The sequence below is a fragment of the uncultured Aquimarina sp. genome (assembly GCF_947500065.1).
GTDB lineage: Bacteria > Bacteroidota > Bacteroidia > Flavobacteriales > Flavobacteriaceae > Aquimarina.
The window spans coordinates 173014-288356 of record NZ_CANMQT010000004.1; the positions used below are offsets into that span (position 1 = coordinate 173014).

Annotated in this window: 115 protein-coding genes (1 of these 115 running past the window's edge); 43 read left to right on the plus strand and 72 right to left on the minus strand. The window is 32.6% G+C overall.

Features of this window, described 5'->3' with window-relative positions; genetic code table 11:
- Nucleotides 1-17: 17 nt before the first annotated feature.
- The 8 genes from Q0975_RS13610 to Q0975_RS13645 all read right to left on the minus strand — a co-directional run bounded on the left by Q0975_RS13610 (nucleotide 18) and on the right by Q0975_RS13645 (nucleotide 12471).
- Nucleotides 18-2285, minus strand: coding sequence for an aconitate hydratase (locus Q0975_RS13610; protein ID WP_299437529.1), 2268 nt, complete (start codon nucleotides 2283-2285; stop codon nucleotides 18-20).
- A 284-nt stretch (nucleotides 2286-2569) separates the two neighbouring features.
- Nucleotides 2570-5347 (minus strand): bifunctional aconitate hydratase 2/2-methylisocitrate dehydratase, encoded by a 2778-nt coding sequence (locus Q0975_RS13615; RefSeq protein ID WP_299437531.1) that lies wholly within the window; start codon nucleotides 5345-5347, stop codon nucleotides 2570-2572.
- A 568-nt stretch (nucleotides 5348-5915) separates the two neighbouring features.
- Nucleotides 5916-6389 (minus strand): hypothetical protein, encoded by a 474-nt coding sequence (locus Q0975_RS13620; RefSeq protein WP_299437533.1) that lies wholly within the window; start codon nucleotides 6387-6389, stop codon nucleotides 5916-5918.
- 421 nt (nucleotides 6390-6810) lie between these two features.
- Entirely contained in the window at nucleotides 6811-7266 is a 456-nt protein-coding gene (locus Q0975_RS13625; RefSeq protein WP_299437535.1) for a hypothetical protein, read from the minus strand.
- Between the two features lie 28 nt (nucleotides 7267-7294).
- Nucleotides 7295-8248, minus strand: a complete 954-nt coding sequence (locus tag Q0975_RS13630) for a MoxR family ATPase (RefSeq protein WP_299437537.1) — start codon at nucleotides 8246-8248, stop codon at nucleotides 7295-7297.
- A 1-nt stretch (nucleotide 8249) separates the two neighbouring features.
- Nucleotides 8250-9680: a peptidylprolyl isomerase gene (locus Q0975_RS13635; RefSeq protein WP_366888785.1), complete on the minus strand. Its 1431-nt coding sequence runs from the start codon at nucleotides 9678-9680 to the stop codon at nucleotides 8250-8252.
- Complete coding sequence (locus tag Q0975_RS13640) at nucleotides 9664-10512, minus strand: peptidyl-prolyl cis-trans isomerase (protein WP_299437541.1); 849 nt, start codon at nucleotides 10510-10512, stop codon at nucleotides 9664-9666. The genes Q0975_RS13635 and Q0975_RS13640 overlap by 17 nt, the downstream gene beginning before the upstream one ends.
- Nucleotides 10513-12471 (minus strand): peptidylprolyl isomerase, encoded by a 1959-nt coding sequence (locus Q0975_RS13645; protein ID WP_299437543.1) that lies wholly within the window; start codon nucleotides 12469-12471, stop codon nucleotides 10513-10515. It abuts the gene before it with no gap.
- A 354-nt stretch (nucleotides 12472-12825) separates the two neighbouring features.
- Between Q0975_RS13645 and Q0975_RS13650 the strand changes: the two genes are divergently transcribed.
- Nucleotides 12826-13065 carry a hypothetical protein gene (locus Q0975_RS13650; RefSeq protein WP_299437545.1) on the plus strand — a complete coding sequence of 80 codons (240 nt, stop codon included), beginning with the start codon at nucleotides 12826-12828 and terminating at the stop codon, nucleotides 13063-13065.
- Nucleotides 13066-13155: 90 nt separating this feature from the next.
- Entirely contained in the window at nucleotides 13156-13665 is a 510-nt protein-coding gene (locus Q0975_RS13655; RefSeq protein WP_299437547.1) for an OmpH family outer membrane protein, read from the plus strand.
- 61 nt (nucleotides 13666-13726) lie between these two features.
- Here the strand turns inward: Q0975_RS13655 and Q0975_RS13660 are convergent, their stop codons facing one another.
- From Q0975_RS13660 to guaB, 3 genes are all read right to left on the minus strand, one after another.
- Nucleotides 13727-14557, minus strand: a complete 831-nt coding sequence (locus Q0975_RS13660; RefSeq protein ID WP_299437549.1) for a hypothetical protein — start codon at nucleotides 14555-14557, stop codon at nucleotides 13727-13729.
- Nucleotides 14529-15608 carry a hypothetical protein gene (locus Q0975_RS13665; protein ID WP_299437551.1) on the minus strand — a complete coding sequence of 360 codons (1080 nt, stop codon included), beginning with the start codon at nucleotides 15606-15608 and terminating at the stop codon, nucleotides 14529-14531. The genes Q0975_RS13660 and Q0975_RS13665 overlap by 29 nt, the downstream gene beginning before the upstream one ends.
- Nucleotides 15609-15700: 92 nt before the next feature.
- Entirely contained in the window at nucleotides 15701-17173 is a 1473-nt protein-coding gene (gene guaB / locus Q0975_RS13670; protein WP_299437553.1) for an IMP dehydrogenase, read from the minus strand.
- 308 nt (nucleotides 17174-17481) lie between these two features.
- Between guaB and Q0975_RS13675 the strand changes: the two genes are divergently transcribed.
- Complete coding sequence (locus tag Q0975_RS13675; RefSeq protein ID WP_299437555.1) at nucleotides 17482-18252, plus strand: phosphatase PAP2 family protein; 771 nt, start codon at nucleotides 17482-17484, stop codon at nucleotides 18250-18252.
- A 9-nt stretch (nucleotides 18253-18261) separates the two neighbouring features.
- Here the strand turns inward: Q0975_RS13675 and Q0975_RS13680 are convergent, their stop codons facing one another.
- Both Q0975_RS13680 and Q0975_RS13685 read right to left on the minus strand, forming a co-directional pair.
- On the minus strand, nucleotides 18262-18771 hold the full coding sequence (locus Q0975_RS13680) for a DinB family protein (protein WP_299437557.1): 510 nt from the start codon (nucleotides 18769-18771) through the stop codon (nucleotides 18262-18264).
- A gap of 598 nt (nucleotides 18772-19369) precedes the next feature.
- Nucleotides 19370-20257 carry a glycoside hydrolase gene (locus Q0975_RS13685; RefSeq protein ID WP_299437559.1) on the minus strand — a complete coding sequence of 296 codons (888 nt, stop codon included), beginning with the start codon at nucleotides 20255-20257 and terminating at the stop codon, nucleotides 19370-19372.
- A 634-nt stretch (nucleotides 20258-20891) separates the two neighbouring features.
- On the opposite strand from Q0975_RS13685, the gene Q0975_RS13690 reads away from it, so the two are divergent.
- Entirely contained in the window at nucleotides 20892-21635 is a 744-nt protein-coding gene (locus tag Q0975_RS13690; RefSeq protein WP_299437561.1) for a slipin family protein, read from the plus strand.
- A 22-nt stretch (nucleotides 21636-21657) separates the two neighbouring features.
- On the opposite strand, the gene Q0975_RS13695 is transcribed toward Q0975_RS13690, so the two are convergent.
- The 3 genes from Q0975_RS13695 to Q0975_RS13705 all read right to left on the minus strand — a co-directional run bounded on the left by Q0975_RS13695 (nucleotide 21658) and on the right by Q0975_RS13705 (nucleotide 23348).
- Nucleotides 21658-22047 carry a hypothetical protein gene (locus tag Q0975_RS13695; RefSeq protein ID WP_299437563.1) on the minus strand — a complete coding sequence of 130 codons (390 nt, stop codon included), beginning with the start codon at nucleotides 22045-22047 and terminating at the stop codon, nucleotides 21658-21660.
- A 15-nt stretch (nucleotides 22048-22062) separates the two neighbouring features.
- A complete protein-coding gene (locus Q0975_RS13700) occupies nucleotides 22063-22500 on the minus strand; it encodes a nucleoside deaminase (protein ID WP_299437565.1) in 438 nt (145 codons plus the stop codon).
- 95 nt (nucleotides 22501-22595) lie between these two features.
- A complete protein-coding gene (locus Q0975_RS13705) occupies nucleotides 22596-23348 on the minus strand; it encodes a DUF5995 family protein (RefSeq protein ID WP_299437567.1) in 753 nt (250 codons plus the stop codon).
- A 156-nt stretch (nucleotides 23349-23504) separates the two neighbouring features.
- Here Q0975_RS13705 and Q0975_RS13710 point away from each other — a divergent pair, with 156 nt between their 5' ends.
- The gene (locus tag Q0975_RS13710) at nucleotides 23505-24587 is read left to right on the plus strand and encodes an acyloxyacyl hydrolase (RefSeq protein ID WP_299437569.1); all 1083 of its coding nucleotides are present in this window, start codon (nucleotides 23505-23507) and stop codon (nucleotides 24585-24587) included.
- A 21-nt stretch (nucleotides 24588-24608) separates the two neighbouring features.
- Here the strand turns inward: Q0975_RS13710 and Q0975_RS13715 are convergent, their stop codons facing one another.
- From Q0975_RS13715 to Q0975_RS13735, 5 genes are all read right to left on the minus strand, one after another.
- Nucleotides 24609-25199: a hypothetical protein gene (locus Q0975_RS13715; protein ID WP_299437571.1), complete on the minus strand. Its 591-nt coding sequence runs from the start codon at nucleotides 25197-25199 to the stop codon at nucleotides 24609-24611.
- Entirely contained in the window at nucleotides 25192-25686 is a 495-nt protein-coding gene (locus Q0975_RS13720; protein WP_299437573.1) for an RNA polymerase sigma factor, read from the minus strand. The genes Q0975_RS13715 and Q0975_RS13720 overlap by 8 nt, the downstream gene beginning before the upstream one ends.
- Complete coding sequence (locus Q0975_RS13725) at nucleotides 25679-26518, minus strand: alpha/beta hydrolase (RefSeq protein ID WP_299437575.1); 840 nt, start codon at nucleotides 26516-26518, stop codon at nucleotides 25679-25681. Before Q0975_RS13725 ends, Q0975_RS13720 begins: the two co-directional genes overlap by 8 nt.
- A 245-nt stretch (nucleotides 26519-26763) precedes the next feature.
- Nucleotides 26764-26982 carry a VF530 family protein gene (locus tag Q0975_RS13730; RefSeq protein ID WP_299437577.1) on the minus strand — a complete coding sequence of 73 codons (219 nt, stop codon included), beginning with the start codon at nucleotides 26980-26982 and terminating at the stop codon, nucleotides 26764-26766.
- A gap of 472 nt (nucleotides 26983-27454) precedes the next feature.
- Nucleotides 27455-27646: a cold shock domain-containing protein gene (locus Q0975_RS13735; protein ID WP_091410689.1), complete on the minus strand. Its 192-nt coding sequence runs from the start codon at nucleotides 27644-27646 to the stop codon at nucleotides 27455-27457.
- Nucleotides 27647-28075: 429 nt separating this feature from the next.
- Between Q0975_RS13735 and Q0975_RS13740 the strand changes: the two genes are divergently transcribed.
- The gene (locus Q0975_RS13740; protein ID WP_299437579.1) at nucleotides 28076-29011 is read left to right on the plus strand and encodes a hypothetical protein; all 936 of its coding nucleotides are present in this window, start codon (nucleotides 28076-28078) and stop codon (nucleotides 29009-29011) included.
- 88 nt (nucleotides 29012-29099) lie between these two features.
- Here Q0975_RS13740 and Q0975_RS13745 read toward each other — a convergent pair whose 3' ends face one another.
- The 15 genes from Q0975_RS13745 to Q0975_RS13815 all read right to left on the minus strand — a co-directional run bounded on the left by Q0975_RS13745 (nucleotide 29100) and on the right by Q0975_RS13815 (nucleotide 43424).
- The gene (locus Q0975_RS13745; RefSeq protein ID WP_299437581.1) at nucleotides 29100-30377 is read right to left on the minus strand and encodes a sigma-70 family RNA polymerase sigma factor; all 1278 of its coding nucleotides are present in this window, start codon (nucleotides 30375-30377) and stop codon (nucleotides 29100-29102) included.
- 9 nt (nucleotides 30378-30386) lie between these two features.
- The gene (locus Q0975_RS13750) at nucleotides 30387-30734 is read right to left on the minus strand and encodes a YciI family protein (protein WP_299437583.1); all 348 of its coding nucleotides are present in this window, start codon (nucleotides 30732-30734) and stop codon (nucleotides 30387-30389) included.
- A 25-nt stretch (nucleotides 30735-30759) separates the two neighbouring features.
- Complete coding sequence (locus Q0975_RS13755) at nucleotides 30760-31107, minus strand: YciI family protein (protein ID WP_299437585.1); 348 nt, start codon at nucleotides 31105-31107, stop codon at nucleotides 30760-30762.
- Between the two features lie 123 nt (nucleotides 31108-31230).
- Nucleotides 31231-32463, minus strand: a complete 1233-nt coding sequence (locus Q0975_RS13760; protein WP_299437587.1) for a DUF3999 family protein — start codon at nucleotides 32461-32463, stop codon at nucleotides 31231-31233.
- On the minus strand, nucleotides 32447-34765 hold the full coding sequence (locus Q0975_RS13765) for a DUF2339 domain-containing protein (protein ID WP_299437589.1): 2319 nt from the start codon (nucleotides 34763-34765) through the stop codon (nucleotides 32447-32449). The genes Q0975_RS13760 and Q0975_RS13765 overlap by 17 nt, the downstream gene beginning before the upstream one ends.
- Before the next feature lie 214 nt (nucleotides 34766-34979).
- On the minus strand, nucleotides 34980-35741 hold the full coding sequence (locus tag Q0975_RS13770) for a hypothetical protein (protein WP_299437591.1): 762 nt from the start codon (nucleotides 35739-35741) through the stop codon (nucleotides 34980-34982).
- Nucleotides 35738-36502 (minus strand): YARHG domain-containing protein, encoded by a 765-nt coding sequence (locus Q0975_RS13775; protein WP_299437593.1) that lies wholly within the window; start codon nucleotides 36500-36502, stop codon nucleotides 35738-35740. Before Q0975_RS13775 ends, Q0975_RS13770 begins: the two co-directional genes overlap by 4 nt.
- A 266-nt stretch (nucleotides 36503-36768) precedes the next feature.
- Complete coding sequence (locus Q0975_RS13780; RefSeq protein ID WP_299437595.1) at nucleotides 36769-37674, minus strand: hypothetical protein; 906 nt, start codon at nucleotides 37672-37674, stop codon at nucleotides 36769-36771.
- 124 nt (nucleotides 37675-37798) lie between these two features.
- Complete coding sequence (locus Q0975_RS13785) at nucleotides 37799-38278, minus strand: DinB family protein (RefSeq protein WP_299437597.1); 480 nt, start codon at nucleotides 38276-38278, stop codon at nucleotides 37799-37801.
- A gap of 140 nt (nucleotides 38279-38418) precedes the next feature.
- A complete protein-coding gene (locus Q0975_RS13790; RefSeq protein ID WP_299437599.1) occupies nucleotides 38419-38835 on the minus strand; it encodes a nuclear transport factor 2 family protein in 417 nt (138 codons plus the stop codon).
- A gap of 64 nt (nucleotides 38836-38899) precedes the next feature.
- Entirely contained in the window at nucleotides 38900-39655 is a 756-nt protein-coding gene (locus Q0975_RS13795) for a DUF6503 family protein (RefSeq protein WP_299437601.1), read from the minus strand.
- A gap of 454 nt (nucleotides 39656-40109) precedes the next feature.
- Nucleotides 40110-40616, minus strand: coding sequence for a ferritin (locus tag Q0975_RS13800; protein ID WP_299437603.1), 507 nt, complete (start codon nucleotides 40614-40616; stop codon nucleotides 40110-40112).
- Between the two features lie 240 nt (nucleotides 40617-40856).
- Nucleotides 40857-41363 carry a cupin domain-containing protein gene (locus Q0975_RS13805; RefSeq protein ID WP_299437605.1) on the minus strand — a complete coding sequence of 169 codons (507 nt, stop codon included), beginning with the start codon at nucleotides 41361-41363 and terminating at the stop codon, nucleotides 40857-40859.
- Nucleotides 41364-41439: 76 nt separating this feature from the next.
- Nucleotides 41440-42633, minus strand: a complete 1194-nt coding sequence (gene sucC / locus Q0975_RS13810) for an ADP-forming succinate--CoA ligase subunit beta (protein ID WP_299437607.1) — start codon at nucleotides 42631-42633, stop codon at nucleotides 41440-41442.
- Between the two features lie 155 nt (nucleotides 42634-42788).
- Complete coding sequence (locus Q0975_RS13815; protein WP_299437609.1) at nucleotides 42789-43424, minus strand: LON peptidase substrate-binding domain-containing protein; 636 nt, start codon at nucleotides 43422-43424, stop codon at nucleotides 42789-42791.
- 180 nt (nucleotides 43425-43604) lie between these two features.
- Here Q0975_RS13815 and lysA point away from each other — a divergent pair, with 180 nt between their 5' ends.
- Complete coding sequence (gene lysA, locus Q0975_RS13820) at nucleotides 43605-44837, plus strand: diaminopimelate decarboxylase (RefSeq protein WP_299437611.1); 1233 nt, start codon at nucleotides 43605-43607, stop codon at nucleotides 44835-44837.
- An 81-nt stretch (nucleotides 44838-44918) separates the two neighbouring features.
- Here lysA and Q0975_RS13825 read toward each other — a convergent pair whose 3' ends face one another.
- Complete coding sequence (locus Q0975_RS13825) at nucleotides 44919-46490, minus strand: amidohydrolase family protein (RefSeq protein ID WP_299437613.1); 1572 nt, start codon at nucleotides 46488-46490, stop codon at nucleotides 44919-44921.
- A 210-nt stretch (nucleotides 46491-46700) separates the two neighbouring features.
- Here Q0975_RS13825 and Q0975_RS13830 point away from each other — a divergent pair, with 210 nt between their 5' ends.
- Nucleotides 46701-47213 (plus strand): SRPBCC domain-containing protein, encoded by a 513-nt coding sequence (locus tag Q0975_RS13830; protein WP_299437615.1) that lies wholly within the window; start codon nucleotides 46701-46703, stop codon nucleotides 47211-47213.
- 2 nt (nucleotides 47214-47215) lie between these two features.
- Here the strand turns inward: Q0975_RS13830 and Q0975_RS13835 are convergent, their stop codons facing one another.
- The 4 genes from Q0975_RS13835 to guaA form a co-directional block, all read right to left on the minus strand.
- Nucleotides 47216-47440, minus strand: a complete 225-nt coding sequence (locus Q0975_RS13835; protein WP_299437617.1) for a DUF3820 family protein — start codon at nucleotides 47438-47440, stop codon at nucleotides 47216-47218.
- 22 nt (nucleotides 47441-47462) lie between these two features.
- Nucleotides 47463-47996 (minus strand): DUF922 domain-containing protein, encoded by a 534-nt coding sequence (locus Q0975_RS13840; protein ID WP_299437619.1) that lies wholly within the window; start codon nucleotides 47994-47996, stop codon nucleotides 47463-47465.
- Between the two features lie 359 nt (nucleotides 47997-48355).
- Entirely contained in the window at nucleotides 48356-50512 is a 2157-nt protein-coding gene (locus Q0975_RS13845) for a LysM peptidoglycan-binding domain-containing protein (RefSeq protein WP_299437621.1), read from the minus strand.
- Nucleotides 50513-50573: 61 nt separating this feature from the next.
- On the minus strand, nucleotides 50574-52106 hold the full coding sequence (gene guaA / locus Q0975_RS13850) for a glutamine-hydrolyzing GMP synthase (protein ID WP_299437623.1): 1533 nt from the start codon (nucleotides 52104-52106) through the stop codon (nucleotides 50574-50576).
- Between the two features lie 134 nt (nucleotides 52107-52240).
- Between guaA and Q0975_RS13855 the strand changes: the two genes are divergently transcribed.
- Together Q0975_RS13855 and Q0975_RS13860 are read left to right on the plus strand one after the other, a co-directional pair.
- Nucleotides 52241-53020, plus strand: coding sequence for a dienelactone hydrolase family protein (locus Q0975_RS13855; RefSeq protein ID WP_299437625.1), 780 nt, complete (start codon nucleotides 52241-52243; stop codon nucleotides 53018-53020).
- An 87-nt stretch (nucleotides 53021-53107) separates the two neighbouring features.
- Entirely contained in the window at nucleotides 53108-53653 is a 546-nt protein-coding gene (locus Q0975_RS13860) for a pyridoxamine 5'-phosphate oxidase family protein (protein ID WP_299437627.1), read from the plus strand.
- On the opposite strand, the gene Q0975_RS13865 is transcribed toward Q0975_RS13860, so the two are convergent.
- A complete protein-coding gene (locus tag Q0975_RS13865) occupies nucleotides 53650-54660 on the minus strand; it encodes a ThuA domain-containing protein (RefSeq protein WP_299437629.1) in 1011 nt (336 codons plus the stop codon). The genes Q0975_RS13860 and Q0975_RS13865 overlap by 4 nt on opposite strands.
- 163 nt (nucleotides 54661-54823) lie before the next feature.
- Between Q0975_RS13865 and Q0975_RS13870 the strand changes: the two genes are divergently transcribed.
- The 3 genes from Q0975_RS13870 (at nucleotide 54824) to Q0975_RS13880 (ending at nucleotide 58062) form a co-directional block, all read left to right on the plus strand.
- Nucleotides 54824-56299, plus strand: a complete 1476-nt coding sequence (locus tag Q0975_RS13870; protein ID WP_299437631.1) for a serine hydrolase domain-containing protein — start codon at nucleotides 54824-54826, stop codon at nucleotides 56297-56299.
- Nucleotides 56300-56313: 14 nt separating this feature from the next.
- On the plus strand, nucleotides 56314-56679 hold the full coding sequence (locus Q0975_RS13875; protein WP_299437633.1) for a hypothetical protein: 366 nt from the start codon (nucleotides 56314-56316) through the stop codon (nucleotides 56677-56679).
- 540 nt (nucleotides 56680-57219) lie between these two features.
- Nucleotides 57220-58062 (plus strand): hypothetical protein, encoded by an 843-nt coding sequence (locus tag Q0975_RS13880; RefSeq protein WP_299437635.1) that lies wholly within the window; start codon nucleotides 57220-57222, stop codon nucleotides 58060-58062.
- A 343-nt stretch (nucleotides 58063-58405) separates the two neighbouring features.
- Here Q0975_RS13880 and bshC read toward each other — a convergent pair whose 3' ends face one another.
- A complete protein-coding gene (bshC, locus tag Q0975_RS13885; protein ID WP_299437637.1) occupies nucleotides 58406-60001 on the minus strand; it encodes a bacillithiol biosynthesis cysteine-adding enzyme BshC in 1596 nt (531 codons plus the stop codon).
- A 381-nt stretch (nucleotides 60002-60382) separates the two neighbouring features.
- Between bshC and Q0975_RS13890 the strand changes: the two genes are divergently transcribed.
- The 14 genes from Q0975_RS13890 to Q0975_RS13955 all read left to right on the plus strand — a co-directional run bounded on the left by Q0975_RS13890 (nucleotide 60383) and on the right by Q0975_RS13955 (nucleotide 75781).
- Complete coding sequence (locus Q0975_RS13890; RefSeq protein WP_299437639.1) at nucleotides 60383-62863, plus strand: M14 family metallopeptidase; 2481 nt, start codon at nucleotides 60383-60385, stop codon at nucleotides 62861-62863.
- A gap of 95 nt (nucleotides 62864-62958) precedes the next feature.
- Nucleotides 62959-65133 (plus strand): M3 family metallopeptidase, encoded by a 2175-nt coding sequence (locus Q0975_RS13895; RefSeq protein WP_299437640.1) that lies wholly within the window; start codon nucleotides 62959-62961, stop codon nucleotides 65131-65133.
- Nucleotides 65134-65171: 38 nt separating this feature from the next.
- Nucleotides 65172-65822, plus strand: a complete 651-nt coding sequence (locus Q0975_RS13900; RefSeq protein WP_299437641.1) for a DinB family protein — start codon at nucleotides 65172-65174, stop codon at nucleotides 65820-65822.
- Between the two features lie 8 nt (nucleotides 65823-65830).
- Nucleotides 65831-66541: a hypothetical protein gene (locus Q0975_RS13905; protein ID WP_299437643.1), complete on the plus strand. Its 711-nt coding sequence runs from the start codon at nucleotides 65831-65833 to the stop codon at nucleotides 66539-66541.
- A gap of 22 nt (nucleotides 66542-66563) precedes the next feature.
- Nucleotides 66564-67019, plus strand: a complete 456-nt coding sequence (locus Q0975_RS13910) for a tRNA (cytidine(34)-2'-O)-methyltransferase (RefSeq protein WP_299437645.1) — start codon at nucleotides 66564-66566, stop codon at nucleotides 67017-67019.
- A gap of 38 nt (nucleotides 67020-67057) precedes the next feature.
- A complete protein-coding gene (locus Q0975_RS13915; protein WP_299437647.1) occupies nucleotides 67058-69925 on the plus strand; it encodes a pitrilysin family protein in 2868 nt (955 codons plus the stop codon).
- An 11-nt stretch (nucleotides 69926-69936) separates the two neighbouring features.
- Nucleotides 69937-70449, plus strand: coding sequence for a GTP cyclohydrolase (locus tag Q0975_RS13920; RefSeq protein WP_299437649.1), 513 nt, complete (start codon nucleotides 69937-69939; stop codon nucleotides 70447-70449).
- Between the two features lie 746 nt (nucleotides 70450-71195).
- On the plus strand, nucleotides 71196-71348 hold the full coding sequence (locus Q0975_RS13925; RefSeq protein ID WP_299437651.1) for a hypothetical protein: 153 nt from the start codon (nucleotides 71196-71198) through the stop codon (nucleotides 71346-71348).
- Between the two features lie 48 nt (nucleotides 71349-71396).
- Nucleotides 71397-71552, plus strand: coding sequence for a hypothetical protein (locus Q0975_RS13930; RefSeq protein ID WP_299437653.1), 156 nt, complete (start codon nucleotides 71397-71399; stop codon nucleotides 71550-71552).
- Between the two features lie 152 nt (nucleotides 71553-71704).
- Nucleotides 71705-72328: a hypothetical protein gene (locus Q0975_RS13935; protein ID WP_299437654.1), complete on the plus strand. Its 624-nt coding sequence runs from the start codon at nucleotides 71705-71707 to the stop codon at nucleotides 72326-72328.
- Nucleotides 72329-72349: 21 nt separating this feature from the next.
- Nucleotides 72350-73210: an AraC family transcriptional regulator gene (locus tag Q0975_RS13940; RefSeq protein WP_299437656.1), complete on the plus strand. Its 861-nt coding sequence runs from the start codon at nucleotides 72350-72352 to the stop codon at nucleotides 73208-73210.
- Nucleotides 73211-73309: 99 nt separating this feature from the next.
- Nucleotides 73310-74023, plus strand: coding sequence for a pirin family protein (locus Q0975_RS13945; protein ID WP_299437658.1), 714 nt, complete (start codon nucleotides 73310-73312; stop codon nucleotides 74021-74023).
- An 11-nt stretch (nucleotides 74024-74034) separates the two neighbouring features.
- Nucleotides 74035-74664, plus strand: a complete 630-nt coding sequence (locus Q0975_RS13950; RefSeq protein ID WP_299437660.1) for an NAD(P)H-dependent oxidoreductase — start codon at nucleotides 74035-74037, stop codon at nucleotides 74662-74664.
- Between the two features lie 610 nt (nucleotides 74665-75274).
- A complete protein-coding gene (locus tag Q0975_RS13955) occupies nucleotides 75275-75781 on the plus strand; it encodes a hypothetical protein (RefSeq protein ID WP_299437662.1) in 507 nt (168 codons plus the stop codon).
- On the opposite strand, the gene rimO is transcribed toward Q0975_RS13955, so the two are convergent.
- Nucleotides 75778-77079 (minus strand): 30S ribosomal protein S12 methylthiotransferase RimO, encoded by a 1302-nt coding sequence (gene rimO, locus Q0975_RS13960; protein ID WP_299437664.1) that lies wholly within the window; start codon nucleotides 77077-77079, stop codon nucleotides 75778-75780. The genes Q0975_RS13955 and rimO overlap by 4 nt on opposite strands.
- Before the next feature lie 143 nt (nucleotides 77080-77222).
- Between rimO and Q0975_RS13965 the strand changes: the two genes are divergently transcribed.
- Nucleotides 77223-78320 (plus strand): serine hydrolase domain-containing protein, encoded by a 1098-nt coding sequence (locus Q0975_RS13965; protein ID WP_299437666.1) that lies wholly within the window; start codon nucleotides 77223-77225, stop codon nucleotides 78318-78320.
- Here the strand turns inward: Q0975_RS13965 and Q0975_RS13970 are convergent.
- The 3 genes from Q0975_RS13970 to Q0975_RS13980 are packed head-to-tail and all read right to left on the minus strand — an operon-like array spanning nucleotide 78317 to nucleotide 82300.
- Complete coding sequence (locus tag Q0975_RS13970) at nucleotides 78317-80860, minus strand: TonB-dependent receptor plug domain-containing protein (protein WP_299437668.1); 2544 nt, start codon at nucleotides 80858-80860, stop codon at nucleotides 78317-78319. The genes Q0975_RS13965 and Q0975_RS13970 overlap by 4 nt on opposite strands.
- Nucleotides 80820-81731, minus strand: a complete 912-nt coding sequence (locus Q0975_RS13975; RefSeq protein WP_299437670.1) for a FecR family protein — start codon at nucleotides 81729-81731, stop codon at nucleotides 80820-80822. Before Q0975_RS13975 ends, Q0975_RS13970 begins: the two co-directional genes overlap by 41 nt.
- A 50-nt stretch (nucleotides 81732-81781) precedes the next feature.
- Nucleotides 81782-82300: a sigma-70 family RNA polymerase sigma factor gene (locus Q0975_RS13980; RefSeq protein ID WP_299437672.1), complete on the minus strand. Its 519-nt coding sequence runs from the start codon at nucleotides 82298-82300 to the stop codon at nucleotides 81782-81784.
- 111 nt (nucleotides 82301-82411) lie between these two features.
- On the opposite strand from Q0975_RS13980, the gene Q0975_RS13985 reads away from it, so the two are divergent.
- The 4 genes from Q0975_RS13985 (at nucleotide 82412) to Q0975_RS14000 (ending at nucleotide 86857) form a co-directional block, all read left to right on the plus strand.
- Nucleotides 82412-83485: a hypothetical protein gene (locus Q0975_RS13985; protein WP_299437674.1), complete on the plus strand. Its 1074-nt coding sequence runs from the start codon at nucleotides 82412-82414 to the stop codon at nucleotides 83483-83485.
- Nucleotides 83486-83519: 34 nt separating this feature from the next.
- A complete protein-coding gene (locus Q0975_RS13990; RefSeq protein ID WP_299437676.1) occupies nucleotides 83520-84272 on the plus strand; it encodes a hypothetical protein in 753 nt (250 codons plus the stop codon).
- Nucleotides 84273-84854: 582 nt separating this feature from the next.
- Nucleotides 84855-85883, plus strand: a complete 1029-nt coding sequence (locus Q0975_RS13995) for a zinc metalloprotease (protein WP_299437678.1) — start codon at nucleotides 84855-84857, stop codon at nucleotides 85881-85883.
- A gap of 143 nt (nucleotides 85884-86026) precedes the next feature.
- Nucleotides 86027-86857, plus strand: a complete 831-nt coding sequence (locus tag Q0975_RS14000; RefSeq protein ID WP_299437680.1) for a M57 family metalloprotease — start codon at nucleotides 86027-86029, stop codon at nucleotides 86855-86857.
- A 63-nt stretch (nucleotides 86858-86920) separates the two neighbouring features.
- Here Q0975_RS14000 and Q0975_RS14005 read toward each other — a convergent pair whose 3' ends face one another.
- The 5 genes from Q0975_RS14005 to rpmB form a co-directional block, all read right to left on the minus strand.
- Complete coding sequence (locus Q0975_RS14005) at nucleotides 86921-88591, minus strand: amidase family protein (protein ID WP_299437682.1); 1671 nt, start codon at nucleotides 88589-88591, stop codon at nucleotides 86921-86923.
- 437 nt (nucleotides 88592-89028) lie between these two features.
- Entirely contained in the window at nucleotides 89029-89982 is a 954-nt protein-coding gene (gene ftsY / locus Q0975_RS14010; protein ID WP_299437684.1) for a signal recognition particle-docking protein FtsY, read from the minus strand.
- A 124-nt stretch (nucleotides 89983-90106) separates the two neighbouring features.
- On the minus strand, nucleotides 90107-90259 hold the full coding sequence (locus tag Q0975_RS14015) for a DUF4295 domain-containing protein (RefSeq protein ID WP_299437685.1): 153 nt from the start codon (nucleotides 90257-90259) through the stop codon (nucleotides 90107-90109).
- Between the two features lie 3 nt (nucleotides 90260-90262).
- Nucleotides 90263-90445, minus strand: a complete 183-nt coding sequence (gene rpmG / locus Q0975_RS14020) for a 50S ribosomal protein L33 (protein ID WP_299437686.1) — start codon at nucleotides 90443-90445, stop codon at nucleotides 90263-90265.
- Between the two features lie 24 nt (nucleotides 90446-90469).
- Nucleotides 90470-90709, minus strand: coding sequence for a 50S ribosomal protein L28 (gene rpmB / locus Q0975_RS14025; protein ID WP_299437687.1), 240 nt, complete (start codon nucleotides 90707-90709; stop codon nucleotides 90470-90472).
- A gap of 511 nt (nucleotides 90710-91220) precedes the next feature.
- Here rpmB and Q0975_RS14030 point away from each other — a divergent pair.
- The 4 genes from Q0975_RS14030 to Q0975_RS14045 all read left to right on the plus strand — a co-directional run bounded on the left by Q0975_RS14030 (nucleotide 91221) and on the right by Q0975_RS14045 (nucleotide 93399).
- Nucleotides 91221-91622: a hypothetical protein gene (locus Q0975_RS14030; protein WP_299437688.1), complete on the plus strand. Its 402-nt coding sequence runs from the start codon at nucleotides 91221-91223 to the stop codon at nucleotides 91620-91622.
- A 137-nt stretch (nucleotides 91623-91759) separates the two neighbouring features.
- Nucleotides 91760-92173: a hypothetical protein gene (locus Q0975_RS14035; protein ID WP_299437689.1), complete on the plus strand. Its 414-nt coding sequence runs from the start codon at nucleotides 91760-91762 to the stop codon at nucleotides 92171-92173.
- 142 nt (nucleotides 92174-92315) lie between these two features.
- A complete protein-coding gene (locus Q0975_RS14040; protein ID WP_299437691.1) occupies nucleotides 92316-92717 on the plus strand; it encodes a hypothetical protein in 402 nt (133 codons plus the stop codon).
- Between the two features lie 277 nt (nucleotides 92718-92994).
- Nucleotides 92995-93399, plus strand: coding sequence for a hypothetical protein (locus tag Q0975_RS14045; RefSeq protein WP_299437693.1), 405 nt, complete (start codon nucleotides 92995-92997; stop codon nucleotides 93397-93399).
- Between the two features lie 2 nt (nucleotides 93400-93401).
- Here the strand turns inward: Q0975_RS14045 and Q0975_RS14050 are convergent, their stop codons facing one another.
- From Q0975_RS14050 to Q0975_RS14070, 5 genes are all read right to left on the minus strand, one after another.
- A complete protein-coding gene (locus Q0975_RS14050; protein ID WP_299437695.1) occupies nucleotides 93402-94643 on the minus strand; it encodes a CinA family nicotinamide mononucleotide deamidase-related protein in 1242 nt (413 codons plus the stop codon).
- 2 nt (nucleotides 94644-94645) lie between these two features.
- Entirely contained in the window at nucleotides 94646-94984 is a 339-nt protein-coding gene (locus Q0975_RS14055; protein WP_299437697.1) for an Hpt domain-containing protein, read from the minus strand.
- A complete protein-coding gene (locus Q0975_RS14060; RefSeq protein ID WP_299437700.1) occupies nucleotides 94985-95596 on the minus strand; it encodes a fumarylacetoacetate hydrolase family protein in 612 nt (203 codons plus the stop codon).
- An 18-nt stretch (nucleotides 95597-95614) separates the two neighbouring features.
- Nucleotides 95615-96394, minus strand: a complete 780-nt coding sequence (locus Q0975_RS14065) for a 3'-5' exonuclease (RefSeq protein WP_299437702.1) — start codon at nucleotides 96392-96394, stop codon at nucleotides 95615-95617.
- 81 nt (nucleotides 96395-96475) lie between these two features.
- Complete coding sequence (locus Q0975_RS14070; protein ID WP_299437704.1) at nucleotides 96476-97159, minus strand: metal-dependent transcriptional regulator; 684 nt, start codon at nucleotides 97157-97159, stop codon at nucleotides 96476-96478.
- Nucleotides 97160-97210: 51 nt separating this feature from the next.
- Here Q0975_RS14070 and Q0975_RS14075 point away from each other — a divergent pair, with 51 nt between their 5' ends.
- From Q0975_RS14075 to Q0975_RS14105, 7 genes are read left to right on the plus strand one after another with little or no spacing between them, the layout of a single operon-like run.
- Nucleotides 97211-98005, plus strand: coding sequence for a transporter (locus tag Q0975_RS14075; protein WP_299437706.1), 795 nt, complete (start codon nucleotides 97211-97213; stop codon nucleotides 98003-98005).
- Between the two features lie 35 nt (nucleotides 98006-98040).
- Complete coding sequence (locus Q0975_RS14080) at nucleotides 98041-98955, plus strand: zinc ABC transporter substrate-binding protein (protein WP_299437707.1); 915 nt, start codon at nucleotides 98041-98043, stop codon at nucleotides 98953-98955.
- On the plus strand, nucleotides 98955-99692 hold the full coding sequence (locus Q0975_RS14085) for a metal ABC transporter ATP-binding protein (RefSeq protein WP_299437709.1): 738 nt from the start codon (nucleotides 98955-98957) through the stop codon (nucleotides 99690-99692). Before Q0975_RS14080 ends, Q0975_RS14085 begins: the two co-directional genes overlap by 1 nt.
- A complete protein-coding gene (locus Q0975_RS14090) occupies nucleotides 99692-100822 on the plus strand; it encodes a metal ABC transporter permease (RefSeq protein ID WP_299437711.1) in 1131 nt (376 codons plus the stop codon). The genes Q0975_RS14085 and Q0975_RS14090 overlap by 1 nt, the downstream gene beginning before the upstream one ends.
- Nucleotides 100815-101978, plus strand: a complete 1164-nt coding sequence (locus tag Q0975_RS14095; RefSeq protein WP_299437713.1) for a metal ABC transporter permease — start codon at nucleotides 100815-100817, stop codon at nucleotides 101976-101978. Before Q0975_RS14090 ends, Q0975_RS14095 begins: the two co-directional genes overlap by 8 nt.
- A gap of 58 nt (nucleotides 101979-102036) precedes the next feature.
- A complete protein-coding gene (locus Q0975_RS14100; protein WP_299437715.1) occupies nucleotides 102037-102717 on the plus strand; it encodes a hypothetical protein in 681 nt (226 codons plus the stop codon).
- Between the two features lie 51 nt (nucleotides 102718-102768).
- A complete protein-coding gene (locus tag Q0975_RS14105; RefSeq protein WP_299437717.1) occupies nucleotides 102769-103920 on the plus strand; it encodes a serine hydrolase domain-containing protein in 1152 nt (383 codons plus the stop codon).
- Between the two features lie 47 nt (nucleotides 103921-103967).
- Here Q0975_RS14105 and Q0975_RS14110 read toward each other — a convergent pair whose 3' ends face one another.
- The 15 genes from Q0975_RS14110 to Q0975_RS14180 form a co-directional block, all read right to left on the minus strand.
- Nucleotides 103968-104798: a DUF2306 domain-containing protein gene (locus tag Q0975_RS14110; RefSeq protein ID WP_299437719.1), complete on the minus strand. Its 831-nt coding sequence runs from the start codon at nucleotides 104796-104798 to the stop codon at nucleotides 103968-103970.
- A gap of 121 nt (nucleotides 104799-104919) precedes the next feature.
- Complete coding sequence (locus tag Q0975_RS14115; protein WP_299437721.1) at nucleotides 104920-105387, minus strand: hypothetical protein; 468 nt, start codon at nucleotides 105385-105387, stop codon at nucleotides 104920-104922.
- A gap of 77 nt (nucleotides 105388-105464) precedes the next feature.
- Nucleotides 105465-106142, minus strand: a complete 678-nt coding sequence (locus tag Q0975_RS14120; protein WP_299437723.1) for a DUF4386 domain-containing protein — start codon at nucleotides 106140-106142, stop codon at nucleotides 105465-105467.
- 104 nt (nucleotides 106143-106246) lie between these two features.
- On the minus strand, nucleotides 106247-106789 hold the full coding sequence (locus Q0975_RS14125) for a DUF2807 domain-containing protein (protein WP_299437725.1): 543 nt from the start codon (nucleotides 106787-106789) through the stop codon (nucleotides 106247-106249).
- Entirely contained in the window at nucleotides 106776-107156 is a 381-nt protein-coding gene (locus Q0975_RS14130; RefSeq protein WP_299437727.1) for a GntR family transcriptional regulator, read from the minus strand. The genes Q0975_RS14125 and Q0975_RS14130 overlap by 14 nt, the downstream gene beginning before the upstream one ends.
- A 2-nt stretch (nucleotides 107157-107158) precedes the next feature.
- Entirely contained in the window at nucleotides 107159-107911 is a 753-nt protein-coding gene (locus Q0975_RS14135) for a hypothetical protein (RefSeq protein WP_299437729.1), read from the minus strand.
- A complete protein-coding gene (locus Q0975_RS14140) occupies nucleotides 107895-108746 on the minus strand; it encodes an ABC transporter ATP-binding protein (RefSeq protein WP_299437731.1) in 852 nt (283 codons plus the stop codon). The genes Q0975_RS14135 and Q0975_RS14140 overlap by 17 nt, the downstream gene beginning before the upstream one ends.
- A gap of 253 nt (nucleotides 108747-108999) precedes the next feature.
- Nucleotides 109000-109548: a hypothetical protein gene (locus Q0975_RS14145; RefSeq protein ID WP_299437733.1), complete on the minus strand. Its 549-nt coding sequence runs from the start codon at nucleotides 109546-109548 to the stop codon at nucleotides 109000-109002.
- Between the two features lie 327 nt (nucleotides 109549-109875).
- A complete protein-coding gene (locus Q0975_RS14150; RefSeq protein WP_299437735.1) occupies nucleotides 109876-110586 on the minus strand; it encodes a metallophosphoesterase in 711 nt (236 codons plus the stop codon).
- Between the two features lie 91 nt (nucleotides 110587-110677).
- Entirely contained in the window at nucleotides 110678-111649 is a 972-nt protein-coding gene (locus Q0975_RS14155) for a hypothetical protein (RefSeq protein ID WP_299437737.1), read from the minus strand.
- Nucleotides 111650-111933: 284 nt separating this feature from the next.
- Nucleotides 111934-112437, minus strand: a complete 504-nt coding sequence (locus tag Q0975_RS14160; RefSeq protein WP_299437739.1) for a hypothetical protein — start codon at nucleotides 112435-112437, stop codon at nucleotides 111934-111936.
- A 325-nt stretch (nucleotides 112438-112762) separates the two neighbouring features.
- The gene (locus tag Q0975_RS14165) at nucleotides 112763-113275 is read right to left on the minus strand and encodes an alpha-ketoglutarate-dependent dioxygenase AlkB (protein ID WP_299437741.1); all 513 of its coding nucleotides are present in this window, start codon (nucleotides 113273-113275) and stop codon (nucleotides 112763-112765) included.
- A 63-nt stretch (nucleotides 113276-113338) separates the two neighbouring features.
- Nucleotides 113339-114280 carry a peptidase gene (locus Q0975_RS14170; protein ID WP_299437742.1) on the minus strand — a complete coding sequence of 314 codons (942 nt, stop codon included), beginning with the start codon at nucleotides 114278-114280 and terminating at the stop codon, nucleotides 113339-113341.
- 14 nt (nucleotides 114281-114294) lie between these two features.
- Nucleotides 114295-114837 carry an HD domain-containing protein gene (locus tag Q0975_RS14175; RefSeq protein ID WP_299437744.1) on the minus strand — a complete coding sequence of 181 codons (543 nt, stop codon included), beginning with the start codon at nucleotides 114835-114837 and terminating at the stop codon, nucleotides 114295-114297.
- 104 nt (nucleotides 114838-114941) lie between these two features.
- Nucleotides 114942-115343: the 3' portion of a DUF4279 domain-containing protein gene (locus Q0975_RS14180; protein WP_299437746.1), read on the minus strand. The gene runs 243 nt beyond the window's last position; only the last 402 of its 645 coding nucleotides appear in the window; its start codon lies off the right edge, out of view — the gene reads right to left on this strand; it ends in the stop codon at nucleotides 114942-114944.

Below are 115343 nucleotides of genomic sequence, written 5' to 3' on the forward strand. Positions count from 1 at the left end.
TAGTACCTAAGTAAAACTTAAGCGTTTTGTTTCTTTATTAAATTTAAAGCAGAACCTTCTTTAAACCATTCGATTTGAGAATCATTATAAGTATGGTTTACTTCGATCACATCTTTAGATCCGTCCGCATGAACAAATTCTATATTCAATGTTTTTCCTGGTGCAAAAGCATCTAAATCTAAGAAATTGATCGTATCATCTTCTTGAATTTTATCGTAATCCGCTTCATTTGCGAACGTTAATCCTAACATACCTTGTTTCTTAAGGTTAGTTTCGTGTATACGAGCAAACGATTTTACAATTACCGCCACAACGCCTAAGTGTCTTGGCTCCATTGCTGCGTGCTCACGAGAAGAACCTTCTCCATAATTGTGATCACCTACTACTATGGTAGGAACACCAGCAGCTTTATAAGCTCTTGCTGTATCTGGAACACCACCAAATTCTCCATCTAATTGGTTTTTAACAAAGTTTGTCTTTTTTCCAAAAGCATTAACAGCTCCAATCAAACAGTTATTAGATATATTATCTAAATGCCCTCTGTAACGTAACCAAGGACCTGCCATAGAAATATGATCGGTAGTACATTTACCAAAAGCTTTGATTAATAGTTTTGCTCCTTTTATTTCATCACCTATTGGCTCAAATGGAGTTAATAATTCTAACCTTTCTGAAGTTGGACTTACATTTACTTCTACATTAGAACCATCTTCTTGTGGTGCTAAGTATCCTGCATCCTCTACTTCGAAACCTTTTGGTGGTAACTCCCATCCCGTTGGCTCATCGAACATTACTTCTTGTCCTTCTTCATTAATTAACTTATCCGTTAGTGGATTGAAATCCAAACGCCCAGATACTGCAATTGCTGCTGTTAATTCTGGAGAAGCTACAAAAGCATGTGTATTAGGATTTCCATCTGCACGCTTGGCAAAGTTTCTATTAAAAGAGTGAACTATACTGTTTTTAGGTGCATTTTTAGGATCACTATATCTTGCCCATTGTCCTATACAAGGTCCGCAAGCATTTGTAAAGATTTTAGCATCCAGTTTTTCGAATATCCCTAGAATACCATCTCTTTCTGCCGTATATCTTACTTGTTCCGAACCAGGATTAATTCCTAATTCCGATTTCATTTTTAAACCTTTATCAATTGCTTGTTGCGCAATAGAAGAGGCACGTGATAAATCTTCATATGAAGAATTAGTACATGAACCTATTAATCCCCATTCTACTTGTAATGGCCAATCATTAGCTTTTGCTTTTTCAGTCATAGCAGTACCAACTTCTGTTGATAAATCTGGAGTAAATGGTCCATTTAATAATGGCCCTAATTCTGATAAATTGATTTCTATAACTTGATCAAAATATTGCTCAGGATTAGCATATACTTCTGGATCCGCTGTTAAATGTTCTTTTACTTCATTAGCAGCATCCGCGACACCAGCTCTATCAGTAGCACGTAAATAACGTTCCATTGATTCATCATAACCAAAAGTAGATGTTGTAGCACCAATTTCGGCTCCCATATTACAAATAGTTCCTTTTCCTGTACACGACATTGAAATAGCTCCAGGTCCAAAATATTCTACAATAGCGTCAGTTCCACCTTTAACAGTAAGAATTTCTGCCACTTTTAAAATCACATCTTTTGGTGCTGTCCAACCAGATAGTTTACCTGTTAATTTTACACCTATTAATTTAGGAAATTTTAATTCCCAAGGCATTCCAGCCATTACATCCACAGCATCAGCTCCACCTACACCAATTGCTACCATTCCTAATCCTCCTGCATTTACGGTATGAGAATCAGTACCGATCATCATACCTCCTGGAAATGCATAATTTTCTAACACTACCTGATGTATAATACCTGCTCCTGGTTTCCAGAATCCAATTCCATATTTATCGGATACAGATTCTAAGAAATTAAATACTTCGCTACTGGTATTCATAGCAGACTGTAAATCTTTATCGGCACCAACTTTGGCTTGAATTAAATGATCACAGTGTACTGTCGTTGGCACTGCAACTTTCTTTTTTCCAGCTTGCATAAATTGCAATAATGCCATCTGAGCAGTTGCATCCTGACACGCAATTCTGTCTGGTGCAAAATCAACATAATCTTTCCCTCTTGTGAAAGCTTCTTTGCTTTTACCATCCCAAAGATGTGAGTACAAAATTTTCTCTGCTAATGTTAAAGGTTTTCCAGTTACTTCGCGAGCAGCATCTACTCTTTCAGCAACCTGAGCATACACCTTTTTTATCATATCGATATCGAATGCCATAAGACTTTTATATATTTCCGTTATTTTATTTTTTAAGAATTCTAAGATACAAAATATAGAATGACTATGAAAAGAGTATAAAGAATATAGAATGATTATAAAAAGTATTCTATTGATATAAAAATAAATAGTTTACAAAACTAAAGATCTTACTCTTACTACGAAACGAAAGTAATCCATTCTAAATTTGATTAATTAAACCTAAAACATCTATTATTAGAGCCATAAAAAAAGCCTTAGTACTAATTGTACTAAGGCTTTTAAGCTTATACAAACATCTTTAATTACATAACTAATTGTTTTTGAGATGGTTTAAACTTCGTCAATACAATACCATCAACTGCAGCTTCATATTCTTCCATGGTTGGTGTTCTACCTAAAATTGTAGACAAAACTACTACTGGTGTAGAAGACAATAAAGATTCTCCTTTTTTCTCACCAGAATCTCTAACAACTCTTCCTTGGAATAAACGTGTAGAAGTAGCCATCACCGTATCTCCTGGCGCAGCTTTTTCTTGGTTACCCATACATAAATTACATCCGGGACGTTCTAAGTATAACATATTCTCATACTTCGTACGTGCTAAACCTTTAGGTGCATTATCATCAAATTCAAAACCAGAATATTTTTGCAATACTTCCCAATCTCCTTCCGATTTTAACTCATCCACGATATTATAGGTAGGAGGCGCTACAACTAAAGGAGCATTAAACTTAACTTCACCCTGTTGAGCTTCAATATTCTTTAACATTTGAGCTAAAATTTTCATATCTCCTTTATGGATCATACAAGATCCTATGAAACCTAAATCAACCTTCTTTGTTCCTCCATAAAAAGATAATGGTTGAATATTATCGTGTGTATAACGCTTAGAAACATCTTCATTATTTACATCTGGATCAGCTATCATTGGTTCTACAATCTTATCTAGATCAATAACAACTTCAGCATAATATTTAGCATCTGCATCTGGTTTTAACGCTGATTTAGTTCCTGTTTTAATTTCAGTGATACGGTTATTAGCTTTATCAACTAACCCTTTAAGATCCTGCTTCGGATTATCCATACCCTTATCAATCATAATTTGAATACGATCTCTAGAGATTTCTAATGACTCGATTAACGTATCATCTTCAGAAATACAGATAGATGCTTTTGCTTTCATTTCGGCAGTCCAATCTGTAAATGTAAATGCTTGATCAGATGTTAATGTACCAATATGTACTTCTATAATTTTTCCTTGGAAAACATTTTCACCTTCAAACTGATTTAACATCTGCTCTTGAGTAGCGTGAACAACATCACGGAAATCCATGTAAGATTTCATTTCTCCTTTAAAAGTAACCTTTACGGACTCTGGAATTGGCATAGTAGCCTCTCCTGTTGCTAATGCTAAAGCAACTGTTCCTGAATCCGCTCCAAAGGCAACACCTTTTGCCATACGTGTATGTGAATCTCCACCTATGATTACATCCCAATCATCAACTGCAATATCATTTAATACTTTATGAATTACATCTGTCATTGCATGATATTTCCCTTCAGGGTGACGTGCAGTAACTAATCCGAAGTCATTCATAAACTTCATTAATCTTGGAATGTTAGCTTTAGACTTATCATCCCAAACAGAAGCAGTATGACATCCTGATTGGTAACCTGTATCAACAATTGGAGAAATAACCGTAGCAGCCATCATCTCTAATTCTTGAGAAGTCATCAAACCTGTAGTATCTTGAGAACCTACAATATTAACTTCAACTCTAACATTAGAACCTGCGTGTAATGTTTTACCTGGAGTCGTTCCTACTGCATTTTTATTGAATATTTTTTCAACGGCTGTTAACCCTTGTCCTTCAATAGAAATTTCTTTTGATGGAGCATATACTTGAGGAACATCAATTCCTAAAGTTTTAGCAGCAAAAGTTTGCAACTTCTTACCGAAAACAACAGCATAAGAACCTCCTGCTTTAATAAACTCCATTTTTTGAGGAGTTAATGCAGTCGAGATATCTTTTAATTCTTTATCTCCTTTATATAATTTCTTTGTCTTAGTATTTATGGTAAGTACTGTACCTGTATCAACAGAATACGTTTGTTTTAATACTGCTTCTCCGTCTTCGTCAACAACTGTATTACCTTCAGCATCTTTTTGCTTTACCCAGTTTTTTAAATCAATACCAATACCACCAGTTACACCAACAGTTGTTAAAAAAATTGGTGCAATACCGTTTGTACCAGCGATTACTGGTGCAAAATTAATAAATGGAACATATTTGCTAAAAGGAACACCTGTCCATAATGCAACGTTATTTACACCAGACATCCTTGAAGAACCAACTCCCATTGTTCCTTTTTCCGCGATTAACATCACACGCTTATCAGGGTGTTGCTCTTTTAGGGCCAACAATTCGTTTTGCATGTCTTTATTATGCTCAAACATACACTGACCATGCAATTCACGATCCGATCTTGAATGCGCATCTGCTCCTGGAGATAATAAATCTGTAGAAATATCACCAACTCCTGCGATGTAGGTAACAATCTCTATTTCTTCTTCAATCTCAGGTAATTTAGTAAAGAATTCTGCTTGGGCGTAACTTTCCAAAAGCTCTTTAGCAATAGCACTACCAGCTATAAAAGCATTCTCTAAACGCTCCATATCTGCTTCGTACAAGAATACTTGAGTCTTTAGCACTTTAACAGCTTCAGCGGCTATAGCTACATCGTCACCTAAAGACAAATCTAATAACACCTCAACAGAAGGTCCACCCTTCATATGAGATAATTGTTCAAAAGCAAAAGCGGGAGTAATTTCTTTTACTACTTCTTGACCTAAAATAATTTCTTTTAAAAACTTCGCTTTCACACCTGCAGCACTTGTAGTCCCAGGTAAAACATTATAGATGAAAAAGTTAAGAGAATCGTCACGATGTGCGTTGTCTTTATCTTTGATTTGCGAAATAATTTCGCTTAATAATTCAGCACCATCAATAGGTTTAGGGTGTAATCCTTGACCTTTTCGTTCTTCGATTTCCTCAATGTAATCCTTGTAAGTGTTCATATTAATAGAATTCTTTTCAATGTTAAATGCAGCTCTATAAAATTATAGTTGGTTTATAAATTTATCTTTCCTGCTTGTATAAATTATAATAATGCCATTTGCTCTGTGGCATCTTGGCAAGCAATATGATCCGATGCAAAATTTCCTCTGCTAATATTAAAGATTTTTCGGTTACCTTAAAAGCTATATCAGCTCTCTCGGAAACTTGAGCACAAACCTTTTTTATTGTATCGATATCGAATCGAATATCATTGTATTTTAGGTAATAAAAAGTCCGACAAAAATACGACTTTTACAGAATTTTATTAAACGAATAGCTTCAATAAAGCTTTTTTGCGTTTTTGAAAAAAATATCATATTTATTTATGGAAATCATCAATTATAAGGCCATTAAAATAGTAATCGCATAAAAAAATATCTAATATTTTAATTGCTTTATTCAAAAACTACGAAAACGTTATAGTTAATTATTTAATTTATTGAATTAAAAACAAACATTTTTAGCTTCAAAGCATAAAAAAAAGTGAAGTTGATAAAACTTCACTTTCTAAAATAACGTAAACTAAAATTAGTTCTCTCTTTTTTCTCCTTTATGAGAACGACGACCTTTCTTTCCTTTTCTTCCTCTTTTCTTCTTTATCTCCTCGTATTGTTTTAATTGTTCATCATTGAGAGATGCTTTAAATTTATCTTTCTCCGTCTTCATTTCCTCTTTCTGTGAATTTTTCATTGCTTTTTGATCATCACTTAGGGTAGGCTTTAGCGCTTTATGCTTTCCTCTCCTAGAAAGGTCTTCATTTTTCACAATCGCCAACTGTTCTTCTGTATAAGTTGCATGCAGCGTTTTTTTGTGCGTAGCGTGTAACTCTCTTTGATGTTCTAATTGAGTTTTTTGGTCTTCAGACAAGCTTTCATTAAACTCTTTTCTTAATTCTCTTTTTTGCTTGCGATCTTCTTTTCGATCCACTGCCTCTTCGGATTGTGCCGACATTGTCAGAACTCCTAAAAACAAGATCATTGTGTAGGTTAAAACATTTTTCATCTATCTATTCTTTTTTTATTATTAAACTTTGCTTCTAATGAACGTTCAATACTAAGACTGGTAGGAATGGAAAAGGTTTAATAAAGACATAAAAAATAACAAAAAACTTTAGAAGATCTATGTATATAACCTGATGACAATATTCGTAATCAATTTGTATTACATCATTAGAAGTTAAAAGATTTTAACTCAGACCACTTGATTTCTTTACAAACCCTTAAAAGAGAATTAAAGAAACGTTAAAAATGGGGTTATTTCCCCTTATTCTATTATTTTCGCGCATTCAAATTGAAGATATCTGGCAATGATTTTCCCCAAGTATTCATTACCAAAAAATTCAATTGTTTGTAATTGCACAAAGCCCATTTCCTACTCAAATGGGCTTTTATTTATAATAAAAAAAAGAATATCCGTAATATTCCTAAAATTTAAAATTAAATTCATTTCTCTTCCAAGAATTTCCATACTTCCTAGTTAAAAAATCTTTCATTACATTATTATAGCTTTTTATACTATCACTAATAATGCATTTTGGAAGAAAACATCCCTCAATTTCTTTAAATCTAAAATGATATTTTTTTTCTGTTGTACTGAGAGGAATTATAAAATTTTGTTTTAGTTCATTGGATAAGATACTATCTATTGAACTGTTATCTAATTTATTTGAAAAATCCTGATAAGTTTTCGCAATATAAACGGCTCTCTTCTGTGTTGGTACTCCGGTTATCAATAATGTAGGTTGACCTTCACGAATATGTTTATATGCAGAATTCCTAGAAATAACATCTCCATATAATGTACATTCAGTATTATTAAAACCTTGCTGAGCAACTACATTAATAGAGAAGAACAATGACAAAAAAATAATTTTATACATTCTTCACTTATTTTCATTAAAATCGCCTTTAAAATAAGCTTTGAATAACATCTTCGATGCTAACACCTTCTGCTTCTGCCTTGTAGTTTTTAATCATCCGATGACGTAGGATACCCATTGCAACTGCTTGCACATCTTCTATATCTGGAGAAAATTTTCCTTTAATGGCTGCATTTGCTTTTGCGGCCAAAATAAGGTTCTGAGAAGCTCTTGGTCCTGCTCCCCAATCGATATAATTCTTAACTAAATCTGTAGCTGATTCTCCATTCGGTCTAGTTTTGGAAACCATTGCTACTGCATATTCCACTACATTATCTGCAACTGGAATACGGCGAACTAAATGTTGAAAATCAATAATTTCTTGTGCAGTAAATAAAGGATTAATGGTTGCAGAAGTATCTCCAGTAGTTCTTTTTACAACTTCTACTTCTTCTTCAAAACTAGGGTACTTTAATTCTATTGCAAACATAAACCTATCTAATTGAGCTTCTGGTAAAGGATACGTTCCTTCTTGCTCTATTGGGTTTTGTGTTGCTAGTACGAAATAAGGTAAATCTAGACTATAATTATGTCCAGCTACCGTTACTGACCTTTCTTGCATTGCTTCTAATAATGCAGCTTGTGTTTTAGGTGGAGTTCTGTTAATCTCATCTGCTAAAATGATATTAGAAAAAATAGGCCCTTTTATAAATTTAAAATGCCTAGACTCATCTAAGATTTCACTTCCTAATATATCACTTGGCATTAAATCTGGTGTAAACTGAATTCTTTTAAAATCCAGCCCTAATGCCTTAGATATTGTGTTTACCATTAAGGTTTTAGCCAGTCCCGGAACTCCTATTAATAAGGCGTGACCTCCGGAAAATATTGAAATAAGTATCTGATCAATTACTTCTTCTTGGCCTATAATTATTTTAGCAATTTCTTTTTTGAGTTCGGTATGTTTGCTTACCAGTTTTTCTACTGCTGCAACGTCAGACATATTATTTTTCTTTTTTTAACCAGTTACCGCTAAACTCACAGTCTCTGTACTCACCATTAATTTTTATATATGTATCACTAATTTTTTCTTCCTGCCATTTACGAATTGCTTCAATTTGCTTTTTTCTAAGTGCTAGTTCTTGTATTTTCAAATAGTCTTTAGAATAATCTGCAATGTGTTCATCAAAACGATTCAATACCGTTATTAATTTAAATTTTTTACGGCCTTGACGATCTTGATCAGGAATCACTAATGAAACTTCATTAGTTTTCAATTTTGATACTTGATCGTACAATATAGGGTCAATTTTGGTAAGTTCAAAACGTGTATCTCCTGTTGTAGGATTTAACAATTGACCTCCATCTTCTTTTGTTTCTTTTTCGTTACTAAATTTTCTTGCTGCCTCCTTAAAGTCGATAGTTCCGGATACAACTGCGGTACGAACTGAATCCACAAGTTTTTGTGCTACTTCTACACTTTCTCTGGTAACATCAGGAATTAATAGAATATGTCTTACATCAATTTCTTCTCCTCTAATTTTATCTAGCTGTATGATATGCCATCCAAAATCAGTTAAAAAAGGTTCACTAACCTCTCCTTCTTGTAAACTAAATGCTACATCTTTAAATTCTTTTGCGAATGGTGTCTGACGATTAAGCGTATACTTACCTCCTTTTGATTTGGATCCCGGATCCTGAGAATACAGCACTGCTTTTGTTGCAAAACTACTTCCATTCTCAAGGATATCAATTCTAAACTGTTTTAATCTATCTATTACTTTTTGCTCTTCTTCATCTGGTATTTTTGGCTCAATTACTATCTGAGCAAGTTCTAATTCGGTACCAAAAAGAGGTCTCTCATCTTCGGGAATCTCATCAAAAAACTCTCTTACCTCTTCTGGAGTAATCTCTACATCTTCTACTATTTTGGAGCGCATTTGCTCGGCCAGTCTATTTCCTTTATTGATTTCGAAAAGTTCTTTTCTAAAATCTTCTTCGCTATCTTTTCTATAAAATTTCAATACCTTATCCAAGGTTCCGAGCTCTCTAGTCATATAACTTAATTGCTGATCAACCATAGAATTAACCTCTGCATCCGTTACAATAACACTATCCTGAACTGCATGATGTGCATATAACTTATTCTCGAACAAGCTTCCTGCTAATTCACAACGACCAACATCTTCCGCAGAAACTCCTTCGCTAATCAATTGTTGATATGCAATTGTGATATCACTCTCCAAAATTACATACTCTCCTATAACCGCAGCAACTCCGTCTATCTTAATTCTTTCAAATGGCTTTACAGAATCTTCTTTCTTTTCGGTCTTCTTCTTTACATCTTCTATGATTTCCTGAGCATACACCTGAGTACCTGCACAAAACAGCATTAACACAGCAAGCCAAGTAGCGTTCTTAATTATAGATTTCAAATTGTTTGTTTTTAATAGCATCTTTCGTAATATCCTTTTCTAATTTTTTTATCAGCTCTCGTTTCCTCTTATTTAATATAATCTGTCGTATCGTTGGCTTGATGTATGTCAAAGGTGCTGTTTCATTTTTCTTAAGCACTTCTTTGATTTTAATCATATACACTCCCAAAGAATCACGCAATTGCACATATTTACCATCTTTAAGCACCTTATTTCTATCTTGGTTCTTAAGAATTGGTATTTTATTTAATACCTGATCATATTGAACCCAAATCGAATCAGCAAAAGAAAATGTGGCGAATTCTAATTTTTTACTTCGTAAATCTTCTTCATCCTCTTCATTAAAACGATTAAAACGTGTTTGCGTTGCAACAATATTATTATAATCAGGTGGCAAATGTAAGTAACGTAGCTTTACTAACTCTTCATTAAGAATAAAATTTTCTAAATTTTCCGAATAATAAGAGGTCAGATCATCATCAGTAATCTCCATATTGATCGATTTATTGATTACAGCATCTTTATAAGCATTAATATATAAAGTACTTTTATAATCTTCAACAAGATTATCAAAACCCTGAAGCTCAACTTCTGTTAAGTTTCGTTTAGATTGATCAATAAACAACTGCCTTGTAGCCCAAATATTAATATAGTTATTTATGATATTAAGACTATCTTCTTTGGCAGTATCTTTAGGAACAAGGTCTTTAATATCATCTTTATAGAGATACGTTTCGTTAACCCTTGCTACAACTTCTCTATTCCCTTGTCGATTCACATTTCCGCATGAAACAAACAAAAGAAATAGTACTATGATTGAAATATATCGCATTTATATGGATAATTCTTTTTTAATTTTTTTTAAGGTCTTTTGATTTAATTCAACAGCGTATTTTTTTCTAAGTTCACTTAACCATTTTTCTTCAAGATCTTCTTGAAAATCATTAATAACTTTACCCTTTGTTTCTTCAAAAGTTTTGACTCTCGCCGGCATCACTTCTAGCACCTTTATTAAGGTTATATAATTATTTTCATTAACAATAACTATCTGATCTTTTTTACCAGAAAATTTATCCGTTACATTATTCTCGCCCTTAGTTAATTTTTCTTCTGAAAAAAGCACCATATCCGTATCAGAAGTATTTACCTCTTTTTTAATTTCATCAATAGCATTTCCTTTTTCTATGAGAACCTGTACTTTATCTATCAATTCTTGCTTAGAAGAGGAGGCTTTTACAACCTTATAACTTTTCTGTTGAAGGTATTGTTCTTTTCTGGATTCATAGAACTTTCTGAGCCCGACAGAATCATTTTTTGCTGCGTTCCATATTTTGGATTCCATAAGATCAAACAACAACAATCCATCTCTATACTCCGAAATCACATTAGCAAAATCTTGATTATCTTCCTCTAAATGCTCCTCATAATACTCAAGTAGTATTGAAGATTCATAATCATTATACATAGTTTCTACAAATACTGATACATCCGAAATGTTCGTTTTACCAGTACCTCTTTGTTGCACAAACGTAGCAAAATCCATATAGGAAAAGTTTTCGTTTCCTATAGAAAAAATAGATTTCTTTAAATTATCATCATCATTTGGAACCTCCCATTTTTCTTTAGATATAGTTACCGGCACAATCTTCTTAAAATATGCTATCGCTTCTTCATTTCTCTTTAAAGCATATTTTTCCTTAAGAGAGTTCATAAACGATTTAGTAATTAGTTTTGATCTACTATCCTTTTTAATTCTTTGGGTTAGTTCTCCTTTTGATTCATTAAAGGTTTTAGGAGGATGCTTTTCCAGCAATTTTATGATATGCCATCCATACTTGGTTTTAACAGGTTCTGATAGTTCTCCCGGAGATTCTAAAGCGAAAGCTGCCTTCTCAAAATTTTCAGAATTTAATGCTCCTTGTCCAAACTTATTTATTTTACCGCCATTAACAGCAGTATTACGATCATCACTATATTGTTTTGCTAAAGACTCAAAAGAAGCATCCTGTTTTAATTGTGAACGAATCTCACGGATTCTTTCTTCGGCTTGTTCTTCAGTTTTTTCTTTATCAAAGGCAACCATAATATGAGCTACGGTTACTTCTCCTAATGATTTTTCTTTATTATTAACTTTTACTATATGGTAACCAAAACGAGTTTTGAACGGTTTTGATACTTCTCCCACTGCAGTTGTAAATGCTGCTTGTTCAAAAGGATATACCATTCTAAAAGCTGAAAACCAACCTAAATCACCTCCATTTTTCTTTACAGAAGGATCTTGACTATATTGAACAGCTGTTTCTTTAAAATCAGCTCCGCCTATAATTTTGTTTCTTGCTTCAGTAATCTTCTCGTACGCTGCCAATGTATCTTTGGGAGACGCTCCTGCCTTCACAGTAATCAAAATATGACTCGCATGTACTCTTTCTTGAAGTCGATCATAAGCTTCTTTCACCAATGCATCTGAGGCTTCGGTATCGGTAAGATATCCTGATGAAAGTTGTTTTTTATATCCAGCGAGTTCCTTTAGGTATGATTCTTTTTTATTTAATCCTTGTTCTTTGGCTTCTTCTAATTTTAATTTATAATTAATAAAAAGCTCTAAATATTCGTCGATATCTTTTTGAGATTCATCCTTAACAAGATCAATATTCTTAAGATATACTCTCTTAAACTCAGATGTATATACCGGTGAATTATTAACCATAAGCAGTACCGGATCCTTTTCCTGACCAGATACCAAAGAGCAAAAGATTACTCCTAAAAAAAATAGAATAGATTTTTTGTGCATAGTTCTTTTTAATAAAGTCCCCAATCGGACAAAAATAATAATATTAATGCGTTTTACAAGCTCTTTCTTGTAACGAATCATTTTGGCAATATAGTATTAAATACCTTGAAAACTTTAATGATGTATTTATCCTCTAATTCTGCATCACTATTATTGACAAATAAATTTTTAATAGGGTATAGTAACAAAATTGAAATTGTTTTCTCTCTAAATCAATTAATTGCAGTATTTCAAAGTGATGAAAATAAAGAATACTGATAAAACATTTTATCTAAATAGAATATCTTAGCAAAAAAAAGAAGAGAAAATATTAAAAGATTTATTAATATTAATAATAAACATTAGCACTAAACTTTGGAAAGAAAACTAAAGCTTATTTGGGATTTTAGAGGCCCTGTAGCAAATAAAACAGCAGAACACCATATAATTCACCTTAATGAATACATTATCTCAGAAAAATTATCCATTAATATAACTGGGCAACAGGATATTAATGATATGCATAGTATTGCTTATATGGTTGTATCAGATTCAGAAATGAAAAAAGTTAGAGATGCCTTAAAACCACATCGTGGTCAGCTGTATGAAGAATAGATTTTCAAAAAATATTTGTCTTGGCACGTATATTGTCATAGACCTTTTATATTTGCAAATATTTTAAAAATAAGAATTAAAAAAATTATCATGAAAAATATACTATTTCCAATTTTATTATTGATTATTAGCACACAGGCAATCGCCCAACAATCGAAGGTAGGAACAATCGATAGCGATTTTATTCTTTCTAAGATGCCAGAACTTACTAAAGTACAAACAGACTTAAAAGCTTATAATACTAAGCTAGAAGCTGACTTAAAAGTAAAAGTAGATGATTATCAGGCAAAAGTAAAAGCATATCAAGAAGGTGTGGCTACAATGACTGAGCCTATGAAAAAAACAAAACAGGAAGAAATTATAGCATTAGAAAACGATATTGCTAAATTTCGTCAAAATGGTTCTCAATTGGTTCAATTAGAACAGAACAAATTACTACAACCGTTGTATACCAAAATAGGTAAAGCACTTGAAGAGGTTGCTAAAGCTGAAGGATATACACAAGTCTTAACAATTACTACTAGTGGATTAGCTTTTATAGATCCAAAATTTGATCTTACAAAAACAGTAATGATTAAATTAGGTATTCCTGTAGAATAGTTTAGAACATACATTCTGAAATAAAAAAAACGCTTCAAAATGATTTTGAAGCGTTTTTTTTTTATTGTATTTCCTGAAGTTTATCTTCTATCTGCATAAGATAAATCTCATTATAAACTTCTTTATATGGATCAGATTTCTTATACCCTTTAGACACTAGTTCTTTAGCTTTTTCTAAACATTCTAGAGCTTTAGGCTTTTTTCCAATTTCTAATAATGTTATTCCTTTATAATAATATGACAATGAGGATTTATCATATACTTTAATTCCTAAATCAAAATCGGCAATTGCTTTATCATACTCTTTTAGAGCTGTATAGCTAATACCTCGATAAGGGAATGCAGAAGGATCTATATATTCCATTCCTTCTTCATTTATAGCTTTTGTAAATTCTACAATTGCTTCCTCATGCCTTCCTAAAGCCTGCAAAACTTCACCTTTAAGAAAATTCACGTTATTACCCCAAGCATAGTCAACTTTACCTGGTGTATAATCATCATATTGATTAAGGTATTCAATAGCGCGATCATAATCCTTATACAAATCCGTCATAAGCCAAGATGTATAATACAATGTTTCTTTTGGATCAAGTTCCATTGCTTTTTCCAACAATGGAAACGAAATATGATAATCACCTATTTTACTATGTCCTATTGATTTACCTTGATAGTAACCCGCATTTTTTGGATTCAACAGAATCAAAGAATCTGTATATGCTTGACGTAAGAAGCTCGCTTGGTAATGAAACCCTCTTTCATACTCTAATTCTTTTGTTTTCAAATCCTTTTCAGCTACTGTTAGATCTTCAAAATCATTGTTTTTAAACTCTTGACACGAATTCAAAATCAGAAATAGAAAGCCACTAAGGATATATACGAATAATTTTTCCATCTTTTATTCTAAAACTTAAGTAAATATACGTATCGATTACCTGATTTGATTTTGGATGCACTCCTGGTATCCAATCTTGCAATCCTTTTGTTATGTCAAAAATTTGATCACTGATTGTCGAGGAAAATGTCTTGAGTTTATAATCATAATCAAAAGCTTGATGTTCAAAAAATCCTGCTTTTCCTTCACAATTTACCACGAATCGTACTTGAAAAATTCCTGATTCTTTAGAATTTTCAGGGACTTTATATTTCTGATTTATAATTTTTCTAATGTGATATAATCCCCCATTATATTCAGTTCCATGATAATAATAGCGATCCCTTGGATTATTTTTATTTAAATATAAGTCACATAATTGAAATTTTGTAGCTATTGCTGTTTCTGAAACTTCCGCATTTGTATATATTATTCTTTTAAAAGTTCCATTTTCAAATCCAAACGTTATCATCTTATTATCAGATACTGAAATAATTTGTTCTATAAATTGATAATCCCTGTCACACGCTATTTGATTTCCTTTTTTAAGTAAAAAAACAGCACCTTTATATGAGCGAATTTCATAACAATACTTTTTATACACTTCTTTTTCTGATGGGATAAACCTCATCTTATCTCCCTCATTTTCGAATATAAAAACACCTTTATTTGTTTTCCACGGATTAGATAACAAAATACTTTTTACTTCTTTTACATCTAGACTATCCGTCGAAATTATCTTACTAGCTCTGCTTCTTATAAAATGTAAATTATTATCTACAACTTTAAACTTATTTATAGGAAGCTGCACTGTATCTATTTTCAAAGAATCTTTAGAAAAAGTCAACTTTCTTTTTGCTAAAAACTTTTCTTCATCCATATTTTTATAATACAAACTATCCCCATCAAACTCCATAATAAAAGCATTTGGTTTGTAATAATTCTTATCCATATGGATTGCCTGTACTAACCATTCTCCTTGAACATTTTCTTTATTAAAAGAAAGATTATGATCCCTAGAACAGCTCATAGATATGCAACCAAGTAAAAAAATAATATATACCGTTTTCACTAAATTGATTTTAAGACTAAGTAAACATACAAAAAAAGCAATACGATATTCGTATTGCTTCTTATTAAATTTTCAAATGTATATTGATCTAATTACCTACTATAATTAGGTGATTCTTTGGTGATAGTAACATCATGAGGATGGCTTTCATTAATACCACTAGCTGTGATTTTCACGAAGCGTCCCGTTTCCTGAAGTGTCATTATATCCTTTGATCCACAGTATCCCATCCCGGCACGTAATCCACCAACGAACTGATGTATACTTTCATAAAGTTCTCCTTTATAAGCAACACGGCCTACAATTCCTTCTGGAACCAATTTTTTAATATCATCTTCTACATCTTGAAAGTAACGATCTTTTGATCCTTGCTTCATGGCTTCTACAGATCCCATTCCGCGATAAGATTTAAACTTTCTACCTTCATAAATAATTGTTTCTCCAGGTGATTCTTTTGTTCCCGCTAGCAAAGATCCCAACATTACCGTATCAGCACCTGCTGCAATGGCTTTTGGTATATCCCCTGTATATCTGATTCCACCATCTGCAATAACCGGAACTCCTGATCCTTTGATCGCTGCTGCTACTTCTAGTACTGCAGAAAACTGAGGAAACCCAACTCCTGCTACTACTCTAGTAGTACATATCGAACCTGGTCCAATACCCACTTTTACAGCATCTGCACCAGCTTCTACCAAGTATTTTGCGGCTTCTCCTGTAGCTATATTACCTACTATAACATCAAGATCAGGAAATTTACTTTTTACTTCTTTAAGAACTGTAACCACACCTTTTGTATGACCATGAGCAGTATCGATTACTACAGCATCTACTCCTGCGTTGACTAGCGCCTCAGCTCGATCCACTGCATCACCTGTAACACCAATAGCCGCAGCCACACGTAAACGTCCTAAAACGTCTTTATTAGCACTTGGTTTCAATGTAAGTTTAGTAATATCTCTAAAGGTTATTAAACCTACCAGTTTATTTTTATCATTTACTACTGGAAGCTTTTCTATCTTATTATCTTGCAGTATAACTTCAGCTTCCTGTAAAGAAGTTCCTTCCCCTACGGTAACCAAATTTTCACTGGTCATTACTTCGGATATAGGTCTCTCGTTATTTTTTTCAAAACGTAAATCACGATTTGTAACGATACCTAATAGTTTATAGTTATCATCAACAATAGGAATCCCTCCAATACTATGCTCACGCATATTATTTTTAGCATCTATTACTTTTGCATCTAGAGGCAACGTAACCGGGTCTATAATCATACCGCTTTCCGCTCTTTTAACTTTGCGCACTTTTAATGCTTGCTCCTGAATGGTCATATTTTTATGCAACACTCCGATACCACCTTCTTGTGCCATGGCGATTGCCATACGGCTTTCTGTAACGGTATCCATCGCTGCTGAAACGATAGGAACGTTAATCGTAATATTTCTAGTAAATTTTGTTTTAATACTTACTTCTCGTGGCAATATTTCGGAAAATGCTGGTACTAAAAGTACATCATCATAGGTAAGTCCTTCTCCAACGATTTTGGATTCGTGTGCTGTCATCGCAATTAAGATTTAATTGCGTGCAAATATAAGTCTTTTTTGAAGGAATCCTATAAAAGTATTAGGGTAATCTCTGATTTGTTTTTTTATGTTAATTTAGAAAAAAAATGAACATCTTAACTTTTTATAAAGAAAACCCCAAAGACTCATTAAACACTGGTTTTAAAACGATTAGGTTTTTTTATTTTTGATATAATTTCTAAAAATCGTTAATAACACTTATTGTTTTTTAACATTTTTTTAATATTTAAATAGTATATTTCCTTCGAGTAGATCCCAAATCTGCTATAGCCCCAAAAAAATAACTTATGAGAATTAGTATTAGCCTGCTATTGATATGCCTATGTATCAATATTACCAATGCCCAGTTTACAGAATCCCCTCTTACCAAAGTTCAATTCAAAACATCTAAGAAGACTGAAAGAAAGAAACCCAAAAAGAGTTTATTTACAAAAAGGATAGTACCCATTACTTTAATTGCTTCAGGTATTCTTTTATCGACCACTGATTTTGAGAAAGCATTGCAGAAAGATATTAGAGGTGCTATGGGTTCAGATTTTTATTTTGGTATGGACGATTACACAAGATACGCACCCATTGTTCAGATGTATGCTGCTGATATTTTTGGTGTTGAATCCCGAAATCATTGGTTTGATCAAACCAAAAATCTATTCATATCATCTCTAGTTACAAGCGCTGCTACATCCATTCTAAAACAACAAGTAAGTAAAGCACGACCAGGAGATCCAACTAAACTAAATTCTTTTCCTTCTGGACACACTTCAATGGCTTTTGTTTCTGCTGCTGTTTTATACGAAGAATTTATAGATACTAGTCCCTTACTAGCATATAGTGGCTATCTTTTTGCAGTAACTACAGGTAGTCTAAGAATGATGAATAATAAACATTACTTATCAGATGTGCTTGTTGGCGCTGGTATTGGAATTTTGACTACCAGATTAGTATACCACTATGAACACCTTATTTCATGGAATCCTTTTAAGGGCATGGATGATGTTGCTTTTGCACCCCAATTTACAGGTGACGGATTAGCGTTGTATTTTTCTAAATCCTTTTAAATCTGGTAACTAACAACCTCCTGCATAAGAGAAACTCTCTTTAGATATGTGTTCTAAATAGTCTAGTTTTAGTTTTGTGATTTGTTTAAAATGCAGATAATCATGAGCTAACCAATTGGCAAGAAATTGTTGTGCAGTCATCTCACCGAAATCAGGATGTATCGATATAGTATCCCATTTTGGGCTTACCAGAGAATGCAACCAATTTATTGACGCTTTTCTTTCCCCTAAAAAATGGTTTAACATAGCATCATACTCTTGTTTCATATATTCTCTTTTTAGAACCCAACCTTCAGGATCGATTGGCTCAAATTGTTGATTGGGTGCATTAAGTATATGCTTTGTTCTTTTTCTGAAATCCTCGCGCTCTTCATCATATAAATGACAAATAATCTCTAATAAACACCAACGACTTGGTTTATCTTTCCATATATATTCTTCTCTGGAGATTCCCCTAAAAAGCTGTTCAAAAACTTGTTGATTTCTTGACAAACCTTCAATTATTAATTTGTGATTCATTGTTACTGTTCGATTGTGATTTCTAAAACCTTTTACTAGCCAAAGTATAACATAAAAATAATAAGATACGTGAAGTAGAAGAATCTATTCGTTACTATTCAGTTTTCTATCTATTATTTGATTACAACGTTACTTAGTAATCTACGCATTAAAGACATAAATATAAAACAAAGGGTAACAAACCCCTATAAAAACCAGTCCTTTAACTCTTTATAGATATAAGGATTCATCTTATATTTGACAAACAATATTGATGTTCTTAATAATTATTTGAGTTAGCCAAATTCAATATATGTAGTAAACAAAAAGCCTAAGAAATTGTAACACCAAAAACTCTCTCTTTGCGTATGGGCCAGTCAGAACCGAGAGTAAGAAAAAACTAGATAAATGTAATTGTATACATTTCTGACAACAGTGGAAGTACTCAAAACCAAGTGGTAATTATTTTTTTAGGCTTTTTTGCTTTATGCTTATTTAATTTCAAAACTATTCTATTCTTGAATTTCTTTTTAACATCATAAAATAATCAAAAAGCTGCCTCAGAATAATCCTGAGACAGCTAATTTTAGTTTTAACAGTATTAAATTAAACTATTTTATTAAATACTTCGCTTATCAAGTCGCACGTAATCAACATACATATAAGTATTTGAAAAAAGGTTTATATTAGAATTATTAAAAATTCCAGTATTGGATCCTACATTTAAATTAAATATAATATGATGATCTTTAAAGTTTTGAAGTTTTAGATTACCATTTACATTATTGTTATAGTTCGCCACACGATTACCATCTACATAAATCTGAACTGTTACCCATCCATTTCTATTGATCCATCTTTGTTCATATGTATGCCAGCCTTCATTATTATTATATCTTCTCTCAGCACTTGTGCCTAATTGATTTTGCAAAAAATTAACTCCATAGAACAGATTGCTGGCAAATCTTGCAGAATTCCCAAAAGAATATCCTTCCATAATATCACTTTCGCCACGGGTAGGCCAATTATTTTCATTCACTGTCCAAAACGCGGGCCAAGCCCCGTATGTTTCTGAAAATCCTTTGTAATTGTTACCATCTTTAGCAATTAATTTAATTCTTGATCTTAGCCTATATTCTTCATTTCTTCCGGGATGAAAGTCAAACCAAGATTTTACATGTCCTGATTTATACTGAGATCCTGATTTAAATGCACGTAACTCCAAACTAGATCTACCATCCAAAGTTCTTATCCTTGGAATCCAGGATTCATACTTACATAGATTAGAATTATAGTCATTACGACTAGTTTTTTGCCATTGATTCAAATTACCTCCAGAATTAAAATTATCTGTAAATTGTCTATTCCAAGGTCCAGCTTTTTCACTTATTTCATCTATGCTTTCTATATCATTCGAGGATTCCTCGATGATGACATCTTCCGTTTCACAGGCAGATGTAAAATAAATTAATAGCAAAGCTCCAAAAGATTTGACTAACATTCTCATAATATTAAATTTTTGGTTAATGATTATGTTACCAAATTAAGAATGATTTTATCGATTTATTAAAGAAACGCCTTAAACTATATTGAATATTCTATTTTAATACTAATTCTTTAATAATAACTAAAAACAAAACTCACAAAAGCTAAGATCCTACAAGGATTTATACGAATTTCAACAACGCAAACGTTTGCGTTGTTTTTATCTCATTTTTTTAGCTAGATTTTAAAACATAAGAAAATTTTAAGATGTTTTAATAGTAAAAACACTTAAAATCAAATCGATATCTTATTATTTAGGTCAAAGTTGCATTCATTTTTTCAATAGATAAGCGATTTATTTTCAAAAATTAACATCCAATTATAAAAAATACTTCTATTATATCACTGACACCTGTTATTTGCCAACTTACTTCAAGAACTATTTTTCATCATCAAATAAGAATCGTTAAATGTTTTGAACTCCTTCCCAATTTTCGTAACTTTAAAAGGAACTCCTTAAACAAAAATGGAAGTTTTCTACTTTCTTTTTATGTTACATTTTCTGAAGCCAAAAAAAGTTATACCCTTTCCCCTTCCTTGGTTTTTTTTAAGGCTTTTTATAATTATTAAGTACTTAATACAAAACACAAATCAAAATGAATCCAATAACAGTTGCCAGTATCATCTTTGTAGTTTTCCTATTCGCTGGAATACGTATCGTTTTTGAATACAAAAGAGCCTTAAAATTCCGTTTTGGAAAATATATTAAAACCCTACAACCCGGTTTTAGATGGATTATCCCTATTGTAGAAACGATCCAAGTGGTAGATATCCGTGTAATCACGATTAATGTAATCTCGCAGGAAGTAATGACAGAAGACAATGTGCCTTGTAGTATTGATGGAGTAGTTTTTTTTAAAATCAATGACCCTGAAAAAGCAGTATTAGAAGTTGAAGAATTTAAATTTGCTATTACACAATTATCTCAAGCGGCATTAAGAGATGTATGCGGTAAAGTGGAACTAGATACCATTTTATCTAAACGTGAAGAAATGGGGAAAAACATCAAAAGTATTGTAGAACAGGAAACCAAGCAATGGGGTATTGAAATTATTGATGTAAAAATTAAAGACATTCAGTTGCCGGAAAATATGCGTAGAATGATGGCCAATCAAGCGGAAGCAGAGCGTTCCAGAAGGGCTCGAATCATTTTAGCACTGGCAGAAGAACAGGCAGCTGGCAAACTACTGGAAGCTGGTAAATTAATCGATCAATCTCCTTCTGCCATAAAATTAAGACTGTATCAAACGTTATCTAATATTGCGGCAGAAAAGAATTCTACCATTATTTTCCCTTTCCCGGAAGAAGTATTGAGCAGAAAACCGGAAAAAACTGAATGATATATCAAATCATTCTAGATATCTAAAGTTTAGAATTCCTGTTTCTAATCGATAAGACCACATTTGCGATAAAAATAATCAAAGAAATTAACCCAACAACCAGAATGATTTCGAATTGAATATTTTTAGAAGAAATAATTAAGGATAAAACTATTAATCCTACATGAATTATGGATAAGACTTCTCTGGTTTTTATTCTTATGAGTTGTAATATTCCATATCCAACTAAAAAAAACAACCACAAAGAAGGTTCAAAAAAGTAGAATAAGTTCATAATATTTGAACCCCATCCACCTGTTTGATTAATTCCAGTTGGGAACCTTACTCCTGCAATAAAAAAATGAAAAATCAGATAGATAATCCCAACTAATAGGAACATTGTTTTTTCAAATACGTTTTTAAGAAGTACCATAATATTAGATTAGATTCACTCCCCAATATCTTCATTCCAGATTTCGGGTTTATTTTTTATAAATGTATTCATCAAATCTTCACATTCCTTGTTATCTAGAACAATCACTTCTACTCCATTTTCTTTTAATAATGCTTCAGATCCTAAAAACGTTTTATTCTCACCGATAACCACTTTGGGGATTCCATACAATAGTATCGCACCCGTACACATAGGACAAGGTGATAAAGTGGTATATAAAGTACATTTCTTATAAACAGCTGCTGGTTGTCTTCCTGCATTTTCGAAAGCATCCATTTCTCCGTGCAATACTACACTACCTTGCTGTACTCTTTTGTTATGACCACCACCGAGAATTTTGTCTTCATATACAATGACTGATCCAATAGGCACACCACCTTCTTCTAGTCCTTTTTTAGCTTCATCTATCGCAGCTTGCATAAATTCATTCATAGTGTTATTTATTATTAAAATGATGTTTTAAAACTAATTAAATATCTTATTAAAAAGGAAGTTTTGTCTTTAAAGTTAAGCTAATTGATCACAAATTATGCTATCAAATCTTCAATCTTATCAGCAACAGAACCACGTTCACCTATTCTAATAATTCCCAAAATAACTCTTGCAATAAATCCGGGGTTCGTTATTATTGAACCATTTTTTGTTACTTTTTGATCTCTTTCTGTGATATATAATTTTAATTGATCCTCAGGTGTACCTGCTAACTGTTTTGCAAATTTCCAAGCTCCATCCCTAGCCAGTTCCATGCTGAAATCGACAAAAAAGTTATCTGCCTTACGAAGAAATTTTAGGATTTTTTTTAGTGTTGGCCAGATATCTGCCAAATCATTTTCTACCTCGATTACCAAAGATGATAGAATCTCATTGATTTTATCAAAATCACTTTTCAGGTCTTCAATATTTTTTCCTTTAGACACTTCGGCTGCAGCAATACCCAGGTCCAAGTTAATATGCGCATTTATACCAATCAATAGGTGCTGCAAAACTATTGGCCAATAATCTTTAGATAAATCAAAAGCAATTTTCCAAGAATCTGTAATCGGGTTATTATTCTGATATGCGGTATATGCATCTAGGTACCTACTGGCAAAGATTACATCAAGTTTTTCCATTCTTGGACCATCATCAAAAAAATTATTCGCGATTCCTTCTTTAACCTTAATGGTAACTCTTCTATATAAAGCCGCAAAATATCCTAATGGGTTATTACTAGTTTGTGATGTTTTAATGATATCATCTAAAGAACTGATGACATCGTCAATGGTTTTGATTGGTTTCAAGTTATAGTTTTATAATATTACTAATGTACTAATAATTCTAATTGCATACTGAAATTTCCCGTGTTAACGAGTAACCTTTAGCGTATTAGAATAAATTCAATATTCCATTTTAACCCAGCGTAATTTTCAGTAAATTTAATAACACATTGATTTACAATGAAAAAGATTATAGGATTCTTAGTGACAACATTCATTTGTACTGTTCTTGGAGCACAAGTAAATCCTTCTTTTTATGGAGTAAAATCGCATTATGGTTTCATCATAGCACATTCACCAGAATTAAAACCTATTTCACAAACAAATCCTTATGGTCTGCAAGTGGAATACAGTTGGTTAAAGACAAGCGATAAGGCTTGGAAAACTTGTTTCTGTTATGGTAGGAGTGGTGTTTCATTTGCATATTTTAATTATGCAAATCCCAAGATTTTAGGTAGTTCTTACAATTTAATGTACTTCGTAGAGCCTTATTTCACATATCAAGGTCCTTTTAAATTTTCTTTGAGAGGTTCTATAGGAATCACATATCTCGATAAAAAATTCGATGAAGAAACAAATCCTGAGAATCTACTTTTTAGCACAAATTTTAGCTTTTACTTAGCTTTATCTCTTAATCTTAACTATCATATCAATAACAACTATTCCATTAACCTATCTACTAACTATAATCACATTTCTAATGGAGGACAGAAGCAACCTAATAAAGGAATGAATTTCCCAACGCTGTCTATAGGAATCGATAAAGTAATTAATAATACTCCTTTAAAAAGAAAACCCAGATCCTTGCGTTCTTATGATACATCTCTGGATTATTACTTGGGTTCATTTGCTAGTTTGCGATCATCTGATAGAGAGGCGGAAGCCACTAATCATCTTTTGATTGGATTTATGGGCGGAATCCTAAAACCTATATCCGGTATCAATGGGTTAAATGCGGGAATAGAGTTTTGGTATGATTATTCTGACCGAGAGATCGCTAAACAACAAAATATCAATGATTCTGCTTTTTCCTCGGCAATTACAGCAGGGCATCATTTTTCTATTGGTCATTTTTATTTTCTACAGCAGTTTGGCTTTTACCTAACTCGTCCAAAAAACATTCAGAGAAATTGGTTATACCAGCGGTATTCATTTTGGTATAGCATTGGATCTTCTAAACGTTGGACGATTGGTGGGTCTTTGATTGCCTATGGCAAGGTAGCAGATCATATGGATGGTAGATTGATATACTTGATTAATTGATCTATAGTTTTGTCTCTTAGTCTATTCTATCATTTTCTTTTTTAACTCAATGATTTCTAACAAAATTCTTATTTCTTTTTTAATATTTTTTCGGATAGCAATAAAAGGAATTATCGCACCGATGATGTAAGAAACATCAATTAAAACCATTTGCCAGGTTTCAAAATACAAACTAAACTCTGGAGTAATCATATAAAAACCTATCGTATATAAGCTTATGATACCAAGCGTTACTGGTCCATGAATAGTTTTTCTAAAATTATAAAAAGTAATAGTATCATTAGTCGTCTGTAAGGCATCATCCACCATATTTATTTTTTTTGCTTTAGATACACTAATGATTTCAATTACAATTCGCAGGAATAACCCACCTATCATCAATCCTACTCCTACTCTACTTAATATCGCTCTCACGGGAGCCACAAAATGGAAAAAAACAATTATTCCTATTAAAACAATGGATAACACAAGGATATTTCCATAATGAAACCGTGTACTCCAGCTTTTCTTTTTTCTTATTGATGAGAACAAACCATTGTTATCTTCTGGGTTCTCAATATTGTTTTGATCTTTTTGCCATTGATTTTGCAATGCTTCAAATTCGTTACTCATGATCCAATATTTTTTTAAGTCTTTTTTTTATCCTATGAATTTTCACCCTTACATTCGTCGATTTTATACCCATTATTTCAGATATATCATCATAACCCTGTCCATCTAAAACCATCATAATTAATAATCGATCTAATTCTTCTAACGTACCTATAGCGCGATATAAACTATGATTTTGATCCGAAGTGGCCTCATAAGATTCTTCGGTCAGTGCATGTTCTACTTTCTCTATAGATACCTTTTTCTTGTTTTTTTCTTTTCTAATATATTGTAAACAAGTATTAACAGTAATTCTATATACCCAAGTCTTATGAGTAGATTTACCTTTAAAACTATCCATCGCATTCCAGATGTTGATAAATATTTCTTGTGTTAGATCATTGGCTAAATCAGCATCACCTTTCATATAACCCAGACACATTTGTACTACCATGGGATAACATTGCTTGTATATCGTTTGGAAAAACTCTTGATTCTTCTTACTCATTTACCAAGAACGTATTTACTTTTTCGTAGAATAATTCTGGTTGGTCGAACATAATGAAATGTTTGCTATCCGGTATCATTTCTATAGTTTTATTAGATAAAGTGGCATATTGTTTTTCATAATTTTCTTTTGCAATTTCTATTGTAGGAAAAGCTGCTCCTAAAATCAAAGTTTTTGCCATTACCAGATTCAGTACTTTTCTAAGATCTAATTTCAAAAGATCTGTATATCCGTACACATATGTTTCTCTATCGGCTTTTAGTATCCAGTTAAGTAACGCATCAACTTTATCCTTTTCATTTGTCATATTTTGAGCCATCATCATGGCTGTTTGCTTAAACTGAGTCTCATTCATAGCCAGCATTTGCTTATTATAAGGGCTTTCATATTGAATCTGGCTTTCTGGAACACCCGGCATCATTAATTCACGCATACATGGTATGGAGTCTACAATAACGAGGTTTTTTATCCTATTAGGTAACGTTGCCGCTAAATCTATTGCAAGATTTCCTCCCATACTATGACCAATAATAACTACATTGGTTAACTTCTTTTTTTTAATATATGTGATTAATTCCTTTTTAATGGTATCGTACCAAGGCATCGCAATCGGAGCATTACCATCAAACCCTGCGTATGATATTAAATGATTCTCATGATTACCTTTTAGATGAGTTACAGTTTCATCCCAAATTGAACCTGGGTTGGTAAAACCAGGCAAAAACAGAATGGGATTTCCGTTTCCTGATACCTCCACAGTAATTGCAGGTGCCTGACTAAAAGCTAGATTAACGATTGCGAATAAAATGAGTGTAACTCTAAAATTTTTCATGATGTTTTGTTTTTGATTTTCCCTTTGATGCAAAAGGTTACAAATTGTTACATCACATTTCAAAAAAAATATTTTTTTTTTTTAATACTGTAAATTAGCTTTCAAAAAAATAGTTGCGCATCACGATCAATAACTTATAGAATTGTTATTTTTTTAGCATAGGATTACTGTCATTCGAACAGTTAGCTGTATGAGAGGATATATTGGAAAAATTACCTGTTTTTAAACACAATGATTGTTGACGATTATTTTTTAATCGATTTAAGGTATAATCGCTCTACCTTTTCTCTTGCCCAAGGTGTTTTCCTTAGAAATTTAAGACTGGATTTTACAGATGGGTCGTTTTTAAAACATTGAATATTTATGTTCTCAGCTAATTCTTCCCAACTATATTCAGATACCAGATATTCCAAAATATCTACCAACTTAACTCCGTGTAATGGATTATTCAATTGCTCTTTCATATTTTTTACATTATAGATGCTAAAATAATACTGATTGTCACCTGCATACTCTTTATTTTTATCATTTCTATTACTCTCAAATATTCGATTTCAATTTTAATAAGACAGCTAAGAACCTTCATTGTTAACTACTATTAGAGGTAGGGTATATTATCTAGTTATGCGTTTTATATTAAAAAAGTATATTATGGGATTTTTACAAACACATTTTAAATTGAATTTTAAGCTTATTATGAGTTTTATAAAACAATTACCTTCTTCTGGCGGTTATGCCTTAAGAAGATAGATTTATAATAAGTAAAAAACAACTATCAATTATCCTGCAGTAAAATCAGAATTACTAATGTATTCTAGCGATTTTTCTTAATAAGGCTATTTTATATATACTTATTTCCAGACAGGACTTTCATAACATAAAAAAAGCCTATCAAAATTGATAGGCTTGTGTTTTAAAAAAGTTATGTAGTATATATTAAATTACTTTTACATTTACTGCGTTTAAACCCTTTTTACCTTCTTGTAGATCAAATTCAACTGCATCGCCTTCACGAATTTCGTCTACTAATCCTGAAATGTGTACAAAATGTTCTTTGTTTGAACCTTCCTCTGTTATGAATCCAAATCCTTTGGCGTCATTGAAGAATTTTACTGTTCCTTTGTTCATTGTTAAAATTTAAATTAATTACTTATTGATAAACAAAGATGATGCCAGAAATAATTTAGTATTATTATCATTTAACACCTCTTCGTTAGTTGTAAAGCTACGAATAATAATTTTATATCATTTACGGTAATACCATTGATTGTTTGTTAGATTTTGATTCTTGCCTATTATATCTACTTTATTTTATATATCAATAATTATTTAAAATGGATTGAAAGTATCCTCTTGACCAAGAATGATAGCTAGATAAAAAGAGTTTTTGTTTTTTTATTCTGATTATCATAAAAGGTAACAAATTGGTATTGTCTTTGATCTATAATAAACAAAAGGTCCATTTTGGATCAAGACTATTTGAAAAACAACAAAAAAAAGTTAACTTTATTAGTCGTCAAAGGGAAAAATATTACGCAAATCCAACTCATCAAAACAATGAAAAATTCACACATTATCTTTATTGGTTTACTACTTGTTACTTTTATCACAAAGGGACAAACTCCTATTCAGGGAGGTTATATAGAACTCACTAAAGATGAATACACTGAGCTTATTGAAGTAGATCAAGAAAACGAACTTGATGGTAAATATTATGTAAGAGAATTTAAAGACAAAAAACTGATCGCCATACATAAAATTCAATATCGAAAAGGAAAAAAACATGGAGAATGGGTACATTTTTTGATTTTCCGAAAAAAGGGAACTTTGGATTTATCAACAGTAGAAAACTATGAGGATAATCAAAGAAATGGATATTATTATAATTCGGATAACGGCTTTACTTTTACAGAAGAAGGGTATTATGAAAAAGGCAAAAAAATAGGCTTATGGAATGTTACTAAAGGGACTTCTAAAGAAAAGATCAACTATAAGAATGGGAAAAAACATGGGGATTATTGGCGTCAAGATGCATCTGGTGTTATTGTAAAAGGAACCTATAAAAAAGGGCAGAAACTTGATAATTGGACCATAGAAGATCTTTCTGGTAATACGAGAACGGATAAAGAAGGTACTAGTGCAGCCTTAATTTCTGAAACTTCTATTAAGACGACTGGTGTGCAAACAATTGAAGGTGTTATCCAAAAACCAGATGGATCGATTGTACCTATTGCTGTTGTGAAATTACAACTCACAGATTCTTCTTGTGCATATGCTTTTTCTGATTATGATGGTAAATTTAGTATGGAAATTAATACCGATAAGATTACACCAAACAGCTATTTCGAAATAGTAATAGAAGGGTTTCCTAAGAAAACAATTTCTTTCTCAGCATTCTCCAGTCAAAATACAATTGTCCTTGAAAAAGGAAGAAAAAAAATAAGCTATAACGAATATCGCAACTATTATGAATCCATGAAAGATTGCCAGTAATAATATTGCACAAGAAAAATACTTTTAAAAAGTTAAATACTAATGTATTCAATTCTAAAAAGTTTTATCGAAAATCATAACCCTATATCTAATTAAGAATACGTCCTATTTTTTTTCGTAATAATGATTGTTCTAGTTTAGATTGTGTTAGTTCAATTGCTTGTTGATAGTACTCAACCGCCTTATTAGGTAGCATCAATCGTTCGTGTATTTCTCCTAAAATAGCGTGGTACAAATAATATGTACTCATTATCTTATGGTTCTTTATTTTTTGTATTGTTTTCAATACTTCCTCAGGGCCGTTTAGTTCGAGAATCACTAAACTCCTATTCAAAAAAACTATGGGATCATTATCTATCGTTAGTAAGAGATCATAATAATTCAGTATTTCTTTCCAGTTGGTTGTAGCATAACTAGACGCTGTACAATGTTGATAAGCAATTGCTGCCTCTAAATGATACGTAGATAAAGATTCTCCAAAAGCTGATTGATTCAGATAATTACTGCCTTTAGCTATTAATTCTTTATTCCACAAATTTCTATCTTGATCAGAAAGCAATATTAATTCTCCCTGATCGCTAATTCGGCTATCTATTCTAGCTGTATGAAAAAGCATTAAAGCCATCAGAGCGTACACTTCTGGCAATTGGGTGCGTTCATTATCCAACAAAGATTTACATAACCATAGGGCTTGTGAAAGTAAATCCTTTCGTATCAATTGGTCATCATGTGTAGCATTATATCCTTCGTTAAACATCAGATAAATTGCACTTAATACTACTTTAGTCTTGGTGTTTATATCTTCTGGAAATGGTATTCTAGGTCGTATTTTATGTTTTCTAAAGTATTCTTTGGTTCGGTATAATCGCTTAGAGATCGTATCTTCTGAGGTGAGAAAAGATCGTGCAACTTCTTTCGTACTAAATCCGCAAAGGGACTTTAGAATAAAAGTAATCTGATTTTCGGAAGAAATATCTGGGTGACAACAGGCATACATCATTCCTAAGAAATCATCTTGTATATGTTGTTCTTTCCAAAAATTATCCATCGTACTAGCCAATGTATATTCTGAAGTTAATAGTTTTCGTTCCGGATCTGAAAAATCTATAGTTTTACTATGTTTTTTTCTTCTTATGATATCAATTGCCTTATTTCGTGCGGTTCGATATAACCAGGCTTTAGGGTTATCTGGTATTCCTCTAAACTTCCAGGTTTCTAAAGCACTAACCAATGCGTCTTGCACTACATCTTCTGCCATTTCAATATTCTCGGTGCCGAAAATTTTAATCAAAACAGCAACCATCTTTCCAGACTCTTGTCTAAAAAGATGGTTTAAGGTAGTATCTATGTGATCTCTAGATTCCAACTATAACAGTTATCCCATTGGTGCTATCTCACGAACTTCTACACTACAATCATATTCGAAACTTGGGCAACCTTTTGCTATTTCCGTTGCTTCATCTAATGAATTCGCTTTGATAAGAAGATATCCACCTACCAATTCTTTACCTTCTGCGAATGGACGGTCTGTAACCTTATTTCCTCCTTCGGTCATGGTATTACCTTCATTCATTAAAGGTTGTCCACCTACCAATTTTTCTTCCTTTGCTAATCCACCCATCCATTGTTGCCAGTGTTCCATATGTTTTTGCATACCTTCTGGAGATACAGAATTATATTTTTCTTGCCCTCCTCTTATCAACATCAAAAATTCTTTCATCATTTCTCTTTTTTAATTACACTTCCGATTAAGCCTCATCTGGCCAAACTTCTCTAACTTCTACAGAAGATTCCCATTGCAATCCAGGGCATCCTTTTGCCATTTCGGTTGCTTCTTCTAATGTTTCCGCCATTACGGTGATATAACCTCCTACTAATTCTTTAGCTTCAGCAAAAGATCTGTCGGTAACCTTCTTGCCTCCAGGATGAATAGTTTTTACGGCTGGATAAAGACGTTCACCTCCAACATATTTTTCTTGTTCTGCCATTTGCCCAATCCATTGCATCCACTTTTCCATGTGCGCACCTTGTTCTTCTTCGGATTTAGCATCCCAAACGTCGTCTCCGCCTTTAAAAAGGAACATAAATTGTTTCATAAATCTGTATATTTTATGGTTTATATAGTTCTATAACGAAGTGATTTTTGGTATTTGGACATCCTATTCGATTTTTTTCTCGACACACGTTCTCACCTAATAGTTCTTCTATAGTTAGAAGCCTTACTTCTTTTTCATCATCATCAGCGTAAACCCACCCAATAAAGCAATAATAACACCCATCACTGCCCACAACCAGATTTTGTTTTCAAAAAGTGGTGTAACGACCTTCACTCCTTTCTTCTCAATACCTTCTTCTGTTCCTAGTCCTATTGGTTTCAGTTTCTCTGGAACTATATTAGACATATATTGTAGATCATACGAAGGTTTACCAATTCTAGCATTTCCATAGGTCAGATAATAGGTCGCAGGTGTTGTAAATCGTGTAATTAATTCATACGTATATCCTTTTATCTGAATAGTACTTATTGTAAGTGGTTCATTATCCTGATTATCAATAATCACTCTTAATTTGTCCGTAATCGTGCTATTACATCTAAATTCATTTTCCTCTATAGAATTTAGAATTCCCGAACTAAGATTCTGATAGGTATAGCGCCACTCTTTTTGTGTTTGTATACTATCCCTAAGGTATTCTATACGTACCGATCGATAATAATCAAAATTGTTACTTGCTTCTATTTTTATATAACTAACCGGAACTGCCGTTTGTAAATCGATATCGATTACCGTACTTCGGTTTTGTTTTTTCTCTTCAGTACGCATCGATTTAATTGCATGCATCTTATAATCACCTTCTGTTGTTTCCTGCATGGTGATCTGAGCATTCTTTAACTCTGGTGCCGCAGTTCCTTTTATAAAAAGTCGATAATATTGATACTTAGAATCAGGCAGTTTCAAGCTTGTGAATGAATAGGCTGTCAATTCATTTTTGATCGAAAGGATCCGATATTCATCTATGATCGAATACCATTCTTTAAGATTTTGGCTGCCTTCTAGGTTAACTAACCTATCAAAATTATCCTCTTTAAAAAATAGTCTAATCTGATTAATTGCCTGTTCTGATGGTATCTTAAATGTTACAAAAGATCCCTTGCTTGTCGTTGCTCTATTTATAATTTCGAAATTAACCTGTTTACTAGATCTTTTCTTCTGGTTTTGTTTCAAAATATAAGGAGCTTCTACCGTATCGTTTTCTTTTGTAATTCCATAAATTCTAATATCCGAAAGATCCTGTGATACGTTTTTAAACATTTCATCAGGCAACATAATGCGATGCCAGTTATCGGTAATACCTTTTAGTTCTCTCTTATACGCATAGCTATCGATCTGCCCATATATAGTAGAACAGATGAATAAAAGTACACAACCCAGTATATTAATCTTTAACCTCATCTGTAATAATATGTTTGTATTTATTATATAAGAACGAAATAACTAATAATAACAGTCCTAAAGATACAAATACGATAGTTTTAGAAATCGTATTAAGATGTGATATATCATAGAGAAATAATTTTATTAATGTGACCCCAAAAAGTATAAATGCGATCAAACGTATATGTTTTATATTCTTCCAGAACCCTAAGACAATCAGTAATAATGCATATACTCCCCAAAGGATACTTAATCCTAATTTATCTGAAGATGCATAGCCGGCCATATCCAACCAATGAATTAACTCACTACTAATCATCCAAATGACAGCAATTTGTAATACAATATCAAAAGCGATCTTAAATGTTCTTGTCAGAAACGCTTGCCTCACATATTGATAACAGGCTACCAATAATCCAATACTAAAAAACAATGAGATATATCGGATCCCTATGTAATAAAAACCAGCTTCACCAGATTGGAGTGGCGTCGGATCTAGATAACTTTCTCGCAATTCACTGAGTATGTACAATCCGTTTGCCAAGAAAATAAGCAAGGCGAATAGATTAAGGAAGATATTGATATACCCAAAAACCATATTCTTGATTTTTTTGATGTTTACAAAAGATAAGATGGTTAGGAAAATCAACGTATAGTTAATCAACCAAATACCTCGAAATTCATCCCTACTATCCTCAAAGTCATTCCAATATTCTATGATTTCTAAGAAAAAAGTCATGTACAAAACGAACAGAAACATAGCCGAAATCCACAAAGAAATTAAATTCCCCAAAGTCTTAAATTTTGGCCACGGAAACGGATGTTTTTCGCTGTGAGACACATACAAAATATATCCAAACGAAACTGCACATAGTAACGACGTAAGTACAGAAATATTAAAAAACGGAGTCATTCCGGTTTCTGGTTCAAATGAAGCATACGTGTATTCTACATAATAAAACCACCAATCCTGAACCAAACTAAAAAAGGTCAATGCCATCACTGGATATGCCAGTTTTTCATAGATAGGTACTTTTTTGGTTCTCCCGATCCAAAATAACAAAGCGGCTTCTGCAGCCCACAAAAGTGTCACCCAATTACCATCTAATTGCACGGGAAATGCAATACTGATAAATACCAATACCATTCCTGATGTAAAATAAAACAGATTGCGATCCGCTAATTTTAATTTATAAATAAAGACACTCACCGCAAAATGTATAACTGCATTCGCCAAAGTAAACAGGCCTAATAATTGTTCTCCTACTGGATGTTCTTGTAATATAGAGAATCCGATTCCATAAAAAACAAACGCATTAATCAGCTGAAGTATAACATCTCCTGTACCAAACTTCTCTTTTTTTCTGAGTTTATATACTAAGAATATAGAATAGAATGTAGCAAAAAATACCAATAAAAAGATAGATGCCAGTTCAAAATGAATATCAATTTCATAATCTGAAGCATACCAACCAAAGTAAATCAACCAGGTAAGGAAAAAAGCAGCATAGTATAATGGCTTCCAATATCTCTGTAGTGCTATGAATAGGATCCCAAAATTAATGATCGCCATATAACTAAATAATACCGCTACTTGTCCTGATCCTTCACTCAGCAAAAATGGAACCGCATACGCGCCCACTAATCCTATATGGGCAATCACTTGTTTATTATATTGTATCGCTGCAAATACAGTAAAGACGGTAAATAACAACATCAATATAAATGCAAACAACTGCGGAAAAAGATCATATAAACTATACCCCATAAAGGTGATGAAATATAATATCGCTATCGCACCACTGACCAAGACTGCGCTAAAATTATGATACTTCTTCTTTAGTTTCATCCCAACTGCTATCAAACCAATACCCGTAAGATATCCTAGTATGATTCTTGTTAACGGGCTTATTAAGTCATTGTCGATAGAATATTTTGCTCCAATAGCTACACCAATTACCAAAATAATCACTCCAATTTTGCTTATCAGGTTTTCTCCTATGAATTTTTCTAAGTTAGATTTCCCTTTTGGTTTTGCAACTTTTTTGACTACGGGTCTAGCAATAGGCTGCACAGGTTGTTGTTTTACTACATGTTCTATAGGAGTAATAACTTCTTCAATAGTTTCCTTTACTGGTTCAGCAATAGGCAAGGTTATTTCCTCTTTTGTAATTGGAGTTTCTTTTTGCTGTTCAGAAGTTCTAAAGCTATTTATTTCCTGTTTTAAGTTTAATATCTCTCTGTAAAAACCTTCTTGTTTTTTGGAAAGTATATCCAACTTTTGAAGGAGTTCATTAATGTACTCTTGATTGTCAGCCATGTTAGTTTTAGTATAGAAATGAATACATCATCGTACTATTCATTATAGAAATATAGGTAAAAAAAAGAGTATTGTTACTACTCTAAAATTTCTTCTATCTCGTTATACTCAAAAATATTATTAAAAAAAATCAATTAACCCCCTGAAAAAAGGGAATTATCACAATGGTTTATAGTGTTTAAGAATGCTAAAAAATATAGATCTATGGAAAAGTCTAAAATCCTGTTGTAAATAAATTTCTGGCACCTCTAATACCGCATTTTTGGTATTTATGATATGATTGTGCTGCTCTCTCATCTATCTGAGTTCCGGATTCTTTGACTATCCATCCATCAATCGCTGCTTTTAGCGTATATGCTTCCGGCGCCATAAGATGTGTTGTCCACAATATCGGATTTGCCTTTGCTTTTTTAATCTCTGGAGAAAAATAGCTTTTGCTATAACAAGCTAGAATAATCACATCTCTTGTTTTTGTAACGGATTCTTTATAGGATACATTCACATCAAAATCCATCAAACCATCATGTCCAATAAACGCCAATAAATCTGATCCTCCTCCGAAATCTAACATCTTATCTTTTTCTTTTATTTGTATTGGCATCTGACCATTTGATGATTTCAAAAAATCTTCTATACTGTTTTTAATCTTAGCTCCGTCATATGCCTCTGCTAACATATAGACATCTTTAGTCGCATGCTTAAATAAAAGTCTTTCTAGTATATCCGGATTACTAGATGATACATTTCTTACCAGTTGCCAATCTCTGGTTTTAACTTTAAAAAAAGTCCTCACACCATAACCTGCTCCCCAATATAAATTATTATTAGGATCCTGACCATTTCCAATCTTCTTTGGTACTGGAACAATGCCTTGATTTATATTATCACATAGTGCAACAAAAACGTGTATAGTCCTTGTTTGACCATAAGATGCCTGAGAAAACAGTATCAGTATAAATATCGCTATAATTCTCATTCTCTCATACTTAAAATCAGTTCAACATTTTTTCTCTCTATCTCTGTTAGCTTATTAACTGCGTCGGTATTAGATGGAATATACCAAGTTTTTGACTCAAAATAATCTTGCCATTTCTTTTTAGTAAACATGTATCCATGTGAGGCAAAAATCTCATTTTTGATAATTGCCAATTCTTCTTCAGTTTTATGATCTAGCTCATCTCTCGTAAAAACTCTATAAGAGAATATATAGTTCTCTCTCTCTACAGCTTTTAGGTCTGTATAAGGTTTAGAAAATGTGCCATCTTCTTTTATTGGCTGAAACTCGAGCCATACTTTTACGCCTATCTGCTTCCCGTCACCTAAACAATCCAATTTTTCTCTTGTTTCCTTAAAAACTAACAAATCATCTGAGGTAAAAACAGAAATTCTTGTATCGTCAAAAGAACAATCAGCTATCGTCCTCTCGTATGCTATACTTTCAATTCGCTCTCCAATGCTACTAAATGAAGTTATTGAAGATTGTTCACAACTACCACCTATGTTACATTCTAAAATAGTTGATAGTATAACATAGGTATCTGTCTTAACGACTATTTTTCCTGTTAATAGTTTATTCGCTCTTTCTGTTGGCTGGAAATTAAAATACGTCTCCGCTAACGGTAACGGAATTTCTTTTTTAGGAGTTTCAAACAAAGATAAAAGTTCATTGAATTTGTTTTCCTGGGCATAGATTTTAGTTGAAAGAAAAACAACTATGATTAACACATATCTGATCATAAATGATATTACTTTTTTTATTGATATAAGATAGGTTAGTCGTCAGAAAAAGGGAGGGTATAGTACAAATCTAAAGAAAGCCCATCGAAAATTAACAAGCTTTATGATTTTTTTGAAATAATTTTAAATTGCTTTACCAATAATGAAATTTAAGTCACCTAAAAATATGCCTCTTTTAGGAAACAATTTTTATATCCTTAGACCTTGTCCATTTTCATCATACCATCCGATGAATCAAAAGCAGAAAGGACATATTTCGCAATATATCAGTGTTTCTCTCGATATTGATTAATAATAGAAGCTTCAACCCAATAAATATCCTGATTACTCGTATAAAGAAAGTATTTCCCATCTTTGGTTACAAAAGGGCATAGTTCATGTCCTTTTGTGTTAATAGGAGCTCCCATATTCTTAGATTTAGTCCAGCTTCCATCTTCATTTTTAAAACTGATATACAGATCTCCTCTACCCAGTCCTTCTTTGCGTCTTGCACAAAAAATAACATAAGATTCATCTGGAGCTACAAATACATCTGCTTCATAGCTTTTGGTATTTATCCCATCACTCAATTTCTCTGGTTTCTGAAATTTACTATTTACTTTCTTTGAAGCATATATATCAAAATTATTATTTTCTGAATTACTATTTGAACTAAAGTACATAGTACCATTATCCGTAAATGACATATAATATTCGTCACGATCAGAATTAATATTCGCTCCTGCATTTATAGGCTTAGACCATCCATAAGGTTTTTTCTCGGAATACCAGATATCATGGTCTTTTCCATTTCCTTTTCCATTAAGTGGCATATCTGATATATAATATAATCTATATTCATCTGGCGATAAAAATGGATCATTAAAACCGTATTTTGAGTCCGATACAATTACTTTTGGTGCAGTCCAAGAATCCTTTTCTAATCTAGTATATCTAATCTCTGATTTGCCATTTATATCTACTCCGTAAAAAAACTCTTTACCGTCTTTAGAGAAGACAGAACCAAACTCTGATTCTGAAGGTTTAGAAATTATATTAGGAGCAAAAACTTCTGGTTGTAATCCTGGAGGTTTTTGATTTAAATATAAAAGAGATTTTTCGTTATTTTGGGCATATCCCAATATAGGCAGTATAGCAAAGAAAAAGAGTGTCTTTATTATTTTGAATTTCATTATTTTTTAAATTTTGACAGTTCCTAAAAATGTTATTAATAATACTTCTCAACTCCCCGAAACAAAATGCTTCTTCCGCAGAGTTATTATAAAAATTCGAAACTTTTCTAAAGATTCCTAAGATTTACATTTCAATCAAAAAGCGTTCTATTTGCCTCCTATGTCTCAAAACATGTACAATGGCATGCTCCATTAACTGTTCGATATCATATAGTTGTCCCCATCGTGTTAGCATCTTTTTTTCATTATCGTATTCTTCTATTTTTAAATCTGAATACTCTTCAAATAGCTGTTCATTATACGTAAACATTGCATTTAATGCTTTTTTATATTCTTCTACTGAATTAAGTAGCTTTGCATCTATATAATCAATTTCTTCTCCCAAGGATTTTCTTACCTGAATAGCATATCCATATCCAGCTCTTATCACATGTGATAAAATTGTTTGGATAGATCTACAATCAGGATCCCTGGTTTTATGATCAATAATTATTGTTAACTGCTGATTTGTAACACTAGTAATTGTTTCTTTCAACTCTAAAATTGTTTTTTCGTATTCATCCAACAAAGCGCCAACGGCCCCATTATTCCGGAATTTCTTCATGCATCTTTATAAATTAAAACTGATGAGTATCTATTATATAATACCTACTAAAACTCATAGTGTTACATATCCCTTCATTCTTTATCTATAAAAAAAGAACATTAGAATAAATATGGCAGTATAAATTCAAATTGATATACTTATTTTTTATCGTGTGGTTTTCTGTAGAAAATCTTACTAACAACCTTCCATTCGCCGTCAATTTTTAGCAAATTCATATAATCTATAAATGTAAAAGTAGCGTATTCTATTTCTAACCTAGCACTGGCTGCATGACCAGAAATATCAATGCTCGCAATACTGGTTTTTCTATCCTGTTTAGGCCCAGGTTTCATTACTTTCTTAAAAAAATCGATTGCATTGACCTCCTGATAACCATCATTAATATATTTCATTGTAGCCGTTTTATGAAACGCTTTTTTAAGGGTTTCAAAATCATTGTTCGTACCTCCTTCTAAATAATAATTTACTGTTTGTTCTACCAGTTTACGGTCAGATTCTTGTGCTACTGTGACAGTGATTGTAAGTAGTAAAAATAATGTTAGAAAATTTTTCATGATTGATGATTTTAAATGTATAATTTATTTAACTAGATTATTATTTTAATTGGGTTTTACTGAGTTATTTTGAAATACTTTTGATAATTATATCTGATCCTGAATAGCTATCATCATGATATTCATGCCAATGTCTAATTCTTGGTATAATAACTCCTTTATAATTAAAATCTTTTTCAAAATATAATCGCTCTCCTTTTTTAGGTTCATTCGGAAATACAATCTCTAACCCTACTAATTTGTAATCTGAAGTTCTTATATATATCTTCCAAAATTCAGAAAACACCGCTTCCTTTAATTCTAATTGAATGCTATAACTTTTTTCATTCTTAAAATTAACAACTGTGGTAGCATCAATACTTTTTATGGTTTGATCATTCAGTGTCATCGGTAAACCATACATTATTTGATAAAATTTCTGATATATACTGCTTCTTTCTGGTTGTAATCGATATTTAGCCACCAATACAGAATCTATAGCTTCAGAATTATTTAATAACACCTTGGTAAGTCCATTCTCTTCTACAATATGGGTAGACACATATTGATCTCTATTCCGCTGAAGTTCAAATGAACCAGTAATGTTATTCATTTTTATAATAGAATATCGAACTGGATTTGCTATCCTGGGTTCTTGGATATAAACGTCAAAACTTATTTCTCCCCACAAATTCGAAGGATCATGATATTTTTTACTTTTTTGTAAAATTTCTCTCCCGTTTAACTCTTCTACAGGTACAGAACATCTACTTAAAAAGAACAGTGATCCTAAAAAAATACTTTGAAAAAATATGTTCTTTATTGTTTTCCTAACTATCATTTTAAATGACTAGTAATTTATACACTACTAATCTATAAAATCATTTTTGCAATCTATCCTAATAAACTCTTAATCAATTATAAAATTAAATTCATCAGATACTATATTTACAGTTTGTTTGTTCTAAAAAATAAGCACAAAAAAATAAGCATGTGGTTACATGCTTATTAGGGGTTTATTCTATAATTCTAATTTGTTAACTTATAATTTAGGGCATCTTTTACAATTACTTTTACCCTTTTTCTTGTATTTTTTACAACATTTTTTCTTTTTCCCGCCACAACTAACTTCGCAATTCATTGCCGCACACGGTGAATATAAAGATGGTATTCCTGAATTCTGCACTATAATATAATTTTTATTGAATCTAAATAAAGCGCAAAAATAAAAAAAAAAGACTCTTTTAAAAAGAATCTTTAGTTTTTCTTCAGTAACTTATTAACAATCAGTTACATTATTCTCCAACCGGCTTAACAGCCTGAAAAGTATTGATATCTCTATCAAATAAGTAATGACCTGACTTATCATCTCCAATAATCTTTAATTTATCCAATAACGTTCTAGCGGTTGCTTCTTCTTCTAATTGTTCTGAAACATACCATTGCATAAAATTATGTACATTATAATCTTTATGCTCTAAGCATTGGAAAATAACATTATTGATCTGTGCAGTAACAAATTCTTCGCTTTCTAAAAATATCTCGAACAATTCTCTTAATGATTTAAAATCATCTCTTGGTTTCTCAATAGCAGGGATTACAGCTTTTCCGTTTCTTTCATTAATGAATTTAATCAATTTAGTCATATGCACACGTTCCTCTTCGGATTGTGTATAAAAGAACTCTGCTATTCCATTATACCCATTTACATCAGCCCAACAAGCCATAGAAAGGTATTCTGCAGAAGCTTTAGCTTCATATTTTATTTGGTCATTTAATGATTTCTCTATCTCAGGTATCATAACTTTTTAATTTCATTTTAATTAATTAAAAGTACATAATTTATAATCTTCTAAATAGTTTTTACAAGTGTTTCCGCCTAATTTAAAATCAGACTATTTTAATCTGTTTTAATCTATTTCAATTAATGATCTAATTATATGACTAATATAAGTTAACTAAAGATCAAAAAAATCTGTTTCCTATCCTTCTTTTGGAAGCAACAGAAAAGCACTCATAAATAAACCAAAAGGCACTATTTTTTATGCACGAGTATATTGTGAAATCACCTCAGTGTGTTCAGGATATTTACTCGTTAAAACACTTCTTTCGGCTAATTCAAAATCTTCAAAGTCAAATCCGGGTGATACAGTACATCCCACAAAGGAATATCCTTCAGTATCCTTTACACTTGAAGCAAACCAACAACCAGCCGGAACTACCAATTGCGGAGATTCACCAACATCAAGATTCATCCCTACGGCATATCTGGTATATACTCCTTCTGGAGTAATCACATGCACATACAACGAATTTCCTCCATAAAAATGCCACATCTCATCTTGTTTAATACGATGAAAAGCTGAAAAATTTTCCGAAGTAAGCAGAAAATAAATTCCGGTGCAATAATTACGATCTCCTGAAAACTTATCTTTTAGAGTTTCTTTTGGAATAACGCCATCGCTTCTATAAGTCTCTTTATAAAACCCACCTTCAGGATGTGGTATCATAGTAAGTTTAGCAACTATTTGTTCTACTTTTTTTTCCATACTATTATTTGGTAAAAAAAAGAAGCGACCCAACATATGGATCGCTTCAAAATATATTATAAATCTCTATTAGATATTATGCTAATACTGCTTGCACTTTATCCGCAGCTTCCTGAAATTGTACAGCACTCTGTACATCCAATCCACTGTTATCTATTAATTCTTTAGCGATATCTGCATTAGTTCCTTGTAAACGTACAATAATTGGAACATTAATAGCATCTCCCATATTTTTATAAGCGTCTACTACACCTTGAGCAACTCGATCACAACGAACGATTCCTCCAAAAATATTGATCAATATTGCTTTTACATTCTCATCTTTAAGAATGATTCTAAATGCTTCTTCTACACGCTTAGCATCTGCAGTTCCACCTACATCAAGAAAGTTAGCAGGTTCTCCACCAGCTTGCTTGATTAAATCCATCGTTGCCATAGCAAGACCAGCTCCATTTACCATACATCCTACATTACCATCTAAGTCAACATAGTTAAGTCCTACTTCATTAGCTTCAACTTCAATTGGATTTTCTTCACGAATATCGCGCATATCTACATAATTCTTATGGCGATACAATGCATTATCATCGATAGTAACCTTAGCATCAACTGCCATGATTTTATCATCACTTGTTTTTAAAACAGGATTGATCTCAAACATAGAAGAATCCGATTTAACATAAGCAGTATATAATGCCATCACGAACTTTGTCATTTCTTTAAACGCACCACCACTTAATCCTAAGTTAAAAGCAATACGTCTAGCTTGAAATGGTAATAATCCTACCGAAGGATCAATTTCTTCTGTAAAAATTAAATGTGGAGTTTCTTCTGCCACAGTTTCTATATCCATTCCACCTTCTGTAGAATACATAACCATATTACGACCTGTAGCACGATTTAATAATACAGAAATATAAAATTCGTCTGGTTCACTATCTCCAGGATAATATACATCTTCTGCTACTAATACTTGATGTACTTTTTTTCCTTCTGCTGATGTCTGAGGAGTAATCAAATTCATTCCGATGATTTGTCCTGCTATATCTTCTACTTCCTGAAGATTTTTAGCAAGCTTTACTCCACCACCTTTTCCTCGACCACCTGCGTGTACTTGTGCTTTGATCACATGCCATCCAGTACCTGTCTCAGCAGTTAGTTGTTTTGCAGCAGCAACTGCTTCTTTAGCATTTTGTGCAACAATACCGCGCTGGATACGCACACCAAAGCTGCTTAATATCTCTTTACCCTGATATTCGTGTAAGTTCATAGTCTTATTTTTTACCTTTTGAATAGGAGTCCCAAAAATAGCAAAAGTGAAGTTACTGTGCCAATCTTTTGTGGTAAAAAAAGTTATATTGAAATAGCCATCGCATTCTCTAAAAATTAACTACAAAAATTATCCGAAATTGAACCTTAATTCAATTATAACTCGAAATCTTCAAAATCCAAAGGATCAAAATTCTTAAAGTGTCCATTCAGCTTAATTACTTCTTTAGCACGATTCATTTCTCTAACTACAGGAATCGTTATTTTAAGGTGACCAATAAGATAATTAAGACGTTCTAGTTCACTTCTTAGTTTTAGCAAATGATATTCCTGATATAATGCCAAACCAACCTTATGTGCTACCTGATAACTAACAAATGGAATGTTAAAAATTGGAGGTTTTTCAATGGTTAGTTCTACATACAATATAGCAATGTTTTTTAGTAATTCTTCCTGAAGTTCTTCTACTCCATTCTCTCTATCCTCCAAGTATTCAACCTCTCCTCCTGCATATAGCTTACCTGGTAATTGTTTATGAAAACTTTTAATCCTAAAAACTCTTGTACCTATACAAACTACATCACTAGAACCATTAGGATATCTTTTTTCTACTTTTTGTAAGGTGACCTCGGTACCATACTCCAATTCTTTATCAATATAAGTTGGTACACCAAAAGAGATTCCTTCACCTTCACAATCAGTTATTAACTGTTGATATCGCTCTTCGAAAATATGCAGTGGTAGTCTTTCTCCAGGATATACTACTAATTGTAATGGGAAGAGTGGCAACATTTTTTATTTTAAAAATACTAAATAATGACTACTTATTATGTATCATATCGGTTCAAAAATTGAAAATTCGTTATTTGAAGCTTATTTTTTTTAGGTTTACATAATTTTACACTAATTACGCGGCGCTTAGAGGTAATCTATAGTAAAATTGGTAATTTCGTACCCTTAATTTTAATTAAAATGGAAAACGCAAATTTATTAGCAATCGCAAAAGAATTTGAGAGTCCTATATATGTATATGACTCCGAAAAAATTGTTTCACAATATGAACGCCTAACCAACGCTTTTAAACAGGTGAAACATGTAAAACTTAACTATGCTGTCAAGGCATTGTCTAATCTTGCGATATTAAAACTAATGAATTCATTAGGTGCTGGATTAGATACCGTATCCATTCAAGAAGTTGCATTAGGGCTGAAGGCAGGAGTTTCGCCTAGTAATATTATTTTTACTCCCAACGGAGTTTCTTTGGAAGAAATTGAGAAGGTTTCTGAAATGGGTGTTCAAATTAATATAGACAACCTTTCTATTCTTGAACAATTCGGAACAAAACATCCGAATGTACCTGTTTGCATTAGAATAAACCCACACGTAATGGCAGGAGGAAACAGTAAGATTTCTGTAGGCCATATTGATAGTAAATTTGGTATTTCTATTCATCAGATTCCACATATTCTAAGGATTGTAGAGAATACCGGCATGAACATTAATGGTATCCATATGCATACGGGTAGCGATATTTTGGACATTGACGTGTTTCTATACGCTAGTGAGATACTATTTGAAACTGCTAAAAACTTCAAGAATCTAGATTTTATAGATTTCGGAAGTGGTTTTAAGGTTCCTTATAAAGAAGGAGATATTGAAACTAATATTGAAGAATTTGGTGAAAAACTCACGAAGCGTTTTAATGATTTTTGTAAAGAATACGGAAAAGAATTAACTCTCGGATTCGAGCCAGGAAAGTTTTTAGTAAGTGAAGCTGGATATTTTCTAGCGAAAGTAAACGTTGTAAAACAAACTACTTCTACTGTTTTTGCTGGAATTGATAGTGGTTTCAATCACCTTATTAGACCTATGTTTTATGACTCTTATCATGAAATCGTAAATATTTCGAACCCTAAAGGTAGAGAACGTTTTTATTCTATCGTAGGATATATTTGTGAAACTGACACTTTTGCTACAAATCGAAGAATTCTAGAAATTACAGAAGGAGATATTTTAGCCTTCAAAAATGCTGGTGCTTATTGTTTTTCTATGGCCAGTAATTATAATTCTCGTTTCCGTCCAGCAGAAGTGCTTTGGCATAACAACGAAGCACATTTAATCCGTAAGCGTGAAACTTTTGAAGACCTTACTAAGAATCAAGTAGAAGTGGATATTTTTTCAAAAATCTCTGAACCTGCTTCATAAAAAGAAATTTAATATTTATAAAAAATGCATCTGGATATAATCCAGATGCATTTTCTTTTCATTTTGTATTTTTCAATAAATTTATTCTTTCATACCTGGTTGAATTATAGAAAAGTTTTCATTTGTCTTTGCTTCATCCACCATTCTTTTCACATCGGCAAGTAATTCTTTTGCATTGTACACAATACCATCTTTAATAGTATATTGAACACCTCCTGCTCTAATTATTTTATTCTCGGCTGTTAATCTAATCGCTCCAGTACCGTATAGCACTTTTAGGTTTTTAAGAGGGTTTTCTTTTACCAATACAAAATCAGCTAATTTACCCACCTCAACCGATCCAATTTTATCAGAAACCCCTAAAGCTTCTGCTCCATTTAATGTTGCTGCTCTGATCACTTCGAGAGGATGAAAACCTGCTTCTCTTAACAGCTCTAATTCTCTTACATAAGCAAAACCATACAATTGAAATATAAATCCAGAGTCTGAACCAGTAGTAACTCTTCCTCCTCTATTTTTATATTCATTTATAAAAGTCATCCATAAACGATAATTTTCTTTCCAAACTACTTCTTGCTCAGTTCCCCAATCATGCCAATAAGAACCATGTGAAATTTTACTAGGTTGATAGAATTTCCATAGCGAAGGCAGTGTATAGGTTTCATGCCATTCTGCTCTTCGCGCTCTTTGCAGATCCCTACTAGCTTCATAAATATTAAAAGTAGGATCTAAGGTGAAATCTAATTCAAGAAGTTCATTCATCACCTTATTCCAATGATCAGAATATGGCTTAGCAGCTTGTTTCCATAATTTTCCTGCTTCCTCAAATCTATGTTGTTCATTCTGATAATTATAATCTAAAGGATAATGCTGAATCGTTTTATCCTCGAACAATGCCTCAGGTAATCCATACCAATGCTCCATAGTAGTTAATCCAGCTCTGGCTGAATTAAGAACATTCCAACGAGCAACATCTGTTTGAGCGTGATGGCAAGCAGAACCTAATCCTAATTTTTTATTCTCATCAAGTGCCGCCTTCATTATTTCCGGTGCAGCTCCAAAAAACTTTATTCCATCTGCTCCTTTTTTAGCATTTTCTCGAACCCAATTTCGAGCCATTTCGGCAGTACTTATAGATTCTTTGCTTCCTTGTCCAAAACCAGTATAAGCATAAATACGTGGGGCTATAATTTCATTTTTCTTACTAGCGTTTTTGAGCTTCAACGTCCAATCAATTCCTCTTCCACTGGGTTCTCTAACAGTCGTAATTCCATGCGCCATCCATAACTTAAACACATAGTCAGAATCAGCTCCTTGTGTAACTCCACCGATATGTCCGTGCATATCCACAAAGCTCGGTAAAAGATACATTCCTTCAGCATCTAGCTCCTTTCCTCCAAGCTTTAATTTTGGTCTCTTAGCATCTTCTATTTCAACTCCCGGATATCCAACAACTACAATATCCTTAATGATATTTTTTTCTACAACGATATCTACCGGACCTCTTGGTGGTGCTCCATTACCGTTAATCAGTGTAACACCTCTAATAATCAGCTGAGAGAATGGTCCTTCACTAAATTCTTGCGAGTAAATTTTGACATTACAGACAATAGAAAGGATAAAAAACCCTACGATTAATTTATATTTATTCATATAAAACGATTTATGTGATATCGGATAAATGACAATGTATCTTTAGAAATAAAGTTACCCAATTCTTTATGGATTCATAATATTTTGGTTTAAAGTTTAGCTAAACTCATAAAAAACACTCGCAACCTTCTTAAAAACCATGCTTTTAACACATTTGATTAACAAAATTTAAGATAGATTTTTCTTATTTTTAATCAAATCATCTTCATTATGAAAAAACTACAATGGAATTCATTTACAAAAAAGATCTATGTCCATGCTTCAGCAAAGAAGCTATATGACCTATGGGCAACTTCAGATGGTATTACATCTTGGTTTCTTAAAGAAGCGGAATATATTACATCTACTGGTAACAAAAGAGATCCTTCTGAACGTTTTCAAAAAGGAGATTCATATACATGGTCTTGGCATAACTGGGATGACAAAGAGGAAGGAGAAATTCTAGAAGCTAATGGACAGGATTATATAGAATTACTATTTGGGGGTTGTAAAGTATCTGTCAAATTAGAAGAAAAAAATGATGTGACTATCGTGATTCTTACACAATTTGAAATTCCCGAAGATGATGACAGTAAACTAAAATTACATTATGGTTGTAGCAATGGTTGGACTTTTTGGCTTACAAACTTAAAAGCCTATATAGAGCACGGAATCTTGTTAAATGAAAAAGAGATTGATTTACGAGGACAGGAACTTGCTGGGTATCAATTTGTAAATATGTAAAATTAAAACTTCTTGATATTTCTTATCAAATATTCAAGGCCATTTAACTTAAGCTCATACACTGTCTGCATCTGCTGTCCAAGAGTACCTTTAGGAAATCCTTTATTATGGTACCAAACAATATAATACTCTGGTAAGTCAATAAGAAATCGGTCTTTGTATTTACCAAAAGGCATTTTGGTATTAGCTAACTTGATTAAAAAATCCTTCTGAGATTGGAGATCCATAAATTATTAAGAGAAAATAAACTTATTTGGCATATGCTCTATAATACTTCATTAAATTTTTAACCTTTTTCTCCCATTTTTTCTGACTAGTCTTATTCTTGGAATGTTCTGTTTCTGAATCATATTGCTCTTGCATATTAATTCTCATCCGCTCCACTCTTTTATACATCTTGTTAAGGTCTTTACGGACATCTTTACCAGGTCTATACTCTTTCAATTTCTTGCGCATAATTCTAGCGTGTAATTCTGAAATATCAAAATGTACCTGCTCATGTAATAATAAGTATTTAGTAGACTGACCTTTTTTCACCCATGACAATGACGGGTAACAAAAGCTGTCCACTTCGTACTTCAATTCAATTTTCCCATAATCCTTACTTATAGACCATTGGTAAGTTATTCCTGTATTGACACTAGCGTCAAAATTACTGTCCCATTTAGGTTCTCCTCTAAAATCTGACCAATCTAACTTACTCTTTTCTGCATAAGAAAAACGCTCTACATATCCATGATTAGCAAAAACCAAAACTAAGAGAATAGTAAAAAATTTACCCATAATTGCAATAATTATGCCCTGCTAAAAGTTGTTTATTTCTATTTCAATATCTAAATATACAATACGGGGCAAGTATTGATAATCTTTACTCAAATAGATTTTATTTATCTTAAGATATAATGCTATATCTATCCCAATCGAAACAATTTTTCCAAAATTCAGTAGTTACTTTAGTTTATCAAAATCGTCTTTTAACTATATAACAATTTTCATACCACGACTTTAAAAACACCTAAAAAACTACACTAAAATTTAATCAAGTTTTGTTTTTATCTATAAAAACAAAACAATTCAGAATCTAAAAATAAAAAAAATGAATTTAAAATCAGCTGTAAAATTCATTATTGATGAAATTAATTTTATTCTATCACTGTTAGTTTAAGTTCATCATCGAATTTAATAATATAAGAAGCTTTGTTATAATACCCTCCTAATAGCTTTTTTGCATAATTAAATTTATTCTCCACATACTCTGTTGTGCCTTCAAAAGTTGCCGCATGATACAAATCATCTGCAACACCTAATCGCATTAAAATATCATATGTAATATCAAAACCTCTAACTGCATATTTACTTGGAATAGTTCCATATTCTTTCTTATATCTCTCAACAAATAAAGTCATTCTCGTCTCATCATAATTATCAAACTCCTTATCTATCGATGGATAATGTAAATGTAGTTTAGATAAATATTCATTTTTCACACTATCATCTTCAAATGCATCATCCTTATCAGTTGTAAACAACGTTACCTTATGGCTTTCTACTCTTGCATTCAGCAAGGTTGTTACATTACTTATCATGGCCACATCATCTGATTCAAAAAACACCCAGTTTGGTTTATTTTTCGCCAACACTTTATCAAGATGTACTCCATATACATAATTACCCTCTTCTATTTTGGGCATTTTAGCATCCGGAAACTTAATTAACAACTTATTCTTTATTTCTTCATATTTCTCTTTCCCTTGTTGTACAATAATTACAATATTCTTATCCGTAGAATCCTTTTCTACATATGCTATCAATTTATCCTGAAGCATGATATCTGTCGGTCTAGTTTGAAAAAAATTACTATACAATTTGGATTCTCTATTAGAAATTGGAGAAAACACAGGCGTATCGTATTTTTTTAGCTCTGCCGCAACAGCTTCTACATTGGCTTGATACAAGGGACCAATAACCGCATCCATTTCATCAAAATTATTTTGATCAATCAGATTTTTTATATAGGGTACATTATTATTTCTTTGGGTATCAAAAACGGTTAGATCAATACTAAGTCCTCTAGTTTTAGCTGAATCTACCGCAATCTGAATACCTTTATAAAAATCCAATGCAACTTGTAATCCTCTGCTTCTTTTAATAAAGTCTTCTGTTTCTTGTCTCGCATTAAGATCTAGCGTATCCAACCCAAAAGGAAGCATTATTGCTAATTTCTTTGTTTTAAAATTAGATAACATATTCTCTAGCTTAAGATATTTACCTTCGGGAAAATCAATAGCTAAAGAATCTATCTCACCTCTTTTGGGAAGCGTGATAACCATACCAGCTTTAAGGCCATCTCTTAAATATGGATTCATATTAAACAAAGAGTCTGACGATATTTCAGTTCTTTTAAGAATACTATATATAGTTTCCTTAGGTTGAACTTCGTATAATTCAAATTCTGGTTCAATTATCTCCTCTAATGGAACAAAAATTGTGGTTGGAACGATAATTTCCATACCAATAGGAAAATTAGGATCCATCTCCGGATTGAGTTGGTTCAATTCATCTACAGTAATTCCGTGCCTTCTGGCAATACTATATCTTGTTTCTTTAGGTTTTACAATATACTTTGTGGTTGTAGAAATTCTACTACTTAAAGTATCCTTAGGGGTTTCGACCTCTACAACTACCTCTTCCGCATATATAGGAATTCTGAGCTTATCACGTTTTCTAATTTGTTCAGAGTACAATCTTTTGTTATGCTTTTTGATATCATCAATAGTAATTTCATATTTCTGGGCAATTCCATACAAAGTTTCTTTTCGTCTTACCTTATGCGTTTTAAATCTAACTATTTGACGTATCTCTTCTAATGGTTTTATGCTATCCAATATAGGATCACTAACATTTTCTGTAGCAGTATTTTCCTCTTTGGGTTTTTCCAGAATCGAAACTCGTAAAATTTGTCCAAGATTAATACCATTAACCGCATCCGGATTTAAGACATAAATTGCCTCTTCTGTAGTATTATATTTTTTCGAAAGATTATAAACAGTATCTCCATCTTCGACAACATGAACATTATATTCTTGATCATCGACCACAGGAATGGCTAAAATCTGCCCTTCTTTAATTCCTTCTTTTGCAGTCGGATTTATTTTAAAAATTGCTTCTGGGGTCGTATTATAGCGTTTCGCAATTCTATAAACATTTTCTCCCTGAGCAACTTTATGACTCTTATACTGCTGAGCAAAACCAATAGTGGTAATAAAAAGCACAAAAAAGAACAACAATATTTTTTTCATTCGTTTTAATTTTAATGTATCTGATTCTTAAAGAACCAAAAGTGTTAAGACATTAATTATTTTACTCCCATTCTATAGTTGCAGGTGGTTTAGAACTAATATCATACACTACTCTATTAACGCCTTTTACCCTATTTATTATTTCATTAGAGGTTTTTTGCAAAAACTCATACGGAAGATTCACCCAATCGGCTGTCATTCCATCTGTACTTTCTACAGCCCTTAACGCTACACATTTTTCATAAGTTCTCTCATCTCCCATGACTCCAACACTTTGTACAGGTAATAAAATCGCACCTGCCTGCCACACTTTATTATAAAGATCATTGTCTTTCAATCCATTTATAAATATAGCGTCAACTTCTTGCAAAATACTAACTTTTTCTGGAGTAATATCTCCTAGTATCCGAATTGCAAGCCCAGGCCCCGGAAAAGGATGTCTTCCTAGCAACTCAGGATCAAGATCCATGGACGCTCCGACTCTCCTAACTTCATCCTTAAATAGCATTTTTAAAGGCTCCACTATTTTCAATTTCATGAAATCAGGCAATCCTCCTACATTATGATGTGATTTAATAGTAGCCGATGGGCCACCATTAACAGAGACTGACTCAATAACATCAGGATAAATTGTTCCTTGTGCTAACCATTTCGCATCTTCTATAAGGTGAGCTTCATCATCAAATACTTCTATAAATACTCTTCCTATTATTTTTCGTTTTCCCTCAGGATCACTTTCTCCAGCAAGGGCATCCAAAAAACGTGCCGAAGCATCAACCCCTTTTACATTAAGTCCCATTCCTTCGTACTGCTTTAGCACCGATGAGAATTCATTTTTACGAAGTAATCCATTGTTTACAAAAATGCAATGAAGGTTACTTCCAATCGCTTTATGAAGTAATACGGCAGCGACAGTAGAATCTACACCTCCACTCAGTCCAAGCACTACTTTATCGTTCCCTATTTTTTCTTTCAGCTCCGCTACAGTAGTATCTACAAATGAATTTGGTGTCCAATCTGGTTGAACACCTGCAATATCAATCAGAAAATTATCCAGCAATTGCTTACCATCTGTAGAATGGTAAACTTCTGGGTGAAACTGAATTGCGTAGGTTTCTTCATTTTCAATTTTATATGCAGCATTTGCTACGTCACCTGTACTGGCTAACAACACTCCTCCTGTAGGTAATGATTTAATTGTATCACTATGACTCATCCATACTTGCGAACCTAAAGATATTCCTTTAAAAAATTGCTCATCAGGTTTTATAAAAGATAGATTTGCCCTTCCGTACTCTCTAGTATTAGATGGTGCTACTTCGCCTCCGCTAAAATGTGCCAAGTACTGTGCTCCATAACACACTGCCAGAAGTGGTTTTTTTCCTCTGATCTCTGATAAATCTGGATGCGGAGCATCCTCACCTCTTACCGAAAATGGTGATCCCGAAAGAATAACTGCTTTAAAATCTGATAAATTACCTGGTAATTTATTGAACGGGTGGATTTCACAATAAATATTTAACTCTCTTACTCTTCTTGCGATTAGCTGAGTATACTGTGATCCAAAATCTAAAATGAGTACGTTATTTTGCATAGGCAAAAATAAAATTAAATTGCAACCCCTGAAATCCTAACTGACATAATTTTCAACTTAGTCAATTATTTTATAAACACACCGTCATTTGTCATAAAAAATAACGACTTACTCAGTATATTTATAGAAAAACTATGAAATATTCATTTTTACACAGTCTATTATGCTTTGGCATACTCGCTATTATTACTTCTTGTAAAAGTGGATTAGACACACGAGGTACCAAAGCTTATATAAGTAGCATTAATTCTGAGTCTTTTAAAGCCATTCCCTTAATCCCTGGCAATAGAATTAGTACCATCAAAGTGAATGATAAAGAATCCGAGTGGAAATACGATCTCACTGTTCCTAAAATCAAAGAAGGTAAAAAAGTTCCTTTATTTATAGTCCTTCATGGAGGTGTCGGCAGCAAAAACTACACTAAGTTTAACAACTGCTTAGTAACTCCTGGGTTAAAAGATGCTGGAGGATTTATATTTAGTCCATCCGGAGCTTGGCGAACTTGGACATTGGATTATCTCGAAAAAAGAATTTTAGATTTTATTGATCTTGCAAAAGAACACTGGCCAATAGATCCTAATAAAATTGTATTAGTTGGCTATAGTAATGGAGCTATTGCTGGTTGGCAATATGCTAAAGATTATAACGACATTTTTTCGGCCATGATATTAATGGGTTCTAATTGTAAGGTGAAAGAAAAATTGAATATTCCAATTTATGTAATCCAGGGAACAGAAGATAAGTTTTTTCCTATAAAAAAGGCAAGAAAACGAGTTGCTGAGGCTAAAGCACTAGGCTGTAATATAACTTTTATAGAAGCTGAAGGAAAAACTCATTTAAAAGCCTGTGAATATGAAGAAATATTAAAAACAAGTATCCCGTGGATGGAAAATGAAGTTTGGCAAACCAAGTAAACCAACTTAAATTTTGGCATTGTGCTTTTTTGAGGTTGGTCTATAAATTGACTAACTTTATGATATCAACCACAATCTTATAAACCCATGACCGATATTATATTTTCTTCTATTACAATAGATCTAAAAACGGCTGTTGAAACTAAGACGCATCCTTTTCGATATTTCACACTGGCTACTTCTGATTTTAATAGTATACCTAGATTAAGAACCGTAGTTCTTAGAGATGTAGATGATGATTTGAATATGATCGTATATACGGATGAAAGATCTAAAAAAATTGCAAATATTCAAGCAAACAATCGAGTAAGCCTTTTGTTTTATGATCAGGAACGATTATTACAAATCACTATAAAAGCCAAAGCAGAAATCATTACAGACCACGAGACTATTCAACAAATATGGAAACAAATTCCCGAAAAATTTAGAAAAGATTATTCCACAGAATTATCTCCAGGAATAGAGATCAAAAATCCAGATAAGGTTGATTATTTAGAAGGAAAACATTTTTTCTCAGCAATTAAGATTATCCCCATGCGTATAGAATATTTACGTCTAAAAAGACCTAATCATGTTAGAGTTATTTTTAAAAAAGAAAACCGTAATTGGAAAGGAACCTATATAGTACCTTAATTCTTTTTTATCAATTTGAAATTACTTTGCTGATTACCGGATATTATACTTCCTATGTATAATCCATTAGATAAGTTTTCGATATTAATATTCGTTGATGCAACTGCTGACGGGATTTCACCTTTATACACTAACTGTCCATTAATATCATAAATCAATAAAGATTTTGCTTTCACCACATCAGAAGTAGAAAATCTAAATACATCACTTACTGGATTTGGAGAAATACGAAATGGTATTTGTTGTTCTTGTCCACCTACACTTAATGTGTTTCCGATTACATATTTTATACCTTCTTCTATGTGCTTTATAAAATTAGCATTACTTGTATAATCGCTAGAGTTATGACCTAAAGCAGTATAAAAAGAACGCCCTCCACCATACTCTTTATACCATGAAATAGGTCTGGCTTCATCATAATCATTAGATCCAGTCGACGCTACCATCAATAGATCTATATTACCCGAAAATAATTGTCCGCCATTATTCCTCCAATAATAATATTCTTCAGATTTATTCCAAGTCATCCCCAGAAAATCTACAGCTGGATGAGAATTAACTATGGTCATATCGGCATTAAAGTTATTACTGGTATGATTTGGGCCTGATTGCACAATTCCCCCAACCAAATCATTATAGAAAGGCCAGCTTTTATCACGGTATGTATCGGTAGCTGCGTGGATACCTAAAAAACCACCTCCAGCAGCTATAAAATCTTCAAAGGCTTGTTGCTGAGTAGCATTTAAGAGATTATTACCACTAGTATTACACCAGATGACAGCTTTGTATTGTGCTAAATTGGCTGTGGTAAAATCATTGGCATCTTCTGTTTGATCAGTTGTCCAAAGTCCGTTTGTGCTACCAAGGTTGGTAATCATAGTAACTCCAGCTCCAATCGAAGGATGTGTAAAGCCATTGGTTTTAGTAAATACTAATACTTTATCCTGTGCAGATAGATTAAACAATAAAGAAAAAAATACGGTTGTTAAGAGAATTTGTGTTTTCATGACGATGTGAGTTTATTTTAATAATAACGCAAAACACCAGCTTAAAATTATGATATGAATTAATTGCCTTTTTTAATCTATCTGCTCAGTATAAACATTTTGTATATTACATATTCTGAATTCAATGAAATATATTGTACGTTACAAACAATTATAAAACCACATGAAATTCTTATCAAAAATTATAATTTTAGTTTTAGTAATCTCAGGTTGTTCTAAGAAAAGTGGAAAAAGTTTTAATACATCGGAAAAATTCACCTCAGAATTAAGAGAATTAAAAGAATATTTTAAAATTCCTGGACTTGCAGTTTCTATTGAAAAAGACGGAAATACTATTTATCAAAAGTATTTAGGAGTATCTGACATAGATAACAAAGTAAAATTAGATTCTACTGCATTATTTCCTATTGCATCCATAACAAAAGTTTTTTCCGGCGTTCTAATATCAAAACTGGTAGCACAAGAAAAACTTTCACTCAATGATCCAATCAATAAATTCCTACCTAAACCAATACTGGGAGATTCAATTTTGATAAAACATATTCTATCTCATACTTCGCAAGGCGAAGTAGGAAAAGAATTTTATTATAGTTCTAGATTTGGATTACTAACCAAAGTAATCGAGCAAAGTTCTGGGAAGACATTTGCAGAATTATTGAATCAAGAGATTTTATTACCATTAAAGCTTGAAAATACTTTTTTACTGAAAGATTCAACCCAATTACCTACAGGCAAACGAATAATCGCAAAACCATATATTCTGGACAATGGTATTGAAAATGGTTTTATTGATTTTGGTTATTCTTCATCAACTGGTATCGTTTCTAACCTGAGTGATTTAGCAATTTTCAATAAAGCTTTGGATAACAATTCTTTAATTTCAAAAGAATCGAAAGACAAAATGTTTTCATCATTTACAACCGATTCGCCATATGGATTTGGAATTTTTAATCAAGAATTTCAAAAAACCAAACTTGTATGGGCTTACGGTCAATACGATTGTTATTCTAGTCTCTTACTAAAAATCCCCGCCAAAAATATTACATTAACAATACTTGCTAACAACAGTTTATTAAGTGACCCAGCACGATTAATTTATGGTGATGCTACTTCTTCACTATTCGTAATGAGTTTTTTAAAAAATCACATATTCGAATTCGATAAAATGGAGTTGTTTGAAAAGCAAGACACTATACCGAAAACGAATTTTTCGAATAATGAATTTTATAGAAAAAAGATATTGGCACAAGCATTAGCCGAATCATATATGGCAAGATTTCAGCCGGAAAAATTAAAATCAAGTGCTGCATTACTACATGCTGTTTTTTCTGAATATCCGGATTATTTGGAATATGCAGATTTAAATTTGCTTCATAATTTGTCTTTTTTAAAGGATGTAGCCTTTTATATGGAACTTGGCGAATTCAATGATTTTGATACTCAAATAGAGCGTATCGGAGAAAAAATACTAAATAACCAACCTGAGAATCCATATGCACATTCTTATATGGGTGTCTATTACGATAGAAAAGGAAATACAGAAAAAGCCAAATATCATTTTGAAAAAATAGTAAATGCAAAGAATTTTTCAAAAAACTGGTATACTAATGAAGCCCAAAGCTGGTTAAATGATAATTAGGTAAAAACGTAATTATGGACGACAATTTAGAAGACTTATTTTCTTATTTAAATCAATCTCTACCAAGTGATATTAACTATAGGGAATTATCAAATTTATGCTTAACACTATTTTGTACTATTAGTATTCTACCTAAAAAGTTTCAACCTTTAGAACTAAACAAGGAAAATTTGGCAATCATTTTTTCCAAAATTGCTAAAGAAAAAGAAATGTCCTCTTATCCACCTACTGCTTCACTTTATGGAGCGTCATTTCATAATAGTTATGATAAAGGACACTGGTTAGAGGTTATGGCTAGTGTTCTAAAACTAGGCAATGAACCTGACACAAAAGAAGCTGAAAGATTATTACTTCCTACAGATTCAAGCTTTTTAGTATGATACTTTTGAATAAGACTTCCAAAGTCTAGAGACTTAGTAGCAAGAAAACAAAGGTTAAACTAGTGTACCATATCTACTGCTTCAATTAATCAAAACAAAAACAATAAAAGCTGAATAGATAGCAATAATCCAACATATCTAAACAAACTACTACAACTACAAGAAAAACAATTCCAAAAGCATCTTTTCTCTCGTGATTACTCTTATTTTTACCTCTACTATTATTAATAAAACTCTCATTCTAAAAATAAAATTAAAAAAAAGCAAAAAACAACGGTAACATTTCTAAGTCTCAAGACACATACGTGTAGTGAAGCGAATTAAAATCCGAGATGAGCAAGATCATTGCATTAAGAGCAAAAATTATTGTTAAAAAATTAAAAAGCACACCCTTATCAGAAGAGTGAACCCCATGGCTCGGATATGATAGCGCAGATTTGCAATCTGTGGGGCATATAAGTAAGCGACACCAATAAGAAAATAAAAACAAATACATCCACAGCAATAAAATGCTGTGGATTTAATAAAGCATAAAAATTGATGAACAAAATAATACAAGTACTAACAATCTTCAGTCTTTTAATTTTCAATTCCTGTAGTACTGAAGATGATAGTTATTCACTACCAATGGCAGGAAATGAGTGCCGAATTGTAGAAAGGACATTTTCTTATAACAATAATAAATACATACATTATTATGATGATTTAGATAGATTGATTCTTAGAGAAGCTTATAATGGAGACTCTCTTATTGAAGAGTGGGAATATGTCTATAACGGTAATGCGATAAATGCAAATCGTTATTATTTTTTACAATCACGTACTTTAGATGAAAATGCATCCCACTCCGTATTTTTAAATTCTAACGGATCTGTTCAAAGAAGAGAAGGTAGATCAAAAAATCAATATCTATTTTCTGCAAATGACCCAACATTTATTACAAGTGTGTTAAATCACACTTACAAATACGATGAAGAAGGATATCTTGTAGAGGATATTGCAATCCTCAACCGCTATGAAACTGAAAGTGGAGAATTTCTTCATGAATTTAAAATTGTGCGCGAAAGAACTATAGTAGATGGTAACGTTCAAACATTAATCGAATCTGATTATTATGATCAAGATTTATATCGTGAAATTAGAACTGAGTATAGCTATACCAATGATTCTGGTAATACATATAGTGGAGAGTTATTCTTGGGCACACCTAATAAAAACCTGGTAGAAGAAGTAAAAAAATATAACGAGGACGGTACATTAGATTATCACCATAAATTCTCATATGTGTTAGATGAAAATTCTAATATTAAGGAAAAGGCAACAGAAGACCTTCAAAATAACACTAATCCCAGTACAACATTTTATAACTGGGATTGCAATTAATACTAGTAACGTGAGTTTGATGTAAGAAAATTTACGTCTGTCTGAGTGATTTTCGACAGAAAATTGTACTTCGACTCGCTAGCAGAACTATCGAAGACAAGTAAATTTTAAATCAAAAGCCTAATTTCGATACAATTTTTCTTCGTTTCACTATGAATAATCACTCAATCTGTCGGCTTTTTTAAACCAAGCCTTTAGATCTAACTGAGGTTAAGAGCCCGTCTTCCAAATGGCAGATAAGAAATAATGGCTAAAAACCAGTTGCATTAATTTGTAGCTGGTTTTTGTCTTGCTCTCTATATTATATCACAAACAACCTATTTTAGTGATGTTTCGCAACACATTACTGCTTCAAAACGATAAACTCGCCTTGCAAAGGATTCAATTGTTTTATTAATTCAGGAATTAAGTTTTCTCCGTATTCCAGATACATTTCGGAGAAATTGGTATTTCGTTCCTGTAAACTTTGATTAGGAAATAGTTCATTCTGTATACTAGTCAGTCGCTGTACTTGATCGCTAAGCTTTATTCTTTGGGCTTTAAGCAATCGTTTTTCTAACATATCCAACCCTTTGAGTTGTTTGATCTCTTGTGCCTTTACTGCATTTACAAACGTAACATCTGTCTGCTCTGCAAGCTGATACATTTCTTTAAATTGCTCTTTTAGATGTAAACGTTGTGGATCAAAATTAATATCAATATTGGATATCTGTCGCACTTTACGATTGATCAACTCGTGTTGTTTTAAAAACAATTCTGTATCAGAAATAGCCAATCTTTTAATTTTCTCGGCTTGTTTTTCTGTTTCAATTAAAACAGAATTACGCAATAACAACATTGGAAACGGGATCTGTACAGCTTCAAAATAATCTTTCAACTCCAACCAATATGCTAATTCTCCTCCTCCACCAATATAACAAAGATTAGGTAGAATTACTTCCTGATACAAGGGTCTCATCATCACATTAGGGCTAAACATTTCCGGAGCCTCATGGAGGCTTTTTATTATCTCACTCTTGCTCCAGACTATGTCGGTTTCGTTTACAAAATAGCTGCCCTCCTTTTCTATGATTCGTTCGCGTGATCCTTCAGAAAGATAAAACAGATTGATTTCTCTGGGATTGACCTGTATCTTATATCCCTTCGCTTCTAATTTTTCTGCTTTTGGTAATACATTATGATATGAAACCTGTTCCTCCAGTTCTTTTTCCATAAATGGAATAAAAAGACGCTTTAATTCTCTATTATCTGCATCTACAATCACTAATCCATATGCCGCAAATAATTCATTCGCCAGATATCTGGTAGCGTCTGCTAGATTATCATGTTTCAAATATGCTTCTTCAAAAAGAGACTTTAATCGTTCTGCATTTCTTCCTGATCCAATTTCCGAAGAAAAAATTTCAAAAACTTTATCCAATCCTTCCGTATCAAAAACTCCTACTGCACCACCATCATTACGATTCCATTGTATCTTTTTTCCTTTAAAATTAAAGTAATTGATTTCATCAAAATCGTGATCCTCTGTTGCCATCCAATATATAGGAACAAAATCATATTCTGGATGTTTCTCTTTCAGTGTGCTAGTAAGATTGATTGTAGAAACAATTTTATACAAGAAGTATAAGGGTCCTGTAAAAAGGTTCAACTGATGTCCGGTAGTAATGGTAAAGGTAGTATTCTTGTCCAAAAGATCAATGTTCTTTTGTGTTGCTTCAGAAATAGTTACATTTTCATATTGAGAGGACAAAACAGTTTTTAATACCCGACGATTTTCTAATGGAAAAGATTGTTGCTTTTCCAGAAGTTGATCCTTAAAATTATCAAGTTTTGGAAATCGATGATAAAATTCTTTTAGTTCTGGTTTTTCGTCTAAATAATCACAAATAAAAGATGAAAAGTAATTTGTTTCTCTAAACGGAATACAGTCACTAGGCATAGGGTCGTCTTTTTAGGTCGATAAATATACGGTAGATTGTGATTGCATCTATTTTTTTATATTTTTTTTAGTATTCAAATCTTTTCAAATAAAATTTAATGCTTTCCGAATGACCTAAATTTCAGGTGATTTCAACATAAACCTTTCTTTTTTCAAGTATTTAATAGTCTACACATATTCCTTCTGTATAGCAAGAAGATTAGGATGAGAGGTTTTTACATCATAAACCCTCACCTTGATCCTCTCCCAAAGGGAGAGGAAACCTATAAACATCAAAAACCTAAATTTATGAATATGGGTTATTCTAAATCCTAAAATTTAGTTAATACAATTTATATCCTAAATTTAAGGCGGTATTTTACCAAAATTAAAAGCTCATCAATGAAAAAAATTCTCTTAACTCTATTTGTCATAACCACAACGTTGGTTTATGCACAAAACAATGTTCAATCTCCAGCTTCTTTTTTAGGATATGAAATAGGTAGTCAATTTACACGTCACGCAGATGTAATCACCTACTTTAATCATGTAGCTACTAATTCTAATTTAGTTACCTATCATACCTACGGAAAAACAAATGAAAGAAGACCTCTTACCTATGCTATCATCACTAGCGCTGAGAATCAAAAAAACATTGAAAATATACGACTTGACCATCTTAAAAACACCGGTATCGTAGCAGGAAGTAGTAATCCGGAAATAGCAGTTGTATGGCTTAGTTATAATGTCCACGGTAATGAAGCTTCGAGTACTGAAGCTGCCATGAAAACTATTTATGAGCTCATTACTACCAAGAAAGACTGGTTAAAAAACACTGTTGTTATCATGGATCCTTGTGTTAATCCTGATGGTAGAGATCGCTATGCAAACTGGTATAATCAAACCAAAGCCACTCCTTATAATACGGATCAGAATGCAACCGAGCACAATGAACCTTGGCCTGGCGGAAGACCCAATCATTATCTTTTTGACCTTAATAGAGATTGGGCCTGGGCAACACAAGTAGAATCCTATAGTCGTTTAACTGCTTATAACAAATGGATGCCACATGTTCATGTAGATTTTCATGAACAAGGTATCAATGAGCCTTATTATTTTGCACCGGCTGCAGAACCGTATCACGAAATTATAACGCCTTGGCAAAGAGATTTTCAAGATAAAATTGGTAAAAATCATGCTCGATACTTTGATGCAGAAGGTTGGTTATTCTTTACCAAAGAACGTTTTGATCTCTTATACCCTAGTTATGGAGATACCTACCCAACTTTTATGGGTGCTATTGGTATGACCTATGAACAAGCAGGCCACGGACGTGCAGGATTAGGAATACAAACTGACGAAGGATATGTGTTAACATTAAAAGATAGAGCTGCGCATCATACAACAACTGGATTATCTACAGTAGAAGTCTCCTCAAAAAATGCTACGAAACTAAACGCAGAATTTAAAAAATTCTTCAACAATGCAAGTCTTAAATATAAAAGTTATGTACTTAATGGTGAAGCTGACAAAATCAAAGCGTTAACCGAATTATTAGATAAACATGATATAAAATACGGATATACTAATACTTCTAAAATATCCGGATTTAATTTCAGACAGAATAAACAAGGTAGTATTAATGCTAATGGAGCTTTGGTTGTAAGTACTGATCAGCCGAAAGGTAAAATGGTAAAAGTACTGTTTGAGCCTGATGCCAAACTAGACGAACCTCTAACCTATGACATTACTGCATGGAGCATCCCTCACGCATATGGATTAGAAGCCATTGCTTCAACATCTTTAATTCCTGCAAATGGAAATAAAAAAGGGAGTCAAATAAACAATACAGCAAATGCGTCAGGAGCTGGATATATTTCAAAATGGAATAGCTTAGATGACGCATCGTTTTTAGCCGACCTTTTGCAGCATAAAATCAGAGTTAGATTTAGTGAAAAAGATTTTGCTAATAATGGTGAAAAATTCAAAAAAGGAAGCTTAATTATTACTAAAAGTGATAACCGCAGAACGAAAGGTTATGATAAAACTGTGATTGATATTGCTAACAAACACAATCGTAAGCTGTACACAACAGCTACAAGTTTTGCGTCAAACGGAATAGACTTTGGTTCACCTGATGTGAAACTAATCAATAATCAACGTATCGCAGTTTTAAAAGGTAATTACACCTCTTCTTTAAGTTATGGTGAAATCTGGCATTTCTTTGAACAGCAACTTAAGTATCCTATTACTTCTATTGATACCGATTATTTTAAAAGAACAGATCTGGATAAATATGATGTACTTATCCTTCCTAATGGGTATTATGGTGGATATTTAGATAAAAGCTCACTTGATAAACTAAAAGGATGGATTCGTAGTGGAGGAAAAGTGATTGCCATTGCGAATGCTGTGAATGCATTTGCTAATAAAGATGGTTTTGACTTAAAAAGCAATACACCTAAAGAAGAGAAAAAAGATTCTATTGGTAATCTGATACCTTATGACAAACGTGAGCGTGAAAGAGTTAAAGATTTTATTACAGGTAGTATTTATAAAACCAAAGTAGACACGTCTCATCCTTTAGCATTTGGATATGAAGACACTTATTTTAGTTTAAAATTAGGAAGTAGTTCTTATAAGTTTTTACAAGATGGTTATAATGTATCCTATATAGAAGAACCTACAAGTGTTTCTGGTTTTTCTGGTAAAGATGCTTTCAAAGGTCTTAAAAATTCTTTAGTTTTTGGTGAAGCTAGAATGGGTAACGGAAGCATTGTTTATATGGTAGACAATCCGTTATTCAGGTCGTTTTGGGAGAATGGAAAATTATTTTTTGTAAACGCTATTTTCCTTACCAATAACAATAAATTTAGGATTTAGTTGGTGAGTTTTTGAGGGCGCTTCGCTCTTAGAAATTGAGTCATTAAAAAACACTCACAAACTCAAATACTAACAAACTCAAATACTCAAACAAGATGAATACACAACATATCTCAAAAACACTGCAAACTATAGCGATTTGTTCACTGATTGCTATAACAGGTTGTAATAAAAAGAAAGAAATCGTGGAAAAATCGAATCCAGAAGAAAAGACCTCAAATATATTATTAGCAGAATGGACAGGATCTTATGGAGGAACTCCTGCTTTTGATAAGATGAATATTGAAGACGTTAAACCTGCCTTAGAAAAAGGTATGGAATTAAACTTAGCGGATATTGACGCCATTACTAAAAACACAGAAGCTCCAACTTTTGAGAATACGATTATTCCGTTAGAAAAATCAGGAGAAGAATTGAATAGGGTTTTCACCTATTACGGAATTTTAAGTGGTAATATGTCATCTCCAGAATTTAGAGAAATCCAAAAAGAGATGGCTCCAAAATTATCTGATTTTAGTTCTAAAATATCTCAAAACGAAGTATTGTTTCAGAGGATTAAGACAGTATATGATAATGCTCAAAAACAACCTTTAGAGACAGATCAACAACGAGTGGTACAATTGACCTATGAGCAATTTGCTATGAATGGTGCAGAATTAGATGCAGAAAAAAAGAAGCGTTACGCCGAAATCAATAAAGAATTATCTGAATTATACACCAATTTCTCTAATAATATTTTAGCGGATGAAGAAGGATATGTAACCTATCTTACCAAAGATCAATTAGGAGGGTTATCAGAACCACTAATCAAAGCATATGGCAAAGCTGCTTCTGATAAAGGACAAGAAGGTAAATATGCCATAACAAATACAAGATCCTCTATGGATCCATTCCTGAAATATTCTACCGAGAGAGAATTAAGAGAAAAAGTATGGAAGAATTATTATTCTAGAGGTGATAACGGTGATGATAAAGATAATAATGAAAATATTGCTAAAATTTTAAAACTAAGAAAAGAGCGTGTAGCCTTATTAGGATATGATAATTATGCTGACTGGCGATTACAGAACAGAATGGCTAAAAATCCGGAAAATGCAATGGAATTAATGAATGCTGTCTGGCCAGCCGCTATTGCACGTGTAAAAGAAGAAGTGATGGATATGCAGGCTGTTGCAGATGCTAATAAAGACAAAGTCACTATAGCGCCTTGGGATTATCGATTTTATGCAGAAAAAGTTAGAAAGAAAAAATACGATCTAGATTCTGATGAAGTAAAACAATATCTGCAGTTAGACAAGCTTAGAGAAGCTATGTTCTTTGTAGCTGGAGAATTATTCAATTATAAATTCACTCCTGTTGCGGAAGGTTCGGTTCCTGTATTCCATGAAGATGTAAACGTATGGGAGGTAACGGATAAGACTTCTAATGAACATATTGGATTGTGGTACTTGGATCCATTTGCTAGAACTGGAAAACGTTCCGGTGCTTGGGCAACAACCTACAGAAGTCACACCACTTTTGATGGCAAAAAAACTGTATTAGCTTCTAACAATTCTAATTTTGTAAAACCAGCTCCAGGAGAGCCGGTTTTAGTATCCTGGGATGATGCAACAACATTTTTTCATGAATTCGGTCACGCTCTACATTTCTTTTCTTCAGAAGTACGATACCCTACACTTAATGGAGGTGTTCGTGATTATACAGAATTTCAATCTCAATTATTAGAACGCTGGTTATCTACCGATAAGGTCATAGACAATTATTTGGTTCATTATAAAACTGGAGAACCTATGCCAAAAGCATTAGTCGCCAAAGTGAAGAAAGCAGCTACTTTTAATCAAGGATTTGCTACTACAGAATATTTAGCATCAGCATTGATGGATATGAAATTTCATTTAGCAGATCCAACAAATATTGATGTAGATGCATTTGAAAAAGAAACCTTAACAGCACTAGATATGCCAAAAGAATTAGTAATGCGTCATCGTACTCCTCATTTTGGACATGTATTTTCTGGAGAAGGATATGCAACGGCATATTATGGATATATGTGGGCAGATGTATTAACATCGGATGCAGCAGAGGCTTTTGCTGAAGCGCCTGATGGATTCTATGATAAAGAAGTAGCGGCTAAACTAGTTAAATATCTCTTTGCGCCAAGAAATGCTATGGATCCAGCAGAAGCCTATCGATTATTTCGTGGTCGTGATGCCAAAATAGAAGCATTGATGAAAGATCGAGGGTTTCCAATTACAACTGGTAAAAACTAAAAGGTATCATAATTATTCATTTCTAAAATCTCTCAATGATGGAAAAAGAATCAAACAAAACGAGCAGAAGAAAATTTATCAAAGGATCTACAATTCTTACCGCAGGACTTGCAGCTACTCCACTGATGAGTTTTGCAAATGAAGCTTCACCTATAGACACTTCTGACAACATCTATTTGGTGGGGCCACAAAAAGGATATTCACCTCAGATAGGCACACTACTGTCCACAATGACCTTGATGAGAACCTGGGTTATTGGAACTGTTAAAGATCTTACGGTAGCGCAATTAGATTTTCAAATAGATGATCAATCTAATTCAATTGGCGCGATGCTTTTACATTTGGCAGCGACAGAAAGATATTATCAGCTCAATACCTTTGACGGAATAGAATGGGGTAAATGGGATGAAGACATAAAAAAAGAATGGGACATTGCTAGTGGTTTAGGTAAAAAAGGAAGAGAAATAATCAAAGGAAACTCTATTGACTATTACCTTAAAACACTTGAGGAAGTTAGAGAAGTAACGAAACAAGAATTTGCTAAGAGAGATGATCAGTGGATTATGAAATCGGAACCATTTTTTGGTCGACAACCTACCAATAATTATGCGAAGTGGTTTCATGTATGCGAGCATGAATCTAACCATCGAGGGCAAATGAAGTTTATCATTAAAAGACTTCCTTCATAATTTAGGCAATGAATAAAAGCATACGATTAGAGCCTGAAAAAATTATTGATACAATTTCATTATTGGAGAAACGTATCTCTGATCGATTTCCTAATTCAGGACTCAAGAAAGTATGTCAAGATTTTTTACAAACCGCCCAAGATAGTAAGCAAAATATAGATTGGATTTCCAAACCAAATCTATCTTTGAGAATTTTTGCTTACTTGGTCATATTAATTGGATTAGGTGGATTGATATATAGTATCACTTATATTGACTTACGAATAGAAAACACAACACTTAGCAATATCGTTTCTATATCAGAAGCTATATTTAACGATATCATCCTATTAGGTGCGGCTATTTTCTTTTTAGTTTCATTAGAATCCAGGTTAAAGACAAAACGTGCGCTTAAATCCCTTAATGAACTTAGAGTTGTAGCACATGTTATTGATATGCATCAATTGACCAAAGATCCTAATCTAACCGATTTACCAGAATCTGCCACAGAAAATTCACCTAAACGAACGTTTACCAGATTCGAATTGCAGAGATATCTGGATTATTGTTCTGAAGCTACTGCACTTGTTGGTAAAGTAGCTGCGTTGTATTCTCAAAGTTTACCGGATGAAGCAGTGGTGCGAGCTGTAAATGAAATTGAGGTGCTTACAACAGGTTTAAGCAGAAAAATATGGCAAAAACTTATTATTTTAAACGAATCAAATTCCAATAAAAAATAAAGCGATAGAAATAATATAAAGAATGGCATATAACATAGTTCTTATAGAACCAGAAATACACACTAACACAGGAAATATTGGCCGTTTAAGTCTAGCATCAGGATCAAATTTACATCTGGTAAAACCGTTTGGTTTTGAATTAAGTGATAAAAGGTTAAAACGTGCTGGGCTGGATTATTGGAAACATATTTCGCTAAAAACTTATGAAAGCTTAGATGAATTCTTATCTATCAATAAAGGAAAGAAAATGGCTTTTTTCTCCAGTCACGGAAAAACAGATCATTGGTCCGTTGATTATGAAGATGATATGTTTCTAATTTTCGGAAAAGAGTCGGTCGGTTTACCTACAAATATTATAGAAGCCAATAAAGATAACACCTATAAAATACCAATATTCAACGAACATATTAGAAGTTTAAACCTAGCTAATGCGGTAAGTATTGTAGTGTATGAAGGGTTAAGGAATCTTTCTAAATAAAACATTTAAAAATTATTCGAATTATAATATTCATCAATATGAAAACAATCAAATTTTTAACCGTAATACTTCTTATTTCTGGAGCATTAATTTCCTGCAAAAAAGAAGTTTCTACTAGCGCAGAAAGCACAGAGAACTCTGGTACCAAGGAATTTAAAGTGGATTATGAAAAATTTACCCTAAATAACGGATTGCAAGTTATTTTTCATATCGACCACTCTGATCCTGTTGTTGCAGTAGCATTAACCGCTCATGTAGGATCTGGGAGAGAAATAGAAGGAAGAACAGGTTTTGCGCATTTATTCGAACACTTATTATTCCTGGAATCAGAAAACTTAGGAAAAGGAGGACTTGATAAAATGAGTGCTCGTATCGGAGGATCAGGAGCTAATGGTTCTACCAGTAGAGATCGAACTAATTATTATCAAACAGTTCCTAAAGATGCCCTAGAAAAGATGATCTGGGCAGAAGCAGACAAACTTGGTTTCTTCATCAATACTGTTACAGATCCAGTTTTGGCAAAAGAAAAACAAGTAGTAAAAAATGAAAAACGCCAAAGCGTAGATAATCGACCTTATGGACATGTATCTTATGTGATTGATAAAAATATGTTCCCAAAAGATCATCCATATAACTGGCAAGTAATAGGATCCCTAGAAGATCTTCAGAATGCTACATTACAAGACGTAAAAGATTTCTATAATAGGTGGTATGTTCCTAATAATGTAACCTTAACTATTGCAGGAGATTTTGATACTACTCAAGCTAAGGAATGGGTACATAAATATTTTGATGAGATCAAAAAAGGAGAAGATATTACGCCACTAGAAAAGAAGCCTGCCTCGTTAACTGAAACTAAGAAACTATATTACGAAGATAATTTTGCTCGTCTTCCGCAACTTACTATGACGTGGCCGGCTGTGCATCAATATCATCAAGACTCTTATGCTCTTGAAGTACTATCCACCTATCTATCTGAAGGCAAAAAAGCACCTTTTAACAAAGTAATTGTAGAAGATAAACAATTAGCTCCCAATGTAACTATGTTTCATTATGGATCAGAATTAGCTGGTCAATTTCGAATGATCATTCGTGGATTCGAAAAAGTAAACCTAAATGATATAGATAAAGCAATACAAGAATCGTTTACTAAGTTCGAGGCTGAAGGGATTTCCAAAAAAGATCTTGATCGAATAAAAGCAGGACAAGAAACTAATTTCTATAATAGTTTATCTAGTGTAGTAGGAAAAGGATTTCAGTTAGCGCAATATGAGATTTTCGCAGGAGATCCTGGCTTTATAAACCAGGATGTTAAAAATATACTTGCGGTAACAACTGAAGATGTAATGCGCGTATATAACCAATATATCAAAGGGAAACATTATGTAGCTACTAGTTTTGTTCCTATTGGTCAAACGGATCTAATACTTAAAAACTCTACTTTAGCGGAAGTAGTAGAAGAAAAGATTGTAGAAGGCGCAGAAGAGAACTTTGACTCAAGTATTGCTGCGACCTATGAAAAAACTCCATCCAGCTTCGATCGATCTATAGAACCGGCATATGGAGAAACTCCAAAAGTTGCTATCCCAGAAGTATGGGAGGATACATTAACTTCTGGTATTGAGGTTTATGGAATTGAAAATGATGAAATACCATTAGTACAATTTAGAATGGATATTAGAGGTGGTTTATTGTTAGAAAATGTGGATAAAGTTGGGGTTTCTAATCTTTTGGCAGAATTGATGACTAAAGGAACTAAAAACAAAACCGCTGAAGAATTAGAAAATGCAATAGAGAGTCTTGGCGCGATCTTAAATGTATATGCAACTGATGAAAATATTATTATTAGTGGAAGTACACTCTCTAAGAACTATGATAAAACGATAGCATTAATTAAGGAAATCCTACTAGAGCCTAGATGGGATGAAAAAGAGTTTGGATTAATTAAACAGAGTGTTACCAGCCAAATACAACAACAACAAGCGAGCCCGAGAAGTATTGCATCTAATGAATATTCAAAACTAATATATGGAGCGGATCATATTCTCTCTCATAATAATTTAGGAACAGAAGCTTCAATAAAGGAGATTACAATAGAAGATCTTAAGCAATACTACAATGAAAATATTTCTCCGTCTATAACCAAATTACATATTGCTGGTAATATATCCAAAGATCAGGCAACTTCATCTCTTGCGGAGCTTAACAAAAACTGGTCACCGAAAGATGTTAGATTCCCAGAACTCAAAACTCCCGCGGCTCCAGAAAGATCTAAAGTATATTTCTATGACGTTCCAGATGCAAAGCAATCTATGTTACGTTTTGGATATCGAGCAATGGCCGCTACTGATAAAGATTATTATCCTGCGCGTATTATGAATTACCGATTAGGTGGTGGTGGATTTGCATCCCAACTTACTCAGCAACTAAGAGAAGGTAAAGGATATACATATGGTATAGGATCCGGTTTTTCGGGTGGCCCAACTCTCGGTTCTTTTAACATCTCTAGTGGAGTACGATCCAATGTAACTTATGAATCCACTAGTTTGGTAAAAGAAATACTAGAAAACTATGGAAAAAACTATAACGAAAACGACTTGGAAATAACAAAAAGTTCCTTGATAAAGAGTAATGCCAGAGCTTCCGAAACTTTAGGAGCTAAATTAAATATATTGTTCAATATCAGTACCTTAAAGTATCCTAAGGATTATATTACTAAACGAGAGGATGTAGTAAATAATATGACAGTCGAGGAAATTAAAAAACTAGCGAGTCAATATCTGGATCCTAATAAGATGATTTATCTTGTGGTAGGTGATGCCAAAACTCAAATGAAAAAACTAGAAGAGCTTGGATTTGGAACTCCAATACTTCTAAATGAAAAAAACAAGGATGTTAAAGATTAAAAAATAATACAGTGATAGTTAAACTTGCCGAGACTAATCTAAAAACAAAATTTGGGGAGTATCGTGAAATTTTATTTTATGATGGCCAGAAAGAATCCTTTGCATTGATCATGGGTGATATTAAAGGAGAGGAAAATGTATTATGTAGAGTACATTCTTCTTGCATTTTTGCTCATCATTTTAATAGCATTGAATGTGATTGTAGAGAACAGATGGAGATTTCTCAGCAACTCATCAAAAAAGAAGGTAAAGGAATTATCGTTTGGTTAGATCAAGAAGGCAAGTCCAATGGACATCTTGCGTTACTTAAAAGTATTGAACATAAAAACAGAGGACTGTCACAAGCGGAATCTTATAAAGCAGCAGGTTTTAAAAAAGATGCAAGAGATTTTTCTCCTGCTGCTAAAATTTTAAAGGAGTTAGAAGTAACTTCTATCCGTATGTTAACCAATAATCCAAAAAAAGTATCCACCTTAAGTGAACTAGGTATTAAAGTTACTGGCACCCAACCTACGGTTTTATAATACAATCTACCTTAGATATTTGGAATTTTGATAAGGCTTTAAAATTAAAATAGTGGTGTTTAAAACAATATAAGGATAGAATTGTTTTTCAAAATACATCAAGCTGGTTTCAAAACATCTGAATTACTATTCTAAAAGAGAGGTCTTATGAATACCTTAATTACATGTATTCTACAAGTTTATATGATGAACTATTATGCCTAAATTAAAATAGGTATGACAACATTAAACAGGTATATATGACTGAAATTTATAATTCTTATTTCAATAAATATCCAACTATAAAGCATTAATATCTCCAAATCATAACGTTTACTGAATACTAAGAATAAGAACTATGTAAAGGGTTATTTATTTAAATAAATAAATGAATCAACTCTGTAGTTTTTATTAAATTATTCTTACTAAAAACACTATTACAATAAAATATTCTCAAAACAAACATTCATATACGCTCCAATGTTACCAAATCGTTAATTTGACTAGTATTTCATTTTTATCTTATTTTTAATATTAACCTCCAAAAATTACATATAATCTATTGATTTGTTTCAATAAGATGTCATATACGTAAACTTCTCTCATATTTATTAAACAATAAGCACCAGACACATACCCAAAACCCTTACATACAAGGGGTTGTTAAGATATTTTTAAGAGTTTGAATTGTTTTTTTAGATACATTTGCACCCGTTTTAAAAAAATAAAGAAAAATTTAAACAAACTCATAATTAACTTTTATTAAAATGATCAAAAAAATTACAATTTTATCTATGCTTATTATTGCTTTTGCATCATGTGAAAGTACATCTGTAGAAGACGAGATATTAGAAACAGAAAGTGACAAACCAGAAGTTATCGATATTTATGAAGATGACAGTCACGGTTTAGGAAACTAAAATTTAAAATACCCTCAAAATAAAATTAAAACATTAAAATAAATAAAAATGAAAAAAATTACATTCCTATTAGTATTAGCAGTAGCTACAGCATTCGTTTCTTGTGAAAATGAATCTATTAATGACGAAATAGTTAACGAAGAGATCAATACTAATGACACAGAAGAAGAAGATGGTGAAGAGATCGGAATAGGTAATGAATAATTACTAAAAATCTCTTTTATAGATTAGAATTAGCAAATAAGAGTATATCTTATTTTGAAGGGAAAGTCAAAACGACTTTCCCTTTTTATTTGTATTATTATAAACTCATTAAAGAAAACATGTAGATAGAATAAATAAACTAAAAAAGGATTATGGAATTAACATCTTTTTATGGCAATCTTCTTTATCAAACGGATCAATATCCTATGATAAAAACTCACTTAACCAAAATTGCAGATCGCATGTTAGAGGGTGCACATAATAATCTGAATTTTATTCTTCAGGAAATAAATAATTACCATCCGGATTATCTAGGAACACCTATAGAAACATTGAAAAAAAACAAGTTTACTATAAAAGATTGTCGGGCAACCGTTGCTAACGAATACGGCTTTAAGAATTGGCAGATCGTTGAACAACTAAAAGATCATTACGATCAGAGTTTTGAGAAGGCTGTCAACTTCCTTATAAATGGTGAATTCGAAGCGTTAAAAAAAATAATCAAAGCCAATCCTCAATTAACTACCAAAAAATCAAAATATGGTCATCAGGCAACGTTATTGCATTACACAGCTAGTAATGGTGTAGAAATGTGGCGACAAAAAGTTCCGGCAAACCTGCCTGAAATGACACGATTTTTGATTAAACAAGGGGCAGACCTTAATGCTCTAATGAATGTATATGGAGGCCAATTCAACACCCTATCATTGCTAAAATCAAGTGCCCATCCATTTGAGGCAGGTATTGGAGAAGAGATGATTCGTATATTAGAATAGAATTTATAATAACATCCATATATGACCTCCATAAAAACATATAAGTTATCAGATGAAATGGAAAATCAAATCCTTTTTGAGATCAAAAAAATGGAGGATATTTATGATAAAAAAAGAGGCGAAATCGATACGCCACATCGGCATGATTTCTATATCATAATTTTAGTTTCTAAAGCCAAGGGAACTCACATAATAGATTTTAATAAATTTTTGCTTGAAGATCATCAAGTTTTTTTTCTAAGCCCAGGACAAGTTCATCAAATTAAGGAAGAACAAAAATCTTATGGTTGGGTAATTACATTTTCTAGACAATTTCTTGTCAAGAATAATATTGACTATCGCTTTATTGAAGACATCAATTTATTTCAGGATTATGGCAACAGCCCTCCTCTTCCGTTAAATGACGAACAATTAAAAGAATTGAACACCTACAGTACTCAAATTTTTGACACCTATTATTCTGATACAAAATTCAAATTAGAAGCAGTTGGTGCCTTACTAAAGCTTTTTCTAATTTATAGTAATAATATTTGCAATACACACACAAAAGATCCTCAACAATTACAAGTAGGTTCTATCATTTTAAAAGAATACAAAAAACTAGTAGAAGAACACTTTTTTGATTGGCACAAAGTACATCAATATGCAGAAGCGTTGCATGTAACGCCAGATCACCTAAACAGAACTATAAAATCTCTAATTGGAAAAACTGCTAAAGAGTATTTACAATCTAGAATTATTGTCGCTGCAAAAAGACTTTTGAGTTTTTCTGATAAAACCACTAAAGAAATAGGATATGAATTAGGATTTACTGAGCCTGCCAATTTTAGTAATTTCTTTAAAAAATGTACAAGTTCCCCTCCTTCTCAGTTTAGAAAATAATACCATATCGGATTTTTATAACATTCTCCCGTATTATCATATTTTAGATCGTTATCTAAAAACCCAACTTTGTATTAAATTATAAAGAAAGGAAATATTATGAAAACGATAATGCATAAATCAGATACCAGAGGGAATGCCAATTTTGGATGGTTGAACTCGTATCATTCTTTTAGTTTCGGGAATTACTACAATCCAGAGAGAATGAATTTTGGAGCATTGAGAGTGCTTAATGATGATACAGTATCATCAGGCAAAGGATTTGGAAAACATCCACATGATAATATGGAAATTATATCCATACCTCTAGAGGGTGATCTAGAACATGAGGACAGTATGGGTAATACCGCAGTGATTAAGCAAGGAGATGTACAGGTGATGAGTGCTGGAACAGGTATTTTTCACAGTGAGTATAATAAAAACTCAGATAAAGAAGTAAAGTTTCTACAAATCTGGATAACTCCTGATAAAAAGAATGTATCGCCCAGATATGATCAGATCAGTATAGATGATAAAAATCTTAAAAACAACTTACATCAAATCATATCGCCTAATGCAAACGATACTGGAGTTTGGCTTCATCAAAACGCCTGGTTTCATCTAGGTAATCTGGAAAATGAAAACACGCAGACTTATACGCTAAAAGACAAAAAAAATGGTGTATATGCTTTTCTTCTCGAAGGCAATGTATCTATTGAAGATCAAGTAATGGAGCAAAGAGATGGATTAGGTATTTGGGATGTTGAACAAATTAAAATCAAATCAAATGGTTCTTCTAAAATATTATTAATAGAAGTACCTATTACACTATAAATCGTACACATATGCAACTATTAAAAAACTTAGCATGGCGTTATGCCACTAAAAAATTTGATTCGAAAAAAAGAATTTCAGAATCTGATCTTGAAAAAATAAAAGAAGCCATTTCATTATCTGCATCCTCTTATGGATTACAGACGTACAAAGTTTTAATTATAGAAGATACAGAGATTCGCAAAAGATTACAACCAAAATCCTGGGGGCAATCCCAAATCGTAGATGCTTCGCAATTAATTGTATTTTGTAATTATACAAAAGTAGAAGAAAACGTAATCGATGACTATCTAAAATTAAAAGCTGATATACAAGAATTAAATATTGATGATCTAAAAGGTTATGGTGATTTTATGAAATCAAAAATTTTAGAACTTACAGATAATGCTACAAAAAATTGGACTTCAAAACAAGCATACATTGGTTTAGCAAACCTGCTTGTAGCATGTGCAGAACTTAAGATTGATGCTTGTCCAATGGAAGGTTTTGAGCCAGAAGCATATGATGAAATATTGGGATTATCAGAAAAAGGACTTTCTGTAGCGGTTATTGCCACTATTGGATATCGTTCTGAAGAAGATTTGACTCAGCATAGTAGGAAAGTTCGCAAACCTATCAACAAATTGTTTGAAACTATCTAAGATAATTTTTTAGAATATTAATAAAAGAGGTTTGGTTTTATAAAAATCAAACCTCCTCTTTATATAACAAAGTATTTAGAAACGCCTCTATCTATTCAATCATTAAAAATAAAACTTTAAACTATAATGCATATTTCATTTTTCCTTGATGAATATCCAATGATTTGAACACCTCAATATTACCAAATTGTTAAGTTTGCTGTTTTTTGAATAAAAATGTAAATGAATATATCTCAATAAAATTCCAAAAACAATACATTCAAATAGCTGTTTTTTTTATTAAACTAATAATACCTCAGCCCTCTCCTTTTCATCACTGCGAAAATCTCATGTCTACTTTTCTAACAATTAGAAAAGCGCGATTAATCCTACTACAAACTTGAAGTTTTGTATCTCTTTTTTAAATACTTTTGCGCCCGAATAAAATTAAATAAAAAAAAACGCGTTTAATATAAAACTGTGTCCCCTTAATAAAATAAAGACATAAAGTTCTCTTATAAATAGAATTAGCCAAAAAATCTAAAAGAGTATTACGCACAAATCGAGGATTATTAATAATCCTCGATTTTTTTTTATCTTTAAAGTCAAGTGGAATTCAATTATCCCAAATATGACTAAACTCAGTATTTTTTTTCTTCTACTCCTTTACGCATCGACTCCAACGTCTGCACAAAAAAACGTAGACCATAAATATGCAGAATTTAATTTTTGGATTGGCGAATGGGATGTCTATAAACACGGAACAGATACTATTGTTGGTAAAAGTAAAATTGAAGCTATTATTGATGATAAAGTAATAAAAGAAACATATCGTTCTACTACCTCTAAATACTACGGAACTAGCTTAAATAAATACAATTCTAGAACAGATCAATGGGAGCAATTCTGGGTGGACAATTCTGGTTTAACATTACACATCCAAGGGAATATTGAGAATGGAGCCATGGTATTACAAAATGAAATTAATACGGATAAAAGTACATCATTAGCTAACAAAATATCCTGGCAGAAAAACCCTGATAATACGGTAAGACAAACTTGGCAACAAAGCACAGATAAAGGTAAAACATGGAAAACGGTCTTTGATGGAGATTACAAACCGATTACAACCGATTAAATTACTTCTCCATATAAATCAAAATCCTCTGCTTCATATATTTTAACGTTGGTATATTCTCCTGTTTTTAAATAAAACTTGGATGCATCAATTAATACTTCGTTATCCACATCAGGAGAATCAAACTCTGTTCTACCCACAAAATATGGTCCTTCTTTGCGGTCAATAACCACCTTAAACTCTTTCCCTATTTTTTGTTGATTTAATTCCCACGAAATTTGAGATTGGATCTCCATAATTTCGTTAGCACGATCCATTTTCACCTCTTCAGGAACATCATCTTCTAAATTGAAAGCATGTGTATTTTCTTCATGAGAATACGTAAAACATCCAAGACGTTCAAAACGCATTTCTTTTACCCAATTCCTTAATGTTTCAAAATCCTCTTGCGTCTCTCCTGGATAACCAACAATTAGTGTAGTACGAATTGTCATTTCTGGAACAGCTTCTCTAAATTCTTTAAGCAACTTAGTAGTTTTCGCTTTGGTTGTACCACGACGCATAGATTTAAGTATAGGATCGGCTATATGCTGCAACGGTATATCAATATAATTACAGATTTTAGGTTCTTGCTTCATTACCTCTAGCACCTCCATTGGAAAACCAGTTGGGAATGCATAATGCAATCGTATCCACTCAATCCCATCAACCTTAACCAATTCTCTAAGCAGGTCAGCTAGCTTCCTTTCTTTATATAAATCCAGTCCATAATACGTTAAATCTTGAGCGATCAACACCAATTCTTTAACTCCATTTGCTGCTAATTTTTCTGCTTCCGTAACTAATTCTTCGATTGGAGTCGACTTATGAGTACCTCTCATCAATGGGATTGCACAAAAAGAACAAGGTCGATCACAGCCTTCAGCTATTTTTAAATATGCATAATTCTTAGGAGTAGTTGTTAATCTTTCTCCTATTAATTCATGTTTATAATCAGCACCTAATGCTTTTAACAAGCCAGGAAGTTCTGTAGTTCCAAAATACTGATCTACATCTGGAATTTCTTTTTCTAAATCTGGTTTATATCGTTCAGACAAACAACCAGTAACAAAAACTTTATCTACAATACCTTGATCCTTTTTCTGCACATACTCTAAAATAGTATTTACAGATTCTTCTTTAGCATTGGCAATAAAACCACAAGTATTAATAACTACAACATTTCCTTCTTCTTCATGAACAACCTCCTTGTTATTTGCTTTCAGTTGTCCCATAAGAACCTCACTATCATACACGTTCTTACTACAACCTAATGTAACTACATTGATCTTATTCTTTTTTAAAGTCTTTGTTCTCATATCTTCCGGATAAAGGTTTGCAAAGATACAATGAATAACTAAAGTTTTGGGTATTATTATTAATAACTCTAAATGTTAAAAAAAGTCAATGTTTTAAACCTTTTGTATATTGTAAAGTCCAATCCTAGAATAATCCCCAACCTATGAAAAATATAATGACTCCATTTCTATTTTTACTACTAAGTTTTACGCTTTCTTGTTCTGATAATTCTAATGAAATAATAGATGAAGTTGTTATCGAGAATCCAGATGAGATATATTTCCCTCCCGTTAATTCTGATGATTGGGAAACCACTACTATTACAGACCTGGGATGGAATACTGACGCAGAACAGCCTCTTTATAATTTTCTTAAAGAAAAAGAAACCAAAGCTTTTATTATTCTGAAAAACGGAAAAATTGTAGTCGAAAAATACTTTAACGGAGCCTCTGTTTCTGATAATAATCCTTGGTACTCAGCCGGAAAGACGTTGACTGCTTTTACCGTTGGACTAGCTCAACAAGATGGTTTATTAGATATTAATGAACCTTCTTCTCTATATTTAGAAACTCAGTGGGCAAATATCACAACTGATCAGCAGAATGCAATTTCGGTTAGAAATCATTTGACCATGACTACTGGTCTAGATTATAATGTATCTAATCAAAATTGTACAGATTTTGATTGCCTAACATATCTCAATGAATCTGGAAGTTTTTGGTATTATCACAATGCTGCATACACATTACTTACAGATATCGTTGCTGGAGCTGTGAATATGGAGTATAGTGATTATTTTGACGCAAAACTAAAAAATAGAATTGGTATGAATGGAGCTTGGATCAGCCTTGGATATACTAATATATATTATAGCACAGCCAGAAGCATGGCTCGTTTCGGACTTTTAAATCTAAACCAAGGAACCTGGGATTCTACCCAAATTCTTACTGACCAAAACTACTTTACAGAAATGACTACCACTTCACAAAACCTAAATCAATCCTATGGATATCTATGGTGGTTAAATGGTAAATCTAGTTTTAGAGCACCAGCATTCGAAAATGAATTTGCTGGAGAATTGATGCCAGATGCACCCGATGACCTCATAGCCGGTTTAGGAAAAAATGATCAAAAACTATATGTAGTTCCCAGTCAGAATTTAGTGATTGTACGAATGGGAGATGATACTGGTCAAGCTTTATTAGGCCCATCAAGTTTTGATAATGATCTATGGATAAAAATAAATGCACTTATTAATTAAAATAGTACTCTAAATGTTGCATTAGGTGTGATTCCCAGAGAAGAATTAACGACTTCTTTAGGTTGATTTTCTTCATTGATTCGATAATAGTTACTAATTGTATTATCCTTGTTAGAAAAATTCCAAACGGAAATACCAGCATGACATTTTATCTTTCTGGTTAAAGCAAAATCATAGGTGGCGGAAATATCCAGTCGTAAATACTCATTTAGTCTACCACTGTTTGCTAGATCATAATTAATTTCATTACTTTCTACTTCATTCATAAAAACCGGTCTCGTTGTAGGCAGACCAGAATGCCAATTTAAACCCGTAGATACTTTTAAATCTTTCATTGTGTATGCAACTCCTAATGTTAAAGAATGTGCTATATCTATATTATTAGGAAATTTTCTCTCGTCAAAAGCATCAAAAGTATATTCATTATTCACGTACGAATAACTCAACCAAGAGCTTACATTTTTAAACCTTTTATTTATAAGAAAATCTGCACCAGTAACTACATAATCTCCAATCGCTTCTTCGAACTCATATTGATTCCGAAATCCTTGACTTCTAGCAGTAATTCCTTCTACCATTTTATAATATCCTTCAGAACTAATAAGCCAACCTTTTCTATTGTATTGTAATCCTAAAGAAACTTGTTTGCTTTTAATAACTGGAATATCCTCATCATTTGCTAAAACCCATCTTCGTTTCTCTATACCCAGAAAATCATTCTGAAAATTTATGATTTGAGATGTATTCTGATGTTTAAATTCTCCTAATACTTCGAAATTAAAATAATCAAGAAACTTTTGATTATAACTTAATCTTGGCTCTATTAAATGTGTTCTAAATTTTTCGTTATAACTATATTTTAGGCCAAAATTGACTGAATTCTGTGCTCTCAACCCTTTATAGCCTATCTGTGAAAAGAAGCTATGATTGCGAATTACTCGTACTCTATTTTCCCGAAAAACAGGGTTATCAATATCATTAAGATTAGAGATACCTGTTTCTGTAAGTTGATACCCATTAAGCCAGTTAATATTAGCCCTGGGCGTATAATGAGTATTTAACTTTATTCCTGTTTCAGACACTATATTTTCTTGCAAAAAACGTTGCTGATCCTGAAGATTGGCATTTACAGATTGCAACTTATAATCTGTTTCGTATAGCTGCAGCGATGTTGTAAACTGGTTACTCCAATACCTCTGATACCAAATTCCTCCTGCAATACTATTCTGAACCAGATTACTTTGTCTGGAACTATTGATATTACCAATCATTTCATTTTCGGTAAAAACCAATTCGTTATTTATTCCTAAAAAATTTATTCTAAGCTTATCTTTTTCTGAAATTTTCCAGTTCCATCGAAGATTAATATCATAAAAATCAAATTCTATATCCGTTTCATTATTACTACCTATCTCACTATCTTGAGAAATTCTGTCAAAATACTGTTCATAGGTAGGAGTTTTAATAAGGTTACTTATTGATTTTCTGGCAGAAAGCTGTAACGATGATTTTTTTCCAATCGGCATATCTGTAAAAGCGTCTGCATTGATAAGATTAAACCCAATACTACCTTTGAAATCTGTATTAATTTCAGTATCCGTATTCATTAAAATTGTACCTGAAACCCCATCCATAAACTCAGCCCCCGTTCCATTTTTTATCAAAACGGCTTTTCCTGTAATCGACGGATTAAAGATTGATATCAGTCCAAAAAAATGTCCCGATTGATACATTTTGATACCATCCCAAAGAATTAAGTTTTGATCGTGAGTACCACCTCTGATGTTAATATTAGAAACCGTTTCATCAGCACTTTGTATACCCGGAAGTGCCTGTATAGTTTGTAGTACATCTGCTTCAATTAAACCCGGAAGTATCCCAAAATTATCATATTCTACCTGAAAGGCTCCATCATCCGTTTTACTAATTCCTTTGGTTAGATAGTCTTTAAGAATAACTTCTGCTAAAATTTCAGTTTTGGGCTCCAGATAAATCGGAGCGCAATCTTCTTTTGTAAAAGAGCTAGCAATTCGATAGGTAGTTCTAAACCCAAGATGACCAATGATTATGGTTTCATTATCACTAAAAACCTCTAATTGAAAATATCCGTCTTTATCACTTATCGTAGATGTTTTTTTTCCTCGAATAGTGGCTCCATAAAGAGGATTTTTTGTTCTTATTTCCGTGATAAATCCACAGAACAACCGAGATGTATCTCCTTTGTTTATAGAAACAAAATTATTATTAATGATGGTAAAGACAAGATTAGTTTTTTGTCTTAAAAAATCAAGAACTTGATCAAATGAAAATTCCTGTGGAATACTACTGACAAAAACATTTTCTATGGTATCATCAGCATAGGTAAACTTATATGGAAATTTTGCTTCTAGCTGAATTAATTGATCAACTAAGCGAGTTGAGTCCTTTTCCTCTTTGGTTTGACCATATAAAGGAACATAAAAAATAGTAAATAAGAGAAGTAAAAGTACTTTACATATCTTATTTATTATAACGCAACGTGATGTTATTATTGATATCAATGCTATAAGTCAGATCTAGAGGTAAAGTTATAGATTTTAAACCTTCTTGTAGGTTATTATGAACAAAACCTCCCGTAAAAAGTCTTTTTGTATCGATACCATTCATAGTCACTTTGATATCATATTGTCTTTCGAACTCATTTATAACCTCATAAAATGGAACACTTTTAAAACTACTAATATTACTTAACCATTGAGGATTATTCAAATTAACCGTTTCAAAAGTAAGATTCCCATCTATAACTCTTAAAGTATTACCTGCTGGCAAATTCCGTGTATATTCTCCATGTTTCACTCTTACAAGACCTTCAAAGCATTTAACTTCGAAATAATTTTCTCTGTTTTTCACATTAAACTGAGTACCTAAAACAGTTACCTTACCATCCTTTGTGATTACATCAAAGGCAGATCCTTTTTTTACTTTAAAAAAAGCTTCTCCAGTAAGACTCACTTCCCTTTTAGTCTCCCATTTGTTTTCATTAAAAACGAGTATGGATTTTGCGTTAACCACTACCTCTGAAGCGTCTGGAAGTTCAATAGTTAGCTTTTGATTAGCTAGTGTCTTAATTGTACTATCATTATCTGTGAAGAAAAAGAAAGAAATACCCAATAACACAGCAAATACTGCGGCTACCTTTAATAATGGTCGATACCAATTAGTTTTTTCAGAAACAGCGTTAGCAGCGTTTTCCATTCTGACATACATATCATTTATATCACTAATTTCGGAAACGTCAGAAGCTTTAAAATACTGAGCACCTTCAAGAATTTTGGTATGCATATCATAATCATCCAATTTCTTAAAAGCCTCAAGTTCCGCATCCGTTAATTCGTCTGCCAACCATTTCTTTATTAAATATTCTTTATCCATTTTCATTCTTTCTTCTATATATAGAACAACTAAGTTTTAAAAACTCCTTTTTATTTAAATCCTTCCAGTTCACTTTTTAGCTTATTATAAGCAGTATAAATTCTATTCTCCACAGCTTTTCTGGTAATTCCAAGCATCTCTGCAATTTCAGCATGTTTTTTTCCTTCTACCTTATTTAGTAAAAAAGCGGTTCGTTGGTCTTCTGTCAATCTACTAAGTGCCTGCTGGTATCTTTTCAAAAATTGCTGATGCTCTAAAATAAATTCAGGAGATTCGTTTGTATAATCTTTTGGTTTTATTTCTCTGTGTTTGAGCACCACTTTTTTATGTTTGATAGCATTAAGCATCATATTCTTTGCTACCTTAAATAAAAAACCTTTCGCCTTATCAGGAGTCACCTCTTTACAATGAGACAGTAGTTTGATAAACACATCCTGCATCTTATCATTTGACTCTAATGTCTCTCCATATTTATAATAAAGAAAATTATATATGTCCTTAGAATACTTTCGGTAAATCATCGAAAATATCTTTTCTTCACAAACGTTTTCCTGCAATTCTTTTGACATATTCAAAGAAGATTTGGCGGTAAATGTAGAAAAAAAGAAAAATAATAAAGGAGTTTTTAAAACTTAGTTGTTTTAGTATTCAGAAGACCAACTTAAAAAACCTCAAATATCATGAAAACACAAATAAAACCAATAATTAGTTTTTTAATCCTTTCTTCAATCATTCTTGTTACTGGTTGTAGAACGGAACTTGATGAAGAAATTGGATCCCCACAAGATCAAACGCTGGAAGCAAATTCTAAGGTCGCCGATCTTATATTAAAAACAGTCATGAATGATGGTTCTGGAGATAATATATTAGATGGCTCCAGTTGTTTTAACATTGAATTACCTGTTACTGTGAATGTAAACGGTGTCGATGTATATATTGATTCTGAAGAAGATTTCGAACTTATTGAAGAAATTTTCAACCAACTTGAAGATGATATTGATGATCTGGACTTTATTTTTCCAATTACTATAATTTCAAGTGATTTTTCTGAAATGATCATCGAGAATGAGAATCAGCTAGAACAATTAATTGAGAATTGTGAAGATGATGATGATGATGATGATATTGAATGTATTGATTTTCAATATCCATTCTCAGTTTCTGTATTCAATGAAAATAGCGAACTGCTAGAGACCATCACATTCAATAGTGATAATGAATTACACGATTTCATTAGAGATCTTGACGAAGATGATATTGTAAATATTAGTTTTCCTATAACAGTAATTCTTTCTGACGGCACTGAGATGGTCATTACTAATCTAGAAGATCTGGAAGATATAATTGAAAATGCTATTGACGATTGTGATGAAAACGATCTAAGTGAGGAGCGTTTCACACAGGTAATCACTAGCCAGCTTTTAGAAGTTCAAAAATACAAAGACAACCAAAGTAATGAAACCAATAACTATAGAGATTATGTTTTTGATTTCTCAGAAGATGGTACAGTGTCAATTATGCTGGAAGATAACGATGGAGACCCCAGTAATAATATGATCACAAACGGAACTTGGTCAGTGTGTACCAGAGCAGATGGAGGATTAGATGCTACCCTTGATTTTGGAACTGAAGCCCCATTAAACAAGCTAAATAATGAATGGAATGTCAAAAAAATAAAAGAGAATAGAATTATGCTGGATGACAGAAATGATCCAGGCATCAGTAAAGATGAACTATTCTTTGATAGAGCTTAGATACATAAACCCCGGAATAAAAAGTAAACCAATTATGAGAAATTCATTTAAAACAATAACAAGTGCATTTTTTAAATTATGCATTATATTATTAGTCACAATATCGGCAAGTTGTGAAAATGAAACATTTACTTCAATTGACCAATCAAATGAGATCAAAACAGGAGTAAATGTAAAAATGCTTACCGTATCAGCAGATGGAAATCCTTACACAACCAATTTAATGGCAGGTCAACATCACATTGCAGGAACAATTACTGTTACTTCTGATGGAGTTAATGCATATGTAACCTACAAAACTAATTGCTCTAGCGATGAAGGAGAAGGAGATAGTAGTTCTTTTAAATCTACCAATACTAATGGTAGTTGGACTCTAAAAGCAACACATCTATATGTTGGTACTTGTGAAGATATGCCAATGACTAAAAAAGGAAATCCCAAAATAGGTAAGTTTCCTTACAAAACTGAACATTTTGGTGGTGTAAACGAATATACCTATACAATTCCATTATCTGATATCGGAGAATGCTTTTGTTTAGCTGCACACGCGGAGGTTGACTGTGGAGAATGTACTGAAGACAACAATGATGATGATACAGATAATCCACCAACCGCAACGTTAAAATCAAATGACGATGGAAACAATTACTGCGGTGAAGAGACAGCTTGGGCTACAGGAGATGGGTTTCCTGGAAACAGTTGGGCAATGTATACCGAAATCTGCTTAGAAAATGATGATGATACTGATGATGACGGAGGTCTTGGAGATGATAATGGACCTAGTTAATATTTGTATAATAATAAGATGTATACTTACAATTCAATATTACCCCTAGTTATGAGTGACTAATTGAATATAAGAGGAATTTATTTAAACCTAACAATATAGTACCCATGTCAATATTAAATTTAGTAGAAAAACATCAGATATTAATATATGGAGGTTTCATGATTGTTTATAGCTCCTTATTATTAGTAATATCTTTAAAAATATAAAATAAATCAACAAAACAATTAGGGAAAATTTAGTTGAATTAACGCAATATTATTCAACTTTAAAACCTCTGCTAATAGAGTTAATTTTTCATACGTAAGACCAATTTATCTATCCCAGCAGAGGTTTGAATTATATCTTTATTTTGGTAAAAAAGGAGTTACTCGTAAGAGTTTCTCCTTTTTTTATTAACTAAATTTTAATAGTATAAATACTACTTTTAAAAATGAGTATAAAATGTTGATTTACAGTATTTTACATTAAAAAAACACAAGTTAACAATTACCAAATACACAAGTTTTTATGAAAATTGTTGTGTGTTTCATATTGTTTTAATTACATTTGGGCAAATCATTTAACTCAATTTACATTTTTATGAAAAAAGTATTTTTGGGCTTTACAGCCCTTGCACTAATTGTAACAGCTTGTTCTAAAGATGAAATTTCCGAACAAAATCCAACTCAGCAGGAAATCGTCAAAGAAAACGGGGAAATTACAGGCAAATCCAGAGCATGCCATTCTGATTACAACTTAAAAAGACAGCTAAAAGAAAACCCAGAGTTTGCTAACAAATTGGCAGCTATCGAATCCAGAACCAAAAGCTTTATCAAATCCAAAAGACCAGGAAATGGAAACGGCGGTGGAAATGGCGGCGGAGAAGAAGAAGAACCATCTGTTGACTTCCCTGTAGTTAACATCCCTGTATACGTTCATATAATATACAGCAATAACCAGGAAAACATTAGTGACGCACAGATCAATTCTCAGATTGCCGTTCTAAATAAAGATTTTAGAATGAACAACTCTGATGCCAACCAAATCCCTGCAGAGTTTACAGATAATGCAGCAGACACTCAGATCAACTTTACTCTTGCTGGAGTAACAAGAACTTCATCTTCTAGGACTTCATGGGGAACCAGAGATGATATGAAAAAATCCAGTCAAGGCGGTGTCGACCCAATAGATCCAGCCAATTACCTAAATATGTGGGTTTGTAATATTGGTGGAGGAATCTTAGGTTACGCCCAATTTCCTGGAGGAAGTCCAGATACAGATGGAGTAGTAATAGCTCCTCAGTATTTTGGAAATCAAGGTTATGTAGCAGCTCCATTTGACGGCGGCAGAACAACTACACATGAAGTAGGTCACTACCTAAATCTAAGACACATCTGGGGTGATGGTCGTTGCAGACAAGATGATTTTGTAATTGACACACCTTCATCAGACAGAGCTAACTACGGATGTCCAACATACCCAACAACTCATTGCAAGTCCACTGATATGACCATGAATTACATGGATTATGTAGATGATGCTTGCATGTACATGTTCTCTAATGGTCAAAAACTAAGAATGAGATCTGTATTAGAAGCTGATGGTGCCAGAGCATCTTTAACAAACTAGAACACCCAAAAAGTGTCCACTTACAATTGACACTTTTTAATTTAAAACCTACCCCCAAACAAAATTATATTTTATTCAAACAAATATTTTAATTGTATTTGTTGTCAAACAATTTCATTTAACTCAAAACAAACACTCAACTTATGAAAAAAAGTAGATTTTTACCATTGTTCGGAGCTGCACTACTAACAGCTTCTATGTTTATTTCATGTGAATCTGATTCTACTAACCTAGAAACAATTGATCCACTAGTAAAAGCCAAACTCGAAACTTTAGGTTTTGACACGAAAACCGCTTTTGAAGACACTTTTGACGGTAAACAAGGGATTTCTGTAGAAGACATTTTCCTAACAGAAAAACAAATTGAGCAGATGCTTCCAACAGTTGGTTTCGGAAACGAAAACAACAAACACTACAGAACCACCAACGTAGTAAGCACCCCAAGAGTAGTTAATGTATACATGGATTCTAAATTTAATTCCACCATGCAAGCTGCTTTTGATGATGCATTAAACCGCTACAACTCTCTAGGACTAGACATTTCTTTCCAAAGAGCTAACGGCGCTGGTGCTGATATTGATATTTTAGCACAGAAGCTAAAAAGAGTAAGAGGCGGAGGTGTTATCCTTGGTCGAAGCGCAGGTTTTCCGGATGCTAATGGAGACCCGGCGTCTCCTATTGTTCTAAATTCCGATATCTACAACCCTCGTAGAGGTGGAATTCCTGCAGATGCAGCAACTGTTATTGCCCACGAAATCGGACATGCCATAGGATTTCGTCATACCGATTTTTCAGATCGCTCGTTTAGCTGTGGAGGATCCACAAGCGACGAAGGACAAGCAGGAGTAGGTGCTATCTATATTCCAGGTACACCATCAGGACCAGAAAATGGCTCTTGGATGTTAGCTTGCAGTAATGGATCAGATCGCCCTTTTACTTCTGGAGACAGAACAGCCTTACAAACAGTTTACTAAGAATAACATCCGTATCGCTTAAAAATTTAAGGCTGCTAATTTAGCAGCCTTTTTTTTATGCACTCAATCCATATATATCATTGGCGCTTTTCGCTCCTTAGATATCAATTCATACGCAATACCCAATTGCAGTAATTTTGCTTCAGAAAAAGGTTCTGCTATAAATGTTAGCCCTTTTGGCTCCCCTTTATCCGTATACCCCATTGGTACTGTTAGTGCCGGATATTTAGCAACTGCAGCATAACCTGCGTGATAATTATTTATTGATAATACAGCATCTAGATTATGTTTATCCATATGGATATCAAAATAATTCCGAGCAATGGTCTTAAGGTTTTTCTTTATTTTTTCTAAACCTTCGATTGTAGTACTATCCTGAATAATTCCCTCAAATACCCCTTGTCCATATGGGATTCTGATTAATGTATCTTGCAAATTAAAAGCAACTGCATCTTCAATAGTTTTCACAACTACATTCTTACTTGCATATGAATTGATATATTTAGGTAGATCGTTTTTCATATCAATATTCAAAATACTCAGAAAACCTGGTAGCTGGGTCTGTTCAGGCTCTACCTCTATAATTATTCCTCCAGCAATTTCCACTTTTTCAATAGCAATGTTATATATAGAATCTTTTAATAAATCTTTTATCACCCCAAAACGCTTTCCTTGTAACGTTGAATTATTGACAGAAGAAACAAAATCCTTTTCTGTTGATACAGAAGCCGAATCATTAGGATCTTTACCAATCATAGCATTCAATAAGATCGCATTATCAATAACAGTTTTAGTCATCGGTCCAGGAGTATCCAAAGTACTGGAAATTGGCACAATACCTGACCTACTCAATACACCGATAGTAGGTTTTAATCCTACAACAGAATTCTGACTAGATGGTGATAAAATAGATCCGCTAGTTTCTGTTCCAACAGCTGCTACGCAAAAATTAGCAGCTACCGTAGCACCGCTCCCAGAACTCGAACCCCCAGTTTCAAAAACCATTCTACCATAAGGATTCAAGGTTTGACCTCCAATTGCACTATAACCAACTGGACAGCCAATACACAAAAAGTAAGCCCATTCACTAAGGTTGGCTTTCCCTAAAATTATTGCATTTTGATCTATTAACCTTTTAGTAATAAAAGCATTGCTTGTTTTATTTTCTTGCAATGCGATGGCACCAGCTGTTGTTAGCATATCTTCAGTACCAATATTATCTTTAAGCATGATTGGCATTCCAAAAACCGAATTTACATCAACAGTATTCTTATCCACCTTATCCAATGCTCTCGCTTGTTCCACAGCATTAGAGTTTAGCGATATTACAGAATTTAATGATAAAGAATTATCACTTTCATATTTACGGATTCTATAAACATAAAACTTTGTCAAATCCTCATAAGAAAGATCCCCATCTCTTATGTTTTGCTGAATAGAAGGTATATCTTTTTCAATTATAAATTGTTTTAATCTATTATAATCTTCTTCAGAAAAATAATCCAACTCTGATTCTAAAGATCTCCATATATCATTCTTATCTAGAACTTTAGAATTCACCAATTTAAGATGCATTCTATCTTGTTCTAATTTTTTAGTAGCCGTTAAATCTTCATTTTCATTATAAGATTGCCAAACTACCTTCGGTTGTACTTCTTTTTCTAGTTTTTCTTTTTCCTTTTTACAGGAAACAAAAAAGAGAAGTGTTATAAAAACATATAGTAAGCTTTTCATAGAACAATAGTTATCAAAGTGTTTCGAACTTTGAAAGTATAAAAAAAAGGCGCCACCTATATAGCGTAACACCTTTTTAACTATTTTGTAACAGCTTATATTTTATCTACCAATGTAGTATCTTAAGAGCAATTAATGGATATATCCAAAAACTATATACTAATAAAGCCATCACTGAGATTATAAGTAACTTTAAATTCTCCTTTTTTGAAACCATACATTTTAAGGTGAAAAATACTACTAAAACATATGGAAATACGAAAAGAAGACGTATGAAAATTTGATTCCTATATAACTGATTTGGGATTAGCGGGTTTCTAGAAGAAAACAAAAAAACTATAGCTGAATATACATTTAACCCAACTACAATGACACAATATAAGAAGAGAATTTTAGTTAAAAGGTCTACCCAATATCTATTCACGTTGATTCTGAATCTACTTAAAAAACGAATCTACAAATTCATATTTATTAAATACCTGAAGATCTTCGATCCCTTCTCCTACTCCAATATATTTTACAGGAATCTGGAATTGATCACTGATACCTATAACCACACCTCCTTTTGCCGTTCCATCAAGCTTAGTAACAGCTAATGATGTCACCTCTGTAGCGGCTGTAAACTGTTTTGCTTGTTCGAATGCATTTTGACCTGTAGAACCATCCAAGACTAATAAAACATCATGTGGAGCATCTCCTACAACTTTCTGCATAACACGTTTTACCTTAGTCAATTCATTCATCAAATTAACTTTGTTATGCAATCTTCCTGCAGTATCAATTATAATAACATCTGCATCCTGATTTACTCCTGATTCCAAAGTATCAAAAGCTACAGACGCGGGATCACTACCCATATCTTGTTTTACGATAGGTACATCCACACGATCAGCCCAAACCTGTAACTGATCAATAGCCGCAGCTCTAAACGTATCCGCAGCTCCTAAAACCACTTTCAAACCTTTTTTATTGAATTGATATGCTAATTTACCTATTGTAGTCGTTTTCCCCACACCATTCACACCCACAACCATGATAACATATGGTTTTTTACCTACAGGAATTTCAAAATCCGTAGCTTCACCAGAATTGGTTTCAGAAAGTAAGCTTGCAATCTCTTCTCTCAGAATTTTATTTAATTCATCAGTTCCCAGATACTTATCTCTAGCAACTCGATCTTCAATTCTTTCTATAACTTTAATGGTAGTTTTTACTCCAACATCACTAGTAACCAGAACCTCTTCGAGGTTATCCAGCACATCATCATCTACTTTAGATTTACCAGCAACGGCTTTACTTAGTTTAGAAAAAAAACTAGTTTTAGACTTCTCTAGTCCTTTATCTAAGGTTTCTTTTTTCTCAGAAGAGAGTATTTTTTTAAATAAACTCATGTATTCTATTCAGTATGCTAATAAGTTAATATCTGTAAAAAACTTTAAAATCATATAAATATAAAAAGAAAGAGCCATTCCAATTGAATTGAAACGGCTTCTTTTTAAAATATTTTCTTATGAACTACTTTTTCTTTAAAAAGTCATTCACTGCTTCAGGTTGCATAATTGACTCTACAAAAGTATATGCTCCTGTTTTTGGAGATTTAACCATTTTAATAGCTTTTGTCAACCTCTTTGATCCTGTCTGTAACGATGCTACTGATTTCTTTGCCATTTCTTATTTTATTTCTTTATGAACAGTCATTTTCTTAAGAATAGGATTAAATTTCTTTATTTCCATTCTATCAGGAGAATTCTTCTTATTCTTAGTTGTAATATATCTAGATGTACCTGGTTTACCAGTAGCTTTATGCTCTGTACATTCTAAGATTACTTGTACTCTATTACCTTTCTTTGCCATTGTAGTATCTTTTTAAAAGCTAATTTATTTTGTTAAGAATCCTTTAGCTCTTGCTTCTTTCAAAACAGCAGCAATACCGTTTTTATTTATATTTTTTAATGCTGAAGTAGACACTTTTAGTGTTACCCAACGATCCTCATCTGGAATATAAAAACGCTTTTTTATTAAATTCGCGTTGAATTTACGTTTTGTTTTATTCATCGCGTGAGAAACATTATTTCCCACCATCGCTTTTTTACCTGTTAGCTCGCAAACTCTTGACATCTCTTCTTAATTTTGGTATTATTTCAAAACAGGGTGCAAATTAACGAATTATTTATGGAACCACCAATAATAGTTTTGTAATTTTTTACTCTTTTTAAAAATTTTATTTCAGGGCCTCATTAAAGCCTGAAAATACAAGATTTTCAACTACTATATACAATTATTGATTTATTCTACATTCGAAACAAAGATAACACACTAACACCTAGTCAACTATAACATCTTTAATAAAAAACAGGTGTTTATACCTATATAGTACTTCACATATAGCTATTACTTTTACACCAGTTAGTTTTCATAACTGTAACTAACTACTTGATATGGGGTAATTGAGTAGTAAACAAGCGGATCTTAGGATCCGCTTTTTTTTTACGGATTACTTTAACGAAATAATCGAAACATAAAATTCCTACAAAAACCATTTGTCCTACTAAAAAAAACTTAAAAATCTTTCGGCAAATGATTGATTTTTAAAGCACTAAATTGTATCTTAGAAGCAAATACTATTGCTATGCTCCAAAATAACACTAAAGACTTCATTAGGAAGCATGAACTTGATATAGGATCTTTCTACTTTTACAAAAACTTTTTAGTTTCTGAAATGAATGAAGGAGCTTCTTTAAATTATGATAAAGCCACAAAATTATTTTTGTTAGCAAAAGAATATTACGGTAATAACATTCCTTTTGTTTATATTTCTAACAGAAAAAATTCATACTCTTTTGAACCTACTACTCATTTTAAATCAGCAAAACTGTTTCCAAACCTAAAAGGCTATGGAGTAGTTAGTTACAACTCCATAAACAATAAAATAGCCTCACTAGAACAATCTTTCCTTAATGTTCCGACTAAAATTTTTGATAATTTAGAAGAAGCTAAACTTTGGACAGAAGAACTTATTCTACATGACTAGCAAATAAAAAAGATTAAACATTTCCCAATAAATTAACTATAAAAATGAGTTTTATTAATAATTTTAATCTAAATATTGATAAATCCACACAAAAATAGTATCTTCCAGTTTGTAATTGGAAAACATCTCATTGAATAATGGTTCATAATTTTAACAAGAAGCTTATCAACAAGCATAAGCTTGCTATTGGGTTATTTTATTTTTATAATAACCACATCGTCTCCGAAATAAAAGAAGGAGGCATTGTTACTTTTGAAAATTCTACTGATCTATTTAAATTAATTCATTCTTATTACGGAACCACTACCCCATTTGTATATATTTCTAACAGAAAAAACTCCTATTCTTTTGTACCTACAGGACATTTTAAAACCTCAAAACTATTTCCTAATTTCATGGGATATGGCGTTGTCGCCTATGATGCTATAAATAACAAAGTAGCCACATTAGAACAATCTTTTGTTGAAACGGATACTAAAATTTTTGACACTTTAGATGATGCAATGATCTGGATTGATGAGATAATCTTACCATTACTCAATACCGATTAAAACTGTTACAAACCCAAAACACATTACAACCATGTACTTATAGAAAATCACATAATTCAACCAAATGAGCAGAAGGGATAACACTTATTAATCACAAGTTAATCTAATAGGTATATACAACATTTAACACAAAGCAATAAAAATGCCTGATAATATAAAAGAAAAATTATTACATAAACACGATCTTAATATCGGGTCGTTTTACTTTTACAATAACTTTCTCGTATCTGAAATAAAAGAAGGTATTACATTAAGCATAGAGAATTCTTCCAAATTATTCGAATTGGTTAAAACATATTATGGAAACAAAACACCGTTTTTCTATATAGCTAATAGAAAAAACTCATACTCTTTTGTTCCGACTGGACATTATAAATTTGTTGAACTTTTCCCAAATGGAAAAGGATTTGCCGTTGTAGCATATGACAGCACAAGTATTCGAATTGCAAAGTTCGAAAAATCTTTCATTAACGCCCCTACTGGTATTTTTAGCAACCTAAAAGAAGCCATTGAATGGGGAAAAGGATTAATCACACCAGATTAAAACCATAAACAACCCAATAGCTCTTAAAATTGGTTATAGCTTAATCTATATTAAAAAGAAGTTGTTATATCACAAAGGATTTAAACCATATAAAAGAGTAACACCGATCAAAAAACTTCAATAATTCACCAAAAGACTAAGTTCAATCAATCTTTATTTATTAACTATATCGTTTGAAATTAAAAATAAACCCACAAAACACTGAATAACAGATTTTCACAAGAAATTATGGTGTCATTTTTACGACTTATTTGCCACTAACAAAATTATTCAGATTATGAAAGCTATACAAAACGATAACTTTATTCAAAAATACGACCTTAACTTAGGTACTTATTACTTTTATAACAATTATATAATCGCAGAAATCAAAGAAGGCGCAATAATTACATTGGGAAAGCTTTATGATCTCATACCTATAGTTCAGAAACATTACGGTAACGGACAACCTTTCACCTATATTTCTGACAGAATCAACTCACATTCAATCATTCCTACTGATTATTTAGATTGCCCTCTTATTTATATGAATAATTTTAAAGGCTATGGAGTAGTTACATATAATCAAATCAGCGAAAAATCAATAGAAGTAGAAAAGCATTTTTCACAAAGGCCATTTCATAATTTCAAGAACCTAGAGGATGCCATAAACTGGACTAGAAATGAAGCTATTAAACAATAAGATTAATTTAATTCATTAAGAAGAAGCTCAAATGATTTATTCACGGCCTTCCCAATAGTTCGCTCTCTTAAGTTACTAAACACGAATTTCTCTGAAAAAACACGATTTGGCGTAGCAATTGCGATAAAAACAGTACCCACTTCTACATCTCCATCTCCCTTTGAAGGACCAGCATTTCCAGTAGTTGCAATACTGTAATCAGAATTAAACCTTGTTTTAACACCCAACGCCATTGCTTCTGCAACTTCAGCACTTGTAACAGTGAACTTCTTTATCAAATCCTCATGCACTCCCAAAATATCAGTTTTAGATTGAGTAGCATACGTAACAGCAGCTCCTTTAAAAAAAGATGAAGCGCCAGAACGAGTAGTTATAGACTGTGCTATTTTTCCTCCTGTACAACTTTCTGCAACTGCAAGAAATTGCCCTCTAGAAGCTAACAATTTACCAATCAATGCTTCTATAGATTCATCTTCTTCATAACCTACTATGATATCACCTATTAGTATATGGAGGTCAGTAATTCTTTCTTCTATGGTATCTTTCAATAGTTTCTCATCGGTTCCGCGCGCAGAAAGACGCAATCTAACTCTTCCTAAATTAGGAAGATATGCCAACTTAATGAAAGATGGTAATTCATCTTCCCATTGTTCTATTTTTTTTGCTATTGCACTTTCACCCATTCCATAAGTCAATACTGTCTTATGAATAATAAATGGTCTATTAAATTTTTCTTGAAATCTTGGCAGCACCTCATCCTTCATTAGATTCTTCATCTCAAAAGGCACTCCAGGCATAGACACAAAAACTGTATCATCTTTTTCTAACCACATTCCGGGAGCAGTACCAAAATTATTCATTAATACAGTAGCGGTAGTAGGAACAAGTGCCTGCATTCTGTTAATATCCGTAACTGGAGTATTAATGTATTTCGCAAAAAGTGTTTCAATATGCAATAACACATCATCGTTCTGAATTAATGTATCCCCAAAAAATTCACAAAGCGTATGTTTCGTAATATCGTCTTTGGTAGGACCTAGTCCACCAGTTATAAGCACAATATCTACTCTGTTTTTTGCTTCTTCGAGTGCAGTAAGAATATGTTGTTTATCATCTTGAATGGATGTAATCTGATAAACATCAATACCTATTTTATTAAGTTCTTTTCCTATAAAAGCAGAATTGGAATCGACAATTTGACCAATAAGAATTTCATCTCCGATGGTAATTATTTCTGCAAGCATAATTACTGGAAATCAGCTTTCAAATCTTCAATCGCACCATTAACAGTAGTAACAATATGATCCAGTATAGCCTCAATCTCAGATTTCGTTTTCCCAGATTTAGACCATGCTTCTACTTGTTTTATTTCTTTTAAAAGATCTATTCCAAATAACTGAAGATTTGGCTTCATTTTATGAGCAAATTGATATGCAGTCTTAGGATCATTATCTTTTATCGCCTGTCCCATACCGTCTAAATCCGGAGGTATCTCTTCCAAAAATGTTTGTACTAAAACTGTTATAAACTCATCATCTCCACCGGACAATTCATTCACACTTTCTAAGCTATACCCTTTGCTCATCTATTTAATTCTTATTGAAAAAATTTGTTGCTTTTCTATAAAACCAGTAAGTATATCCTCTGCTTTTACGGCACCAACTCCAGCTGGTGTTCCTGTAAAGATAACATCTCCTATCTTTAAAGTAAAATATTTTGACACATATTCTATCAATTCATCAATTTTCCAAAGCATAAATCTCGTATTCCCCTTTTGAACAGGTGTTCCATTTTTTTCTAAATGAAAATCGATATTATTAACATCCGGAAAATCTTCTTTAGACATCCAATTCCCTATAACAGCCGCGCCGTCAAAAGCTTTTGCCTTTTCCCAAGGTAATCCCTTTGATTTCAGTTTGCTTTGTAAATCTCGTGCAGTAAAATCAATTCCTAATCCAATTTCATCATAATATTTATGCGCGAATTTTCGATCAATATGTTTACCCACCTTTTTAATTTTCACTAAAACTTCTACCTCATGATGTACATCATCAGAAAAATCAGGTATAAAAAAAGGTTGTTTTTTCAAAAGGATCGAAGTATCTGGTTTCATAAAAACCACAGGATCTGCAGGCTTCTCATTTTCTAATTCTTCGATATGATCCGTATAATTACGACCTATACAAATAAGCTTCATAAAAATGGTTATAGAAAATTACAAATTAAGACTATTATTTAATTTACGAAGTCTAACCGCTGTAAGCACCTTTTTAGTGTACAGTGGAAAATCTGCGTTCAGTAACCACCCAAAATACCCAGGTTCATCTTCCATTACCTTTTCGACCAATTTACCTTTATGTTTACCAAAAGAAAAAACCTCTCTACCTTCTTTATCATATGCGATAAATCCTGCGAAATCCGCAAATTGCTTTCTAGAACTAAACTCTGCAAGAAATTTAGTGTCATTTTCTAACTCAGGGTATCTATCTAATTGTGCTTTGAGCACTTCATAAGTAGCATTTGTATCCGCCTCTGCAGAATGCGCATTTTCAAGATCTTTACCGCAGTAAAACATATACGCTGCAGCTAAGGTTCTCTTCTCCATTTTATGAAAAATAGTCTGCACATCAACCGCAACCGTATTTTTCATATCAAAATCTAAATCTGCTCGTAACAATTCTTCTGCTAACAAAGGAATATCAAAACGATTAGAATTAAACCCTCCAAGATCGCATCCCTTAATCATTTCGCTAACTTTATTTGCTAGTTGTTTAAAAGTAGGTTCATTCGCCACTTTTTCATCTGTGATTCCATGTACTTCAGTGGTCTCTGCAGGGATTGGCATCTCTGGATTGACAAGCCAAGTTTTACTTTCCTTATTACCATTAGGGAAAACTTTCAGAATAGAAATTTCTACGATTCGATCTTTAGAAATATTAATGCCGGTCGTTTCCAGATCAAAAAAACAGATCGGTCTTTTTAAATTAAGCTCCATAAATTGATTGTGTGATCCAAAGATAACAGGTATATCTTATAAACCATTATTGTGATACTTTTTTTAACATTTATTGTTGTATCATATTACCTTCACAAATACATTATCGCCGAATTTACGGGTAACTGTTTCTTCTGTATTATTAAACTGAATTTTGATAGAACCATCAAACTCTCTCACTTCCAATACCTTAATTTCACTACTTAGTGCCAAGCCTATTTCAGACACATATTTAAGAAATGTCACAGAAGCGTCATTTACAGAAATTAACTGACAGATAGCCCCTTCTTCTAACGATGATAATGTCGTTTTAGGTAAGATAAAATATTCTCCAGCTGCATTAGGAATAACTTCTCCATGAGGATCTTTTGTTGGAAAATCCATAAAACGATCCAACTCATTAATTAATTTTTGAGATTTTATATGCTCCAATTGCTCTGCTACATCATGAACTTCATCCCAGCCAAAATTCAAATAGTTACAAAGAAACGTTTCCCATAACCTATGTTTTCGGATAAGACGCACTGCTATGGACTTTCCTTCCTCTGTTAATTCTAACTTACCATATTTCTCACTAACAACATATTCTTTAGCCTTTAGCTTCTTAATCATATTATTTGTGGATGCCGGAGAAACCTTTAAATAATCGGCGAGTTGGTTGTTCCCAACTTTAGCCGAACCACCTTCTATCAGCAGCTGAAAAAGAGCTTTTAAATAATCTTCTTCACTTTTTGTTAAATTATTCAAATTTAATTTGTTAGTCATAGCTAACTTTTTTAGTTTTGTATCATTAATAAAACAAAAGTACTAAACCTAATGCAAATACACAGAATCATCTTAATTACTTTTTTGAGTTGTCTAAGTTTCAACTCTATTTTTTCTCAGGAAACCAACAAACCTGGAACCTTAGTTACCGATCGACCTGATCAAACTGAATCCCCTACTGTTGTACCAAAAGGTTACCTTCAAATAGAAACAGGCGCTTTTTATGAAGATGCGGGAGAAGACGCTTTCAAACAAAAAACTACAACTTTTAATACCACCTTACTTAGATATGGATTGTTAGATAATCTAGAATTAAGAATAGGTTGGGATTTTGCAGAAACCAAAACCGAAATTAATGGTACAGAATTAGATGATGTAGAAAGTGGACTATCTCCTTTATTATTAGGAGCAAAAATTGCAATTACAGAGGAGAAAGGATGGTTACCAGAAATTGGACTCTTAGGCCATCTCTACCTACCATTTACCGCAGGTAAAGATTTTAGACCAGAAAACACTGGAGTTGATTTTAGATTTTCATTTGCACATACACTTAGCGAAAAATCAAGCTTCTCTTATAATCTAGGAGCGGCTTGGGGCGACGATTCTCCTGAAGCAGCATATGTTTATACAATTGTTTACGGATACAGTATCACTGACAGCTTAGGAATATACGCAGAATTATACGGAGATTTTCCTGAAGACAGTAGTGCAAATCACCTTTGGGATGCAGGATTCACATATCTATTAAGCGATTCAATTCAATTAGATGCTACCGTTGGATCTGGAATTACTGAAGGTCAAAATCTATTACTAAGTGCCGGTATAAGCGTAAGATTACCCAATTAATTGTGTTACTATTTAAGGATTTAAAAAAAAACAGCATGAAAAAGATATTAATAATACTAACAGTTTCAACATTCTTATTTTCTTGTAAACAAGAAATAAAAGACCCTAATCAGAAACTTCAGGTAGTAACTACTACGACTATGATCACCGATCTCGTTCAAAACATCGGAGGTGACCTCATATCTGTTCAGGGATTAATGGGATCTGGAGTGGATCCACACTTATACAAGGCTAGTGAAGGTGATGTTACAAAATTGGTAAATGCTGATGTTATTTTTTATAACGGCTTGCATCTGGAAGGAAAACTAGTCGAAGTATTTGAAAAAATGGGAAACCAAAACATGAAAACAATCGCTGTTGGCGAAGTTCTAGACAAAAATACTCTTATCGGATCCGATTACTTCGCTTCTAACTATGATCCTCATATTTGGTTTAGCACGAACAACTGGAAACAAGTTGCTAGTTTTACTATTCAAAAATTAAAGGAGCTAGATCCTAAAAATGCTGAAGCTTTTGAAACAAACGGAAAAGCATATTTAGCAAAACTTGATGTGTTAGAAGTAAAACTAAAGGCAACTATAGATACGCTACCAAAAGAAAAAAGAATACTAGTTACAGCTCATGATGCGTTTAGCTATTTCGGAAAAGAATATGAGTTCAATGTAGTAGGCTTACAAGGGTTATCCACCGCAACTGAAGCTGGAGTGCAAGATGTACAAAAGTTAGCTGCCTTCATTATAGAGAATGAAGTAAAGTCTATTTTTGTTGAAACCTCCGTTCCTAAGCGTACAATTGAAGCATTGCAAGCTGCGGTAAAATCTAAAGATCATGTTGTAACCATCGGAGGAACTTTGTATTCCGATGCACTTGGTAATCCCGGAACACTAGAAGGAACCTACATTGGTATGTTTGAATACAATGTTAATACAATTGTAAATGCATTAAAATAATGGAAAACAAAATCGCTGTACAAATAGATGATCTTACTGTTGCATATAACTACAAACCAGTTTTATGGGATATTGACCTCTCTATTCCCGAAGGAGTCCTAATGGCTATTGTTGGCCCTAATGGAGCAGGAAAATCTACCTTAATCAAGTCGATTTTAGACATTATCAAACCTATAGCAGGTAGCGTAAAAATATATGATAAACCATATAGTAAGCAGCGATCACTTGTTGCTTATGTGCCTCAGAAAGGAAGTGTAGATTGGGATTTTCCTACTACTGCTCTGGATGTCGTTATGATGGGAACATATGGAAGTTTAGGATGGATTAAAAGGCCTGGTCAAAAAGAAAAGAAAGCAGCACTCGAAGCATTAGAAAAAGTTGGGATGCTCGCTTTTAAAAGTAGGCAGATTAGCCAACTTTCTGGAGGACAACAACAGCGTATTTTCCTTGCAAGAGCTTTAGTACAAAATGCATCAATTTACTTTATGGATGAACCATTTCAAGGAGTGGATGCTACTACAGAAAAGGCCATTATTAACATCTTGAAAGAACTTAGAAAAGCTGGAAAAACGGTAATTGTAGTACATCATGATCTACAAACAGTTCCGGAATATTTTGATTGGGTAACTTTCTTGAATGTAAAGAAAATCGCAACGGGTCCTGTCAAAGATATTTTCAACGATGATAATTTGACTAAAACGTATGGTATTAATTACAAAGTAAGTGTACAACAATAATGGATATTCTAGAATATATAGAACTTGTATTTACCGATTACACCCTTCGTACAATTACATTGGGAACAGCTATTTTGGGAGCGATCTGTGGTATGTTAGGAAGTTTTGCTGTATTACGTAAACAGAGTCTATTGGGAGATGCAATTTCGCATGCTGCATTACCAGGCATAGCAATTGCTTTCTTAATCATTGGAGCAAAAAACAGCAATGCCTTTTTATTGGGAGCACTGATAAGCGGATTGGTTGGAAGTTTCTGGATTAGAGGAATCATTAGAAAAACACATCTCAAATCTGATACCGCATTAGGTTTAATCCTATCTCTGTTTTTTGGTTTTGGGATGCTTTTACTTACATATATCCAAAAACTACCCAATGCAAATCAAGCTGGATTAGAAAACTATCTTTTCGGACAGGCTGCAACATTATTAGAGAGTGATGTTTGGATGATGTCGCTGGTAACTGGAGTATGTCTTATAGTTTTACTACTCTTTTGGAAAGAACTCAAAATATCACTTTTTGATGCTGATTATACAAAAACTTTAGGGTTTAACATTAAGTTTTTAGATATCCTGATTACCACTTTTATTGTTATAGCCATTGTATTAGGACTACAAACGGTAGGTGTTGTTCTTATGAGCGCTATGATTCTTGCTCCAGCTGCGGCAGCTCGACAATGGACTAATAGTTTATCGGTAATGGTTATCCTAGCGGCTATCTTTGGAGCTTTTTCTGGAGTTATCGGAACAGCTATAAGTGCCAGTCATAATAATCTATCTACAGGACCTGTTATCGTATTGGTTGCAGCTGTCTTTGTATTAGTTTCCTTTATATTTTCTCCAGGTCGCGGACTATTATTTAGAGAAATCCGTTTTAGAAAAAACAGAAATGATCTTCAATTGCATAAAACGCTTTCATTTATGTACAATATTGCTAGAGATCACGAAGATATTTCACACCCACATGCGATTAAAATATTGAATAATTTTCAAGGGTTTACCAAACGATCTTTGCAGAAATTAGAAGACAAAGATTATGTGAAAATCGAAGGTAATATGTGGTCCCTTACGACATCAGGTTATGATACCGCTTCAAATTTATATAATCAATTAACACAGACTGAAGATGAGTAGCGCACAAATTGAAATACAATTGATTGCAAGCCTAGTAGCTATTGCTTGTGCTATTCCAGGCACATTCTTAGTGCTCCGCAAGATGGCTTTGATTACGGATGCTATTAGTCATTCTATATTACCAGGTATCGTGATTGGATTTTTTATCACACATGATCTTTCTTCTCCTTTATTGATTCTTCTTGCTGCTTTAAGTGGTGTACTTACAGTAGTTTTAGTAGAGTTTATTCAAAAAACGGGTTTGGTTAAAGAGGATACTGCAATCGGTTTAGTTTTCCCTGCTTTGTTCAGTATTGGAGTTATTATGATAGCGCAGAATGCGAACGATGTACATCTAGATATAGATGCAGTGCTTTTAGGAGAACTCGCTTTCGCCCCATTCGACAGAATTATTATGGGCGGAACTGATTTAGGACCTAAATCTTTATGGATTATTGGTACGATCTTACTAATTACTTCAGGGTTACTTTTTGCCTTTTTCAAAGAATTAAAAGTTAGCACATTCGATGCTGGACTTGCCGCTGCTTTAGGTTTATCTCCTGTTATAATGCATTATGGATTAATGACTGTAGCATCTATTACAACAGTTGGAGCCTTTGATGCGGTTGGAGCTATTTTAGTAATTGCATTTATGATTGCACCAGCTGCCACTGCTTATTTACTAACCAATAATCTTAAAAAAATGTTGTTGTTAGCGTGTGTCTTTGGTGTAACTGCGGCAATAGCAGGATATTGGTTAGCACATGGATTAGACACCTCTATTTCTGGATCGATGACCACCGTACTTGGTATTATCTTTCTGGCAGTGTATTTATTCGCACCTAACAAAGGTTATTTTTCTGTATTATATCGTCAAAGACAACAGCGTATCGAAGTTTCTTTACTTACATTTCTACTACACCTGGGTAATCACGAGGATGATGAAACAGAAAGACATGTAAAGCATCTTAACGAACATATTAATTGGCAAAAAGTGAAAGCAAAATCAGTATTGGATCTCGCATTAAAAAACAACATGATTGTTATTGAAAATGATGTAGTCTCTCTAACTGAGAAAGGAAAGCATTTTACTACTGAAGCTATTGACTATATAGTAACGAACAAGAATTCTGAAATTGAAAAAATGAAAGATCGGTTTTTTCTATTTAGAGGGTAGTATTTTTATATAAACTATTCAATATAAGGGAAATCTACTATCTTTATACAAAAAGAAGATGAAACAGATTCTTAGAGCCTATTCTTACTTTGCTTTTTATATGTTTTTGTTTTGCAGCGTACCTAAAGTCTTGGCTCAAGAAAAACAAGTGCATTTGGTTGAAGATATTCAAAAAAAACGTACCATTCTTTATGTTCAAAATGATACAGATTCTGACAAAAGTGTTTTTCTTAAAATAAACCCTATTGGATATCGTAGAAGTGCACAACGACCAATCATCAAAAACATTCCTGCTAACAGCAAGAAACAGATGATCATATTGATTCCACTTACTGATGTACCATCTTCATACACTTATAATCTCATTGTCAATGAAGAATTACAAAATATTGATGCTAAACGACAAAAAGAAAAACCTCAAGAAGTTCCGCCGCAAACCGTATCAAAGTATCATGTTTTTGTTTATACCGAGCAGAATTGTAACCGATGTGATACATTAAAGCAAAAACTAAAAGATAAAAAAATTAATTTTCTTGAGGTTGATATCGACAGTAAAAACAATTTATTATCTCCCGTATTTTGGAAAAAAATGAATGACAAAGGATATACAAGAGAGAATATAAAGTTACCTTTTGTTAAAAAGAATAAGGCCTTATACTACCCTATTCCTGACTTTGATACCTTTATTAAAGAAATCACCAAAAAAAAGAAAAAGACTAAAACTTCTATTTTTAAATAATCAAGTAACATTTCATAAGTTTTATATACTAATTTAGTATATCTATATTATATGAAAACATTTTTAATAATACTTGGTAGCTTTTTATTACTAGGAATTGTCGCTCTGGTTGGATTGTTTTTTTATTTCAAAAATGCCAATAAAATAGAAATAGTTCCAGCTACATCATCATTAGTTACACGAGAAAATATAGATCAAGAAAAAGTAGATAGTATTTTCAAATACACTAAAAACTTTCCGGATAATACACAGTTATCTTTTGCTTTTATAGATGCTGATACTGTTTCTTATTATGGAACACTTCGAAAAGACAAAGTATTTACTACAGTAAAAAATTCTGATGCTGTTTTTCATATTGGTTCTATCACTAAAGTATTTACATCTACATTACTAGCTGATTTTGCAATTCATAAAGAAGTTGATCTTGATGCCCCCATTCAAGAATTCATGGACATCCCTTTAAATAAGATTAAAAAGGAAGGAAAGTCTATCACATTAAAAATGTTATCCAATCACACATCTGGGCTACCTAGATTGCCATCAGGTATGATGATGAGTAGCATAATGAATCCTGACAATCCATATGCCAATTATACTCAAGAAAAACTAAACACCTATCTAAAAGATAAGATGAAGCCTAAACGTATTCCTGGAACTTCTATGGAGTATTCCAATCTAGGAGCTGGTCTATTAGGAGATATCTTGGCAAATATTTCTAAAAAAACTTATGAAGAACTAGTACAAGAACGTATTTTTTCTAAATATAAAATGACTTCATCCACGATGATTCCGGAAAAAGTAGCAGAAAAAACTATTGATGGATTGACTGCAAAAGGTACTATTGCACAACCATGGACAAAACAAACATTACACGGTGCTGGTGGAGTACTCTCTAATGTAGAAGACTTATCTAAATTTGCAATTGCAAACTTTAAAAAGGACACTGTTCTAGATTTTCAGCGAATAAAAACTTTTGAAAAGAATAAGAAAATGTCGGTTTCGCTTGGTTGGCATATTATCACAAGTAAAACTGGTGACGAACTGTATTTTCATAATGGAGCAACTGGTGGTTACATGTCTTCTATGTTACTAAACACTAAAAACAAAAAAGGTGTAATCATTCTATCTAACATAAATTTCTTGCATCCAGATAGCAAAAATTTAGATAAACTATGTTTCACTTTAATGGGTATGCAGCCCTAAACCATATCCTATGGTTTAGGGATAGAATTTATAGATCTCTTTTACATTTATAATCTTGGTAACCACATTCCCATTGTAGCAGCAAAAACTCCGATTCCTGTAAGTACAGTAAGTACTAAAAGAAAAGCAGACATCGCGAATTTAACCGGAATATTCTTTCTTTTCTTTGCATACAGATACATTTCCAGAATAATTAACGGTATTACATACTGTCCGATTCCCAGAAAAGTAAGAAATGGCCCTCTAAATGTTTCTGGATCAAAACCTACGGCTTCACCATGAATAAACAACCACAGCATTAATCCAATTCTAAAAAACCAAACTCCGTTAACTACCAAAAACAAACGTAATGCCCAACGGCGATGAGAATCAAAATTACGTGCCACAGCAGTACGCCAAGCTAATGCTGCAAAAAGCATAATAAGGACTCCATTAAAGCTTACGCTAATATCACCCACTAGTCCACTAATCGTCCCTTTTGTTATCACCATATACACACCGCTGAAACTTATCACAAAAGCAGTTAAAATATATAACTTTCCATTCCAACGATGAAATGAACGAGCTCGATTCCTGATCTGAGCAACAAATTGTAGTGGTCCGCCAACCATCATAATAACAGCCAATAAAAGATGTATTGCAACGGCTATATTTCCCATAGTTCCACCAGGAACATATCCATGAGGCAGTACACGATTCCATTTCATGAAATCTCCATCAATAGCTGCACCACCATAAAAAGCAGTAACATAATATGCAAAGATCCATTGACCTATTACCGCAATTACGAACCAAAACTGAACGGAAATATTCAATGTTCTATTAGCCCATGCATTTGAGTTTTTTAAAGTGCTCACAGCACTAGTAGTAGTATTCATAACTGTTCGTTTTTTTTACTTCGATTACTCGAAACAAATTGATGATTGATTTTGATTGATGATGAATTGATTCTTTATCCTTTTTAAGGTAAAAAACCCGTTGATATTTTTAATTAAGATTTTAGGCGTATTGTTCTGTCTTAAATTTGAAAATTGCTCGTATATAATTTTTCCAAACATAAAGCCATGGAATTACGATAAGATCAATTGGAATTGCTATAAGAAATGGCTTTAGAAATCCTTCTGAAGTTGCATCTAATGTACCTGTAGACCACATAGGATAAGCGATACCTATAAGCCATACTGATTTATAAAATATTTGTAATAATAGTAAGGGAAGCATTTTTATAGGAAATCGAATTCCTAAACCCATTAATGTAGCATAAGCTACCCAAAAGCTATAGGTAACTCCATCGTAAGCTCCCCAGGTTTCGCTAGGATTGATAACTTCTGACCAAGTAGAATACCCCAATGAAAAAAACGTAAGGAGGTATATTATTCTCATAAGTAATAATTGAAGTTTTGAAACTTCTCTACCTGCATTAAGATCTCGTTTCACAAAATCTTTAATAAAATCTTTTAGATTCATAACTGTTCGTTTTTTAGCCCGCCTAAGGCGGATTGATTGATGATTAATTTGATTGATGAAATGATGAATTATATGTTTTAAACAGCCTCTTGAAGTGTATGAGATGTATTAAATCCTTTTACAATAAGCCAGATTACAAACATTAATTGTGTGAGTGCCATTGGCATATATAAATACATAGACCCTGTACCAAAAATTGTCCATAGTACATTGACAAAAATCAATACGGCCGAAAAAACACATAAGGCTGATAAAATCCTAGGAACAAGTTTTGATATATACATCAAATAATAAAAGATGGAAAGCGGAATGCTCGCAACAAGTATATCCATCATATGAACCCATCCTCGAGTTTCTTGTAGTACCCTACCAAAAGCTTCAAGATTAGTCGTGTCAGATATACTAAGATTTTGGTATTGTTCACTGAAAGATACTAAAGATAGTATGACCGTATTATCAATAATACTAATGACGAAAAGAATTATACTAAAACTCAAGTACCAAAGTGCCATACTTTCATGAACCTTCTTTAAAGTTGGTAGAAGCATTATCGCCACACCAATACCTATTGTTTTAGTAACAATATGAAGAAGTGTAGAAGCTAACACCTGGTCAGTATTTTCTGAAATTTTTGTAATAAAGTCTGACGTAAATATTAAAGGACCTAATAAAGAAACATTAATTAAGATTCCTACTACCATTTGTAACAGAAGTAAAACACCTGTTATTCTTCCGATTTTTTTGATTGAATACATAACTGTTCGTTTTTTCTATTTCGATTGCTCGAAACAAATTGATTGATGATTGATTTGATTGATGATGATGAATTATTTGTGTTGTATAAGCGATTATTTTAATGTTAGTTCGAAAAATTTATTTCTTTAGAATTCCCTGTTAATTTTATAGCAGCATCTGATCTAGCTTTGCATCTTACCAATTCATAGGTTACTTCTAAGTCACCAGTACTTTCTCCTCTAAATTCGAGTATTAATTCTTTTCCGGTTACGGCTCCCAGTGTTTTAAAATATGCGGATGAACCGACTTTTATAGTATCTAAATGATGATTAGAAATAAACACCTTAATCGTATCATCCATATTCATAGTTTTTACTTTCTCTATCACTAATGTTTGCTGATTCACCTTTGTTTTGATATGAGGCATAAAGTTTTCCGGAGCTTCAACAGTAATTTTCGATATACTATCTTGTTTGAAATACACCATCATTTTATCCTCTATATGAATACTTCTAAAATCAGATACCTTTCTTGTTTCGGATATAATTGTACCACTATCCTGAATCACTCCTTTTCTAACATAATTATGAGTCGAAAACTGAAGTGTTGTAAAATAAAGGAAGATGGCTCCCAGTATACCTAACAGAATTAGATTACTTCTTTTCATCATCTATATTGTTTACATATTGATCATACGTGTTTTTAAACTCTTCAAACTTTATATCAAGTAATCTCATTTTTTTAAATACATCCGGTAACATTTCCTCCTTAAATTCTTTTCTTTTTATATCTAACACCGTATGATATCCATTTTCTGAAACAAAATACCCTATTCCTCTTTTGTTATAAATCACCTTTTCGTCCTGAAGATGATTAAAGGCGCGTATAGCGGTATTAGGGTTTACTTCTACCATAACAGCAATTTCTCTTACAGATGGTATTCTTTCATCTTCTTTCCATTTTTTGGAAAGGATATTTTCATAAAAGACATCCACTATCTGTAGATAAATAGGTTTGCTGTTATCAAAATCCATACTTACACCTCCTTTTCTAGCATCTTACAATACCCCACAAATAACATTAGTGGCCCCAAAATCCCAACAAAAAACAATATTCCAATTACCGAAAAATCATTTTGGGCTAAACCAAATGCTTCAGAAGCGAATGCATCTCCAAGATGTACGTCATATCTATAATTAAGCATTGTAAATAGGATCATGTTGTAAATGATTACTCCAAAAAACACCAAAACAAAAACCAATAATGTCTTGCCAATCCTATTCTTTTTAAATGCCAATGCACCTACAAGAAAAACCGGTTGAACAATACAATAAAACATGGCAAAACCCAGATATTCTCCTGATAACATCGGTAGCACGTGAAAATCTGTTCCAAAAACAATACCTCCTGCTACAATTGCTAATTGTCCTACAATAAAACTAAGAACGGAAAACACTATCGTATACAAGATGGTCGTAGTAAACCATATTGCTGCCATCCTTTCATATACGGATACTGGTAACACAAAGTATAAATGGTTTGCTTTGGGGTCATGTGATTCTTTACAAATAGAAAATGTAAACAACACTCCTAAAGGGATATAAAATAATCCAAAAACATTGACAAACTCTCCCACAGTAATGTGATAATCTTCCCTTAGGTTAATCAAAAAGAAAACAAAAGCAATAGCACTGACAACTATCAAAGCGGTTCTCATACCACTCTGTCTGATGGTTAGGTCTCGCCGGATAAAATGATATATTCTTTTATAATTAAATTGATGTGTCATGATACCTCTTTTTTAATACCTGATTTATGCTATCCGGTTCATTTAGTACTGCATTAAACAACAACTCCAGATCTACATCTGTTTCATCTTTATCCAACCTTGGCAAAACTCCTTTACCACCCAATGATGGTTCGGCATAAATAATATCATATTTATCTTTTTCTAAGGGTTTGCCAAACCAAAGATGTTCTGAAACTTCGAATAATGACTTATCAAAAACTACCTTAGAATGATCCAGTATCATTAAGTGATTGATCAAGCTGTGTAAATCCCTAACCTGATGCGTGGCTATAACAATGCATTTTCCTTGATCCGCAATCCTCGCTATTATTTTTCTAAACTGGCTTTTGGATGGAATATCTAACCCATTGGTAGGTTCATCCATCAACAACAGTTTTGTATTGGTTGCGATCCCGAATGCTATGAGTACTTTTTTCTTTTGACCAAATGACAGTGTTGCGATATTCTCATTCGGAGAGAGATGAAACTCCTTTATCAATTCATAAAATTGTTCTTTAGAAAACTGTGGGTAAAAAACAGAATTTACCTCTTCAAACTTAGAAACAGGTAACGCTGCTAACTCAAAATCTTCTGGGATTAAGAATATCTCCTGAAGACACCTAATATGTTTTCTGGATATATGTTCCCCAAAAACTTGGCAAGATCCGCCTTTAGGAAAAAGTAATCCTGCAATGATTTTCATTAACGTACTTTTTCCTTCTCCATTTCTACCAAACAAACCATAAATGTTCCCTGAATCAAAATTCAATGACACATCATTAAGAATTGTTTTGCCTTTTGGGTAATAAAATTTTATGTTTTCAATTTTTATCAAAACTAGTGTATTAGTTATCTAGTACACCACAAATTTAGCTAAATCAAATTAATAAACAAGTATTTCAATGATTTTTTAACACCCACACCGGAAGCAAAAACACAAAAAACCCTTATTTAATAGTTATTAACACAAATTCTGACATTAAAGAAATAATATAATATTTTAGAGTAAAAAGCATTAAAAACAAAGAATTCGAACAAGTAATAATACACCTGTTCGAAATTCTTCGCTACAAAAACTCCCAATCTAACTAAGGGTTCATAACAATGGTAAATGTGCAATTAGCCACAAAAATATTTTCTGTTTCCAAACGGGTTACATCAATAAGTCCTTCTAGCATAACTTTTCCAGTGATATTCTCAAAATCTCCTGTGCCATCCATAATATTATCCGTTGTTGGGATAAAACTGGTATTTAAAAAACCTGGATCTGCTGTAGGCGTAAGTGTTACAATATTCTCCGCTACAATTGACCCACGACCTTCTATAAAGAATGTAGTAATCACGTATTCTGTAAAAGTACCATCTTCATTCTCCTTTGATGTAATTGTGCAATCCTCTAATGTTCCTATTACTTCGCCACTCTCTACGTTAGTTATAGGCATAGAAAAACAATTTAATGTTATCGTTTCTCCTAAACTTGGTACCGTCACCTCTTTATCTTGTCCTTCTGTAACTCCGGAACCTAATACTTTTAGAGTTTCGCCTGTACTAGGGACATCTCCTTGATAATCATCATCACTACATGATACGATTGCTACTACTATTGCCAAGAAGGCAATACGCTTCATTTTTTCCATAATTCACTAATTTTTAAAATGTTATAAAATTCGAAGGCGAAAGTAATCGGTAAGTTTTCCGATAGAAAAATTTTGATGTATACCTAAAGTGACCTGTGTTTTATATAAAGTACACTAACATTGGGAAATCCTTAAAAACAAGTAAACAAGAAGTAGACATTCGGATCGAATCGTCTCAATAACAGACACAAATACAATGTTAAAATTAAGAAAACGCTGTAATAGAAAACACGCTATAAGTACAGTTTAAATGTCATTGCTAGCTCAAAAAAGAATAAAAATACTTAGACAAGATTAGAAACTATTATTTAATCGGTAAACTCTTTTTTAAAACAACACCACTTCTGTATCTATCTTATCTTTATTTAACTCAATTATTCTATATCCAAAAGTATTGCCATGTACTTTAATTTCTTCTATATCTTTTTCTACTTGATAGGATCCGGCAGGTGTAATGTACTGTGTTATATTTTCATAACTGCGGTAATCTTCCATATGATAATGACCACAGAAAATAATAATATCATTGATAACTTGTTCTAATAAAGATTGAATCTTTTCTCTTCCTTTTAAGGAAAATCTCTTGTCTACAATAGCGGGTATCGCCAAAACAGGATGATGAATAAACAGCAGTATTTTTTTTGGAGTGATCAACTCTGTTTGCAACCAAGTTAGTTGTCTCTTACTTATAACCTCCGCACTGGAATCTAAAAAAATGAACTTAAAAAAATCATCTTCTTGACAATAAAAAAGTTCATTATGATCTGTATGAGCATCGTTTTTATAATATTTTATCGCTTCAGAAAAATCATCATGATTCCCTAAAGAAATAGATATTTTATAATCTCGTAGAGATTCAAAAAACCAAGAGTTAGATGATTTCTCTCCAATATCTCCTCCATAGACAATCTCATCGACATTTCTTAAAGCTACATCTTTCAGAATTGTTTTCCAGTTTTGTCTAGAATCTACCCCAACACTTATAGGAAACTCTTCATCTACATGAATATCAGTTATATATGCTATCCTTTTAATCATACAAGAAATGTAAGGATTTTATATGATTCTATACAATAAGATCGCTTCTTTGGTCTATTTTATAACACCTATATAACATCCTATAATACGATTATTCTGCTTCCCGAATGACTTGCAATGTTTGATTAAACACTTCTTCAAAATCTGTAGCAGCTGTATAATGTATAAATATCGCTGCTACTGGAGTAACAATATTAAAATCAGTTTTTTCTACATCTCCATTCATCAAGGCTAAACAAGCACGTCCGTCCTCTTCTTTTTCTAATACCGCATGGATTACTCCTTTATATAAATTAATAAAAGATGTCGAATATGAATCAGAAAATCGATTTAACCCCTGATCACAAAGCTGCATAGCCACATCATATTCTGATGAAATTAAATTCAATCTAATACGGTTTAAAAAAGCATTTCTACAAAACATACCTGTACATGCTAGCTCAAATGCCTCCATAGCTTCTTCCGTTCTATCCAAAGTAACATAAGAACACGCTAATAAATTTAAGGCATCAGGAATTTGTTTCATATAAGGTCCTGGTATAGCAGGATTCATAGGGTATTGATCAAAAAAATCACCTAGCAATGTAACCACTAATTCTTCATTACCATCAAAAAAGGCAGTCTGAGATTTTTCATAAAGTTCACCAAACAATTCCATTGGGTTTATATCTTCGCTGTCCAGATATTTCACAAAACGATCCAGGCTTTTATATATCATCTGAAAATCTCCAGTTTCATGATTTCCGAAATATACCGGACAATCCTCATCACTAATATTGACTACCAAAAAATCGGTTTCATCCTCGAGCGTTGAAAAAGCAATATACTGGCACTGATCACTCTCTGACTCTCTTGTTATCCAATCCGAATGTCTTTCCATTAATTCTTCTACTGTGTCCGCAGAAAAGTCCAAATCAAACTCGCAACTCGGATCCCAACCTGGTAAATTAGCAATGGAAGCATCATTATACTCATCAGCTTCAGAAAGGTAAAAGATTTCAAGTCGTTTAGGAACTGAAGTAGTACTACTCAATGATTTTACGGTTTTAAGTATATCAGACATTTATTTTGAATTTTAAAATTAACAACACAAAGATCCATACCTATGTCCTCCTATACTACACTGTTTTCAGTGAAATAATACTTATTGAATGATCCACAAACATCAAAAAAACCACAACTAGTATTGTTGCGGTTTCATTAATATAGTATTCTTGATCATCGCCTATAGAAAAGCCTGTCTTGTCAGTAGGCAAGCTCAGACTGATAATGTTATTTTTTTTAGCATTCTTTGTCAACATTAGAATTTCCCTCTATGGTCGTTAATTCCTTATAAAGAGAACTTATTTATTTACACTCAGCACCTAAAACCTTACCTTCTTTTTTTGCTTTAGCATCCATAGAAACCCCTATTGCGAGTCCAATGGACATTCCTATTGTCATACCTAACATCATTCCATAGATTAATCCATTAGATGTTCCAGAATCATTTCCTGACATTGACCCAAAAACAACTCCGAAGGTCATTCCTAAACTCATTCCAAGAGACATCCCGATGCTCATTCCAATCGTCATATAGTAGCCCTCAGATATCAAGGAAAATTCTTTTTTTAGGTAATTAGAGAATTCAGCAAGTTTTTTGCTATAGTATTTTTTTCTATTTTCTCGATTCACATCAAAATCGAATACATCAAGTTTATCTTCAATCGCTAGTAGTTGCTCTTCAGATAAATTTTTATCTTCTAGCTGCGATAAAATAGCAATGAATTTTTTATACACTTTTACTTCAGATTTAACATCCGTCTCCGTAACCAGATTCTTAAAAAATTTAGAGGCTTCATTAATATTCATAAGTATAAAGTTTACTGTTAAAAATTGTATGCTACTTGATTAGTATCTATATAATTGAATTTGTTACAAACATGACCGACCACTTGAACTCTTATAAATAATATTTAGAAAAAAAATAAAAGAGCAACTACAACCAACACCCAAAACAAGATTCCCAAATAGTATAATATAATTCCCTGACGTTTTTGCTTTTCAGTACCCGGTAAATTATACAAATATTGATAACCAAAGAACATCACAAATAATACTCCGAAAAAGAAAATTAAAATTTTATCAGTTAACGTAAGTCCTTTTTTTGATTCTTTAGGATTTGTCATTAAGTACGTTATATCATTTTTCTAAAGGTTAAACTCATCCTTCCTTTGTCGGTATCAGATTTTGGAATAGCATGTTGCCATTCATCTTGCAGCTCATTGGTCATATAAATAAGTGAACCCGATGTTAATTTATAATCCTTCCTGAATTCTCTATTTTTTATATTTCGAAACCTGAGCGTTCGAGTTTCTCCTATAGAAACTATTGCAACACCCGTTCCTTTAGAAAGAATATCGGTCTGATCAGAATGAAATCCCATGGATGATTTACCATCTAAATAATAATTTAAAAGACAGTTATTTGGTTCAAAAAATAATGCTTTATCAATTAGTCGTACAATCGTTTTCAACTCATCTGTGAATTCTTGATATGGATAACTTATTTGGGAATAGTTATATGCTTTACCAAAACTAGCAGTTTTTCTTGCTGTCATACGATCATCCCATTCAATTGAATCTTTTAATACTTGGAAAAGAGTTGACGGATTATCAATAAATGATTCTATATAAGTTATTCCCTCCATAGTCTTTATTTTTTAGTGTATAGTATCATTGCTTTGGTATCGTCTACAGTCATCTAAATATTATTATTTTTTTGCTTTATCAAACTGTTCCACCAAGACTAGTATATCCTGTTCTTCGTATTTACGTGAAAAATGAACCGGAATTGCATTTTCTATTTTACAGGCTTTCATGATTTCTCCTGATTTTGACGCATAACTATGATAGTTTTTTTCTGCAAATTCTTTATCCTCATCTTTATAAAAACATTCAATATATACTTCATCACATCCTGTAAATTTTCTTTTAATTTTTGAATGATTTTGTTCACTAGCCGCGTGATCCAAAACGACTCCCAACTTCTTACCTTTCTCTACATGAATCAAATGAAATAACTCTTTCGACTTATAAACTTTACCTTCTATTTCTATAATTTTTTCTCCCTCTATAGCCTCATAAGCTTCCTTCAATTCTCGTACCCACTTCCCTCCTTTTTGGTCGTTATCCAATTGTATCTTAGTCTTATCATGAGCATTAAAGAGATATGCAATAGTATCCGTTTTGTGATCTAGTATCTCATATTCAACTACAAACTGTTTTTCTTCAAATATTGTAGTTTTTGAAACCAAGTTTTCATCTTCTTTCTCCCAAATTGGAGGACGTAAAATAGTTGATTTATATTCGCCGTCCTGCAGAATCTCTCTCACTTCGTATGTTATTGCATCTTTGTCAATCAGATTCCAGCAATAACTCAGTATTCTATTTTGAACCTGATCAATAATTCCTTTAGGTCCTGTAATAACTACCCTCCTTTGAACCCCGATCTGATGCCTAAGTATCGTATCAAAATTTACAAAATGGTCAATATGAGTATGACTTATAAAGATTGCATTGGTATTCATACATTCTTTTACACTCAAGCTTTTGGCTTCACCACAATCAACTATATAATTAAATGGATGGTTATCAACTTTTATAAGGATACAGATATCCTCATCTGGTGCACTTTTTATTTCTGCAGTAAACATCTTTTACTTTTGGACTAAGTTAAATTTATATTCTTTTCATATCCCTCGATTTTTTGATTCAATCGATGATGAAGATATTCATTTTTACCTTGTAGAGATACTGATATCAATTTTGCCTCTTCACAGTATTTGCCAATTTTTTCTTTTGTCCAATGTTTTGGTGGCGTTTGCAAATTTGTTATCCTATCAGCTATTTTAACAAGTCCAACTTCTTTTTGTAGCGCATTAATTCTAGCTAAACTGTCTTTCATCCTTTCTTCTTTGGTTGGCAAGCTTTCATTTTTAGTTAAAGCTTGTACCGCAACAGCTATTGCATCATCAAACTCATTTTTTATTTCTTCAAAACTTGCTGTTGTATCCTCAATAGTATCGTGTAAAACAGCAACCTGTACCGCAAAATCAAGATCAAAATTATGATCAGCTTGATACGCCATCAACACTTCCATAGCAACATTAGAAATATGTAACAGATAATTAGCATTTGTACCTGGTACTTTTTGTTCACTATGCTTTTCACCAGCATATTTCATTGCTTTTTGATATAATTCTTGTGTCATTTTTCGATTATGATTTTCATTTTTCTGAACAATTAAAACTAACGTTATAAGTATGTGCCTTAACGAAGCAAAACGTTACCCTACTTTTCTATTTTTCAGAGTGCTTATTTTAATTCATTTCCAAACACGTATTGGTCAAAGTCAATTGCTAAATTGAGTTCACTAATTCTATTGATAGTTTCTCTGTCAAGATGAATTCCTTTATTTCCGTCAATATACTGTTGATTATGAACGGAAATATAAACATTTGCTTTTTCAACTAACTTTCTGATTCCTGCAACATCTTTTTCTAAATCCGTTAAGAGTAGTTTTAGTTTAGAATCTAAATCATAAGCTCTATTTTTAATTGGCTCAAAAGATAGACGACTAAAACTATAGTTCCCTTTTCCAGTTTTTCTAATGTCATTTACACTCCAACCAGAAAATCCTTTCAAATTTGTTAATCCCGAAAGTTGCTCAAAAGTTAGGTTTTCAGATGTTGCAGTCAAGCTTACTTGATTTCCGTT

Bases quoted from the DNA above. Each gene is read 5' to 3' on its own strand.
- Q0975_RS13610 (WP_299437529.1), bottom strand. From the start codon at position 2,285: ATGGCATTCGATATCGATATGATAAAAAAGGTGTATGCTCAGGTTGCT.
- Q0975_RS13615 (WP_299437531.1), bottom strand. From the start codon at position 5,347: ATGAACACTTACAAGGATTACATTGAGGAAATCGAAGAACGAAAAGGT.
- Q0975_RS13620 (WP_299437533.1), bottom strand. From the start codon at position 6,389: ATGAAAAATGTTTTAACCTACACAATGATCTTGTTTTTAGGAGTTCTG.
- Q0975_RS13625 (WP_299437535.1), bottom strand. From the start codon at position 7,266: ATGTATAAAATTATTTTTTTGTCATTGTTCTTCTCTATTAATGTAGTT.
- Q0975_RS13630 (WP_299437537.1), bottom strand. From the start codon at position 8,248: ATGTCTGACGTTGCAGCAGTAGAAAAACTGGTAAGCAAACATACCGAA.
- Q0975_RS13640 (WP_299437541.1), bottom strand. From the start codon at position 10,512: ATGCGATATATTTCAATCATAGTACTATTTCTTTTGTTTGTTTCATGC.
- Q0975_RS13645 (WP_299437543.1), bottom strand. From the start codon at position 12,471: ATGCACAAAAAATCTATTCTATTTTTTTTAGGAGTAATCTTTTGCTCT.
- Q0975_RS13655 (WP_299437547.1), top strand. From the start codon at position 13,156: ATGAAAAATATACTATTTCCAATTTTATTATTGATTATTAGCACACAG.
- Q0975_RS13660 (WP_299437549.1), bottom strand. From the start codon at position 14,557: ATGGAAAAATTATTCGTATATATCCTTAGTGGCTTTCTATTTCTGATT.
- guaB (WP_299437553.1), bottom strand. From the start codon at position 17,173: ATGACAGCACACGAATCCAAAATCGTTGGAGAAGGACTTACCTATGAT.
- Q0975_RS13675 (WP_299437555.1), top strand. From the start codon at position 17,482: ATGAGAATTAGTATTAGCCTGCTATTGATATGCCTATGTATCAATATT.
- Q0975_RS13680 (WP_299437557.1), bottom strand. From the start codon at position 18,771: ATGAATCACAAATTAATAATTGAAGGTTTGTCAAGAAATCAACAAGTT.
- Q0975_RS13685 (WP_299437559.1), bottom strand. From the start codon at position 20,257: ATGAGAATGTTAGTCAAATCTTTTGGAGCTTTGCTATTAATTTATTTT.
- Q0975_RS13690 (WP_299437561.1), top strand. From the start codon at position 20,892: ATGAATCCAATAACAGTTGCCAGTATCATCTTTGTAGTTTTCCTATTC.
- Q0975_RS13695 (WP_299437563.1), bottom strand. From the start codon at position 22,047: ATGGTACTTCTTAAAAACGTATTTGAAAAAACAATGTTCCTATTAGTT.
- Q0975_RS13700 (WP_299437565.1), bottom strand. From the start codon at position 22,500: ATGAATGAATTTATGCAAGCTGCGATAGATGAAGCTAAAAAAGGACTA.
- Q0975_RS13710 (WP_299437569.1), top strand. From the start codon at position 23,505: ATGAAAAAGATTATAGGATTCTTAGTGACAACATTCATTTGTACTGTT.
- Q0975_RS13715 (WP_299437571.1), bottom strand. From the start codon at position 25,199: ATGAGTAACGAATTTGAAGCATTGCAAAATCAATGGCAAAAAGATCAA.
- Q0975_RS13720 (WP_299437573.1), bottom strand. From the start codon at position 25,686: ATGAGTAAGAAGAATCAAGAGTTTTTCCAAACGATATACAAGCAATGT.
- Q0975_RS13725 (WP_299437575.1), bottom strand. From the start codon at position 26,518: ATGAAAAATTTTAGAGTTACACTCATTTTATTCGCAATCGTTAATCTA.
- Q0975_RS13730 (WP_299437577.1), bottom strand. From the start codon at position 26,982: ATGAAAGAGCAATTGAATAATCCATTACACGGAGTTAAGTTGGTAGAT.
- Q0975_RS13735 (WP_091410689.1), bottom strand. From the start codon at position 27,646: ATGAACAAAGGAACAGTAAAATTCTTCAATGACGCCAAAGGATTTGGA.
- Q0975_RS13740 (WP_299437579.1), top strand. From the start codon at position 28,076: ATGAAAAATTCACACATTATCTTTATTGGTTTACTACTTGTTACTTTT.
- Q0975_RS13750 (WP_299437583.1), bottom strand. From the start codon at position 30,734: ATGATGAAAGAATTTTTGATGTTGATAAGAGGAGGGCAAGAAAAATAT.
- Q0975_RS13755 (WP_299437585.1), bottom strand. From the start codon at position 31,107: ATGAAACAATTTATGTTCCTTTTTAAAGGCGGAGACGACGTTTGGGAT.
- Q0975_RS13760 (WP_299437587.1), bottom strand. From the start codon at position 32,463: ATGAGGTTAAAGATTAATATACTGGGTTGTGTACTTTTATTCATCTGT.
- Q0975_RS13765 (WP_299437589.1), bottom strand. From the start codon at position 34,765: ATGGCTGACAATCAAGAGTACATTAATGAACTCCTTCAAAAGTTGGAT.
- Q0975_RS13770 (WP_299437591.1), bottom strand. From the start codon at position 35,741: ATGAGAATTATAGCGATATTTATACTGATACTGTTTTCTCAGGCATCT.
- Q0975_RS13775 (WP_299437593.1), bottom strand. From the start codon at position 36,502: ATGATCAGATATGTGTTAATCATAGTTGTTTTTCTTTCAACTAAAATC.
- Q0975_RS13780 (WP_299437595.1), bottom strand. From the start codon at position 37,674: ATGAAATTCAAAATAATAAAGACACTCTTTTTCTTTGCTATACTGCCT.
- Q0975_RS13785 (WP_299437597.1), bottom strand. From the start codon at position 38,278: ATGAAGAAATTCCGGAATAATGGGGCCGTTGGCGCTTTGTTGGATGAA.
- Q0975_RS13790 (WP_299437599.1), bottom strand. From the start codon at position 38,835: ATGAAAAATTTTCTAACATTATTTTTACTACTTACAATCACTGTCACA.
- Q0975_RS13795 (WP_299437601.1), bottom strand. From the start codon at position 39,655: ATGATAGTTAGGAAAACAATAAAGAACATATTTTTTCAAAGTATTTTT.
- Q0975_RS13800 (WP_299437603.1), bottom strand. From the start codon at position 40,616: ATGATACCTGAGATAGAGAAATCATTAAATGACCAAATAAAATATGAA.
- Q0975_RS13805 (WP_299437605.1), bottom strand. From the start codon at position 41,363: ATGGAAAAAAAAGTAGAACAAATAGTTGCTAAACTTACTATGATACCA.
- sucC (WP_299437607.1), bottom strand. From the start codon at position 42,633: ATGAACTTACACGAATATCAGGGTAAAGAGATATTAAGCAGCTTTGGT.
- Q0975_RS13815 (WP_299437609.1), bottom strand. From the start codon at position 43,424: ATGTTGCCACTCTTCCCATTACAATTAGTAGTATATCCTGGAGAAAGA.
- lysA (WP_299437611.1), top strand. From the start codon at position 43,605: ATGGAAAACGCAAATTTATTAGCAATCGCAAAAGAATTTGAGAGTCCT.
- Q0975_RS13825 (WP_299437613.1), bottom strand. From the start codon at position 46,490: ATGAATAAATATAAATTAATCGTAGGGTTTTTTATCCTTTCTATTGTC.
- Q0975_RS13830 (WP_299437615.1), top strand. From the start codon at position 46,701: ATGAAAAAACTACAATGGAATTCATTTACAAAAAAGATCTATGTCCAT.
- Q0975_RS13835 (WP_299437617.1), bottom strand. From the start codon at position 47,440: ATGGATCTCCAATCTCAGAAGGATTTTTTAATCAAGTTAGCTAATACC.
- Q0975_RS13840 (WP_299437619.1), bottom strand. From the start codon at position 47,996: ATGGGTAAATTTTTTACTATTCTCTTAGTTTTGGTTTTTGCTAATCAT.
- Q0975_RS13845 (WP_299437621.1), bottom strand. From the start codon at position 50,512: ATGAAAAAAATATTGTTGTTCTTTTTTGTGCTTTTTATTACCACTATT.
- guaA (WP_299437623.1), bottom strand. From the start codon at position 52,106: ATGCAAAATAACGTACTCATTTTAGATTTTGGATCACAGTATACTCAG.
- Q0975_RS13855 (WP_299437625.1), top strand. From the start codon at position 52,241: ATGAAATATTCATTTTTACACAGTCTATTATGCTTTGGCATACTCGCT.
- Q0975_RS13860 (WP_299437627.1), top strand. From the start codon at position 53,108: ATGACCGATATTATATTTTCTTCTATTACAATAGATCTAAAAACGGCT.
- Q0975_RS13865 (WP_299437629.1), bottom strand. From the start codon at position 54,660: ATGAAAACACAAATTCTCTTAACAACCGTATTTTTTTCTTTATTGTTT.
- Q0975_RS13870 (WP_299437631.1), top strand. From the start codon at position 54,824: ATGAAATTCTTATCAAAAATTATAATTTTAGTTTTAGTAATCTCAGGT.
- Q0975_RS13875 (WP_299437633.1), top strand. From the start codon at position 56,314: ATGGACGACAATTTAGAAGACTTATTTTCTTATTTAAATCAATCTCTA.
- Q0975_RS13880 (WP_299437635.1), top strand. From the start codon at position 57,220: ATGAACAAAATAATACAAGTACTAACAATCTTCAGTCTTTTAATTTTC.
- bshC (WP_299437637.1), bottom strand. From the start codon at position 60,001: ATGCCTAGTGACTGTATTCCGTTTAGAGAAACAAATTACTTTTCATCT.
- Q0975_RS13890 (WP_299437639.1), top strand. From the start codon at position 60,383: ATGAAAAAAATTCTCTTAACTCTATTTGTCATAACCACAACGTTGGTT.
- Q0975_RS13895 (WP_299437640.1), top strand. From the start codon at position 62,959: ATGAATACACAACATATCTCAAAAACACTGCAAACTATAGCGATTTGT.
- Q0975_RS13900 (WP_299437641.1), top strand. From the start codon at position 65,172: ATGGAAAAAGAATCAAACAAAACGAGCAGAAGAAAATTTATCAAAGGA.
- Q0975_RS13905 (WP_299437643.1), top strand. From the start codon at position 65,831: ATGAATAAAAGCATACGATTAGAGCCTGAAAAAATTATTGATACAATT.
- Q0975_RS13910 (WP_299437645.1), top strand. From the start codon at position 66,564: ATGGCATATAACATAGTTCTTATAGAACCAGAAATACACACTAACACA.
- Q0975_RS13915 (WP_299437647.1), top strand. From the start codon at position 67,058: ATGAAAACAATCAAATTTTTAACCGTAATACTTCTTATTTCTGGAGCA.
- Q0975_RS13925 (WP_299437651.1), top strand. From the start codon at position 71,196: ATGATCAAAAAAATTACAATTTTATCTATGCTTATTATTGCTTTTGCA.
- Q0975_RS13930 (WP_299437653.1), top strand. From the start codon at position 71,397: ATGAAAAAAATTACATTCCTATTAGTATTAGCAGTAGCTACAGCATTC.
- Q0975_RS13935 (WP_299437654.1), top strand. From the start codon at position 71,705: ATGGAATTAACATCTTTTTATGGCAATCTTCTTTATCAAACGGATCAA.
- Q0975_RS13940 (WP_299437656.1), top strand. From the start codon at position 72,350: ATGACCTCCATAAAAACATATAAGTTATCAGATGAAATGGAAAATCAA.
- Q0975_RS13945 (WP_299437658.1), top strand. From the start codon at position 73,310: ATGAAAACGATAATGCATAAATCAGATACCAGAGGGAATGCCAATTTT.
- Q0975_RS13950 (WP_299437660.1), top strand. From the start codon at position 74,035: ATGCAACTATTAAAAAACTTAGCATGGCGTTATGCCACTAAAAAATTT.
- Q0975_RS13955 (WP_299437662.1), top strand. From the start codon at position 75,275: ATGACTAAACTCAGTATTTTTTTTCTTCTACTCCTTTACGCATCGACT.
- rimO (WP_299437664.1), bottom strand. From the start codon at position 77,079: ATGAGAACAAAGACTTTAAAAAAGAATAAGATCAATGTAGTTACATTA.
- Q0975_RS13965 (WP_299437666.1), top strand. From the start codon at position 77,223: ATGAAAAATATAATGACTCCATTTCTATTTTTACTACTAAGTTTTACG.
- Q0975_RS13975 (WP_299437670.1), bottom strand. From the start codon at position 81,731: ATGGATAAAGAATATTTAATAAAGAAATGGTTGGCAGACGAATTAACG.
- Q0975_RS13980 (WP_299437672.1), bottom strand. From the start codon at position 82,300: ATGTCAAAAGAATTGCAGGAAAACGTTTGTGAAGAAAAGATATTTTCG.
- Q0975_RS13985 (WP_299437674.1), top strand. From the start codon at position 82,412: ATGAAAACACAAATAAAACCAATAATTAGTTTTTTAATCCTTTCTTCA.
- Q0975_RS13990 (WP_299437676.1), top strand. From the start codon at position 83,520: ATGAGAAATTCATTTAAAACAATAACAAGTGCATTTTTTAAATTATGC.
- Q0975_RS13995 (WP_299437678.1), top strand. From the start codon at position 84,855: ATGAAAAAAGTATTTTTGGGCTTTACAGCCCTTGCACTAATTGTAACA.
- Q0975_RS14000 (WP_299437680.1), top strand. From the start codon at position 86,027: ATGAAAAAAAGTAGATTTTTACCATTGTTCGGAGCTGCACTACTAACA.
- Q0975_RS14005 (WP_299437682.1), bottom strand. From the start codon at position 88,591: ATGAAAAGCTTACTATATGTTTTTATAACACTTCTCTTTTTTGTTTCC.
- ftsY (WP_299437684.1), bottom strand. From the start codon at position 89,982: ATGAGTTTATTTAAAAAAATACTCTCTTCTGAGAAAAAAGAAACCTTA.
- Q0975_RS14015 (WP_299437685.1), bottom strand. From the start codon at position 90,259: ATGGCAAAGAAATCAGTAGCATCGTTACAGACAGGATCAAAGAGGTTG.
- rpmG (WP_299437686.1), bottom strand. From the start codon at position 90,445: ATGGCAAAGAAAGGTAATAGAGTACAAGTAATCTTAGAATGTACAGAG.
- rpmB (WP_299437687.1), bottom strand. From the start codon at position 90,709: ATGTCAAGAGTTTGCGAGCTAACAGGTAAAAAAGCGATGGTGGGAAAT.
- Q0975_RS14030 (WP_299437688.1), top strand. From the start codon at position 91,221: ATGCTCCAAAATAACACTAAAGACTTCATTAGGAAGCATGAACTTGAT.
- Q0975_RS14035 (WP_299437689.1), top strand. From the start codon at position 91,760: ATGGTTCATAATTTTAACAAGAAGCTTATCAACAAGCATAAGCTTGCT.
- Q0975_RS14040 (WP_299437691.1), top strand. From the start codon at position 92,316: ATGCCTGATAATATAAAAGAAAAATTATTACATAAACACGATCTTAAT.
- Q0975_RS14045 (WP_299437693.1), top strand. From the start codon at position 92,995: ATGAAAGCTATACAAAACGATAACTTTATTCAAAAATACGACCTTAAC.
- Q0975_RS14050 (WP_299437695.1), bottom strand. From the start codon at position 94,643: ATGCTTGCAGAAATAATTACCATCGGAGATGAAATTCTTATTGGTCAA.
- Q0975_RS14055 (WP_299437697.1), bottom strand. From the start codon at position 94,984: ATGAGCAAAGGGTATAGCTTAGAAAGTGTGAATGAATTGTCCGGTGGA.
- Q0975_RS14060 (WP_299437700.1), bottom strand. From the start codon at position 95,596: ATGAAGCTTATTTGTATAGGTCGTAATTATACGGATCATATCGAAGAA.
- Q0975_RS14065 (WP_299437702.1), bottom strand. From the start codon at position 96,394: ATGGAGCTTAATTTAAAAAGACCGATCTGTTTTTTTGATCTGGAAACG.
- Q0975_RS14070 (WP_299437704.1), bottom strand. From the start codon at position 97,159: ATGACTAACAAATTAAATTTGAATAATTTAACAAAAAGTGAAGAAGAT.
- Q0975_RS14075 (WP_299437706.1), top strand. From the start codon at position 97,211: ATGCAAATACACAGAATCATCTTAATTACTTTTTTGAGTTGTCTAAGT.
- Q0975_RS14080 (WP_299437707.1), top strand. From the start codon at position 98,041: ATGAAAAAGATATTAATAATACTAACAGTTTCAACATTCTTATTTTCT.
- Q0975_RS14085 (WP_299437709.1), top strand. From the start codon at position 98,955: ATGGAAAACAAAATCGCTGTACAAATAGATGATCTTACTGTTGCATAT.
- Q0975_RS14090 (WP_299437711.1), top strand. From the start codon at position 99,692: ATGGATATTCTAGAATATATAGAACTTGTATTTACCGATTACACCCTT.
- Q0975_RS14095 (WP_299437713.1), top strand. From the start codon at position 100,815: ATGAGTAGCGCACAAATTGAAATACAATTGATTGCAAGCCTAGTAGCT.
- Q0975_RS14100 (WP_299437715.1), top strand. From the start codon at position 102,037: ATGAAACAGATTCTTAGAGCCTATTCTTACTTTGCTTTTTATATGTTT.
- Q0975_RS14105 (WP_299437717.1), top strand. From the start codon at position 102,769: ATGAAAACATTTTTAATAATACTTGGTAGCTTTTTATTACTAGGAATT.
- Q0975_RS14110 (WP_299437719.1), bottom strand. From the start codon at position 104,798: ATGAATACTACTACTAGTGCTGTGAGCACTTTAAAAAACTCAAATGCA.
- Q0975_RS14115 (WP_299437721.1), bottom strand. From the start codon at position 105,387: ATGAATCTAAAAGATTTTATTAAAGATTTTGTGAAACGAGATCTTAAT.
- Q0975_RS14120 (WP_299437723.1), bottom strand. From the start codon at position 106,142: ATGTATTCAATCAAAAAAATCGGAAGAATAACAGGTGTTTTACTTCTG.
- Q0975_RS14125 (WP_299437725.1), bottom strand. From the start codon at position 106,789: ATGAAAAGAAGTAATCTAATTCTGTTAGGTATACTGGGAGCCATCTTC.
- Q0975_RS14130 (WP_299437727.1), bottom strand. From the start codon at position 107,156: ATGGATTTTGATAACAGCAAACCTATTTATCTACAGATAGTGGATGTC.
- Q0975_RS14135 (WP_299437729.1), bottom strand. From the start codon at position 107,911: ATGACACATCAATTTAATTATAAAAGAATATATCATTTTATCCGGCGA.
- Q0975_RS14145 (WP_299437733.1), bottom strand. From the start codon at position 109,548: ATGGAAAAAATGAAGCGTATTGCCTTCTTGGCAATAGTAGTAGCAATC.
- Q0975_RS14150 (WP_299437735.1), bottom strand. From the start codon at position 110,586: ATGATTAAAAGGATAGCATATATAACTGATATTCATGTAGATGAAGAG.
- Q0975_RS14155 (WP_299437737.1), bottom strand. From the start codon at position 111,649: ATGTCTGATATACTTAAAACCGTAAAATCATTGAGTAGTACTACTTCA.
- Q0975_RS14160 (WP_299437739.1), bottom strand. From the start codon at position 112,437: ATGAATATTAATGAAGCCTCTAAATTTTTTAAGAATCTGGTTACGGAG.
- Q0975_RS14165 (WP_299437741.1), bottom strand. From the start codon at position 113,275: ATGGAGGGAATAACTTATATAGAATCATTTATTGATAATCCGTCAACT.
- Q0975_RS14170 (WP_299437742.1), bottom strand. From the start codon at position 114,280: ATGTTTACTGCAGAAATAAAAAGTGCACCAGATGAGGATATCTGTATC.
- Q0975_RS14175 (WP_299437744.1), bottom strand. From the start codon at position 114,837: ATGACACAAGAATTATATCAAAAAGCAATGAAATATGCTGGTGAAAAG.